Origin of the sequence: Rhodoferax mekongensis (assembly GCF_032191775.1) — a bacterium.
Classification (GTDB): Bacteria; Pseudomonadota; Gammaproteobacteria; order Burkholderiales; family Burkholderiaceae_C; genus Allorhodoferax; species Allorhodoferax mekongensis.
In genome coordinates this window covers 3,370,376-3,479,686 of record NZ_CP132507.1, presented here as the reverse complement: position 1 = coordinate 3,479,686, position 109,311 = coordinate 3,370,376, and the positions used below count along the sequence as shown (strand labels likewise).

117 protein-coding genes and 1 pseudogene (2 of these 118 only partly in view) are annotated in these 109,311 nt (G+C 61.3%); 55 read left to right on the top strand and 63 right to left on the bottom strand.

Annotated features, from left to right (window positions below):
• From RAN89_RS16590 to phnG, 12 genes and pseudogenes are all read right to left on the bottom strand, one after another.
• On the bottom strand, positions 1-389 hold the 5' portion of the coding sequence (locus tag RAN89_RS16590; protein WP_313867331.1) for a phosphonate degradation HD-domain oxygenase. 163 nt of this gene lie to the left of the window's left edge; 389 of the gene's 552 nt are visible here — the first part of the coding sequence; its start codon is at positions 387-389; its stop codon lies off the left edge, out of view.
• Positions 390-399: 10 nt separating this feature from the next.
• Positions 400-1,217: pseudogene (gene phnE / locus RAN89_RS16585) on the bottom strand (phosphonate ABC transporter, permease protein PhnE).
• Positions 1,217-2,170 carry a phosphonate ABC transporter substrate-binding protein gene (phnD, locus tag RAN89_RS16580; RefSeq protein WP_313867330.1) on the bottom strand — a complete coding sequence of 318 codons (954 nt, stop codon included), beginning with the start codon at positions 2,168-2,170 and terminating at the stop codon, positions 1,217-1,219. The pseudogene phnE and the gene phnD overlap by 1 nt, the downstream one beginning before the upstream one ends.
• A 31-nt stretch (positions 2,171-2,201) precedes the next feature.
• Positions 2,202-3,056: a phosphonate ABC transporter ATP-binding protein gene (gene phnC, locus RAN89_RS16575; protein WP_087494697.1), complete on the bottom strand. Its 855-nt coding sequence runs from the start codon at positions 3,054-3,056 to the stop codon at positions 2,202-2,204.
• Between the two features lie 94 nt (positions 3,057-3,150).
• A complete protein-coding gene (locus tag RAN89_RS16570; protein ID WP_313867329.1) occupies positions 3,151-4,308 on the bottom strand; it encodes an alpha-D-ribose 1-methylphosphonate 5-triphosphate diphosphatase in 1,158 nt (385 codons plus the stop codon).
• Positions 4,305-5,024, bottom strand: a complete 720-nt coding sequence (phnL, locus tag RAN89_RS16565) for a phosphonate C-P lyase system protein PhnL (RefSeq protein WP_313867328.1) — start codon at positions 5,022-5,024, stop codon at positions 4,305-4,307. Before phnL ends, RAN89_RS16570 begins: the two co-directional genes overlap by 4 nt.
• A complete protein-coding gene (phnK, locus tag RAN89_RS16560) occupies positions 5,021-5,806 on the bottom strand; it encodes a phosphonate C-P lyase system protein PhnK (RefSeq protein WP_313867327.1) in 786 nt (261 codons plus the stop codon). The genes phnL and phnK overlap by 4 nt, the downstream gene beginning before the upstream one ends.
• Before the next feature lies 1 nt (position 5,807).
• Positions 5,808-6,251 (bottom strand): GNAT family N-acetyltransferase, encoded by a 444-nt coding sequence (locus RAN89_RS16555; protein WP_313867326.1) that lies wholly within the window; start codon positions 6,249-6,251, stop codon positions 5,808-5,810.
• Positions 6,248-7,165, bottom strand: a complete 918-nt coding sequence (locus tag RAN89_RS16550; RefSeq protein WP_313867325.1) for an alpha-D-ribose 1-methylphosphonate 5-phosphate C-P-lyase PhnJ — start codon at positions 7,163-7,165, stop codon at positions 6,248-6,250. The genes RAN89_RS16555 and RAN89_RS16550 overlap by 4 nt, the downstream gene beginning before the upstream one ends.
• Positions 7,162-8,256 carry a carbon-phosphorus lyase complex subunit gene (locus tag RAN89_RS16545; protein ID WP_313867324.1) on the bottom strand — a complete coding sequence of 365 codons (1,095 nt, stop codon included), beginning with the start codon at positions 8,254-8,256 and terminating at the stop codon, positions 7,162-7,164. Before RAN89_RS16545 ends, RAN89_RS16550 begins: the two co-directional genes overlap by 4 nt.
• Before the next feature lie 2 nt (positions 8,257-8,258).
• Positions 8,259-8,882 carry a phosphonate C-P lyase system protein PhnH gene (phnH, locus tag RAN89_RS16540; protein ID WP_313867323.1) on the bottom strand — a complete coding sequence of 208 codons (624 nt, stop codon included), beginning with the start codon at positions 8,880-8,882 and terminating at the stop codon, positions 8,259-8,261.
• On the bottom strand, positions 8,879-9,394 hold the full coding sequence (gene phnG, locus RAN89_RS16535) for a phosphonate C-P lyase system protein PhnG (protein WP_313867322.1): 516 nt from the start codon (positions 9,392-9,394) through the stop codon (positions 8,879-8,881). The genes phnH and phnG overlap by 4 nt, the downstream gene beginning before the upstream one ends.
• Before the next feature lie 75 nt (positions 9,395-9,469).
• Between phnG and phnF the strand changes: the two genes are divergently transcribed.
• Genes phnF through RAN89_RS16520 form a run of 3 tightly spaced genes read left to right on the top strand, consistent with a single transcriptional unit; the run spans position 9,470 to position 11,503 of the window.
• Positions 9,470-10,222: a phosphonate metabolism transcriptional regulator PhnF gene (gene phnF / locus RAN89_RS16530; protein WP_313867321.1), complete on the top strand. Its 753-nt coding sequence runs from the start codon at positions 9,470-9,472 to the stop codon at positions 10,220-10,222.
• Positions 10,215-10,922 carry a DUF1045 domain-containing protein gene (locus RAN89_RS16525; RefSeq protein WP_313867320.1) on the top strand — a complete coding sequence of 236 codons (708 nt, stop codon included), beginning with the start codon at positions 10,215-10,217 and terminating at the stop codon, positions 10,920-10,922. The genes phnF and RAN89_RS16525 overlap by 8 nt, the downstream gene beginning before the upstream one ends.
• Complete coding sequence (locus tag RAN89_RS16520; RefSeq protein WP_313867319.1) at positions 10,919-11,503, top strand: ribose 1,5-bisphosphate phosphokinase PhnN; 585 nt, start codon at positions 10,919-10,921, stop codon at positions 11,501-11,503. The genes RAN89_RS16525 and RAN89_RS16520 overlap by 4 nt, the downstream gene beginning before the upstream one ends.
• Before the next feature lie 87 nt (positions 11,504-11,590).
• Here the strand turns inward: RAN89_RS16520 and RAN89_RS16515 are convergent, their stop codons facing one another.
• The 6 genes from RAN89_RS16515 to RAN89_RS16490 all read right to left on the bottom strand — a co-directional run bounded on the left by RAN89_RS16515 (position 11,591) and on the right by RAN89_RS16490 (position 19,019).
• Positions 11,591-12,925, bottom strand: coding sequence for a TolC family outer membrane protein (locus RAN89_RS16515; RefSeq protein ID WP_313867318.1), 1,335 nt, complete (start codon positions 12,923-12,925; stop codon positions 11,591-11,593).
• Positions 12,926-12,986: 61 nt separating this feature from the next.
• Entirely contained in the window at positions 12,987-13,328 is a 342-nt protein-coding gene (locus RAN89_RS16510; RefSeq protein ID WP_313867317.1) for a rhodanese-like domain-containing protein, read from the bottom strand.
• A 21-nt stretch (positions 13,329-13,349) separates the two neighbouring features.
• A complete protein-coding gene (locus tag RAN89_RS16505) occupies positions 13,350-14,003 on the bottom strand; it encodes a protein-L-isoaspartate O-methyltransferase family protein (protein WP_313867316.1) in 654 nt (217 codons plus the stop codon).
• A 42-nt stretch (positions 14,004-14,045) separates the two neighbouring features.
• Positions 14,046-17,195, bottom strand: a complete 3,150-nt coding sequence (locus RAN89_RS16500) for an efflux RND transporter permease subunit (RefSeq protein ID WP_313867315.1) — start codon at positions 17,193-17,195, stop codon at positions 14,046-14,048.
• The gene (locus tag RAN89_RS16495; RefSeq protein ID WP_313867314.1) at positions 17,195-18,328 is read right to left on the bottom strand and encodes an efflux RND transporter periplasmic adaptor subunit; all 1,134 of its coding nucleotides are present in this window, start codon (positions 18,326-18,328) and stop codon (positions 17,195-17,197) included. Before RAN89_RS16495 ends, RAN89_RS16500 begins: the two co-directional genes overlap by 1 nt.
• Positions 18,329-18,332: 4 nt before the next feature.
• Positions 18,333-19,019, bottom strand: coding sequence for a TetR/AcrR family transcriptional regulator (locus RAN89_RS16490; RefSeq protein ID WP_313867313.1), 687 nt, complete (start codon positions 19,017-19,019; stop codon positions 18,333-18,335).
• Positions 19,020-19,249: 230 nt separating this feature from the next.
• Here RAN89_RS16490 and msrA point away from each other — a divergent pair, with 230 nt between their 5' ends.
• Positions 19,250-19,792 carry a peptide-methionine (S)-S-oxide reductase MsrA gene (gene msrA / locus RAN89_RS16485; RefSeq protein WP_313867312.1) on the top strand — a complete coding sequence of 181 codons (543 nt, stop codon included), beginning with the start codon at positions 19,250-19,252 and terminating at the stop codon, positions 19,790-19,792.
• An 18-nt stretch (positions 19,793-19,810) separates the two neighbouring features.
• Here the strand turns inward: msrA and RAN89_RS16480 are convergent, their stop codons facing one another.
• The 5 genes from RAN89_RS16480 to RAN89_RS16460 form a co-directional block, all read right to left on the bottom strand.
• Positions 19,811-20,008, bottom strand: a complete 198-nt coding sequence (locus tag RAN89_RS16480; protein ID WP_313867311.1) for a hypothetical protein — start codon at positions 20,006-20,008, stop codon at positions 19,811-19,813.
• Between the two features lie 89 nt (positions 20,009-20,097).
• A complete protein-coding gene (locus tag RAN89_RS16475) occupies positions 20,098-21,039 on the bottom strand; it encodes a metal ABC transporter substrate-binding protein (protein ID WP_313867310.1) in 942 nt (313 codons plus the stop codon).
• Positions 21,040-21,099: 60 nt separating this feature from the next.
• Positions 21,100-21,990 (bottom strand): metal ABC transporter permease, encoded by an 891-nt coding sequence (locus RAN89_RS16470; RefSeq protein ID WP_313867309.1) that lies wholly within the window; start codon positions 21,988-21,990, stop codon positions 21,100-21,102.
• Positions 21,991-21,998: 8 nt separating this feature from the next.
• Positions 21,999-22,790: a zinc ABC transporter ATP-binding protein AztA gene (gene aztA / locus RAN89_RS16465; RefSeq protein WP_313869427.1), complete on the bottom strand. Its 792-nt coding sequence runs from the start codon at positions 22,788-22,790 to the stop codon at positions 21,999-22,001.
• A 23-nt stretch (positions 22,791-22,813) separates the two neighbouring features.
• Complete coding sequence (locus RAN89_RS16460) at positions 22,814-22,963, bottom strand: hypothetical protein (RefSeq protein WP_313867308.1); 150 nt, start codon at positions 22,961-22,963, stop codon at positions 22,814-22,816.
• Between the two features lie 101 nt (positions 22,964-23,064).
• Between RAN89_RS16460 and RAN89_RS16455 the strand changes: the two genes are divergently transcribed.
• The 8 genes from RAN89_RS16455 to RAN89_RS16420 all read left to right on the top strand — a co-directional run bounded on the left by RAN89_RS16455 (position 23,065) and on the right by RAN89_RS16420 (position 28,440).
• Positions 23,065-23,592 carry a Fur family transcriptional regulator gene (locus tag RAN89_RS16455; RefSeq protein ID WP_313867307.1) on the top strand — a complete coding sequence of 176 codons (528 nt, stop codon included), beginning with the start codon at positions 23,065-23,067 and terminating at the stop codon, positions 23,590-23,592.
• Complete coding sequence (locus RAN89_RS16450; protein WP_313867306.1) at positions 23,589-24,266, top strand: ABC transporter ATP-binding protein; 678 nt, start codon at positions 23,589-23,591, stop codon at positions 24,264-24,266. Before RAN89_RS16455 ends, RAN89_RS16450 begins: the two co-directional genes overlap by 4 nt.
• A 4-nt stretch (positions 24,267-24,270) precedes the next feature.
• Positions 24,271-25,473, top strand: a complete 1,203-nt coding sequence (locus RAN89_RS16445) for an ABC transporter permease (protein WP_313867305.1) — start codon at positions 24,271-24,273, stop codon at positions 25,471-25,473.
• Between the two features lie 43 nt (positions 25,474-25,516).
• Entirely contained in the window at positions 25,517-25,759 is a 243-nt protein-coding gene (locus tag RAN89_RS16440; RefSeq protein ID WP_087494671.1) for a hypothetical protein, read from the top strand.
• Between the two features lie 75 nt (positions 25,760-25,834).
• Positions 25,835-26,368, top strand: a complete 534-nt coding sequence (locus RAN89_RS16435) for a DUF3299 domain-containing protein (protein WP_313867304.1) — start codon at positions 25,835-25,837, stop codon at positions 26,366-26,368.
• Positions 26,369-26,389: 21 nt separating this feature from the next.
• A complete protein-coding gene (locus RAN89_RS16430; RefSeq protein ID WP_428984463.1) occupies positions 26,390-27,349 on the top strand; it encodes an AEC family transporter in 960 nt (319 codons plus the stop codon).
• Positions 27,350-27,376: 27 nt separating this feature from the next.
• Positions 27,377-27,751 (top strand): VanZ family protein, encoded by a 375-nt coding sequence (locus tag RAN89_RS16425; protein ID WP_313867303.1) that lies wholly within the window; start codon positions 27,377-27,379, stop codon positions 27,749-27,751.
• A complete protein-coding gene (locus RAN89_RS16420) occupies positions 27,748-28,440 on the top strand; it encodes a DUF502 domain-containing protein (RefSeq protein ID WP_313867302.1) in 693 nt (230 codons plus the stop codon). Before RAN89_RS16425 ends, RAN89_RS16420 begins: the two co-directional genes overlap by 4 nt.
• A gap of 27 nt (positions 28,441-28,467) precedes the next feature.
• Here RAN89_RS16420 and pdxH read toward each other — a convergent pair whose 3' ends face one another.
• Complete coding sequence (gene pdxH, locus RAN89_RS16415) at positions 28,468-29,106, bottom strand: pyridoxamine 5'-phosphate oxidase (RefSeq protein WP_313867301.1); 639 nt, start codon at positions 29,104-29,106, stop codon at positions 28,468-28,470.
• Between the two features lie 117 nt (positions 29,107-29,223).
• On the opposite strand from pdxH, the gene RAN89_RS16410 reads away from it, so the two are divergent.
• The 7 genes from RAN89_RS16410 to RAN89_RS16380 all read left to right on the top strand — a co-directional run bounded on the left by RAN89_RS16410 (position 29,224) and on the right by RAN89_RS16380 (position 34,534).
• Entirely contained in the window at positions 29,224-29,433 is a 210-nt protein-coding gene (locus RAN89_RS16410; protein WP_313867300.1) for a hypothetical protein, read from the top strand.
• 123 nt (positions 29,434-29,556) lie between these two features.
• The gene (locus tag RAN89_RS16405; RefSeq protein ID WP_313867299.1) at positions 29,557-30,135 is read left to right on the top strand and encodes a nucleotidyltransferase family protein; all 579 of its coding nucleotides are present in this window, start codon (positions 29,557-29,559) and stop codon (positions 30,133-30,135) included.
• 113 nt (positions 30,136-30,248) lie between these two features.
• The gene (gene edd / locus RAN89_RS16400; RefSeq protein ID WP_313867298.1) at positions 30,249-32,117 is read left to right on the top strand and encodes a phosphogluconate dehydratase; all 1,869 of its coding nucleotides are present in this window, start codon (positions 30,249-30,251) and stop codon (positions 32,115-32,117) included.
• A gap of 35 nt (positions 32,118-32,152) precedes the next feature.
• A complete protein-coding gene (gene eda / locus RAN89_RS16395; RefSeq protein WP_087494665.1) occupies positions 32,153-32,794 on the top strand; it encodes a bifunctional 4-hydroxy-2-oxoglutarate aldolase/2-dehydro-3-deoxy-phosphogluconate aldolase in 642 nt (213 codons plus the stop codon).
• 133 nt (positions 32,795-32,927) lie between these two features.
• Complete coding sequence (locus tag RAN89_RS16390; protein WP_313867297.1) at positions 32,928-33,578, top strand: dihydrofolate reductase family protein; 651 nt, start codon at positions 32,928-32,930, stop codon at positions 33,576-33,578.
• Positions 33,579-33,608: 30 nt separating this feature from the next.
• Entirely contained in the window at positions 33,609-34,088 is a 480-nt protein-coding gene (locus RAN89_RS16385) for a VOC family protein (protein ID WP_313867296.1), read from the top strand.
• 11 nt (positions 34,089-34,099) lie between these two features.
• A complete protein-coding gene (locus RAN89_RS16380) occupies positions 34,100-34,534 on the top strand; it encodes an SRPBCC domain-containing protein (protein ID WP_313867295.1) in 435 nt (144 codons plus the stop codon).
• On the opposite strand, the gene gloA is transcribed toward RAN89_RS16380, so the two are convergent.
• Positions 34,531-34,944, bottom strand: a complete 414-nt coding sequence (gene gloA / locus RAN89_RS16375) for a lactoylglutathione lyase (protein ID WP_313867294.1) — start codon at positions 34,942-34,944, stop codon at positions 34,531-34,533. The two genes, RAN89_RS16380 and gloA, sit on opposite strands and share 4 nt — an antisense overlap.
• 75 nt (positions 34,945-35,019) lie before the next feature.
• Between gloA and RAN89_RS16370 the strand changes: the two genes are divergently transcribed.
• Positions 35,020-35,400 carry a cupin domain-containing protein gene (locus RAN89_RS16370; protein ID WP_313867293.1) on the top strand — a complete coding sequence of 127 codons (381 nt, stop codon included), beginning with the start codon at positions 35,020-35,022 and terminating at the stop codon, positions 35,398-35,400.
• On the opposite strand, the gene RAN89_RS16365 is transcribed toward RAN89_RS16370, so the two are convergent.
• Together RAN89_RS16365 and RAN89_RS16360 are read right to left on the bottom strand one after the other, a co-directional pair.
• The gene (locus tag RAN89_RS16365) at positions 35,397-36,098 is read right to left on the bottom strand and encodes a Rossmann-fold NAD(P)-binding domain-containing protein (RefSeq protein WP_313869425.1); all 702 of its coding nucleotides are present in this window, start codon (positions 36,096-36,098) and stop codon (positions 35,397-35,399) included. The two genes, RAN89_RS16370 and RAN89_RS16365, sit on opposite strands and share 4 nt — an antisense overlap.
• Positions 35,989-37,767: a DEAD/DEAH box helicase gene (locus tag RAN89_RS16360; protein WP_313867292.1), complete on the bottom strand. Its 1,779-nt coding sequence runs from the start codon at positions 37,765-37,767 to the stop codon at positions 35,989-35,991. Before RAN89_RS16360 ends, RAN89_RS16365 begins: the two co-directional genes overlap by 110 nt.
• 287 nt (positions 37,768-38,054) lie before the next feature.
• Here RAN89_RS16360 and RAN89_RS16355 point away from each other — a divergent pair, with 287 nt between their 5' ends.
• Genes RAN89_RS16355 through RAN89_RS16345 form a run of 3 tightly spaced genes read left to right on the top strand, consistent with a single transcriptional unit; the run spans position 38,055 to position 44,422 of the window.
• The gene (locus RAN89_RS16355) at positions 38,055-40,280 is read left to right on the top strand and encodes a DUF1631 family protein (RefSeq protein ID WP_313867291.1); all 2,226 of its coding nucleotides are present in this window, start codon (positions 38,055-38,057) and stop codon (positions 40,278-40,280) included.
• A 58-nt stretch (positions 40,281-40,338) separates the two neighbouring features.
• A complete protein-coding gene (gene ettA / locus RAN89_RS16350) occupies positions 40,339-42,000 on the top strand; it encodes an energy-dependent translational throttle protein EttA (protein WP_313867290.1) in 1,662 nt (553 codons plus the stop codon).
• A gap of 25 nt (positions 42,001-42,025) precedes the next feature.
• The gene (locus tag RAN89_RS16345; protein ID WP_313867289.1) at positions 42,026-44,422 is read left to right on the top strand and encodes a DUF1631 family protein; all 2,397 of its coding nucleotides are present in this window, start codon (positions 42,026-42,028) and stop codon (positions 44,420-44,422) included.
• On the opposite strand, the gene RAN89_RS16340 is transcribed toward RAN89_RS16345, so the two are convergent.
• Entirely contained in the window at positions 44,412-45,749 is a 1,338-nt protein-coding gene (locus RAN89_RS16340) for a TAXI family TRAP transporter solute-binding subunit (protein WP_313867288.1), read from the bottom strand. The genes RAN89_RS16345 and RAN89_RS16340 overlap by 11 nt on opposite strands.
• A gap of 5 nt (positions 45,750-45,754) precedes the next feature.
• Entirely contained in the window at positions 45,755-46,273 is a 519-nt protein-coding gene (locus RAN89_RS16335; RefSeq protein WP_313867287.1) for a flavin reductase family protein, read from the bottom strand.
• Positions 46,274-46,474: 201 nt separating this feature from the next.
• Between RAN89_RS16335 and RAN89_RS16330 the strand changes: the two genes are divergently transcribed.
• Positions 46,475-47,200 carry a M14 family murein peptide amidase A gene (locus tag RAN89_RS16330; protein WP_313867286.1) on the top strand — a complete coding sequence of 242 codons (726 nt, stop codon included), beginning with the start codon at positions 46,475-46,477 and terminating at the stop codon, positions 47,198-47,200.
• A gap of 1 nt (position 47,201) precedes the next feature.
• On the opposite strand, the gene RAN89_RS16325 is transcribed toward RAN89_RS16330, so the two are convergent.
• The 5 genes from RAN89_RS16325 to RAN89_RS16305 form a co-directional block, all read right to left on the bottom strand.
• Positions 47,202-47,504 (bottom strand): hypothetical protein, encoded by a 303-nt coding sequence (locus RAN89_RS16325; protein WP_313867285.1) that lies wholly within the window; start codon positions 47,502-47,504, stop codon positions 47,202-47,204.
• A 5-nt stretch (positions 47,505-47,509) separates the two neighbouring features.
• A complete protein-coding gene (locus RAN89_RS16320; protein ID WP_087494649.1) occupies positions 47,510-48,253 on the bottom strand; it encodes an amino acid ABC transporter ATP-binding protein in 744 nt (247 codons plus the stop codon).
• 9 nt (positions 48,254-48,262) lie between these two features.
• Positions 48,263-49,366 carry an amino acid ABC transporter permease gene (locus RAN89_RS16315; protein WP_313867284.1) on the bottom strand — a complete coding sequence of 368 codons (1,104 nt, stop codon included), beginning with the start codon at positions 49,364-49,366 and terminating at the stop codon, positions 48,263-48,265.
• Between the two features lie 9 nt (positions 49,367-49,375).
• Positions 49,376-50,551, bottom strand: a complete 1,176-nt coding sequence (locus RAN89_RS16310) for an amino acid ABC transporter permease (RefSeq protein ID WP_313867283.1) — start codon at positions 50,549-50,551, stop codon at positions 49,376-49,378.
• Between the two features lie 116 nt (positions 50,552-50,667).
• A complete protein-coding gene (locus RAN89_RS16305) occupies positions 50,668-51,702 on the bottom strand; it encodes an amino acid ABC transporter substrate-binding protein (protein WP_428983736.1) in 1,035 nt (344 codons plus the stop codon).
• Positions 51,703-52,036: 334 nt separating this feature from the next.
• Between RAN89_RS16305 and RAN89_RS16300 the strand changes: the two genes are divergently transcribed.
• Together RAN89_RS16300 and RAN89_RS16295 are read left to right on the top strand one after the other, a co-directional pair.
• Entirely contained in the window at positions 52,037-53,065 is a 1,029-nt protein-coding gene (locus RAN89_RS16300) for a methionine synthase (protein ID WP_087494645.1), read from the top strand.
• Between the two features lie 5 nt (positions 53,066-53,070).
• Entirely contained in the window at positions 53,071-54,243 is a 1,173-nt protein-coding gene (locus tag RAN89_RS16295) for a serine hydrolase domain-containing protein (protein WP_313867282.1), read from the top strand.
• 13 nt (positions 54,244-54,256) lie between these two features.
• On the opposite strand, the gene RAN89_RS16290 is transcribed toward RAN89_RS16295, so the two are convergent.
• The 6 genes from RAN89_RS16290 to RAN89_RS16265 form a co-directional block, all read right to left on the bottom strand.
• The gene (locus tag RAN89_RS16290; RefSeq protein WP_313867281.1) at positions 54,257-54,787 is read right to left on the bottom strand and encodes a pilus assembly FimT family protein; all 531 of its coding nucleotides are present in this window, start codon (positions 54,785-54,787) and stop codon (positions 54,257-54,259) included.
• 77 nt (positions 54,788-54,864) lie between these two features.
• The gene (locus tag RAN89_RS16285; protein ID WP_313867280.1) at positions 54,865-55,671 is read right to left on the bottom strand and encodes a DUF6671 family protein; all 807 of its coding nucleotides are present in this window, start codon (positions 55,669-55,671) and stop codon (positions 54,865-54,867) included.
• Between the two features lie 85 nt (positions 55,672-55,756).
• Positions 55,757-56,803 (bottom strand): NADP-dependent oxidoreductase, encoded by a 1,047-nt coding sequence (locus RAN89_RS16280; protein WP_313867279.1) that lies wholly within the window; start codon positions 56,801-56,803, stop codon positions 55,757-55,759.
• Positions 56,804-56,901: 98 nt separating this feature from the next.
• Positions 56,902-57,486: a DUF1003 domain-containing protein gene (locus tag RAN89_RS16275; RefSeq protein WP_313867278.1), complete on the bottom strand. Its 585-nt coding sequence runs from the start codon at positions 57,484-57,486 to the stop codon at positions 56,902-56,904.
• Between the two features lie 50 nt (positions 57,487-57,536).
• A complete protein-coding gene (locus tag RAN89_RS16270; RefSeq protein ID WP_313867277.1) occupies positions 57,537-58,148 on the bottom strand; it encodes a YitT family protein in 612 nt (203 codons plus the stop codon).
• 13 nt (positions 58,149-58,161) lie between these two features.
• Positions 58,162-58,668: a hemerythrin domain-containing protein gene (locus RAN89_RS16265; RefSeq protein WP_313867276.1), complete on the bottom strand. Its 507-nt coding sequence runs from the start codon at positions 58,666-58,668 to the stop codon at positions 58,162-58,164.
• 100 nt (positions 58,669-58,768) lie between these two features.
• Between RAN89_RS16265 and RAN89_RS16260 the strand changes: the two genes are divergently transcribed.
• Together RAN89_RS16260 and RAN89_RS16255 are read left to right on the top strand one after the other, a co-directional pair.
• Positions 58,769-59,503: a 2OG-Fe dioxygenase family protein gene (locus RAN89_RS16260; protein WP_313867275.1), complete on the top strand. Its 735-nt coding sequence runs from the start codon at positions 58,769-58,771 to the stop codon at positions 59,501-59,503.
• Positions 59,504-59,578: 75 nt separating this feature from the next.
• Entirely contained in the window at positions 59,579-61,165 is a 1,587-nt protein-coding gene (locus tag RAN89_RS16255; RefSeq protein ID WP_313867274.1) for a methyl-accepting chemotaxis protein, read from the top strand.
• Here RAN89_RS16255 and RAN89_RS16250 read toward each other — a convergent pair whose 3' ends face one another.
• A complete protein-coding gene (locus RAN89_RS16250) occupies positions 61,166-62,389 on the bottom strand; it encodes an NAD(P)H-dependent flavin oxidoreductase (RefSeq protein WP_428984462.1) in 1,224 nt (407 codons plus the stop codon).
• Positions 62,390-62,526: 137 nt separating this feature from the next.
• On the opposite strand from RAN89_RS16250, the gene RAN89_RS16245 reads away from it, so the two are divergent.
• Positions 62,527-63,564 carry a GGDEF domain-containing protein gene (locus tag RAN89_RS16245; protein ID WP_313867273.1) on the top strand — a complete coding sequence of 346 codons (1,038 nt, stop codon included), beginning with the start codon at positions 62,527-62,529 and terminating at the stop codon, positions 63,562-63,564.
• 25 nt (positions 63,565-63,589) lie between these two features.
• Here the strand turns inward: RAN89_RS16245 and bktB are convergent, their stop codons facing one another.
• On the bottom strand, positions 63,590-64,777 hold the full coding sequence (bktB, locus tag RAN89_RS16240; RefSeq protein WP_313867272.1) for a beta-ketothiolase BktB: 1,188 nt from the start codon (positions 64,775-64,777) through the stop codon (positions 63,590-63,592).
• 180 nt (positions 64,778-64,957) lie between these two features.
• Between bktB and ppk2 the strand changes: the two genes are divergently transcribed.
• A complete protein-coding gene (gene ppk2, locus RAN89_RS16235; protein ID WP_313869422.1) occupies positions 64,958-65,854 on the top strand; it encodes a polyphosphate kinase 2 in 897 nt (298 codons plus the stop codon).
• 27 nt (positions 65,855-65,881) lie between these two features.
• On the opposite strand, the gene RAN89_RS16230 is transcribed toward ppk2, so the two are convergent.
• The 5 genes from RAN89_RS16230 to RAN89_RS16210 all read right to left on the bottom strand — a co-directional run bounded on the left by RAN89_RS16230 (position 65,882) and on the right by RAN89_RS16210 (position 71,369).
• Complete coding sequence (locus tag RAN89_RS16230) at positions 65,882-66,646, bottom strand: SDR family NAD(P)-dependent oxidoreductase (protein ID WP_313867271.1); 765 nt, start codon at positions 66,644-66,646, stop codon at positions 65,882-65,884.
• Between the two features lie 85 nt (positions 66,647-66,731).
• A complete protein-coding gene (locus tag RAN89_RS16225; protein ID WP_313867270.1) occupies positions 66,732-67,760 on the bottom strand; it encodes a transporter in 1,029 nt (342 codons plus the stop codon).
• A 42-nt stretch (positions 67,761-67,802) separates the two neighbouring features.
• Entirely contained in the window at positions 67,803-68,699 is an 897-nt protein-coding gene (locus RAN89_RS16220) for an NUDIX hydrolase (RefSeq protein ID WP_313867269.1), read from the bottom strand.
• Positions 68,696-70,405, bottom strand: a complete 1,710-nt coding sequence (recJ, locus tag RAN89_RS16215) for a single-stranded-DNA-specific exonuclease RecJ (protein WP_313867268.1) — start codon at positions 70,403-70,405, stop codon at positions 68,696-68,698. The genes RAN89_RS16220 and recJ overlap by 4 nt, the downstream gene beginning before the upstream one ends.
• 19 nt (positions 70,406-70,424) lie before the next feature.
• Positions 70,425-71,369, bottom strand: coding sequence for a phosphoglycerate mutase (locus RAN89_RS16210; RefSeq protein WP_313867267.1), 945 nt, complete (start codon positions 71,367-71,369; stop codon positions 70,425-70,427).
• Positions 71,370-71,429: 60 nt separating this feature from the next.
• Here RAN89_RS16210 and RAN89_RS16205 point away from each other — a divergent pair, with 60 nt between their 5' ends.
• The 11 genes from RAN89_RS16205 to ahpC all read left to right on the top strand — a co-directional run bounded on the left by RAN89_RS16205 (position 71,430) and on the right by ahpC (position 82,980).
• Positions 71,430-72,686, top strand: coding sequence for a lipoprotein-releasing ABC transporter permease subunit (locus tag RAN89_RS16205; RefSeq protein WP_087494629.1), 1,257 nt, complete (start codon positions 71,430-71,432; stop codon positions 72,684-72,686).
• A gap of 94 nt (positions 72,687-72,780) precedes the next feature.
• Complete coding sequence (gene lolD / locus RAN89_RS16200) at positions 72,781-73,449, top strand: lipoprotein-releasing ABC transporter ATP-binding protein LolD (protein WP_313869421.1); 669 nt, start codon at positions 72,781-72,783, stop codon at positions 73,447-73,449.
• A gap of 119 nt (positions 73,450-73,568) precedes the next feature.
• On the top strand, positions 73,569-74,777 hold the full coding sequence (locus RAN89_RS16195) for an ABC transporter substrate-binding protein (RefSeq protein ID WP_313867266.1): 1,209 nt from the start codon (positions 73,569-73,571) through the stop codon (positions 74,775-74,777).
• A 16-nt stretch (positions 74,778-74,793) separates the two neighbouring features.
• Positions 74,794-75,639 carry a TatD family hydrolase gene (locus RAN89_RS16190; RefSeq protein WP_313867265.1) on the top strand — a complete coding sequence of 282 codons (846 nt, stop codon included), beginning with the start codon at positions 74,794-74,796 and terminating at the stop codon, positions 75,637-75,639.
• 6 nt (positions 75,640-75,645) lie between these two features.
• On the top strand, positions 75,646-76,404 hold the full coding sequence (locus RAN89_RS16185; protein WP_313867264.1) for a class I SAM-dependent methyltransferase: 759 nt from the start codon (positions 75,646-75,648) through the stop codon (positions 76,402-76,404).
• Complete coding sequence (gene tfpB, locus RAN89_RS16180; RefSeq protein WP_313867263.1) at positions 76,401-78,188, top strand: type IV pilus assembly ATPase TfpB; 1,788 nt, start codon at positions 76,401-76,403, stop codon at positions 78,186-78,188. Before RAN89_RS16185 ends, tfpB begins: the two co-directional genes overlap by 4 nt.
• A gap of 49 nt (positions 78,189-78,237) precedes the next feature.
• Complete coding sequence (locus RAN89_RS16175) at positions 78,238-78,726, top strand: tripartite tricarboxylate transporter TctB family protein (protein WP_313867262.1); 489 nt, start codon at positions 78,238-78,240, stop codon at positions 78,724-78,726.
• A 34-nt stretch (positions 78,727-78,760) separates the two neighbouring features.
• The gene (locus RAN89_RS16170) at positions 78,761-80,272 is read left to right on the top strand and encodes a tripartite tricarboxylate transporter permease (RefSeq protein WP_313866265.1); all 1,512 of its coding nucleotides are present in this window, start codon (positions 78,761-78,763) and stop codon (positions 80,270-80,272) included.
• A gap of 170 nt (positions 80,273-80,442) precedes the next feature.
• Positions 80,443-80,895 (top strand): DUF4864 domain-containing protein, encoded by a 453-nt coding sequence (locus RAN89_RS16165; protein WP_313867261.1) that lies wholly within the window; start codon positions 80,443-80,445, stop codon positions 80,893-80,895.
• A gap of 80 nt (positions 80,896-80,975) precedes the next feature.
• Positions 80,976-82,268 (top strand): DUF3422 family protein, encoded by a 1,293-nt coding sequence (locus tag RAN89_RS16160; RefSeq protein WP_313869420.1) that lies wholly within the window; start codon positions 80,976-80,978, stop codon positions 82,266-82,268.
• A 148-nt stretch (positions 82,269-82,416) separates the two neighbouring features.
• Positions 82,417-82,980: an alkyl hydroperoxide reductase subunit C gene (ahpC, locus tag RAN89_RS16155; RefSeq protein ID WP_313867260.1), complete on the top strand. Its 564-nt coding sequence runs from the start codon at positions 82,417-82,419 to the stop codon at positions 82,978-82,980.
• 1 nt (position 82,981) lies between these two features.
• On the opposite strand, the gene RAN89_RS16150 is transcribed toward ahpC, so the two are convergent.
• Complete coding sequence (locus RAN89_RS16150) at positions 82,982-83,110, bottom strand: hypothetical protein (protein ID WP_313867259.1); 129 nt, start codon at positions 83,108-83,110, stop codon at positions 82,982-82,984.
• Positions 83,111-83,144: 34 nt separating this feature from the next.
• Here RAN89_RS16150 and ahpF point away from each other — a divergent pair, with 34 nt between their 5' ends.
• Complete coding sequence (gene ahpF, locus RAN89_RS16145) at positions 83,145-84,701, top strand: alkyl hydroperoxide reductase subunit F (RefSeq protein WP_313867258.1); 1,557 nt, start codon at positions 83,145-83,147, stop codon at positions 84,699-84,701.
• 86 nt (positions 84,702-84,787) lie between these two features.
• Here ahpF and RAN89_RS16140 read toward each other — a convergent pair whose 3' ends face one another.
• Positions 84,788-85,816, bottom strand: coding sequence for an integron integrase (locus RAN89_RS16140; RefSeq protein ID WP_313867257.1), 1,029 nt, complete (start codon positions 85,814-85,816; stop codon positions 84,788-84,790).
• A gap of 524 nt (positions 85,817-86,340) precedes the next feature.
• Here RAN89_RS16140 and RAN89_RS16135 point away from each other — a divergent pair.
• The gene (locus RAN89_RS16135) at positions 86,341-86,775 is read left to right on the top strand and encodes a hypothetical protein (protein ID WP_313867256.1); all 435 of its coding nucleotides are present in this window, start codon (positions 86,341-86,343) and stop codon (positions 86,773-86,775) included.
• Between the two features lie 165 nt (positions 86,776-86,940).
• Positions 86,941-87,891, top strand: coding sequence for a tRNA dihydrouridine synthase (locus RAN89_RS16130; RefSeq protein WP_313869419.1), 951 nt, complete (start codon positions 86,941-86,943; stop codon positions 87,889-87,891).
• Positions 87,892-87,964: 73 nt separating this feature from the next.
• On the opposite strand, the gene RAN89_RS16125 is transcribed toward RAN89_RS16130, so the two are convergent.
• Positions 87,965-88,819, bottom strand: a complete 855-nt coding sequence (locus RAN89_RS16125) for an NUDIX hydrolase (RefSeq protein ID WP_313867255.1) — start codon at positions 88,817-88,819, stop codon at positions 87,965-87,967.
• Between the two features lie 119 nt (positions 88,820-88,938).
• Between RAN89_RS16125 and RAN89_RS16120 the strand changes: the two genes are divergently transcribed.
• Positions 88,939-89,856 (top strand): SDR family oxidoreductase, encoded by a 918-nt coding sequence (locus RAN89_RS16120; protein WP_313867254.1) that lies wholly within the window; start codon positions 88,939-88,941, stop codon positions 89,854-89,856.
• Between the two features lie 18 nt (positions 89,857-89,874).
• Here RAN89_RS16120 and RAN89_RS16115 read toward each other — a convergent pair whose 3' ends face one another.
• Complete coding sequence (locus RAN89_RS16115) at positions 89,875-91,101, bottom strand: GGDEF domain-containing protein (protein ID WP_313867253.1); 1,227 nt, start codon at positions 91,099-91,101, stop codon at positions 89,875-89,877.
• A 157-nt stretch (positions 91,102-91,258) separates the two neighbouring features.
• On the opposite strand from RAN89_RS16115, the gene gshA reads away from it, so the two are divergent.
• A complete protein-coding gene (gene gshA, locus RAN89_RS16110; protein ID WP_313867252.1) occupies positions 91,259-92,797 on the top strand; it encodes a glutamate--cysteine ligase in 1,539 nt (512 codons plus the stop codon).
• A 7-nt stretch (positions 92,798-92,804) separates the two neighbouring features.
• Here gshA and RAN89_RS16105 read toward each other — a convergent pair whose 3' ends face one another.
• Complete coding sequence (locus RAN89_RS16105; RefSeq protein ID WP_313867251.1) at positions 92,805-93,374, bottom strand: hypothetical protein; 570 nt, start codon at positions 93,372-93,374, stop codon at positions 92,805-92,807.
• Positions 93,375-93,548: 174 nt separating this feature from the next.
• Between RAN89_RS16105 and ylqF the strand changes: the two genes are divergently transcribed.
• Entirely contained in the window at positions 93,549-94,556 is a 1,008-nt protein-coding gene (gene ylqF, locus RAN89_RS16100) for a ribosome biogenesis GTPase YlqF (protein WP_313867250.1), read from the top strand.
• Between the two features lie 67 nt (positions 94,557-94,623).
• Positions 94,624-95,370 carry an SOS response-associated peptidase gene (locus RAN89_RS16095; protein WP_313867249.1) on the top strand — a complete coding sequence of 249 codons (747 nt, stop codon included), beginning with the start codon at positions 94,624-94,626 and terminating at the stop codon, positions 95,368-95,370.
• 7 nt (positions 95,371-95,377) lie between these two features.
• Here the strand turns inward: RAN89_RS16095 and RAN89_RS16090 are convergent, their stop codons facing one another.
• Positions 95,378-96,265 (bottom strand): hypothetical protein, encoded by an 888-nt coding sequence (locus RAN89_RS16090; RefSeq protein WP_313867248.1) that lies wholly within the window; start codon positions 96,263-96,265, stop codon positions 95,378-95,380.
• A gap of 72 nt (positions 96,266-96,337) precedes the next feature.
• Entirely contained in the window at positions 96,338-97,507 is a 1,170-nt protein-coding gene (locus tag RAN89_RS16085; RefSeq protein WP_313867247.1) for a toxin-antitoxin system YwqK family antitoxin, read from the bottom strand.
• Positions 97,508-97,586: 79 nt separating this feature from the next.
• Here RAN89_RS16085 and RAN89_RS16080 point away from each other — a divergent pair, with 79 nt between their 5' ends.
• The 3 genes from RAN89_RS16080 (at position 97,587) to RAN89_RS16070 (ending at position 99,678) form a co-directional block, all read left to right on the top strand.
• Entirely contained in the window at positions 97,587-98,024 is a 438-nt protein-coding gene (locus RAN89_RS16080; RefSeq protein ID WP_313867246.1) for a universal stress protein, read from the top strand.
• Positions 98,025-98,106: 82 nt separating this feature from the next.
• Positions 98,107-98,946: a M90 family metallopeptidase gene (locus tag RAN89_RS16075; RefSeq protein WP_313867245.1), complete on the top strand. Its 840-nt coding sequence runs from the start codon at positions 98,107-98,109 to the stop codon at positions 98,944-98,946.
• A 57-nt stretch (positions 98,947-99,003) separates the two neighbouring features.
• Entirely contained in the window at positions 99,004-99,678 is a 675-nt protein-coding gene (locus RAN89_RS16070) for a YitT family protein (protein WP_313867244.1), read from the top strand.
• Positions 99,679-99,683: 5 nt separating this feature from the next.
• Here RAN89_RS16070 and RAN89_RS16065 read toward each other — a convergent pair whose 3' ends face one another.
• Positions 99,684-100,319 (bottom strand): thioredoxin domain-containing protein, encoded by a 636-nt coding sequence (locus RAN89_RS16065; RefSeq protein WP_313867243.1) that lies wholly within the window; start codon positions 100,317-100,319, stop codon positions 99,684-99,686.
• Positions 100,320-100,788: 469 nt separating this feature from the next.
• Between RAN89_RS16065 and RAN89_RS16060 the strand changes: the two genes are divergently transcribed.
• The gene (locus RAN89_RS16060; RefSeq protein ID WP_313867242.1) at positions 100,789-102,345 is read left to right on the top strand and encodes a sensor domain-containing diguanylate cyclase; all 1,557 of its coding nucleotides are present in this window, start codon (positions 100,789-100,791) and stop codon (positions 102,343-102,345) included.
• A 212-nt stretch (positions 102,346-102,557) separates the two neighbouring features.
• On the opposite strand, the gene RAN89_RS16055 is transcribed toward RAN89_RS16060, so the two are convergent.
• A complete protein-coding gene (locus RAN89_RS16055) occupies positions 102,558-102,884 on the bottom strand; it encodes a DUF6172 family protein (RefSeq protein WP_313867241.1) in 327 nt (108 codons plus the stop codon).
• Between the two features lie 86 nt (positions 102,885-102,970).
• On the opposite strand from RAN89_RS16055, the gene RAN89_RS16050 reads away from it, so the two are divergent.
• Positions 102,971-103,576 carry a 3'-5' exonuclease gene (locus RAN89_RS16050; RefSeq protein WP_313867240.1) on the top strand — a complete coding sequence of 202 codons (606 nt, stop codon included), beginning with the start codon at positions 102,971-102,973 and terminating at the stop codon, positions 103,574-103,576.
• Here RAN89_RS16050 and RAN89_RS16045 read toward each other — a convergent pair.
• The 3 genes from RAN89_RS16045 to trxC form a co-directional block, all read right to left on the bottom strand.
• Complete coding sequence (locus RAN89_RS16045) at positions 103,545-104,186, bottom strand: DUF938 domain-containing protein (RefSeq protein ID WP_313867239.1); 642 nt, start codon at positions 104,184-104,186, stop codon at positions 103,545-103,547. The two genes, RAN89_RS16050 and RAN89_RS16045, sit on opposite strands and share 32 nt — an antisense overlap.
• A 25-nt stretch (positions 104,187-104,211) precedes the next feature.
• Positions 104,212-104,460: a hypothetical protein gene (locus RAN89_RS16040; RefSeq protein ID WP_087494599.1), complete on the bottom strand. Its 249-nt coding sequence runs from the start codon at positions 104,458-104,460 to the stop codon at positions 104,212-104,214.
• 241 nt (positions 104,461-104,701) lie between these two features.
• On the bottom strand, positions 104,702-105,148 hold the full coding sequence (gene trxC, locus RAN89_RS16035; protein ID WP_313867238.1) for a thioredoxin TrxC: 447 nt from the start codon (positions 105,146-105,148) through the stop codon (positions 104,702-104,704).
• Between the two features lie 165 nt (positions 105,149-105,313).
• Here trxC and RAN89_RS16030 point away from each other — a divergent pair, with 165 nt between their 5' ends.
• The gene (locus tag RAN89_RS16030) at positions 105,314-105,577 is read left to right on the top strand and encodes a hypothetical protein (protein WP_313867237.1); all 264 of its coding nucleotides are present in this window, start codon (positions 105,314-105,316) and stop codon (positions 105,575-105,577) included.
• A gap of 57 nt (positions 105,578-105,634) precedes the next feature.
• Here the strand turns inward: RAN89_RS16030 and RAN89_RS16025 are convergent, their stop codons facing one another.
• From RAN89_RS16025 to RAN89_RS16015, 3 genes are all read right to left on the bottom strand, one after another.
• Positions 105,635-106,690 (bottom strand): alkene reductase, encoded by a 1,056-nt coding sequence (locus RAN89_RS16025; protein ID WP_313867236.1) that lies wholly within the window; start codon positions 106,688-106,690, stop codon positions 105,635-105,637.
• A gap of 89 nt (positions 106,691-106,779) precedes the next feature.
• Positions 106,780-107,340 carry a hypothetical protein gene (locus RAN89_RS16020; RefSeq protein WP_313867235.1) on the bottom strand — a complete coding sequence of 187 codons (561 nt, stop codon included), beginning with the start codon at positions 107,338-107,340 and terminating at the stop codon, positions 106,780-106,782.
• Between the two features lie 9 nt (positions 107,341-107,349).
• On the bottom strand, positions 107,350-107,973 hold the full coding sequence (locus tag RAN89_RS16015) for a glutathione S-transferase (protein WP_313867234.1): 624 nt from the start codon (positions 107,971-107,973) through the stop codon (positions 107,350-107,352).
• 181 nt (positions 107,974-108,154) lie between these two features.
• Here RAN89_RS16015 and RAN89_RS16010 point away from each other — a divergent pair, with 181 nt between their 5' ends.
• A complete protein-coding gene (locus RAN89_RS16010; protein WP_313867233.1) occupies positions 108,155-109,096 on the top strand; it encodes a M14 family metallopeptidase in 942 nt (313 codons plus the stop codon).
• Here the strand turns inward: RAN89_RS16010 and udk are convergent.
• On the bottom strand, positions 109,093-109,311 hold the end of the coding sequence (udk, locus tag RAN89_RS16005) for a uridine kinase (protein WP_087494591.1). The gene runs 423 nt beyond the window's last position; the window shows 219 of its 642 coding nt (coding positions 424-642); its start codon lies beyond the right edge, outside the window — the gene reads right to left on this strand; the stop codon is at positions 109,093-109,095. The genes RAN89_RS16010 and udk overlap by 4 nt on opposite strands.

The window sequence follows — 109,311 nt, the reverse complement described above, 5'->3', positions numbered from 1 at the left end:
TGGAGTTCCAGGCTGCGCTGGGAGCCTTTGGAGAGTGCAGCCCAGTAGCTGGGCTCGGTGGCGCACAGGTAGCGTTTGGCATCCACATGCAGGCGTATGGGCTCCAGCACGGCATCGGGCAACAGGGCACGCAAAAACGGCAGCGCCACGTACTGATGCAGGTCGTCCTTTTCTTGGGTGTCGTCCATGACGCCGTCACGCTCGGCTGCTATCACGTGGCCGATGTCGTGCAGTAGCGCGGCGACTACGGTTTCATCACTCTCGCCGGCTTGCTCCGCCAGCAGGGCGCATTGCAGGGCGTGCTCCATCTGGTTCACAGGCTCGCGGCCGTATTGGCTGCCCGCACGCTTGTCAAACAAGGCGGCGATGTCTTCCATGTCCAATGCCATATCAGTCTCCTCAGACTAGGGCTTTGCGGATACGGGCGGACACCAGATCGATGATGCTGACCGTAGCCACGATGATGATCATGACGGCACAGGTTTCTGCGTACTGGAAGCCGCGGATGATTTCCCACAGCACCACGCCGATGCCGCCGGCCCCCACCATGCCCACCACAGACGCGGAGCGCACATTGCTCTCAAAGCGGTACAGCGTGAAGGAAATCCACAAGGGCATGACTTGCGGAATGACGCCGTAGATGATTTCGTGCAGCGCGGTAGCCCCTGTAGAGCGAATGCCTTCCACCGGTTGGGGGTCTATGGCTTCGACCGCCTCCGAGAACAGTTTGGCCAGTACGCCGCTGGTGTGAATCCACAGCGCCAACACACCGGCAAACGGGCCCAGGCCTACGGCCACCACAAACAGCATCGCAAACACCATCTCATTGATGGCACGGGTGGCGTCCATGAGGCGGCGCATCGGCTGGTAGACCCACCAGGGCACGAGGTTGGCTGAGGCCAACAGCGCCATGGGAATGGCTGTTACTACTGCAAGGGCAGTGCCCCATAGGGCGATCTGCAAGGTGACCAACATTTCTTGCACGTAGTTGCGCCAGTCACCGAACTTTGGGGGAAAAAGTCTGCCAAGTAAGTGGCCATGTTGCCGGAGTCGCGGACCAGGTCGGCGGGACGCATGTCTGCGCCCTTCCACGAGATGGCGAGCAGGGCCAGCAACAAGGCCCAAGAGAGGTGCCACCCCAGACCTTGCTTCGAGGCAGCGGCGCCGACCGTAGCGGGCAGGCGGGGCGTCACAGTGGGGGCCGGGGTGGTGGACATCACTTCAGCTCAGCGAGTTTCTTGTCCAGCTCAGCCAGTTGGCGCTTCTTGTCGTCTTCAGCCAGGGTGGTGTCTGCTTCCACCTTGGTGCGCTTGCTGAACATGTCGAGCTGGCGGATCGGCAGCAACTGGCTGTTGTTGGATTCCTTGAACGTGGACCAGTTCAACTTGGCCATGACTTCGCGTTCCGCAGGGTTGGTTTTGCCGTAGCTGGTGAAGAAGGCCTTGAGCTTGGCCTTGGTGGCGTCCGGCAGGTCCTTGCGCCACACCAAGGGGTCGGAGGCAATCAGGGGCGAGGTCCAGACAATGCGCAGCTCCTTGACCTTTTCAGGCATGGTTTTTTCGAGCTTGGCCAGGGTTTCACTGTTGTTGGTGGCCACGTCCACTTGCTTGTTGGCTACAGCCATGGCGTTGGTTTCGTGGTTGGCAGAGCGGGCGACCTTGAAGGCGCTCTTGGTGTCCACATTGTTCTTGGCGAACACGTAGTAACCGGGCACCAGGAAGCCGGAGGTGGAGTTCGGGTCACCGTTGCCGAAGTTCAGGTTCTTGGCGTTCTTGAGCACGTCGTCCACCGACTTGAGGGCGCTGTCGCGGTGCACGATCAGGTGGGAGTAGTAGCCTTCGGTGCCGTCGATGTTGACGACTTTGGCAAACACTTCACCGTTGGCACGGTCCACCGCTTCCATGGCGGACTTGTTGCCGAACCAGGCGAACTGCACTTTGTTAAAGCGCATGCCTTCGATCACGCCGGCATAGTCCGGGGCAAAAAATGCATTGACCTTGAGGCCGGTTTGCTGGGTCAGTGCGTCCAGCACCGGTTGCCATTGCTGCTTGAGCTGTTGGGACGATTCGGTCGAGATGATGCCGAAGTTCAATTCCTGTGCACCGGCTGCGGGTGCCAGCAGGCCGAGGCTGATGGCGGCGACCGAGGTCGCCCAGATTTTTTTCAACATGGAAAGCTCCTGAAAAGGTTGGCAGGGAAGGTCAAGCGGTCTGCGCCACCGGGCTGCCCCAAGGGGCAGACGGCACGAGTACCGGGGAAGTGGCAGGACGTTGCGCATCCGCCAGAATTTCGTCGGCCTGCACGCCATAGAGTTCGCGCAGCAGGTCGGGGGTGAGGGCACTGGCGGGGCCGTCATAGACCACACAGCCCTGGTTCAGGGCTACCACGCGAGGGCAGTACTTGAGTGCCATATCGACCTGATGCAGCGACACGATCACGGTGCAGCGGTCTTCACGGTTGATACGGGCCAGAATCTCCATCACCTTGCGGGAGGATTCCGGGTCCAGCGAAGCAATCGGCTCGTCCGCGAGCACCACTTTCGCGCCTTGCACCAGCGTGCGGGCAATGGCGGCGCGTTGCTGCTGGCCGCCCGACAAGGTGGAGGCACGCTGCGCGTGGCATTCCGCAATGCCCACGCGTTGCAAGGCTTCTATGGCCTGCGCGCGTTCCTGTTCGGTGAACCAGCGCAGCAGCCCGCGCCACAGTGGCATGCGGTGCAGCAAACCCACCAACACATTGACCTGCACCGGTAGTCGGTCCACCAGGTTGAATTGCTGGAACACAAAGCCGATGCGGGCCCGTACCTGGCGGATGTTGCGGTGCACCCGGCCGCCCTGCTGCACGCAGCAACCATCTACCTCGATCAAGGAGCCCGGCCCCGCGTCCGCCGACACCAAGCCAGCCATGTGGCGCATGAGCGTGGATTTGCCGGACCCTGAAGCACCGATCAAAGCCACCATTTCACCCTGTGCCACGGTGAGGTTGATGTTGTTCAGCGCGTGCTTGCCGTTGGCAAAGTGTTTGTTGAGTTGTTCAATACGGAGTGCGTGGTGCATGGCTTCTCCTCAATTTGTCTAGACAGATTCAGTGTCCGGCGGTGGGGTGACGTTTTGATGAAACTTCAGGGAAATTTGTATGACGCAAGGCGCCCTACAGCACTCGCCGGCCTTCACGCCAGACGGCGCGCACTACGGGGTGTTCCTGCCCGCCCGGCAAGGTCGCCATGCGCACCTGGATCAGGTCCGCACGCAAGCCCGCAGCGATAGCTCCCCGGTCGCTCAGGCCTGTGACCAGGGCCGGCGTACGGCTGACGGTGGCCACGGCTTGTGGCAGCGTCATCAGGCCATCGCGCACCAGGCGCATCGCCCCGCTGAGCATGCTGCCCGGCACATAGTCGGACGACAAAATGTCCAGCAGCCCCAGCTTGGCCAGTTCTGCGGCGGCCACGTTGCCGGAGTGGGAGCCACCGCGCACCACATTGGGCCCGCCCATGACCGTGCGCAAGCCGCGCGCACGTGCTTCCCGGGCTGCCGCCACGGTAGTGGGGAACTCCGACATGCTGGCGCCCTCGGCATGGGCCTGCTCCACGTGTGCCACGGTGGTGTCATCGTGGCTGGCCAGCGCAATGCCGTTGCTGCGGCAGTAGTCCACAAAGTAGGCGCGATGCGGCTCGGCGTATCGCGCCTGAAGCTCGTTGGCCTGCGCGACTTGCTGCTCAAACTTCTGCTGGCTCCAGCCCTTTTTGCCGGTGTAGTAGGTGCGAGCCTGCTCAATGTCTTCCCACTGCCGCTGGCCCGGTGTGTGGTCCATGAGCGAGATCAGGGACAGGCGCGGGTGACCCAGAAACGGCGCAAAGAGTTCAATGGTGTTGGGGGCTGGAAGTTCGCAGCGCACATGCAAGTGGTGGTCTGCCCGCAATAGGCCCTGCGCATGGCAGGCGTCCAGCGTTTGGAGCACACCGCCCCAGGCGCTAGCGCGCAGGCTTTCCGTGTCGGCCTCGCCCACGCCCAGAGCATCGAACACGGTAGTAATGCCGGCGGCGGCCACTTCGGCGTCATGTGCCATGAGCGCCGGCAGTTCCGCCCAATAGACTTTGGGCCGTGGCATCAGGTGGCGTTCGAAGTTGTCGGTATGCATTTCCACCAGACCGGGCAGTAGGTAGTCCCCCTCCAGATCGATGGCATCAGTTGCTTGCGATTGACCAGGTTGAACTTCAGCAATATGGCCGTCCTGTGCCAGTAGGCTGCCGTTCAGCACTTCATCGGCAAGCACCAGACGTGCGTTGGTAAACAGCTGTGCAGTAATCATGCGGCCAGACTCCTGAACTTGGTGACGTCGATATGGCGGGTGGCTACAGTGCGGCCTACCTCGGCATCGTGAAATATTCCTACCACCGCAGCGCCACGGGCAATGGCCTCGCGGATCAGGGTGATAACGGTGTCGGTATTGGCCGCATCCAGCGACGCAGTGGGTTCGTCCAGCAGCAGCAAAGGCCTCGGTTTGATCATGTTGCGGGCGATGTTGATGCGCTGCTGCTCCCCGCCGGAAAAGGTTGCCGGAGGCAGGTGCCACAGCCGTTCAGGAATACGCAGGCGGGTCAGCCAGCGGCCAGACTCTTCCCGCGCAGCCGCCACCGCTTGCGGGTCGTTGGCGCTGTCCTCCAGCAGGGACTCGGCCACCACATCGATGGCGGCCACGCGTGGGATCACGCGGAGGAACTGGCTCACGTAGCCTATGGTCTCCTTGCGCATGCGCACCAGCTCACGCGGTGTGGCGCTGGTCATGTCGATGGTGTGGCCATGGGCGTTGGTCACGGCAATGTGGCCGGTGCTGGCGCGGTAGTTGGCGTAGATCATTTTCAGCAGCGTGCTTTTGCCCATGCCCGAGGGGCCGTCCAGCACCACGCATTCGCCAGCATGCACCGCAAAACTGGCGTCCGACATGACCGCCAGCTCCGCGCCGGATTGGTGGTGCAGGGTAAAGCGCTTGGCCACCCCCTGGAGTTGCAACAAGGGTGTGCTCATGGCTGTAGTACCGAGGAAACGAGAAGTTGGGTGTAAGGGTGCTGGGGGTCGTCCAGCAGCTGGTCGGTCAGGCCGGACTCCACCACTCGGCCACGCTGCATCACCATCATGCGGTGGGCCAGCAGGCGGGCCACGGCCAAGTCGTGCGTCACGATGATGGCGGCGAGCTGCATGCCCTGGGTGAGCTGGCGCAGCATGTCCAGCAGGCGAGCCTGCACCGACACGTCCAGTCCGGAGGTCGGCTCATCCATAAACACGAGGCGCGGTTCAGTGACCAGGTTGCGGGCGATCTGCAAGCGCTGGCGCATGCCGCCCGAGAATGTGCGGGGCGTGTCGTCCATGCGGGCAGGGTCAATCTCGACACGGCTCAGCCACTGCGCAGCAGTCGCACGCAGGTGCGCATAGTTGCGCTCCCCCAGGCCCATGAGGCGCTCGCCCACATTGGCACCGGCCGACACATCCATGCGCAAACCGTCAGCGGCGTTCTGGTGCACAAAGCCCCAGTCGGTGCGGGCCAGCAGGCGCTGCTGCGCCTCGGTCATCAAGAACACTTCCTGCAGGCCCGCTTCACGGGTGCAGTACTGCACGCTGCCGGCGTCCGGCTTGGCGCGGGCGGCAATGGCGTTGAGCAGGGTGGATTTGCCCGAGCCGGATTCGCCCACCACGGCCAGCACCTCGCCGGGCCAGAGGTCAAACGACACATCGTGCAAGGCCACGCGGTCGCCATAGCGCTTGCTGATGCCGCGCACCTGCAGTAAGGGGGTAGAGGGGTCGGTGTGCATGTCAGGGCTCCATCACAAAGCTCAGGCCGTGCTGTTGAAAGCCCAGCGATTCGTAAAAGGCATGCGCGTCCTTGCGCTTGCGGTTGGAAGACAGGGCCAGCTTGTAGCAACCGGCCTCTTTGGCCCGTTGCAGGGCATGGGCCATCATTTGGCGACCTATGCCCTGACCCTGGTAGGCTCTATCGACCACCACGTCTTCGGCAATGGCGGAAGGCGCGCCCCGATGCGCCAGGTTGTGCATGACCAGCAGCGCATAAGTGCCCACTACCCTGTCGTCCCGCAGAGCGACGAACAGGCGGTAGTTCGGGTAGCGCGCAAACTGCGCGAACACGGCGCGGGCCTCGTGCTCACTCAACACATGCCCGTTGTCCAGGTCCGGCTGGGCATACAGGGCCAGCACGCTCGGCAAATCGGCTTCGATAGCCTGGCGGATGTGGGCGCTCATGCGGCCTCTCCCGATGGCGCCTGCTCTGTTTGCGCAGCCTGGCGGGATTGGCAGTAGTCCGAGTCCGAGCACACGTGCATGCGGGCACCGGCGTCGTCGGTGATCACTTCATCCAAGAAGCTGTCGGTCGCACCACACAAAGCGCAGGCGCTGTCCCACTTCTGCACTTCAAAAGGGTGGTCTTCGAAACCCAAGCTCTCTACCGCGGTGTAGGGGGGCACAGCGTAGATGCGCTTTTCGCGGCCTGCGCCAAAGAGCTGCAAGGCCGGGTTCATGTGCATCTTGGGGTTGTCGAACTTGGGGATGGGCGAGGGTGCCATCAGGTAGCGGTGGTTCACCATGACCGGATAGTCATAGGTGGTGGCAATGTGGCCGTAGCGCGCAATGTCTTCGTAGAGCTTCACATGCATGAGGCCGTATTCCGCCAGCGCATGCAGGGTGCGCGTCTCGGTTTCGCGTGGCTCCAGCCGCTGCAGCGGCTCGGGCACCGGCACCTGGTACACGATGATCTGGCCTTCGGTGAGCGGCGTCTCGGGGATGCGATGGCGGGTCTGGATCAGCGTGGCCTCTGCGGTGCGGGTGGTGGTTCGCACGCCGGCCGTGCGCTGAAAGAAGCGGCGGATGTTGACCGCGTTGACGGTGTCGTCCGAGCCCTGGTCAATGATCTTGAGGACTTCATCCGGGCCGATGACTGCAGCGGTAACTTGTATGCCGCCGGTCCCCCAGCCATAGGGCAAGGGCATTTCGCGGGAACCGAAGGGCACCTGGTAGCCGGGGATGGCTACCGCCTTCAGGATGGTGCGGCGGATCATGCGTTTGGTGCGCTCATCCAGGTACGCGAAGTTGAAGTGCTGTTGCACCTCGTCCGCAGTGTGGCCGGTATCCGGCAGGGTGGTTTCCAGACGGGCGTTCATGGGGTCGTGTCCTCCACAGCGGCGGCGCGCATTTTGCGGATCAGCTCCAGCTCGGACTGGAAGTCCACGTAGTGCGGCAATTTCAGGTGTTGCACAAAGCCGGAAGCCTCCAGGCTGTCGCTGTGCGAGAGCACAAATTCCTGCACTTGTGCGGGCGACTCAATGGCCTCGCCCAGCTCATCCGCGCGCAGCGCACGGTCCACCAGGCTCATGGCCATGGCCTTGCGCTCGCAGTGGCCGAAAGCCAGGCCGTAGCCGCGGGTGAACTGCGGTGGCTCCGTTTTGCTACCGGCGAACTGGTTGACCATTTCGCATTCGGTGATTTCGATGTCGCCGATGGAGATGGCAAAGCCCAGCTCTTCCGGCTCAATCTCCACTGCCACGCTGCCCAAGCGCACCTCGCCCACAAAGGGGTGGCTGTGGGCGTAGCCGCGCTGGGTGGAGTACGCCATGGAGAGCAAAAAGCCTTCGTCCGCGCGGGCCAGGTTTTGCAAACGGGTGGCCCGCGCCGCCGGAAAGCGCAGGGGTTCGCGGGTCAGGTCCACGGGTGCGGGGTCGCCGGGTGGAATGGGCCGGGTTTCGATCAGGCCTTCGTCATTGAGCAGATCCACCACACGCGGGGTGACGGCGGCTTGCGTACCCACCACGGGCGCGGATGGCGCGCTGCTCACGGGAGTGCGGCCTTCGGCCAGCAAGGTGAAGTCCAGCAGGCGCTGGGTGTAGTCGTACGTGGGGCCCAGTACCTGTCCGCCGGGCAAGTCTTTGAAGGTGGCCGAGATGCGGCGGTCCAGCTGCATGCGTTCGGTTTTCAAAGGCACGGTGTTGCCCAGGCGGGGGAGCGTGGCGCGGTAAGCGCGCAGCAAAAAGATGGCCTCCACCAGGTCGCCACTGGCTTGCTTGATGGCGAGTGCCGCGAGTTCGGGGTCGTGCACCGAGCCTTCGTTCATCACGCGGTCCACGGCGAGCTTGAGCTGCTCCCGGATTTGCGCAATGCTGAGCTCCGGCAAGGCCGGGTCGCCACGGCGCTGGGCCGCCAGCAGGCCGTAGCTGTTGAGGATGGCGGATTCCCCGCCCTTGACGGCTACGTACATGGTCAGCGCCCTCCCGGAGTTGCAATGCGCGTGGTGCGCGGCAGGCCTGCCAAATGGCTTTCGCTGGCCAGAAACACATCCACTCCACGCGGGAAACGCGCCTGGTTGGCAGCCCATTGGCGGGTGAAGTCAGGGGGCAGGCCCTGCACGCTGAGTGCCTGGGTGCTCTGGATGCCGGGGCCGCTGAGTTCCCACGCACCGTCCGCATGCGCAGAAGTCAGACCTGCTACATCGATCACGCAGGTGGCGGACTGGTCGGGGTAGGCGTCGGAGCCTTGCTCCAGTTCGTGCAAGGCGGGCATGGCATCGCCTTGTGCCACCCACACAAAAGCCGCATCTGCAGCCGATGGCACCACCGTGCAGCCGGTGTGGAATTGCAACCAGAGCGCGGCAGGGCCGGAGGCCAGGCGGGGTGAGAGCCAGACGCGGCAGTCCGAGTCCAGCATGGCGAGCAGAAAGGCGGCTGAGGCCGGGTGGGCGCCTTGTGGCACTTGAGCATCGCTGGGCACTGCGATGCAGCGGCCGGGGTGCGACAAGGCTTGCAGGGCTTGGCGGAACACGGCCTGGCTGCCCAGCGCTTCGTGGCTGAAGCCGGCACCCAGGGTGCTGAGGTCGGGGGTGTTCATTCCTGGTCTCCTTCGTCATCTTCGCCGCCGGATTCACGCGCCACGGTGAAGAACTCCACCTTGGTGCTTTGTGCTTTGGCGTGGCGTTGTGCGCTGTGCAGAGCCAGGTGGCGGCGCACCGGTTGGAGCAACTGGTCGTTCAGCGCGTCGTGGTGGGCAGGGTCTTGCAGCAGGGCATCGGCCGCAGCGGCGAGGTGGGCTTTGCGGCGTGAGCGACCCAGTACATACGCGACGCCCACGGTGTGGCCGGAGGCTGCAGAGGCGGAGGGAAGACGCAGCGCGCAGCGGGTGACGGTGACTTCACCGAGGTTAAAGCGTTCACCAGTAGCGCCTGCACGGCCCTGCACCATGTAAAGCCCGGTTTCGGGCTGACGCAGCCATTGCGGGGCTTGCGCTGCATAAGGGGCGAGGGCGGATTCGAGGAGATCCAGCGGGGCTCTGGACAGCAGCGCCATCCAATCCGGGCGGGTGGTGTGCCGGGGCGGTCCGTCATTGTCAAATGCGTGAAACATCGCAGTGGTACCCTGAAAGTTGTATAGACAAATTTAGAATCTGTCCGCAGCTTATCCAGCGGGTATGTAGGTTTCATGACAAGCATTACTTCCATCGACGCAGCCGTTGAGAGCGGCACCAAAGAGAGCTTCTGGACGCGCATCGCCTCCGACATTGCTGATGCCATCGGACGCGGTGCCTACCGCCCGGGGCAGCGCCTGCCGTCGGAACACGCGCTAGCGGAACAGTTCGGAGTCAACCGGCACACCATCCGCCGTTCGCTGGCGAGCCTGTCCAGCCAAGGGCTGGTGCGCATCGCTCAGGGCAGCGGCACCTACGTGGAAGACTTCGCTGTGGACCTGATGCTGGCCAAGCGCACCCGCCATCAGCAGAACCTGGCACATGCCGGGCTCAAAGGCGGCTTGCAGGTGCTGTCGGTGCACACCGAGCGGGCCACCAAAACACAAGCCACGGCCTTGGCCCTGCCTGCGCGCAGCAAGGTGCTGGTGCTGGAGGTGTTGGGCGAGGCCCAAGGCCTGCCGCTGCATGTGAGTGAACGGGCCTTTCCTTTGCCCCGCTTCGAAGGGTTGGACGCGGTGGTCGCGCAGACGGGCTCCATCACCGCGGCCTTTCAGGCGGCCGGCGTGGCGGACTACACCCGGCAGGAAAGCCGCATCACCGCCCAAATGCCGGAGGCGGACGTAGCCGCCCACTTGCGCCAGCCGGTGAACCGGCCGGTCCTGCGCGTGGAGAGTGTGAACGTAGACACGGCCGGTGCGCCGATTGAATTCGCGCTGACCTGGTTTGCCGGGGACCGCGTCAACCTGATGGTGAACCACCATGACTGAGAGCCACTACCACCGCTATGCGGTGTATTACGCACCCGCCATGGGCAGCGATGCATGGCATGCCGGCAGCCAGTGGCTAGGGCGCTGTGCGCATGATGGGTTGTTGCGGCTGCAATCGGTGGTGGACGGCATGTCCCCTTTGACCCTTGCAGAGCTGACCGCCGCACCGCGCCGCTATGGCTGGCACGCTACCTTGAAAGCGCCTTTCACCTTGGCGGCGGGCGTGAATCTGCAGCAACTGCGTGAGCGCATGGCGCAGTTGGCGGGGAGCTTGAGCGCCATTCCCATGCCCCGCTTGCAGGTGAGCCATCTGGATGACTTTCTGGCACTGACTCCCGTGGGTGACACCACCGGTCTGGACCACATTGCGGCCGCTTGTGTGCGTGAGCTGCATGCCTTGGTAGCCCCGCTGTCGGAGGCCGAGTTGCAGCGCCGCCGCAAAGCGCCGCTGACCGCCGCCGAAGACGCGATGCTGGTGGCTTGGGGTTACCCCTATGTGTTCGAGCACTTCCGGTTTCACATGTCGCTCACCGGGAGCTTGCACGGTCGTGTGCCCCAAGAAGTGCAGGCGTTGCAGACCGCGGCGCAGCGGCATTTCGATGGAAAGACGCCCGACCACATGGACAGCCTGACCTTGTTTGCAGAGCCCCAGCCGGGCGCAGACTTTGTGGTGCTGGACCAGTTCCCGCTGGCGCCATGAGCCCCGTGCTCATCTATGTACTGGGTCCGTCAGGCGCGGGCAAAGACAGCGTGTTGGAGTGGCTGAAAGCGCATCTGCCGCCGAACGCTGGTGTGCATTTTGCCCGGCGTTGCATCACCCGTGCAGCGCACCCGGGTGCAGAGCAGCACGAGCCGATGACCCGCGAAACATTTGCAGCCGCCCGCGATGCTGGCAGCTTCGGACTGTGCTGGTCGGCCAATGGCCTGGACTATGGGGTGCGCCACGCTGAATTGCGGGGCCCACCCGGCACCGGCTGGGTGTTCGTGACAGGCTCACGTGCTTACCTGCCGCAAGCCATTGCCCTTATCCCAGGGCTGGTGGTGTTGCATGTGACTGCGTCTCCGGAAGTGCTGCTGAAACGTCTGGTGGCACGCGGGCGCGAGAGTGCAGCAGATATCCGGGCGCGGCTGGAGCGCGCACCACCTTTGGAGCGCCCAGCGGGTACGACGGTGCTGGAAATCCACAACAACGCGCGCCTGCAGGATGCCGGGCACCAGCTGGAGTTGGCTTTGGGCTTTCTGCCGGGCTGGCCGGTCCGGGCACAAAAAAGCCTCCGCTAGGGAGGCTTGCTATTGTTTGTATAGCTGCTCGCGCATATCCGGCGGGCGCCAGAGGCACTTTTTATATCAAAGTGCCTCCGGGAGTCATCACGGTACCAGTTGGCTATTGATAGGCGCCAGGTCCTCAGCTTTCAGGGTGCCGGCGGCTTGCTTGAGCTTCAATCCACCCACCAGCACGTCGTAACGCGCCTTGGCCAGGGTGGCCTTGGTGCTGTAGAGCTGGCTCTGGCTGTTGAGCACATCGATGTTGATGCGCACACCGACCTGGTAACCCAGCTTGTTGGCGTCCAGCGCGCTCTTGCTGGAGGCCTCGGCAGCCTCATAGGCCTTGACCTGGGCCTGGCCACTTTGCAAACCGAAGTAGGCCGTGCGGATCGCCTGCGCGATGGTGCGGCGGCTGGCTTCCAGATCGGTGCGGGCTTTTTCTTCCAGCGCCAAGGTTTCCTTGATGCGGTTCTGGGTTGCAAAACCGGCGAACACCGGCAGGTTGAAGCTCACACCGACGGTAGCCACGTTCACACGGCTATCGGCAACAGCGGTGGACGTGCCGTTGTTGTTGACTGCGGAATAGCTGCCGGTCAAGTCCAGGGTGGGCTTGTGGCCGGCTTCTGCCTTGGCGGTTTCCAGCTTGGCCACTTCCAGGGCCACCTTCAGCTGCGCCAGTGCCGGGTGCTGGTCTTCAGACTGTTGCACCCAGGCTTCCGGGTCCGCGGGTTCCACCGGTGCCAGCACGATGGGGGCGGCCAGTGGCTTGGGCGATGCATTGCTCACGCCCACCAGCTGGTTCAGGGCGATGGATTTGACGCGCAGGTCGTTCTCAGCGGCCAGTTCCTGGGCGACCACCAGGTCAAAGCGGGCCTGGGCTTCGCGGGTATCGGTGATGGTGGAGGTGCCGACCTCGAAGTTGCGCTTGGCAGAGGCCAGTTGCTCGGCTACTGCAGCCTTTTGGGCTTTGACAAAGGTCAGGCTGTCGGTCGAGGCCAGCACATCAAAGTAGGCCTGGCTCACCCGCACGATCAGATCTTGTTCAGAGGCCAGCAACTGGGCCTTGGCGGCTTCCACGCTCTTCATGCCCTGGTCGTAGCTGGCCTTGTTGGCCGGGCGGTACAGGGGCTGGGAAGCGCTGATAGTGGCCGTTTGTGCGCCGTAGCTGCGGTCCGGGTTGGGCAGGATTTCCTGGTTGGAGCGGCTGGCACCCAATGCAAAGTTGGCGCTGGGAAGCAGCAGGGCCCGGGCCTGCTCGGCTTTGGCCAGATTGGCCTCATACAGGCTCTTGGCGGACTGGTAACTGGCGTCATAGCCACGTGCTGCGGTGTACAGGTCCTGCAGGCTTTGGGCAGACGAGTGGGATGCGGCAAACACGCCGGCCAGGGCCCATGCGAGGGGCAAGAGGCGCAGTCGAGAGTTGGTAGGGCGGTGCATGGATGGCTTTCTCAGTCAGTGTGTCAAAAGGGGATGAATTCGGTGCCTGGTCACGCTGGCGCTAGTAGCGCGGGACATGAACGTCCCGCTCCGCAGACCATGCGTCGATGCCGCCTGCAATGTTGGCCAGGTCTTCAAAGCCGCGGCTTTGTAAAAACAGGGCCACTTGCATGCTGCGCGCGCCGTGGTGGCAGAGGCAGGCAATCGGCCGGTCGGCAGGCAATTCCTGCAAGCGGACCGGAACCACCCCCATGGGAATGCTGAGCACATCGAATCCGTCAGGCACCACGCTGGCCAGGGCCAGTTCGTGGGGCTCACGCACGTCCAGCACCAGGGGCTGGCCGTGGCCTTGCACGCTGGCGTACCAGGCTTCCAGGTCGGTGGGACGGATTTGATGGATCATGCCAATTGCACAGGGAGGGGTTTAAAACTGGAAACGCTCGGGTTCCGCAAAACCTTGCAGGCGCTGGACCATGGTTTCCCAGGTGGCCACGGTGCGGAAGTCGGTCTCGCTGGTGCGGGTGACGATGGTGGCGTTCATGACCGGGTCATCGCCCACGATGGCGCCCAGGCGACCGCCGATGTTGAGGTGTTGCAACAGGTCTTGGGGAATTTGACCGACCGAGCCGCTGAGCAGGATCACGTCGAACTTGCCTTCAGAGGCGGCGAGCTTGGAGCCATCTGCTTCACGCACCGTCACATTGCTCAGGCCTGCTTGTGCGAGGTTGCTGCGGGCAAATGCGGCGAGTTCAGGCACGATTTCCAGCGTCAGCACCTGGCGGGCACGGTGCGCCAACAGGGCAGCCATAAAGCCGGAGCCGGCACCGATTTCGAGCACGGTTTCGTGGGACTTCACCGCGAGGTCTTGCAGCATGCGGGCTTCCAGGCGCGGGGCAAGCATGCACTGGCCGGCAGGCAAAGGAATTTCGAGGTCGGCAAAGGCCAGGCTTTTGTGGGCGGCGGGAACAAACTCGTCACGACGCACGTTGGCCAGCAGGTCCAGAACCTGGAGGTCGAGCACATTCCAGGGGCGGATTTGTTGCTCGATCATGTTGAAACGGGCTTGATTCGGATGCATGGCAAAGTTTCCTTGGGTCACGTTAAACAGGTGTGACAAATTTTACCGGCCGGGGGCTGGTGCGCCGGACCACAGGCGTCGGGCCCATTGCGCCAGATCATCCATGTAGCAGTACACCACCGGAACGACGACCAGCGTGAGCAGGGAAGAGGTAATGACACCGCCTATCACCGCCTGCCCCATGGGTGCTCGCATCTCAGAGCCCTCGCTCAGTGCAAAGGCCAGGGGCACCATGCCGAAAATCATGGCCAGCGTGGTCATGAGGATGGGTCGCAGGCGTACCCGGGCAGCCAGCAACAAGGCCTCTGAGCGCTCCATACCATCCTCCCGGGCCCGGATGGCAAAGTCCACCAGCAGAATCGCGTTCTTAGTGACCAGGCCCATCAGCATCACCACCCCGATGATCGAGAACATGGAGAGCGTGGAGTTGAACATCATCAGCGCCAGCACCACGCCGATCAGTGTGAGCGGCAGAGATGTCATCAAGGCCAGTGGTTGCAGGAAGCTCTTGAACTGGCTGGCCAGAATCATGTAGATGAACACGATGGCCAGCACCAGCGCGGAGATGGCGTAGCCGAAGGCTTCGGCCATGTCTTTGGTGGAGCCGCTGAACTTGTAGCTGTAGCCCGGCGGCAGGCTGATGCTGTCCATCGCGGTCTTGATGTCGGCCGACACCTCACCCGCGGAGCGGCCCGACACGTTGCCGCTGATGGATACCTCGCGGGTAAGGTCGCGGCGGTTGATCTGGTTCGGGCCGGTGGATTCACGCACGTCGGCCACCTGGTTCAGGCGCACGATGCGGGGACTGCCATCGGCATTGCTGCCCACGGTGAAGGGCAGGCGCTGCAGGTCGGATGCGGCGTCACGGGCATCAGGGGCCAGGCGCACATTCACGTCATAGGTCTGGTCGTCCGGCGCGCGCCAGTTGCCCACGGTTTTGCCGGCGATCAGGGTGCGCAGGGCGCTGCCGATCTGCGCCACATTCAGGCCGAGGTCGGAGGCCGCATCCCGGCGTACCTGCACATCCAGGGTCGGCTTGTTGGGCTTCATGCTCGAGTCCAGGTCTACCAAGCCGGGAACATCGCGTACTTTTTCCAGTGCCAGTGTCGTCAATCGTTCCAGCTCGTGGGTGTCAGGCCCCTGGATGGAGAACAGGATCTGCTTTTGCCCGCCTACCGCATCGAGCAGACCCACGTGGGTAACGGTAATGCCTGCCATATTGCGCAGGCGTTGGCGCAGCTTCACCGACATCTGGTCTACGCTCAGGCTGCGGTCCTTGCGGTCCACCAGCCGGATGTAAATGTTGGCGTAGATCTTTCCCTGCGCATTGCCGGTGTTGATGGTGGTCAGCGTGTAACGCACCTCGGGGAATTCGCGGATGATGGCCTCGACCTGGCGGGCGCGTGCCTCTGTCACCTCCAATGACGAACCCACCGGTGTGTTGAAGGTGAGTGAAGTCTCCGAAAAGTCCGATTTGGGCACGAACTCGGTGCCCAGCAAAGGCACCATGAGTATGCTGCCCACAAAGATACCGATCGCCAGCAGCACCGTCGCCAGCTTGTGCAACAAGGCCCAGCGCAGGATGCTTTGGTAGCCCTCAGCCAAGGCCTCGGTGCCACGGTCAAACAGGCCGGTAACGCGGCCTATGGTCTTGTCGTAGAAAGAGACCGGCGCATGTCCTTTGCCGTGGTTTTCGATGCTGGGGTCATGCCAGACGCTGGAGAGCATGGGGTCCAGCGTGAAGCTCACAAACATCGAGATCAGCACGGCCGCCACGATGGTGATGCCGAACTCGTGGAAGAACTTGCCGATGATGCCGCCCATGAAGCCAATGGGCAGGAACACCGCCACGATGGAGAGGGTGGTGGCCAGCACGGCCAGGCCGATTTCCTGGGTGCCGTCCAGCGAAGCATTGAACGCATTTTTGCCCATCTGCACATGGCGCACGATGTTTTCGCGGACCACGATGGCATCGTCAATCAGCAGGCCCACGCACAGCGACAAGGCCATCAGCGTGATCATGTTGATGGTGAAGCCGAAGGCGTTCATGAACAGGAAGGTACCGATAAGCGCAATCGGGAGCGTGAGTCCGGTGATGACGGTGGAGCGCCACGAGTTCAGGAACAGGAACACGATGAGCACCGTAAGCACGGCGCCTTCAATCAGCGTTTGGCGCACGTTGTTGACCGACACCCGTATCTGGCGGGAGCCATCGGTGATCTGCTCCAGCCGCACACCGGGCGGAAGCTGTTTCTTCATCTCATCCAAGGCTTTGATGAGGCCATCCACCACCATGATGGTGTTTTCGTCCTGGGACTTTTGCACGTTCATCAGCAGGGTGCGCTGGCCGTTGTAGAGGGCCAGTGTCTCAGCCTCCTGGGCGCCATCAGCCACGCGGGCGACCTGGTCCAGTCGTACCGGTGTGCCGTTCTTGCGGGCCACGATGATGCTGCCAAAGTCTTCCGGCCGCTGCATGCGGGCCTGCACCTGAATCACACGCTCCTGCTCGTTTGAGTGGATGGTGCCCAGGGGCAGGTCCTGGTTTTCATTGGTGACAGCGGTGACCACCTGGTCCGGCGTGATGCCGAAGGACTCCAGCGCCTGCGGGTTCAGGTAAAGGTTGATCTCGCGCTTGGTACCGCCCACCAGGGTGACTGAGCCTACGCCGCGTACGTTCTCCAGGCGCTTCTTGAAATTCTGCTCTGCCCAGTTGGTCAGTTCTACGGCGGTCAGCGCTTTGCCGCCCTGGCTGGCGTCCGGCAACACGGCCACCGACCAGACGGCGCGTGAAGACGGATCGAAACGCAAGACGCGGGGTTCTTTGACTTCGGTACGCAGCAGGGGTTTGACGGCAGCCACTTTTTCTCGCACGTCGTCTGCCGCTTTGCGGCCGTCGATGTGCAGGCCGAATTCAATCACCACCACGCTCTGGCCTTCGTAACTGCGGGAGGTCAGGGCATTGATGCCGGCGATCGAGTTGACGCCTTCCTCGATTTTTTTGGAGACTTCACTCTCCACAATTTCGGGAGATGCACCGGGGTAGTCGGTGATGACCACCACCACCGGAAAGTCGATATTGGGGAACTGGTCCACCTGCAGACGCTGCAGCGAAAACAGGCCCAATACCACCAGGGCCAGCATGACCATGGTGGCGAACACCGGGTTCTGGAGGCTAACGCGGGTAAACCACATCAGTTGCTACCTGCTGCGTTTTTGATAGCGGTTCCCGCACGCAGGGCGCCCACTGCACCCGCCAACACCTGGGTACCTTCGGGTATGCCCTTGACACTGACCATGGCCACGCCATTTGCCTCACCGCGCTCGCCCAGCTCCACCGTCTGGTGGGCGACTTTGTTGTCCTGCACCCACTGCACATAGGGTTGTGGCTTGTCGGTGCGTATGGCGCTCACCGGCAAGGCCAATGTGCGGCTGCCACCCACGGCCAGTGCGCCTTGGGCGAACAGGCCCTGGCGCAGACCTTCGGGCTTTTCCAGGCTCAAGTACACCAGCACAGAGCGGCTGCCCGCCACCGCGCTGGGGTTGATGCGGGCCACGCGGGCTTGCAGGCGCTGTGCAGAGCCTTCTACCGTCAGTTGCGCAGTTTGTCCGGGTTTAACGCCCAGTGAGTCGGCCGCTGCCAGACTGGCTTCCACCTCGAGGCGGCTCAGGTCCACGATTTCCAGCACGCGCGCATCAATCGCCACGCGTTCGCCGGGTTGGGTCAGGCGCTGTGCGACCTGGCCTGAGATGGGGGCGCGCAGCACGGTGTCCTCCAGTGATTTGGCCGCCACATCCACACCTGCCATCGCAGCACGGTAGGAGGCCTCGGCGGCCGCCAGGCTGGCGCTGGAGGACTCCAGTGCCGTCTGGGAAATAAAGCCCTGGTCCACCAGCTTGCGGTTGTTCTCAAAGCTGCGGCGGGCAATATCCACCTGCGCTTTGGCGGATTCGGCTTGCTGTTGTGCCTGGCGGGTGCGGGCTTGGTATTCCGTGGAGTCCACGCGCGCCAGCACTTGGCCGGCTTTGACCATATCGCCCTCGCGCACGGTCAGCCCTTGCAGTTCGCCCGCGACACGGGCTTTCACAAAGGCTGAGCTCACTGCTTTGATCGGGCCGGAAACTGGCAGGGTGCGGGTGAGTTCCACGGTGTTTGCACGCACCAGATCTGCAGCACCCAGCTCCAGGCTCACCGGTACTTTGAGTGCAGCCTGTTGGCTTTCCAGTACCTCTTTTTTGGCTTTGTTGCTCGCGACGAGCCGTAGGCCTACACCGGCGACGATGGCCATGCTGACGGCCACGGTGGTCCATTTGATCCAGGGTTTCATAGTGTCAGGAGGCGTTGGGTGCGGCAGGTGTGCGTACTGTCAGCCCCAGCAGCAGGTTGTCGATATGGGTGTTCAGGTAAGCAATGGGGTCCAGTTCCCCATTGCCCGCCACGCAGGGGCCGAGGGAGTGGCGCCACAGGGCCAGAAACATCATGGGGGCGAGCAACAAGTAAACGCCGTATTCCACATTCAGCTGCCGGAACTCTCCGGAATCCACGCCCCGCTGCAAGACGCGGCGGATCAGGTCATTTCCGGGTTTGACGACTTCCTCTTGGTAAAAAGCAGCAAGTTCTGGAAAATTGCCCGCTTCACTCATCATCAGCTTGGAAATGCCGGATGCTTTGGTAGAGCCCACGCGTTCCCACCAGGCAGTCATGCAGTAGCGCAGTAGGTCGGCGCTGTTGCCTTCAAAGGTTTCCAACTCGGCGCTCCATTCGGAGAAGCGGCCCGAAATGTTTTCGCGTACGACTGCTTTGAACAGCTCTTCCTTGCTGGAGAAATACAAAAACAAGGTGCCCTTGGACACGCCGGCCAACTTGGCGACCTCTTCGGCGCGGGTGGCGGCAAAGCCTTTTTCCACAAACAGTTCCAGTGCGGCTGCCAGCAACTCACCCGGGCGTGCGTCTTTGCGCCGCTCGCGCTTGGCGCGCGCGCTAGAGGCAATGTCACAAAGGGTGGGGAGGGTTGGCATAAATTACTGACTGGCTGGTTATTAATGTACCGGTGCCGCCCCTGAGTGTCAATCCAAGTGGTTTCCCGCGCAGGGATGTTTGTGCAAAGTTGTGCAAACCGTCTGTGCATTGCCCTTGCCGCACCAAGAAATCGGGCTCCTCCGTAAGATTCAGGGCGTTCAACCGACTGAGCGTGTGCCCGGGCATCGTGCCACGGCGCTATGAACCCCATTCTTTTCAGGAGTCCCCCATGAGCACCACACACCAAACCATCACCCTGGGAGGCGGTTGCTTCTGGTGCACTGAGGCTGTGTTTGTCGAGGTGATGGGGGTGGTCGATGTCGAATCCGGGTACAGCAATGGTCACTTGCACCAGCCCAGCTACGAAGCGGTGTGCACCGGGACGACCGGCCACAATGAAGTGGTGAAGCTGGTGTACGACCCGGCGGTGGTGAGCACCCGCGAGCTGCTGGAAATCTTTTTCGTCATTCACGACCCGACTACCCTGAACCGTCAGGGCAATGACACCGGCACCCAGTACCGCAGTGGCATTTACTTCTCCACCCCGGAGCAGGAGGCCGTGGCCCGCGCCATCATCGCTGAGCTGACCGCCAGCGGGCACTACGGTCGACCTATCGTGACCGAAGTCCTTGCGGTTCAAAACTACTGGCCCGCCGAGGCCTATCACCAGGACTTTTTTGCCCGCAATCCGACGCAGGGCTACTGCATGGCGGTGGCGGCGCCCAAGGTGGCGAAGTTCCGTAAAACGTTCGCGCGCTTGCAAAAAGCCTAAGCGTTTGCTGGTGGAGCCTTAGCGGTTATTGCGGATGGGGGAATCGTTGGCGATGCCCCAGTCCAGCTTGGGCTTCTGGGGAACCGTCAGCGGTTGGCTTTCTTTGACACTGTCGGCGTACCAAAGCAACAGCCATACCAAGCCGGCCAGCGCACATGCACCAGCCGCGAGCTTGAGGGCGGTGAGCCAGAAATTCGATTCCTTGTTGTTTGCCATGGTGCCTGGGGCTACATTTTTGCGATAAGTCGGGGCGCCGCCCGCGAAATATGCGCAGGCAGCTCCTGAATGTATAGCAAAAACGGGCATCAGTTCAACTTCATCCCAGCCACCAGCTGCGTCACGTTGTGGCGCATCATTTGCAGGTAGGTGGCACCGGGCTGGTCGGCAGTGGACAGTGCGTCGGCATACAGGCTGGCGCCCAGGGTGGCACCGGCGTCTTTGCTGAGCTGGGCGACCAGCTTGGGGTTGCTCATGTTTTCCACAAACACCGCGCGGATTTTTTCGCGCTGGATTTGCTTGATCAGCTGGGCCACTTGTTTGGCGCTGGGCTCGGCTTCGGTGTTCACACCCTGGGGCGCCAGAAATTTCACGCCGTACTGCGCTGCAAAGTAGCCAAATGCGTCGTGCGAGGTAATGACCTTGCGTTTGTCTGCCGGGATGGTGGCGATCTGCGCTTTGGTCCAGCTGTCCAGCGCCTGCAGCTCTTTCACATAGGCCTCTGCGTTGGCCTGGTACGTGGCAGCACCTGCGGCGTCCACCTTGGCCAAGCCGGCGGCAATGTTGCGCACGTATAGCACCACGTTGTTGGGGTTTTGCCAGGCGTGCGGGTCGGTCTCTTCATGGGCGTGGCCGGCGTGGCCTTTCTCTTCTTCCATATGTCGTGGCTTCACCCCTTTGGTGGCTGCCACAGTCTCGCCTTTGTAGCCTGCTGACTTGATGAGTTTGGCAGCCCAGGGTTCAAAGCCCAATCCGTTGGTGACGACCAGTTTGGATTCCAACAATGTTTTGGCGTCAGTGGGCTTGGCTTCAAATACATGGGCATCTTCATTGGGGCCGACCAAGGTGGTGACGGCCACCCGGTCGCCACCGACCACGCGCACCAGATCGCCCAGGATACTGAAGCTGGCGGTCACCGGCAGCTTGTCAGCGGCGAAGGCTTGGCTGCCCAGCAAGGTCAGGGCGGTGGCACTGGCCAAAAGAAAACGGCGGGGCAGGGCGGAGAGCGAGAGGGTGTCGAATGCAGTCATGGTGGTATGCAGGTTGGGTTGTGGAGTCGAAATAGAAAAGAAATGCGGATGGGGCGTGGCTCAGGCTACGCGGTGGGACCGCATCCAGCGGCGGGGTAGCCAGCCGCCGGGCGCAAGCAACAAAGAGGCGGCATAGAGCGCCCCTGCGCAGCCGATGATGGTGGGGCCCGAGGGCGTGTCGAAGTGGTAGGACAGCAGCAGCCCGCTCACGCCGGCTAGCGCCGCTTGCACGCTGGCGTTGAGCAGTTGCGCGGGCAGTGTGTCGTGCCACAGGCGGGCACTCACGGCGGGTAGCATCATCAGCCCCACAGCCATGAGCGTGCCCAGGGTCTGAAAGCCGGCCACCAGGTTGAGCACCACCAGCATCAAAAAGCCCTGCTGCCACACCCAGGGCGGTACGCCGCTGCGGTGGGCGCTCAGGAACACCGGGTCAAACGTCTCCAGCACCAGCCCGCGGTACATGAGCGCCAGCGCCAAGACACTGAAGGTAGCCACGCCGGCCACCAACAGCAGGCCATTGCCATCCACGCCCAGTGCGCTGCCGAAAAGGATGTGCAGCAAGTCCAGCTGCGTACCGTGGCCCGCAATCAAGGTCACGCCCAGCGCGAGGGCCACCAGGTAAATGGCGGCCAGGCTGGCGTCTTCTTTCAGGGTCGTGAAGCGGCTCACCGCACCGGCCATGCCCGCCACCAGCAGGCCCGCGACCACGCCGCCCAGCGCCATGGCGGTGAGTGACAAGCCGCTCACCATGAAACCGATGGCCACGCCGGGCAGCACCGCATGGCTGAGCGCGTCGCCCAAGAGGCTCATGCGGCGCAGCGTCAAAAACACGCCCAGGGGCGCAGCACACAGTGACAGCGCCAGCGTGGCCACCAGCGCGCGGCGCATGAAAGCGAATTCGGCAAACGGGGAAATCAAAGCCTCCCACACCGGGCCCAACAGCAAATCCATGGGCATCCTTAAACGGTGGTGGGGGTGGCGGCCAGTCGCCGGGCCAGCAGGGTGTCGAAGTCCAGGCCGTTGACTTCGCCGTCGATGTCGCAGATGGCGGCTGTCTCGTCCCAGGCTTCGGCCATGGCGCGGGCTCGCTGGAGGTTGGCTTCTGTCAGCACCTCGGTCGTGGCACCCCAGGCAATGCACTCGCGCGCCAGCAACAGGGTCTGGGGGAAGTGCTCCCTCACTTGCGCGTCGTCATGCAGCACGGCGACCACGGTGCGGCCCTGGCGGTGCCACTGTTGCACCAGTGTCAGCAGGCCGGCGGTGGTCTTGCTGTCCACCGCGTTGAAGGGTTCGTCCAACAGGATGATGTCGGCGTCCTGCACCAGCAGGCGGGCAAACAGGGCGCGCTGCAACTGCCCGCTGGAGAGCGTGCCCACAGGGCGGGCCTCGAAGCCCTGCAAGCCCACGGCCTCCAGCGCCGCATCCACCCGTGCCAGCATGGCCGGGCTGGCGCTGCCGAGTGCGCCTGTTTGGGCCCAGAGGCCCATGAGCACGCAGTCCCGCACGTCCAGCGGGAAGCTGCGGTCCAGCTCGCTGTGCTGCGGCAGGTAGGCCAGACGCAAACCCGGTGCGCGTTCCATGTGGGCAGGCCGCTCTGGCTTGACCAAGCCGGCCAGGCTTTTGAGCAGGGTGCTTTTGCCTGCGCCGTTGGGGCCGATCACGGCGGTGAGAGAGCCCCGGGCAAAGTGGCCACTCACATGGTGCAGGGCCGGATGGCGGCGGTAGCTCACCGTCAGGTTGTGCAACGCCATGGCTGCGGGTGGGCTTGGCGCGCTCACAGCGGTGCGGCTTCTAGGCTGGCCCACCACACGCCCAGCCAGAGCAGGGCAAGGGCCGGCAGGGTGATCATTACGCGCTGCCATGCGGGCAGGGCCAGGAATCCGGGGCGTTTGTAAAGTTGGCGGGTAGGGCGGGGAACTGTCACAAAGCAATCTCATAATGCAACTAAATTGCGATATAGTCTAACGCAACTTGGTTGCATTTAAATAACTATTGCAACTGAATTGCATTTTCGAGGATGTTCTGATGGCTTCTGTGTACCCACCGGCCCCGCCCGTGCTCAAGGGTGACGACCCGATTGACGCGCTCTTGTCGGCCCACGGCCTGCGCCGTACGGCCGCTGCGCGCCGCGTGTTGGGCTGGCTGTTGGCCCACCCCGACACCAGCTACACCCATGCGCAGTTGCAGGAGTCTTTGGCCGGTGACCACGCCGAGCCGTTGGACCGCGTCACCCTCTACCGCCTGATAGACCGCCTGACGCAGGTAGGCCTGCTGTTGTGCCGGGTGGACAGCCAGCGTGTGCGCCGCTACCAGGCCATGCCGGCCAGCGTGCATGCCACGCCGCACTTTGAGTGCCAGACCTGCCACCGCGACAGCCCCTTGGCCGGTGCCCTGCATGCGGTGGATCTGGAGAAAGCGGCACAAACCGCCATCGAATCCCTGCGGGCACTGGGCTACACCGACATGCACCTCGACTTTGCGGTGAAGGGCGTGTGCGCGGACTGCGCCACGGGTGCTGCATCTGCCAGTGCGAACGCAGGGCCCGCCGCATGATCCATAGCCAAGGCCTGCGCTACCGCTACTCAGGAGGCAGCGAGTTGCGTTTTCCGGATGTGCAAGTGCCCCAGGGCGCGGTGCTCTTGCTCAGCGGCCCTTCGGGCAGCGGCAAATCCACCTGGCTGGCCTTGGTGGCTGCCTTGGTGGCGCCGTCTGCCGGCGCGCTGCAGGTCGCGGGGCAGGAAGTGGCCGCTTTGCGTGGTGCAGCGGCGGACGCCTGGCGCGCGGGCGCCATCGGTTTTTTGCCGCAAAAGTTGCATTTGAGTGAGGCGCTCACCGTGCAACAAAACCTGGCCATGGCGCAATGGGCCGCTGGCAGGGATGAAGATATCGCAAGCATACACACTGCCCTGAATGCGTTGGGAGTTGCAGATCTGGCAGGTCGCTTGCCCGGCCAGCTCTCCGGCGGGCAGGCGCAGCGGGTGGCGCTGGCGCGTGCGGTGCTGCTCAAGCCCCAAGTCCTGCTGGCCGACGAGCCCACCGCCAGCCTGGATGACGAAGCCGCCGCACAAGCCGTGGGCCTGCTGCTCGCTACCGCAGCCCGGCACGGCGCCACGCTGGTGATTGCCACCCACGACGCGCGTGTGGCGGAGCTGATTCCACCCGCCGATGATGGTCAAATCGGCTTCCAGCGCCTGTCGCTTGTGCGCGAACAGCTATCAAAAGCGTAGCATCATGAAAACCTTGTTTTTTGCATGGCGCTACCTGTGGTCCCGTCCACTGGGGGCTGCGCTCAACCTTCTGCTGCTGAGTCTGGGGCTGGCGTCGATTACCTTTTTGTTGCTGGTGGGGGCGCAACTCAGCAAGGCTTTTGACCGTGACTTGGCCGGCATCGACGTGGTGGTGGGCGCCAAGGGGAGCCCCATGCAGCTCATCCTCTCGGGCGTGTTGCACATTGACGTGCCGCCGGGCAACGTGCCGCTTCAGGCGGTGAATGAACTGGCGAAGAACCCGCTGGTGGCGCAGATCATTCCCATCAGCCTGGGCGACAACTTTGCGGGCTACCGCATCGTGGGCACCTCGACGGCCTATGTGGACCACTACGAGGCGCAGCTCGCCCAGGGTGCGCTGTGGACACAGCCCATGCAAGCCGTGCTGGGGTCAGCGGTTGCCAAACGCATGGGCCTGCAGCTGGGCCAGACTTTTGTGGGCTCGCATGGCTTGGGTGCAGGTGGCCACACCCACGGCGAGAACGCCTACACCGTGGTTGGCATCCTGCAGCCCAGTGGCAGCGTGCTGGACCGGCTGATCCTCACCGACACCGCCTCGGTGTGGAAGGTGCACGAGGACTACACCGCGGTGGACGATGACGACCGCAAGGTCATGGAAGAAGAGCGCGAAATCACCATGGCGCTGGTGAAATACAAAACCCCCATGGCCGCCCTGAGCTTCCCGCGTTATGTAAACACCAGCACCGAGATGCAAGCGGCCGCCCCAGCGCTGGAAATCACCCGCTTGCTCAACATTCTGGGTCTGGGCACTGATGTGCTGCGTGCCTTTGCCGGCGTGCTATTGCTCACCGCAGGCCTGAGCGTGTTCATTGCCCTGTGGAGCGCCGTGCGCGAGCGGCGTACCGATCTGGCCCTGCTGCGCATGTTGGGCGCATCCCCCGCCAAAGTGGCCACGCTGCTGCTGTGCGAAGCCCTGTGGCTGGGGCTGCTGGCTGCCGTGCTGGGTGTGTTGCTCGGGCAGGGCTTTGCGCAGGCACTGGCGTTGTTCCTCAGCCTGGACAACTCGTTGTTGATCGGCGGCATGGTCTGGCCCGCCGGGTTGTGGGTGGTGCCCGCGCTGGCGCTTGTCGTGTCGCTTGCCTCTGCTTTGTTACCCACGGTGGCGGCTTACCGGGTGAGCGTGTTGCGCTTGCTGCAGAGTCGCTGATTCATTTTGCTGTGTCTCCCCTTCAACTTCTCCAAGGAAATTTATGAAAAAAAGCCTCCTGGCGCTCATTCTGCTTGCGCAAGCAGCTACGTTTTCTGTAGCAAAAGAAAGTGCGGAAGAAACCAAACAGGACGTGGCTAAGCACCGCGCCATGGCCGCCGCACATGAAGCTGCTGCAAAGTGTCGTGAAGCCGGCAAAGGGGAAGACATCTGCAACAAAGAGCTGCAGGCCGCGTGCAAGGGCATTGCCATTGGCAAGTTCTGCGGTATGAAACACGAGCATTGAGCCGCGGGTTCAACCCCGGGTCTTCTGCGGTTCACAGGGTCGCACTAAACTGTGGCTCTTCTCCGGAGGTTTTGTATGCGCGCTGATATCTGCTCCGCCCGTCGTGGTGTTTTGTTTTTGGCCCTGGTGCTGGGTGCTGCTGGGTTTGCGCCCGCCATGGCCCAACTCAGTTCGCCCATGCCCGGTGTTCCTGCCGGTACCGGCGCCGGCGTACACAGCCCCAATAGCCCCTTCGCCCCTTTGAAAGACCGCGCTGACGTGCTGCCCTGGTCGGTGCTGACGGCCGTCAAAACCAAGACGGAAAAGAACCGCCTGCTGCCCGTGTTTCCGGCCGATGTGCAGGCCCTGAACAAAAAAGTGCAGCGCATTCAGGGCTTCATGATGCCGCTGGAACCCGGTGAAAAGCAAAAGCACTTTCTTATCAGCTCTGTGCCTCTGACCTGCTCGTTTTGTGTGCCCGGCGGCCCCGAGAGCATGGTGGAAGTGAAGACCAAGACCCCTGTGAAATACTCCATGGAAGCTGTGGTGGTCGAAGGCCAGTTTGCGGTGCTCAATGACGACCCCTATGGCCTTTACTACCGCATCACGGATGGGGTCGCCGTCAAATAACTTCCATTTCGCTGTAGCTGCATGCCTTTGGACCACCCGGTCGTATCGTCCCTGTTGCCGGTGGTTCTGCTGATTCTGGTCGGTGTAGTCACCGGCAAGCTCAAGCTCATCCGCCAGGAGGCGGTACGCGATCTTTCCAACCTTGTTTTTCTGGTGCTGACCCAGGCCCTGCTGTTCCGCACCATGAGCAGCGTGCATGTGCAGGACTTGGACTTTGCACCCGTATCGCTGTACTTTGCCGTGGCGGCAAGCTTGTTTACGGTGATGTTGTTGCTGCAAGGTCCCAGCAGCCGGGCTGCGGTGATTGCGCTCTCCGGCACCTTCAGCAACACGGTGATGATCGGCATTCCGCTGGTCGGCTTGGCATATGGTAAAGATGCGCTGGTGCTGCTCTTCACCCTGATTTCCTTGCACGCGCTGGTGCTGCTGACATTTGCCACCGTAGTGCTGGAGTTGCTGAGTGCGCGTGAAGAGAGCGCCCAACACGACGGGCCCGCACGCCACCCGCTCAAGTCGGTAGGCTTGGCGGTGCGCAATGCGGTGGTGCACCCGGTGCCCATGCCCATCATTGCAGGGCTGCTTTATGCCCAGACGGGTTGGGGCTTGCCCGATGTGGTGGACCGGCCCTTGCAACTGTTGGGCAATGCCTTCGGCCCGGTGGCGCTTGTGTTGGTGGGCGTAACGCTGTCTAACGCAGCCATCGGCCGCAATCTGAAGGGCGCCTTGGCCATTTCCGCTGTCAAGACGCTGCTGCATCCCGCCCTGATGGCGCTGGCGGGCTACTTGGCGGGCCTGCGCGGCATGTCGCTCACCGTGTTGGTGGTGGCGGCATCGCTGCCCATTGGTGCCAACGTGTTTTTGTTTTCTCAGCGCTACCAGAAGGCGGAAGACCTGGTCACTGCCAGCGTGGCGGTGTCTACCTTGGTGGCATTGGTCACCGTCACGCTGGTGATGTACCTCTTGCCTTTGTGGCTGGGCTGACTCAGCCCCTATCTGGAGCATTTGAACTTGAAGCTTGGCCGTTTTTTCTGGAAAGTTGCCTTTTGGCTGCTGGTGGCTTTGACCGTGGTGATGTCTTTGGTGCCCGGTGAACAGGTTCCCCAGACCCTGGTGTTTTGGGACAAAGCGCAGCACGCACTTGGTTTTGCAGCCTTGGCCGTTTTCGGTTTGCTGGCCTATCCGATGGCGGTGCCGCGTGTGCTGGTGGGTTTGCTGTTGCTGGGTGTGGCCATTGAGTGCGCGCAGGCGATGACCACCTGGCGCCAAGGGGACTGGATGGATGGGTTGGCTGATGCCACAGGCATCGCTCTGGGTACAGGTGCCATGGCGGTGTGGGCACGCATCCGTGGCCGGACACTTTTGGCAGGAAACTCAGGCACATGAACTTCAAGCTGAAACACCCTTTGCGCACCTTGCTCACGGGGGTGCTGGCGCTACTGCCCTTGGCGGCAACCTTGTTATTGCTATCGTGGCTGTGGAGTTTTCTGGCTGTATGGCTGGGGCCGGGGAGTGCCTTCGGTCAGTTGCTGACCGGCATCGGGCTGGGGCTGACTGAGTCAGAGGTGATCGGCTACCTGCTGGGCTTGATGTTGGTGGTGGCGCTGGTCTATGCCTTCGGCTTGATGGTGGAGCGGGGCCTGGAGCAAGGTGCGGCCCAGCTGCTGGAAGCATTGGTGCAACGCATTCCCGTGGTCCGCACGGTGTACGACGTGGTGCAAAAGCTGGTCGGTCTGCTCAGCCGGAAAGACGGGGAGGAGCTTCAGTCACTGTCGCCTGTATGGCTGTACTTTGGTGGCAAACCGGGCTCTGATGCCGGTGATGCCAGCGCTGCGGCGGGCAAGCAGGGCACAGCTGTGCTCGGCTTTTTGTCGACACCCCAGGCAGTGATGATTGGTGGCATGCCTTATCTTGGGGTACTGGTGCCGACAGCGCCCGTTCCTGTGGGCGGTGGCTTGCTCTATGTGCCGCCGGACTGGGTGGAGCCAGCAGACATCGGCATGGAGGGGGTGACGAGCATCTATGTGTCGATGGGCGTCACTTCCGATCAATACCTGAAGAAATCCGGGCTCTGACGCCCGTATAGCAGGCAGCCCTGTGCGCTAGGGTGCCAAGCGCTCGCGCAGCCACTGACCGTCTTCCCCTGCGCGGTAGCGCAGGCGGTCATGCAGGCGGCTCTTGCGGCCTTGCCAGAATTCCCACTGGTCCGGCTTGAGCCTGTAGCCACCCCAGTGCGGCGGACGGGGCGGTTTCAGCAAAAACTGTGCGGCGTATTTGGCTGCGTTGGAGACCAGCACCGTGCGACCCGGAATCACCTCGCTCTGGGGCGAAGCCCAAGCACCAATGCGCGAATCCAGCGGGCGGCTGTGGAAGTAGGCGTCGCTTTCCTCATCACTCACTTTTTCGACCACGCCTTCAATGCGTACCACGCGCTCCAGCTCCACCCAATGGAACTGCAAAGCCGCATACGGGTTGCCCGCCAGTGCCTGGCCCTTGCGGCTGCCGTAGTTGGTGTACCAGACGATGCCGCGGGCGTCGTACCCTTTGATCAGTACCACGCGGGTGGACGGGCGCAAGTCGCTGCCCACGGTGGCCAGCGTCATGGCATTGGGTTCGGGAATCTCGCCCTGAATGGCTTCCTGAAGCCAGCGATCGAATTGTTGGAGCGGGTCAGCGTGCGAGGCGTGCTCATCGAGTTCGGCACGTTCGTAGCTTTTGCGAAGGTCGGCAATGGATGTCATGCCTGCAGTATAGGAAGAGTGCGCTTCCCGCGGCTTGCGATGGGTCATGCGGCAGCGGGGTGCTTGGGCGGCGACCGCCTACAATCATGGGTTGCTTTTTCAACCGGAGTCTTTTGCATGTCTGCCCAGGAAAATAACGACCAAACCGTCGTCACCGTAGTCGTCGCCGTCATCATCGTGGCCATCCTGGCTTCCGTGATCGGTTTCGCCGTCCACAAGTCCAGCGCCAAGCCTGCTGCTGCGCCAGTGTCGGTGTCTACCCCTGTGGCCGAACCTGCAGATGCTGCCGCTTCGGCACCTGCTGCACCTGCGTCCGCGGCCCAGTAAACAGCTTTTTGCACCGGCACAGCCCGCCTGTGCCGGCCGCATCTCCCGTTCGGGCGTTGGAGCCGGCGTCCTGCCGTTTGCAACCTCTTCGCAAGTGACCTTGCCTTCCGGAGTGCAGCGCCCATGAATATCCCCACGAGTTACCCCCTGGTTTCATCCCTTGAGGCCGCTGCTTTGCCTGTGGTGCTGGTGCTGGCCTCCGGCCGTGGCGAGCGCTTTACAGCATCCGGCGGCAAAGTGCACAAACTGCAAGCAGACCTGGCCGGCACCCCGGTGATGCAGCGCACCCTGAACGCCGTGCGCGCCAGTGGATTGCGCTGGCACCTCGAAGATGCAGGCCACCCCGGAATGGGTGACAGCATTGCTGCCGCCGTGCGCGCCACCCGCGATGCGCCGGGCTGGATGGTGTTGCCCGCCGATTTACCCCTGATTCGCCCTGAAACCCTGGTGGATATCGCCAGAGCTTCGCTGGCCGGCGAGGTACTCATGCCGGTGTTTGAAGGGCAGCGTGGCCACCCGGTGCGCTTTGCCCCTGCGTGTGGCGATGCACTCGCTGCTTTGCAGGGAAATCAGGGTGCAGCGCCCGTAGTGTCTGCGCGAGCAGCTATCAAAATAGTAGTCAACGATCCCGGTTGCATCACCGATATCGACACCCTGGACGACTTGCAACGCGCAGAACGCCTGTTGCAGGCAGCGTCCTGAACCCGCGACACGGCCGTACGGCCGGCCAGTTTGTACCTCACTGGTAACCACGTGCATTCACAAGTGGGGGTTTCCAAGTTACCATCAGATCTGTAATTTAGTTACAGAAACATATGCCAGACACCACCTCTACCCCCGTCGCGTTGCACCCTGTTGTGGAGGCGGTGACCCGCCGTATCGTGGAGCGCAGCGCCGCCACCCGCAGCGCGTATCTGGCCCAAGTCGCGCAGATGGCTGACCGCAAGCCCGGCGCCGACCGCATGGGTTGTGCCAACGTGGCTCACGCCTTTGCCGCGATGCCCGAGGCCGACAAGACCCGCGTCACCGGACTGGACAAGCTCAGAATAGTGGCCGAGAAGGGCCCGAACATCGGCATCGTCAACGCCTATAACGACCTGCTTTCCGCCCACGCGCCCTTGCAGCATTACCCTGATCTGGTCAAGGTAGAGGCCCGCAAACACGGCGCAACAGCCCAGGTGGCGGGTGGCGTACCTGCCATGTGCGACGGCGTGACCCAAGGTACCGCCGGCATGGAGCTGAGCCTGTTCAGCCGCGACGCCATCGCCATGGCCACTGCCGTGTCTTTGAGCCACGATGTGTTTGATGCCGCCCTGATGCTGGGCGTGTGCGACAAGATCGTGCCCGGCTTGTTGATCGGCGCACTGCACTTCGGCCACCTGCCCACTGTATTCGTGCCCGCCGGCCCCATGACTTCGGGCCTGCCCAACAACGAAAAGGCCAAGGTGCGCGAAAAAGCCGCCCAAGGCTTGGTCGGCCGCCCTGAACTGCTGGCCGCCGAAAGCGCTGCGTACCATGGCGAGGGCACTTGCACTTTTTACGGCACCGCCAACAGCAACCAGATGCTGCTCGAAGCCATGGGCCTGCATGTGCCCGGCACCGCCTTCATCAACCCCGGCGACGGCGTGCGCCAGGAATTGACCCGTGAAGCGGTACGCACCGTGCTGGGCATTATCAAGGCCAAGCGTTTTGCGCCCATCGGCGAGGTGGTGGACGAGCGCTGCATCGTGAACGCAATGGTGGCGCTGCTGGCCACCGGTGGCTCCACCAACCATTTGATCCACTGGGTGGCCGTGGCCCGCGCGGCCGGCATCGTGATCGACTGGAATGACTTTTCGTCCCTGTCGGATGTGGTGCCTTTGCTGACCCGCGTGTACCCCAACGGCAGCGCCGACGTGAACCAGTTCCAGGCGGCAGGCGGCCCCGGTTACGTCATCCGCGAGCTGCTGGATGCCGGTTTCATGCACGCTGATGTGTTGACCGTGCGCAGCGGTGGCCTGCGTGAATACACCGCCATTCCGTCCGCCAAAGCCGATGGCAGCTTGCAGTGGGCCGATGCAGGTGCCAGCAAGGACGAGACCGTGGTGCGCCCAGCCAGCAGCCCGTTCAGCGCCAGCGGTGGCCTCAAGTTGCTCAAGGGCAACCTGGGCCGCAGCGTGATCAAGGTGTCTGCGGTGCCGGAAGACCGCCACATCATCGAAGCCCCTTGCCGCGTGTTCGACTCGCAAGAGGCTTTGCACAAGGCCTTTAGCGCAGATGAGCTCAACCGCGATGTGGTCTGCGTGGTGCGTTGGCAAGGCCCGCAGGCCAACGGTATGCCTGAGCTGCACAAGCTCACTCCGCCCCTGGCCGTGTTGCAAGGCAAAGGCTACCGCGTGGCACTCGTCACTGATGGCCGCATGAGCGGTGCATCCGGCAAAGTGCCTGCCGCCATCCACGTGTCGCCTGAAGCGGCTGCCGGTGGCCCCTTGGCCAAGGTGCGCGATGGCGACATCATCCGCCTGGACGCGACTGCTGAGACCCTGGAGGTGCTAGTGAGCGCTGCCGAGTGGGATGCGCGTCCGCTGGCGACCATGCCCCAGGAACTGCGAGTGTCCAATGGCATAGGCATGGGCCGCGAACTATTTGCCAACTTCCGCCGCAATGCACTGGCCGCCGAAGAAGGCGCCTGCACCTGGTTCTGAACCTACCCCCCATAAAGTCGATCTGGAACATTTCAATGTCTAACGCTCCCGCCTTTACCGCCCTGCAAGTGATGCAGGACGCGCCCGTCATTCCCGTGATCGTGTTGAACGACGTGGCCCACGCCGTGCCCATGGCCCGCGCCCTGGTGGCCGGCGGCGTGCGCATGCTGGAAGTGACCCTGCGTACCCCCCAAGCCCTGGCCTGCATGGAAGCCATTGCCCGTGACGTGCCCGAAGCTGTGGTTGGCGCCGGCACCGTGCGCAGCAAGGCCGATGCGCAAGCCGCCGCCAATGCCGGTGCCCGTTTTGCAGTGAGTCCCGGTTACACCAGCGCTGTGGGCCAGGCCTGCCGCGACTTGGGCCTGTCCTTGTTGCCCGGTGTAGCCACCGGCAGCGAAATCATGATGGCGCAGGAAGACGGCTTCACCCAGCTCAAGTTCTTCCCCGCCATGCAAGCCGGCGGCCCCGCCATGCTCAAGGCCTGGAGCGGCCCTTTCTTCGACGTGAAGTTCTGCCCCACCGGCGGCGTGACCCTGCAAAACGCGCCCGAGTTCCTGGCCCTGCCCAACGTGGTGTGCGTAGGCGGCTCGTGGATCGTGCCTGCCGATGCGATGGCAAAGGGCGAGTGGGACAAGATCACCCAGCTGGCCAAAGACACGCAGGCACTGCGCAAGTAAGCTGTATTGGTGGATAAGAACGAAAGAGGGCTGCGGCCCTCTTTTTTATTGCGCGAGAAGCTATGAAATTGATAGCTACTGATGCGTGCGCCTTATCTAAGGCACACTGTTGATTGCAACTTAGGGAGACACCATGTCCAGACTTCGCGTAGAAAGCTTCACCATATCGCTGGACGGCTATGGTGCCGGCCCTGACCAAGACTTGGCCCATCCGCTTGGTGTGGGCGGCACGGCGTTGCATGGTTGGGCGATGTCCACACGTACGTTTCAAACCAAACTTTTTGGCAATGCGCAAGGCGGTGTAACAGGCATTGACGACGACTTCGCCCAGCGCGGTTTCCGCAACATGGGTGCCTGGATTTTGGGGCGCAATATGTTCGGTCCGGTGCGCGGGCCCTGGCCGGACGAGAGTTGGCGCGGCTGGTGGGGGGAGAACCCGGTGTACCACGTGCCGGTGTTTGTGCTGACCCACCATGCGCGCCCGCCGTTGGTCATGGAGGGTGGTACCACCTTCCATTTCGTGACCGAAGGTCCTTTGGTCGCGCTGGAGCGCGCCCGAGCGGCGGCCGGGGGCAAGGATGTTCGGCTGGGCGGCGGCGTGAACACCATCCAGCAGTACTTGCGATTGCGGCTCATCGACGAAATGCACATCGCCATCTCGCCGGTGTTGCTGGGCGCGGGGGAGCGCCTGTTTGAAGGCATCAACCTGCCGGCATTGGGTTACATCTGCACCCGGCACGAGAGTACACCTCTGGCCACGCACATCGTGTTGACTCGGCGGTAATCACGAAAACGCAAACCCAAGGAGAAGCGTATGACCCCCAAGAACACGATGTGTATCTGGTACGACGACGGCGCTCTGGAGGCTGCCGAGTTCTATGCAAAGACCTTCCCCAATAGCGCTGTGGGCGCTGTGCATCTGGCGCCGGGCGACTACCCCATGGGCAAGGCGGGCAATGTACTGACGGTGGAGTTCACCGTGATGGGCATTCCGTGCCTGGGGCTCAATGGTGGGCCGATGTTCAAGCACACCGAGGCGTTTTCGTTTCAGGTGGCGACGGACGACCAGGAAGAGACGGACCGTTTGTGGAACGCGATCGTGGACAACGGTGGCCAGGCAAGCCAGTGCGGCTGGTGCAAGGACAAATGGGGCCTGTCGTGGCAGATCACACCGCGTGCGCTGACGGAAGCGATGGCATCCCCGGATCGCGCTGCAGCCAAGCGCGTGTTTGACGCCATGATGGAAATGGGAAAAATCGACATCGCCAAAATTGAAGCCGCCCGCCGCGGATAAAAGGACATTGCATGGAAACCATCGAACAACGCTCGGACATCCGGAGTTTCTTCATCGCCGCCACTCCTGGGCAGGTGTTCGGCGCCATGAGCGACCCTGATCGGGTGGCACGTTGGTGGGGGCCGGATGGCTTCAGCAGCACGATGTACACGTTTGATTTCCAGTCCGGGGGCAGCTGGGTGCTGACCATGCATGCGCCGGACGGGACGGATTATCCGAATGAGAGCCGGTTTACCAGGATCGTGCCGGATGCTTTGTGGGAGATAGAGCACTTGAACGGCCACCATTTCACATTGACGCTGGAGCTCAATCCCTCAGGTGAAGGTACCGAAGTGTGTTGGCGGCAGACCTTTGACACCGTGGAGCATTACCAGGCTCTGGCCACCTTTGTGGCTGCGGCCAACCAGCAAAATCTGGAGCGATTGGCCGTCGAGGTACTGCGTTAACGCAGGCCTACACCTGCTTCTTTCGGTGCCTTCTGGATCAGTTCGATCTTGTAGCCGTCCGGATCGGTCACAAACGCGATCACGGTACTGCCGCCTTTGACGGGGCCAGCCTCGCGGGTCACGTTGCCGCCGGCGGCTTTGATTTTTTCGACGGCGGCGTAGGCATCCGGCACGCCCAGGGCGATGTGCCCGTAGGCGGTGCCCAGTTCGTAGCTTTCCACTCCCCAGTTGTAGGTGAGCTCGATCTCGGCCTGACCGGGGTTGCCTCCATCAAATCCGAGGAAGGCGAGGCTGTATTTGTATTCCGGGTTTTCCGAGGTGCGCAGCAATTGCATGCCTAGTACTTGGGTGTAGAAATCGATGGAGCGTTGAAGGTTGCCAACGCGCAGCATGGTGTGGAGGAATTGCATGCGGCAAATTGTGCATCAGGGCCTTTGCCCTGTCTGTGCATGGTGAATAATCCGGCCAAGTTTCAAAGGCCCACCATGAGCACGTTCACCCAAGTCATTCTGTACACCGACACCGACGGCTTCGCCAAGTTCCGCGAGGAGACGATTCCTTTGAATGAGGGCAATCCGCAGTCCATGCTCTCGGAGGTGTTTACGTCGGGCGGCTACCAGTTGCGTACCAGCCCGGTGGGCTTTCGCAGCCAGTTCCATTGCTCGGGGCACACCCAGTGGTGCTTTATCTTGCAAGGTCAGATGGAGATCGGGGTGCACGGCAGTTCGCGCGTGTTCGGGCCCGGCCAGCACTTTTATTCGGCAGATTTGCTGCCCGAGGGCGCCACGTTTGACCCTGCCGTCCACGGCCACTGGAGCCGCCAAGTAGGTGACCAGCCTTTGGTCACCCTGTTTGTGCGGGGCTAAGCCGCAGCGGCGCGGGCTGCCGCGCCCTGCAAGGCACCCGACAAAATGCGCTGCACGCCGGGCTTGCCCGCTTTGACAGCTTGCACCAAGCCAGCGGCCACGTCTTCGGCTTGCACGGGCAGGTAGTTGGCAGGAATGAGTGGCTTGAGCAGTTTGCTGACCACCAGGCCGATACGTTCGCCGGATCGCTCGGGTTGGTTTAGCGGGCCGCGATCACCCACCAAGAGGGAAGGGCGAACGATGCTGACACTGGTGTAGCCCAACTGAGCAATCGCATCTTCGACGTCGCCTTTGACGCGGTTGTAGAAAACGCCAGACTTGGCATCCGCGCCCATGGCGCTGACTACTCCTAATTTAGTAGCGCCTTGCGCGCGTCCCATCTGCGCTACAGCCATAACGGCGTCATAGTCCACCGCGCGGAACGCAGCCTGGCTGCCGGCCACCTTGATGGTCGTGCCCAGACAAATAAAAACATCGTCGATGTGCGACAGCTCCGGGAGCGCCGCAAAGTCGACGATGTGTTGGGTCAGCTTCGTGTGGGTCAAGGGCAGCGTGCGCCGCCCCAGACTGTGTACCGCGCTGGTGTAGTTATCGGCTAGAAGAGCCGCCAGGACCGCGCGGCCCACGAGGCCCGTTGCCCCCGCGACCACCGCCACCCGGGCGTCCAGCGCCGCCGAAGCCGCCTCCGCCACCACCATATCCGCCGCCATTTCCACCTCCGCTGCGGCCACCGCCGCCAAAGCCACCGCCACCACCGCGGCGGGCGCCACGGCCAGCCATCATATCGACGCTGGTGCGCATGGGGTCAGGTTGTGCGGTGGATGGACGCGGAGCGCGACCTTCGTGGGTGAAGCCTGCAGGTGGCTGGAATTCGGCGCTGCCGCCTTCACGGCGCGGACCACGGCCTTGTGCGGGACGTGGGCCTTGCGAACGGGGGGGCTGGAATTCGCCGCCGCGATCAGGGCCTCGGCCACCGCCGCTATTGCCACCACCATGGCCACGGGGGCCTTGGCCACCACGACCGCCGCCGTTACCGCCACCACCAGCGCCGGCATTCCCACTGCGACCACCGCCTTGGCCGGCTTTGTTGTCGCGCACGCGTTGCAGCATTTCGGTGCGGGCGGCCTTGGCGGCAGCCTGCATGACGTCACGGCTTGGAGGCTTGCCTGCGCCACCCCAGATGGTCTGACGGCCCATGGCGATGGGTTCTGCCTTCTCACCCGGCTCGGGGCCGAAGCCGTCGACCACCTTGACTTCAATCTTTTGTTTGGTGAAGCGCTCGATGTCCTGCATGAAGCCTTCTTCGTCCAGGCAAACCAGGTTCACAGCGGCGCCGTCGGCACCGGCACGGCCAGTACGGCCGATGCGGTGCACATAGTCTTCGCTCACGTTCGGGATTTCATAGTTCACCACGTGCGGCAGATCGTCAATGTCGATGCCGCGAGCAGCAATGTCGGTGGCTACCAAGGCGCGCACATCGCCGCTCTTGAAGCCAGACAGGGCCTGGGTACGGGCAGCCTGGCTCTTGTTGCCGTGCAGCGCCATGGCAGTAATGCCGTTCTTTTCCAGAAACTCGGCCACGTTGTTGGCGCCGAACTTGGTGCGGGTGAACACCAGCACCTGGCTCCAGTTTTGCTCGTTGATGATGTGGGCGAGCAATGCCTTTTTCTTGCCGCGGCCCACGGGGTGGATCACCTGGGTGATGCGCTGCACCGTGGTGTTGCGCGGAGTCACTTGCACGCTTTGCGGGTTCTTGAGCAGTCCGTTGGCCAGCTCACGGATTTCGTCGCTGAAGGTCGCAGAGAACAGCAGGCTTTGCTTTTCTTTGGGCACCAGGGCCAACACCTTTTTCACGTCATGGATGAAGCCCATGTCCAACATGCGGTCGGCTTCGTCCAGCACCAGCATTTGCACCTGGCCCAGGTCCAGCATGCCTTGTTGGGCCAAATCCAGCAGACGGCCAGGAGTGGCCACCAGAATGTCCACGCCCTTTTTTACTTTGGAAATTTGCGGGTTCATGCCCACTCCGCCGAAAACTACCGTGGAGCTGAGTTGGAGGTATTTGCCGTACTGGCGCACGGACTCTTCAACTTGGGCGGCGAGTTCGCGGGTGGGGGTCAGCACCAGGGCGCGGATGCCGGTGCCGCCGAATTTGTTCTGCGCGCTGCGGCTCATGGAGAGGCGGTGCAGCAGGGGCAAGGTGAATGCAGCGGTCTTGCCGGTACCTGTCTGGGCGCCGCCCAGCAGGTCGTGGCCTTCGAGTACCAATGGAATGGCTTGCGCCTGGATGGCGGTGGGCGTCTCGTAACCCTGCTCGCGCACGGCCTTCACAATGGCAGGTGCCAGCTTCAATTCTTCAAAGTTCATGGATAAATGCGTCCGTCCTGGACGCTTGGGAATCGGCCGTTCTGCTGGCACGCGGCACAGCAGTCAGTCAAAGGCAGATGGATTCAAAAGTGGGATGCCCTGTCACGTAGCGATCCCCAGCAAGGTGCTGGTATTGCAGGCAACTGAAAAGCTGCAATGGACCGTATTGTCGCACGCTTGGCCGAATGTCCGGAAAACGACACAAAGTGCCAGTCGCGTTTACTGACGGGTAACAAACTGTCAATACACTGGTGCGGTTCGCTTTCGGCGATGAAAATAAGCCCACGATGAAGAAATACCTGTTGCGGCGCCTCGGAGTGGCTCATGAGCCCGGCGACGTCAAACCATCCCTGTCCAATTGCATAGAGGCCGTGCTGGAGCAAAGCGATGCCTTGTTGGAGGATGTGCTGTATGGACTCCAAGGCATGTTGGCGGTGGCCGGTGGCAACACCTTGCACGCCCGTTTGCACCCGGTTCGTCAAGCGGCGGTGGACCGGCTGAACGCCCAGTCCGCCGAAGCCAAGGCGGTGTTCCGGGTAGAGCTGCGTAGCGCCGTGTACGGTGGAGGCTCGTTCCGCAAGCCCCAGATCAGCCAAGTCCGTTTCGATGACTTTCAGTTTTTGGAAGAAGAACAAATTGACGCCAACATCGAACTGGCAGTCACGGAGCAAGAGGTAAATCGCTCGGTGGAGGCCGTACTGCCGGCGCTCAATGCATTGGTGAGCAGTCTGATGGGCTGGGCCAGCGTGCAGGCGCATCTGAATCCGCTGAAGCCGGAGGCTTTTGTGCATGCCCTGAGGGAGGCATTCGGACAGGTCTTGCCGGATGATGAAACGCGATCGGCTGTTATGGCCCCGGCCGCGGGCATCTTGGGCTCGGCGCTGAACACCATGTACAGGGAGCTGGTGGAGTGGCTCAAATCCCACGGGGTGGAGCCCGTTGCCGCTTACGCACCCACATCCAATCCCTTCGGGGCTCCGGTCAAGCCTGTCGAGACGGCAGTGACCCGTAGCCTGTTGACACTGGATAAGCTCCGTCGCTTGCTCTCTGGAGAGTTGGACCCTCGCCCCATGGTGGCTGGCAACGCAGATTTCACCCATACAGTGCCTGCCTCGTTTGTAGCACTGGAAGACTTGAAGCTGGTGGAGCCCATGCTCAAGCGCTTGTCGCAACGTGCAAATCGTGTGGATTCTGACAGTGGCAAGACAGTCGCCAGCACGCCCCGGGGCAAAGGTGACACGCTGCAAGGCAAGGCACTTGGCAAAGAGTTGGGCCAGGAAGTGGTCCGACTCATGTTGGAAAGTCTGATGCAGGACCGGCGTTTGCTCGAAGGCGTGCGGCAATCCGTGATGAAGCTGGAACCGGTATTGCAGCGCCTCTCCGCCCATGACCCCCGGTTTTTTGCAGATCGCAAACACCCTGCACGCATGTTTCTGGATCGCATGACCCATCGCAGTCTGGCGTTTCAATCAGATAGCGATGTAGGTTACTTCCATTTTCAGAAGACGCTCGACAACGCCATTAGCGTATTGGCAGGCGGCGAAGGCGACGCAAAGGCCTTTGAACGCCTGGTTCGTAAATTGGAAGAGGGTTGGGCCCAAGAGGATCAGCAACAGAAGCAGAGGGCTGCAGAGGCGGCCAGGGGACTTATGCATGCCGAGCAGCGCAACATGCTGGCCCAGCGTTTGGCACAGGAGTTTGCGCAGCGGATGACATTCAAGAACGCGCCGGACATTGTGCTGGCATTCTTGCGGGGGCCGTGGGCGCAAGTGGTTGCGGAATACCAATTGAAGTTTGCGGATGGCTCCGAGGATGCGGAAGGGTACATGGCACTGGTGGACGACCTGATCTGGAGCGTGCAGCCCCGGCTGGTGCGCAAGAACAGGCAAAGATTGGTGGATTTGGTTCCGCAGATGCTGCTGAAGATCCGTCACGGACTGGCGCTGGTGGACTACCCCGAGGACCGGATCCCGCCTTTTTTCGATGCACTGGTCGACATTCATGAACAAGCCTTCGACAACGCCAAATACGTGGCGCAACGTGATGCGCCGGCCGCCCCACCAGAGGTCATTGAGGCTGCAGGCGATTTGACGGACGACGAGCTCTGGATGGCGGAAATGGAGGCCCAGGACTCAGGCTTCCTCAACTATATGCAGATGCCCAAGGCGGTGACAGCCGATGTCCCTGAAGTGTCGGACCCGGCGCTCCAAAATGCATGGAGTGCTGAAAATCTGCGCACAGGCTCATGGGTGGATCTGGCGTTGGGCGGCGAGTGGGTGCGGGCACAGTTGTCGTGGGCCAGTCCCCATCGGACCTTGTTTATGTTTCTGTCCGTCGGGGGCATGGCGCACTCCATGTCACGAAGGACCATGGACAGGCTGCGTGGATTGGGGCTCATTCGCCTTATTTCGGATGGCCATGTGATGGATAACGCGCTGGACGCTGTGGCTCGGGAAGCATTGCGCAATGATGTAAAAAACGCTTTCAACGGTCCTTCATCAACCCAGCAATGAGGCAGCTCGGGCCGGGCAGTCGATAATATGGGTTTACCGCTGAATAACCAGAATCGCAATGGCCCAATACGTTTTTTCCATGAACCGCGTCGGCAAGATCGTGCCTCCCAAACGGCACATTCTTAAAGACATCTCTCTGTCCTTTTTTCCAGGCGCCAAGATCGGTGTTCTGGGCACTAACGGTTCCGGCAAATCCACGCTGCTCAAGATCATGGCGGGAGTGGACAAGGAAATCGAAGGTGAAGCCATTCCCATGGCCGGCCTGAACATCGGATACCTGCCCCAGGAGCCCCAGCTCGACCCGAACCACACCGTGCGTGAAGCTGTCGAGAGTGGAATGGGCAAAGTGTTTGCCGCCAAGGCTCGCCTTGAAGAGGTGTATGCCGCCTATGGGGCGGAAGATGCAGACTTTGACGCGCTGGCCGCTGAACAGGCTGAACTGGAAGCCATCATTGCAACCGCCGGTACGGATTCTGAGCATCAGCTCGAAATTGCGGCGGATGCCCTGCGCCTCCCACCGTGGGATGCCAACATCGGCGTTTTGTCGGGGGGCGAAAAGCGCCGCGTGGCCTTGTGCCGCTTGTTGCTCTCCAAGCCCGACATGCTGCTGCTGGATGAACCCACCAACCACTTGGACGCCGAATCGGTGGACTGGTTGGAGCAATTTTTGCAGCGCTATTCAGGCACCGTGGTCGCTATTACTCATGATCGTTACTTCTTGGACAATGCGGCGGAGTGGATCCTCGAACTCGACCGGGGCTCCGGCATTCCTTACAAAGGTAACTATTCAGACTGGTTGCAGCAGAAGCAGGCCCGTCTGGAAGCTGAACAAAAGGGCGAAGAGGCCCGCGCCAAGGCCCTGAAGAAAGAGTTGGAATGGTCGCGCCAGAACCCTAAAGCCCGTCAAGCCAAGAGCAAGGCCCGCTTGGCCCGCTTTGAAGAGTTGAGTGACTACGAATACCAGAAACGCAACGAAACCAACGAGATCTTTATTCCGGTGGCGGACCGTTTGGGGAGTCAGGTGATTGAGTTCAAGGGTGTGAGCAAGTCTTTTGGCGACCGCGTGCTCATTGATAACCTGAGCTTTAACATCCCTGCTGGCGCGATTGTCGGCATCATCGGTCCCAACGGTGCCGGTAAGTCGACTTTGTTCAAACTGATTGCTGGTCGCGAAAAGCCGGATTCGGGCGAAGTGGTGATCGGCTCCACTGTCAAGATGGCATTTGTGGATCAGCACCGTGATGCCTTGTCGGACGACAAAACAGTCTGGGAAGATGTTTCCGGTGGCCTCGACATCCTGAATGTGGGCAAGTTCCAGATGGCCAGCCGCGCGTACTGCGGTCGATTCAATTTCAACGGCGGCGACCAGCAGAAGAAAGTGGGCATGCTCTCCGGTGGAGAGCGTGGACGTTTGCATTTGGCCAAGACGCTGATCGCAGGCGGCAATGTGCTGATGCTGGACGAACCTTCCAACGATCTGGATGTGGAAACCTTGCGTGCCCTGGAAGATGCGTTGCTTGAATTCGCCGGCACCATGCTGGTGATTTCCCACGATCGCTGGTTCTTGGACCGCATTGCCACCCACATCCTCGCGGCCGAGGGCGACAGTCAGTGGACCTTCTTCGACGGCAACTACCAGGAGTACGAAGCCGACAAGAAGAAACGTTTGGGCGAAGAGGGCGCCAAGCCCAAGCGCGTGCGCTATAAAGCGTTGAAGTAAACCGCCGGCGAGGCAAAAGAGCCCCATGCAAGATATCAACCCGCGTTACGCGTCTCTTTACCAAGCGACAGTCAAAGACGCCGCCGCGGGCGGCCCCGCCATCATGGGAAAACTGATTGCCTCCTTGCGCCGTGATCTGCAAGCGCGGGAGAGTGCGGCGCGGGATTTCCGCGAGCGCGATGTGCATGCAGAGTCTCTCAAGCAGCTCTACCAACATGAACAGACCTTGCGTGAAGGCTATGGTCCTGCTTTGTTGGAGCAATTCACCCGCCCCTCGTCCGCCGTCAAGGCAACCATTCCCTCCATGGCCGAAGTTCAGTTCGACCAATTGGAATTGATGGATGAAGTGCAAGTGCAGGAAAGTGTCAACATGGCCCGGGCCCAACAAATGGCCATGTTGTCTGCCGAGGCCAGTTTGGCGGAGCTCAATACCCTGATCTGCGCTACTTTGGGTTTGCAAAGCGTACGACCAGAGCGCAATCCTTTGCGCCCGGAGGCTTACCTCAACGCACTGCGTAGCACGGTAGAGCGCACGCCAGCACCTGCCACCATGCGGCTGGATTGGTTGACTGTGATGGGTATTGCCTTGGGTGCCGAGCTTAAAGACTTGTACTCCAGCCTTGCATCCCAACTGAAGACACAAGGCGTTGTCCCGGCGGGCTATGCAGTTACGCCCGCACCTTCAGCCTCGGGTGTGCCAGGGGGCGGCAAGGGGCGTGAAGTTGCAGCACAGGCTCCGTTTTCAGAAACATCGCGGTATGGAGCTCCGGGCAGTGTGGAGCGTGAGGCACTGATTGCCCGGGAATTGCGAGCGCCCAAGCCGGTGACGGACCCGGCACTTTTGACCTTGGATCGCTTGCGTAAATTGCTGGCAGGCGAGCTCGATCAGCTGGGGACGCCGCATCGTGTGGCCGCGTTCGCGCAACAGTTTGCACGTCAGTTCGAGTCTCCCGGCGGCTATGGCGGATCGGATGCAGAGACTCACTCAGATTTCGCGTCCACGGTGCCGGCGGCCTTCGAAGCGCTGACCGAGATGAAACAGGTGGACAGGGTCGTGCAACGGCTGGAGCAGCGGCGTGGCGGCGTTGCTCCAGCAGCGGGCTTGCAAGGGCTGCAAGCCGTACGCGAGGACATCAGGCGCAGTGCCAGCGGTGTCGCACAGGCGTTGAGCCTGGAAGTGGTCAACCTGATGGTGGACAACATCGCCAGGGATCCCCGTCTTCTGGAGCCCGTACAGGCACTGATCCGTGAGCTGGAACCTGCTTTGATGCGTTTGGCCTTGGTGGATGCCCGCTTGTTTACCGATAAGCACCATGCGGCCCGGATGCTGGTGCAAGAGGTAACCCACCGCAGCTTGGCCTATGCCAATGTGCAAAGCCCCGGGTTTCTGGCTTTCCTGGATGAAGTGCGCGAAGCCATTGCTCCTTTAGCCAACGCGCAGCCGGAAGGCCCGGAAATGTTCGCCAATGCGTTGCATGAGTTGCAGGTGATGTGGAATGAAGAGGCCACCAAGCAGGCGCAAGCCCGCCTGCAGGCGGTCAAGGCCTTGGAAAAGGCCGAGCAACGGAATGTGTTGGCAGAGAAAATTGCCCGTGAAATTGACTCTCATCCAGACGCAGCCAAGGTGCCCGAGGTGGTTTTGTCATTTTTGTGCGGTCCGTGGGCACAAGTGGTCGCACAGGCTCGCTTGTCCGGAGGGGCTGGGTCTGCAGCGGCCGACAAATACCAGGCTTTAATCTCTGCCTTGCTGTGGAGTACCCATCCCGATCTGGCCCACAAAAATATTGCCAAGCTCACCAAGCTGGTGCCGTTGCTGCTGGGTACATTGAGGGAGGGGCTGGAAACTATCCAGTATCCCGCCACCAAAACCAGTGCCTTCCTGGAAGCACTCATGGGCTTGCACCAAGCAGCGTTCAGGATGGTGCACAAAGAGGCTGCTGCTGCTGCAGCAGCCAAGATGGAAACAGCGGCTTCCAAGCCCTCGACCGAGATGCCTGTGCGCAATCGTCCCGTTGAGGATGGAAATCCTTGGGTGGCACCCTCGGAAGCGCAGGATTCCAATTTTTTGGATATTCCCGACGAAACTCCTGCCGACGCATCAGTGGCTACTCCCATTCTGTCCCCAGTGGTACCGCCTGTGGCAGCCAGCCCGGGCGCTGGAGGGTTGCCCTTGGGCTCGTGGGTGGAATTGCATACCCATGGCGAATGGGTGCGTACTCAGCTCACGTGGGCGAGCCCGCATGGTACTTTGTTCCTGTTTACGAGTGCAGCGGGTTCGACCCAGTCCATGACTCGCCGAACCCACGACAAACTGGTGGCGGCGGGTCAGCTGCGGGTGATTTCGGCACAGCCCGTGGTCGACGGCGCGTTGGATGCCGTAGCCCAGCAGGCCATGAAAAACAGTTTGGACTCTACGCTGTAGTCAACCGTTGGCGCACCAAACCGATGTGGTTGCGCAGCGCGTACAGCTCGTCCGCGTAAGACAGCGGAAGAATGACCTTTTCGACCTTGGATTCGATCTCAGCGAGTTCATTCAGTAAATCCGCTGCGGAGCCGGGGGATGCCGCGAAGCGGCTTTCAATATCGCGCAATTGGCCGTACCAGCGGAAGACGCGGGAACGTACCCGATAGGCATATAGAGGTGGTGCGATTTTTCCCAAAGGCAGCAAAACGGCGATGATGATGCCGAGCGCCAACCACATGCGCTCCACCAGGTTTGCAAGGGTGAACGGTATGTAACGTTGCAAAGTAGGGATGCCATTCTTCAGGGTCCGTTCGGCTTCTGGCGCCAATGCAAATTCGCTGTGCGATGCGTTGGGGAATTCGCGGGCCCGATTGAACCATCCGGACTGGCCGTGCGTCTGCATTGCTGCCTGGGCAAGCAGTTGGCGCAGGCCAGGGTGCAGGCCTTCACGCACCAACATGCTGGTGGTGGTAGCAATCAGGTGTACGTCCTGGGAGGGGACGTTGCGTGCCAAATCCACCACCCCACGGGGCAGGGTCACCGGTGTGATGAAGGGCAGGCGCCGTGCATAGGCCTCGTTCTGCGGAAAATCCATTAACCGGATACCCGGGGTTTGCAGCAGCATTTGCACCATGGGTGCTTGGGGCGCCGAGGCGAAAACCACTGCGTCCAGCTTGCCTTGCAACAATTGGATGGTGGCAGGTGTTTGCTCCAAATGGCTCAAACTGGCTTTCTTGGGGTCCATGCGGTGCATGTCCATCAGAGTATCCATCAGGGGCGGAACACCACTGCCTGCGGTGCCAGCATTGAGGCGCAATGTCGCCAACTGATTCAAGGAGTTCAGATGCCCGGTTTCGCTGATGGCAGTCGCTGCACTGCTGCGGTAAAAAAGCCAGATCGGCTCGACAAACAGATTGCCCAAGGTGAGTAACTCTTCCGCATCTTCATCCTGAGGCACGCTGGCGCTGCCGCCTTGCACGAAACCGGCATCAGCTTCTCCTGCTTGTAGTTTGCGCAGGTTGTCCGCAGACCCTTCTGTTTTCACGAGGTCCACCGTGATGCCTTGTTGGCGAAGCAACTTGGCATATTGCTCGCCCATCTCCGCATACGCGCTTTGCTCCGGACCGGTCACCAGCGTCAGGTGCTTGGGAGGCATCGGGTCCAACCACCAATAGGCCAGCCAAATCAGCCCGGCACCCGCAAACAGCAAAGGGCTCGCAGAGGTAAAGAGATCCCAGAATGCGAGAAGGGCAGCTTTGACGGGGCGGGGCAGATGCAGTGACATGGTGGCTATAGCGGGTGCTCAGCGTAGAACTTGCCGCCATGGTAGAGCAAGGGCGACGCGCCGCTCCGATGGCTGCAGCGCTCCACCTCGCCGACAAAGATCACATGGTCACCCTCTTCGTATTGGCTGCGATTGAAACACTCAAAATGCGCCACCGCTCCATCCAGCAAAGGCGCGCCATGGGTGCCGCGCGAAAAGCCGACGCCAGCGTAGCGGTCGATGTCTTTGGTGGCGAACTGGGTCGCCAACGCTTGCTGATCCGCCGCCAGAATATTGATGGCGTAGTGGGCGCCGCGGCTGAATGCTTCCATGGAGCCCGCCTTTTGCGACAAGCTCCAGAGCACCAAGGGCGGAGTGAGAGAGACGGAGTTGAACGAATTGGCAGTTAAACCGACCAAGGTGCCATCGGCCGCCTGCGCGGTGACGATGGTGACCCCGGTGGCAAACATGCCCAGCGCCTGGCGGAACTGCTGGCTGGAGAAATCGGGGGGCAGCGCGCAGCGAGCGCGGGAGGGTGGGTTCATTCATGGAATTTACCGCGCTTTATGCCCTGGCCCTCTGTGCGGGCAGCAAAACCTTCGCCACATGCGACCTTTACAATGGGCTGCATGTTCAAAAGCCTTTTTGCCTGTCTGGCCATTGCTATCGTTTCAGTAGCTGCTCGCGCCGATTCCGTGAGGGCTTGTGCGGATTACGCTTCTAAGATACCGAGTGTGACGCCGGCAATGTGTGAATCTGCTGCATTGCAGGACCTCAAGGCCCGATCGGGGCAGGGGCGGGTCATTTGGGGGCGTGATGTCGGCCCCACGGATGCGAATTTCAAGGTGTTGGTGATTGGGGGCATCCACGGCGACGAAATGTCGTCGACCTCTTTGGTCTACCACTGGCTGGGGTTAGCGATGACACCGCCCTCGGACTCGCCGCTTAACATCCACTGGCGTTTCATTCCCAGCCTGAATCCGGATGGATTGTTTGCCAAGCCGGTGCGTCGTACCAACGGAAACGGTGTGGACTTGAACCGCAACTTCCCCACACCGAACTGGGCGCGTGATGCCAAGGTCTATTGGGAGCAACGTACCAAGCGCGATCCACGTCGGTGGCCAGGCAACAAACCGGTGTCCGAACCTGAGTCCCGTTTCTTGCTGGAGCAGATGGATAACTTCAAACCGAACTTGATCGTCAGCGTCCATGCACCCTATGGCGTGCTGGACTTTGATGGTCCTTCGGTGCCGCCCAGCAAGTTGGGTCGCTTGTACCTGGATCAGGTGGGAATTTTCCCCGGCTCACTGGGTAACTATGCAGGGGTACACCGGCGTATTCCGGTGGTCACCATTGAGCTGCCCAGTGCGGGTCGCTTGCCGCAGGATGCAGAAGTCCGTCAGATGTGGATGGATTTGCTGCGCTGGACCAACGACCGCCTGGGTCCGACAGCTTCTGCCACCGTACCCTGATTCAGATGCTGGCGCTGCCGGAAATACGTAGTGAGGCTTTGTCTGCCCACATTTGGAGGCTGTCTACCAGGTCACGCTGACTGAAAGAGCAGCTTTCTTCACTGAAGAGTGCGCTGGACTCCAACCTGTCCATCAGCTGGTGCAGCACTTCAGAGAACTTCTCAGGCAGCGCGGCGAGCAATGCGCTCTGGCCGCGTGCCAACTCCGACAAGGCATGCGCGGTCAGCCCGCGCGCCCGGAAGCTCTCCAAGGCGTCCTGAAACGCTTGGAGTTGGTCTTGCGCGGGGCTGGCGGCCAATTTCATGCGACTTAGTGCCCCAGAATCTTGGACAAGAAGTCGCGGCTGCGCTCGTTTTGCGGGTTGTTGAAGAACTCGTGAGGCGTGTTCTGCTCCACGATCTGGCCCTGATCCATGAAGATCACACGGTCGGCCACGGCTTTCGCAAAGCCCATTTCGTGGGTCACGCAGATCATGGTGATGCCTTGGCTGGCCATCTCAATCATCACGTCCAGCACTTCCTTGATCATTTCCGGGTCGAGGGCCGAAGTCGGCTCATCGAACAGCATGATCTTCGGCTTCAGACATAGCGCACGGGCGATAGCCACACGCTGCTGCTGACCACCGGAGAGTTGCAGCGGGTACTTGTTGGCTTGGTTGGCGATGCGCACACGCTCCAACTGGATCATGGCCTTTTCTTCGGCTTCTTTTTTCGGCATTTTGCCGACCCACATGGGCGAGAGCGTCAGGTTTTCCAGCACGGTGAGGTGCGGGAACAGGTTGAACTGCTGGAACACCATGCCGACTTTTTTGCGCACGTCGTCGATGGCTTTCACGTCGTCGGTAAGTTCCACACCGTCCACGATCAAGTTGCCTTGCTGGTGTTCTTCGAGGCGGTTGATGCAGCGGATCATGGTGGACTTGCCGGAGCCGGAGGGGCCGCAAACCACGATGCGTTCGCCTTTGGTGACGGTCAGGTCAATATCGCGCAGTACGTGGAAATTGTTGCCGTACCACTTGTTGACTTTGTTGAAGGTGATGATGGGTTCAGACATATTCGTTCCTTAGCGGAGTTTGCTCTTGTTGACTTGCTTTTCGATCCAGAGGCTGTAGCGCGACATGGAGAAGCAAAATCCGAAGTAAATCAGGGCGATGAAGAGGTAGCCTTCGATCTTGTAGGGGCGCCAGTCGGCATCCGAGTTCAGGGCCAGGCTCATGGAACCGGTGAGCTCATACAAACTCACAATGGTCACCAGCGAGGTGTCCTTGAAGGTCGAGATGAAGTTGTTCATGATGCCGGGGACCACCATGGACAGGGCTTGCGGCAACACGATCTTGCGTTGTGTCTGCCAGTACGACAGGCCCAGCGTGGCGGCAGCTTCAATTTGCCCTTTGGGCACCGCCTGCAAGCCGCCGCGAATCACCTCGGCCATGTAGGCCGCTGCAAACAGGGTGATACCCGCCAGCACGCGAACCAGCACGTCGATATTGAAGCCCTGGGGCATCAGCAGCGGGAACATGAAGGATGCCATGAACAGCACGGAGATCAGCGGCACGCCACGGATCAGTTCCACATAGATGGTGCACAGGCTCTTGATGGCAGGCAGGTTGGAGCGGCGGCCCAAGGCTATCAACAAAGCCAGAGGGAAGGCCATGGCCATGGACAAGGAAGATAGCAACAGCGTCAAGGGCAGGCCACCCCAGCGGTCTGTATCGACCTTGCTCATGCCGAACACACCGCCGGACATCAGTAGGAAGAAGCTGCCCAGGACCACGACCCAGGCCAGGCCCAGCCATGCTTTCCAGAACATGCGCATGCAGCTTGCCACCAGCAGGCTGCACAGCAACAAAGTGGCGATCAGCGGGCGCCATTGCTCTTCAAAGGGGAAACGGCCGAAGATGATGATGCGGAATTTCTCCACGATCACACCCCAGCAGGCACCAGCGCCTTCGACGTGGCAGGCCTCGAAGTTGGGCACCCACACCGCCTGAACCAGTGCCCAGTTCAGGAAGCGCGGAAGGATAGCCAGCAGGAAGGCCCCGATGATCAGCGTGCCCAGCGTGGTCTTCCAGTCGCCGAACAGATTGAAGCGAATCCACGCTACCAAGCCGTCGGTCTTGACCGGTGCCGGGCGCGCTTCGATGGGTTTGAATGTAGTTGCGCTCATGTGCGTTTCTTAGCGTTCTTTGATGGCAGAGCGGGTGTTGTACCAATTCATCGTGATCGATGTGAACAGCGAGGTGCTCAGGTACACCAGCATGATGATGGCAATGCACTCCACGGCGCGGCCCGTCTGGTTGATGGCTGTGTTGGCAATCGACACCACATCCGGGTAACCGATGGCCACTGCCAAAGAAGAGTTTTTGGTCAGGTTCAGGTACTGGTTGGTCACTGGGGGAATGATCACGCGCAGGGCTTGCGGCAACATCACCAGGCGCATGGTTTGCCCACGGCTCAAGCCGAGAGCTGCTGCTGCCTCGGATTGGCCCAGTGCTACGGATTGGATACCGCCTCGAACCACTTCGGACACGAAGGCTGCGGTGTAAATCGTCAAACCCAGCAATACAGAGAGGTATTCGGGCGTCAAGGCTCCGCCGTTCTCAATGGCGAACTCGCCCTGCACCGGCATGTTGAGTGCGGTGGGTGCACCACCCAGCAACCAACCCAGAATGCCCGCCCCCAGCACAATGGCCAGAGGCGCCCAGAACATGCTCTTTACACGACCGGTTTGCTCAAACGATTTTTTGGCATACGAGCGGTACAAAACAGCACCAATCACACCCGCCAACAATCCCCAAGCACCCCAAACATGGCCTGTAGCCCACTCTGGGATAGGGAAGTTCAGACCGCCCTTGCTCAGGAAGAAGGGGCCGAATACCAAAGGCTCATTGGATGCAGGCAGCACTTCCGTGAACATCAGGTACCACATCAGCAATTGCAGCAGAACGGGGATGTTGCGGAAAAACTCGACATACGCCGAACACAGACCGCGGATCAGGGCATTGCGCGAAAAACGGCCTACGCCGATCAAGGTGCCCAGCAAAGTGGTCAGCACGATGCCGACAACCGCTACCCGTAGCGTGTTCACAAAGCCCACCAGGTAGGCGCGCCAGTAGGACTCGCCGGAATCAAAAGCAAAGAAGCTTTCACCGATGTCGAAGCCGGCAGGACCCGTCAGGAAATCAAAACCACTTTGGATGCCACGCAACTTCATGTTGGTGGTGGTGTTGTGTGCCAGATAGAGCACTGCCAACAAGACCACCACGATGGCAATGATCTGGTACAGGAGTCCACGGAATGCCTGACTGCGCCAGGACCAGGACTTTTTGGGAGGGGAGGAGGGTGTGGACATATCAGCCCTTGGTTTCACTTGAAGAACGCTCATCAATTGAAAAGGGCAGCGCATGGTGTGTGCGGCTGCCCTTTTCTGGTGCGCAGTGCCGGATTACAGCGCTGCGCTAACCGCCATTAACGGACTGGGGGAGCGTATTGCACGCCGCCCTTGCTCCACAGGTTGTTCAAGCCACGTGGCAATTGCAGGGGAGACTTGGGACCCACGTTGCGTTCGAAGATTTCACCGTAGTTGCCGGTGGTCTTGATCGCGCGTGCCAGCCATTCCTTGTCCAAGCCCAGCAGCTTGCCGGTGTCTTCCGTGGTACCAAGCAAGCGGCCGACAACGGGGTCTTTGGTGTTGGCTTTGAGGTCATCCACGTTGGCTTGGGTAACGCCGTTTTCTTCAGCTTCGAGCAGACCGTACACCGTCCACTTCACGATCGCAGTCCACTCGTCGTCACCGCGGCGAACCATGGGGCCCAAAGGCTCTTTGGAAATCAGCTCAGGAAGAATGATGTGGTCAGCGGGGTTCTTGGCAACCTTGTTACGGGTAGAAGCCAAGCCGGAAGCGTCAGTGGTGTAAGCCACGCAACGGCCGGAGAAGTAAGCGCCTTCAGCTGCTTCGAGTTTTTCAAACACGATGGGCTTGATGTTCAGGCCGTTGGCTTTGGAGTAGTCGGTCAGGTTCTTTTCGGTGGTGGTGCCGGATTGCACGCACACGGTCTGGCCTTTGAGCTGTTTGGCGCTCTTGAGCTTGCTCTTCACGGGAACCATGAAGCCTTGGCCGTCGTAGTAAGTCACGGCGGTTTGGGACAGGCCCAAAGAGGCGTCACGGGTCAGTGTGAAAGTGGTGTTGCGGGACAGCACGTCGATTTCGCCGGATTGCAGAGCGGTGAAACGGGCTTGTGCGTTCAGGGGAACGTACTTCACCTTTTCGCCATCGCCCAGCACTGCAGCAGCCACAGCGCGGCAGACGTCCACATCCAGACCCGTCCATTTGCCGTTGGAATCAGCAGCACCGAAACCTGCCAAACCTGTGTTCACACCGCAAACCACTTGGCCACGGGCCTTGACGGCGTCCAATGTTTTGCCAGCGTGGGCGGGCGCTGCAACGACAGCACCCAAAGCGGCAACCACGGCTGCCAGTGTTTTCAGTTTCTTCATGCTCATAAATCATTACTCCAAAGAATTGAATCAGCAGGATGCACCAGACTGGTGTCTGCTCCCCGATTCTGAGGCTGAACTGTAGCCTCAGGAGCCTTCGCTCTCATCGGGGTTTACCATCGAAAGGTATGCGGAAAAGTAATAACCTAATTCGCCGCCTACCTCCCTGCAAGTCGTACGAATCAAGCAGAAAACGTGCCACCGGAAGAGAGGTGTGATTCCCCGTGCGCAATATTGGGGGCGAGGTATGGAATTGGGGGCTTTGTCACCTGAGTGGCAGCCCGGCGCAAGCCTTGCGATAAGGTGTGGGCCCAGACCCACAATATCCAGGAGACTTCCCATGTTCGAAACCGCTATCGCCGGCAGCTTGCCCAAGCCCTCATGGCTGTCAGAGACCGAAAAACTCTGGCCGCAATGGAAGCTGGCCGGCCCAGAGCTGCAGCAAGCCAAGGCGGATGCCACCCTGTTGTGGATCAAAGCGCAGGAAGATGCAGGCTTGGATGTGGTGGGCGATGGAGAGCAAAGCCGGCAGCATTTTGTACACGGTTTTCTGGAGCAGGTTGACGGCATCGACTTTGAAAACAAAGTCAAGATGGGCATCCGCAACAACCGGTATGACGCCATGGTGCCTCAGGTTGTTGCCGCATTAAGGCTCAAAGGCCGCGTGCATGCCTTTGAAGCGCAACTCGCAAGAGCCCACACCAAAAAGAAACTCAAGTTCACCTTGCCCGGACCTCTGACGATTGTGGACACCGTGGCCGACCGTTTTTATGGCGACCGCAAGACCATGGCGTTTGCGTTTGCAGAGTTGCTGAATCAGGAAGCGCGGGCCCTGCAGGCTGATGGGGTGGACATCATTCAATTCGATGAGCCGGCTTTCAATGTGTACATGCAAGATGCGGCGGACTGGGGTGTCCAAGCACTGGAAGTCGCCGCCAAAGGGCTTACTTGCACCACCGCCGTGCATATTTGTTATGGCTACGGCATCAAGGCCAATACCGACTGGAAAGAGACGCTGGGGGGCGAATGGCGGCAATACGCGCAGGTGTTTCCGGCACTGGCGGCCAGCAGCATCCAGCAGGTGAGCCTGGAGTGCTACCACTCGCATGTACCGCCGGACTTGATGGCACTGCTCAAGGACAAAGACGTCATGGTCGGTGTGATCGACGTGGCCAGTGACGTGATTGAAACGCCTGAGCAAGTGGCGGACACCATCGGCATCGCTTTGCAACACGTGCCACGCAATCGCATCTTCCCCTGTACCAACTGTGGCTTGGCGCCCATGAGTCGTGAGGTCGCCACCCGTAAGCTCGAAGCCTTGGCCAAAGGCGCGGCCCTCGCACGCGAGCGCTACGGGGCCGGTGCATGAGCGGTATGACTCTCTCCCCGGGTTTTCATGCGCCTGCCCTGCGGAACCTTGAGCAAGTGCTGCAAGCGGAAGTGGACAAAGGGCGCTTACCCGGTGCAGTAGCCTTGGTTGCGCGCCATGGCCAGATCGTGTTGCACTCAGCCATCGGGCAGCAGAACCCGGCGGGCGGCACGCCTATGGCCGTGGACAGCATCTTTCGCATCTACTCCATGACCAAGCCACTGGTGTCGGTGGCGATCATGCAATTGCTGGAGCGCGGCCAACTGTTACTGAGTGACCCGGTAGGCCAGCACTTGAGCGAGTTTGCCGATGTGCGGGTGGCGGAGGATGAATCGGGCCGGCAGACGCGGCCCCCGGCCCGGCCGCCCACGGTGCAAGACCTGTTGCGCCACACCTCCGGCCTGACCTACGAGATTCTGGGCGACGACCCTATCCAGCAGCGCTACGCCCAAGCCGGCTTGGGCACCCGCATGCTGAGCAACACCGGTTTTTCGCAGGCCTTGTCCGCGATTCCTTACCGTTATGAGCCGGGCAGCATCTGGCAATACAGCCGCGCGACAGACCTGCTTGGTGCCCTGTTGGAACGCGTGACCGGCATGGCCTTGGGGGACTATCTGCAAGCGCACATCCTCGGGCCCTTGGGCATGGTGGATACCGCATTTGTGGTTCTCCCCGACAAACAACATCGCATTGCCGAGCCCTTCGCCCATGACCCGGACGGTGGCGTACCCATGCCCCTGATGGACTTGCGCAAAACCACCCCCATGCAAGCGGGCGGCGCAGGTTTGGGCTCCACGGCAGCCGATTACGCACGCTTTTTGCAGTGCATGTTGAATGGCGGCACCTTGAACGGTGCGCGCATTCTCAGTCCTGCCTCGGTACGGCTGATGACCTCTGACCATCTGGGCGACATTCCGGTCAATCGCAGTGGTCGAGCGGCAGAACTGCTTCCCCCGGGACATGGCTTCGGCTTGGGGTTTGCGGTGCGCCTCGAGGAGGGGTTGGGTACCCAGCTGGGCAGCAAGGGCATGTACTACTGGAGCGGTATCTCCGGCACCGTGTTTTTTGTGGACCCGGCGAAGGATTTGTTTGCCATTCTGCTCACCCAGGCTCCCAATCAACGCAGCTGGTACCGCCCCTTGTTCCGCAATTTGGTGTACGCCGCGCTGAACGATTGAGTGGCGTCGGCGTTCAGCAGCCCGTGGTGCGCAAAATGAGCTGTGGCTCGCCGCTGCCGTTGTAGTTGTAGGCCAAGGAACAGTTGGCGGGGGTAGGGGCGTCGGTCAGTACCCAACCGGCATCGCCATTCGGGATGGTGCTGTTGCTGTAACCGTAAAACGTGAACTTGTTGAACACAATCGGTGCGGTGGAAAGGTAGCCCCCACCAGCTATGGCTGGTGCGCCTTGCAGCGTCATGCCAATGCCGTCCCACCACCGGTCGGGGTAGCCATTCCAGAGGCGTATGGTGCTTCCTTGCATGTCCAGAAAGTTCAACGCTGGGTTGGCACTGGTGGCGCTGCCGCGTAGCGCAGCGGTCACTTTGACGGTTTCCATCGTGGTTCTGACAGCACCCAACAATCCATTGAGCGTGGCCACACGCGCATCGGTGCCGAGGTTGATGAACCTGGGCACCGCTACAGCCGCCAGCACACCGAGGATGGCGATGACCATCACCAATTCGATGAGCGTGAACCCGCGGTTTGCCACTTTGTTGCTTGTCATGCAGCGCATTTTAGGCATACAGCGCCCGTTCAGTCTGCGCGAGCAGCTATAAAAACCATAGCGATTTTGATGATTTTCTAGGGGTTGCAGTAGTTGCATCGTGAGGCGGGCACGCTTTGCACCAAATCCACACGTTGTGAATGGCCGCACGCATCACAGCGAATGTTTTTGGCCATGATCGCGTGGGTCGGCAACCCACAGGATTCACAGGGCGCTCCAGCTATGGGCGACTCTTCGCCAAAGCCGTAGCTTGCACAATCAGGGCAGTTGCTGCGAAGGCGTTGCGATAGCAGTTCTGCGCACCGACGGATCATGCGCATCCGGGTGGGGTTCCGGTGCGCTCGCATATCAGTCTCCAGCTCAACCGGCCCGCTCTGTAAAGCCAGTTGCACTTGAACTTCCAAGGCGGTCAAGTCCTTGCAGTCCTTGTCGAAAACCGACTCCCCCGGTTTCCCGACGATCAGGCCATGGGCTGGAAAGCCGATAGCGCTCGCAAAATCGGCGGCGTCCTTCCAGTCCTGCACGGTGGTCTGTCGGTAATTGGTTTCAGGGCCTTGTACCGCAGCACAGATCAGGCGCTGGGCGGTGTCATCCCAAAAAGCAAGCACTTCACGCCCCCAAGCAATCATCCCGGTATAGGGGTCCGGGCCAAAGCTGCCCTCACTGCCCAGCCCGAATCGCCATCCACTGAGTTCAGCAGCCAGTTTGGCCTTGGTGGCTGCTGCATCCACCTGGGTGCCTTTGCGAGCCACGGTGCCGGTGAAGGTGCCCAGACTGTCGGTGTCAAAACCGCTAATCGTGGACACAGAAAAACCCGCTTCTTGAAGCGGGCCTTCTACGGCGCTTTGTTTGCTGTGTTGCGTCAGGAGTGCGATGGCTTGCATGAAGGCCCTATTGTCAGCCAAGCTATCACTTCGAAGTGTGCTGGCCCGGGTCGGATATTGCAGGGCCAGTCGCTGTGTTTGCTGATCAGCCCTGGGCGACTTCCAGCACCAGCTTGCCGAAGTTTTCTCCGTTGAAGAGCTTGAGCAGCGTCTCGGGGAAGGTCTGAAGGCCCACCACCACGTCCTCCTTGCTCTTCATGCGACCGTCTTTCAGGTAGCCGGCCATTTCAGCCACGGCAAGGTGGTAGCGGTCGGCGTAGTCGAACACCACAATGCCTTCCATGCGCGCGCGGTTCACCAGCAGGCTCAGGTAGTTCTTGGGGCCTTGCACGGCTGTTGTGTTGTTGTACTGGCTGATGGCACCGCAAATAATGATGCGCGCCTTGCGGTTGATGCGGGCTAGCACGTCGTCCAGGATCTCGCCGCCCACGTTGTCGAAGTAAATGTCGACGCCGCCGGGGCAATGTTCCTTCAGTCCCGCACGCACCGCGCCGGGACCGGCCTTGTAGTCGATGCAAGCATCAAAGCCCAGTTCCTTGACCACCCACTCGCACTTGGCGGGGCCGCCCGCAATGCCGACCACGCGGCAGCCCTTGATCTTGGCGACCTGGCCTACGGTCTGGCCCACGGCACCAGCGGCGCCGGAGATGACCACAGTCTCACCCGCCTTGGGCATGCCCACATCCATCAGGCCAAAGTAGCCGGTCATGCCGGGCATGCCCAGCACATTGAGCCACTGGGTCAGGCTGCCAGCACGCAGGTCGATCTTGACCAAGCCCGCGCGTTTGAAATCAGCTGCAGCCAGGGTGATGTATTCCTGCACGCCAAAGCCTGCGCTCACGTAATCGCCCACCGCGTATTTGTCGCTCTTGCTGGCCACCACCACGCCCACGCCACCAGCGCGCATGACTTCGCCAATGCCCACCGGCGGGATATAGCTCTTGCCTTCGTTCATCCAGCCGCGCATGGCGGGGTCCAGGCTCAGCGCCAGGGTCTTGAGCGTTACGCCGCCCTCAGCGGGCTCAGCTACCGGCTCGGCGGTGTGGCTCCAGTCGCTGGCTTTGGGCATCCCCACGGGGCGCGCGGCCAGGCGGATCTGGTGGTTGATCAGGGTAGACAGGGCTTGGGACATAGGGGCTCCGGTGGGAAGGGGGTCAACAATGGTCGCGGATGGTAGCGCCGTACCGTGCTTAGCTTGGTAGCCTAGGTGACAAGCCCGGGCTGGAGTTGTTAAGTCGTAATGTGTGGATGCGCTGCGGCGTGCGGTGGTATCGCATTTTGGCTGCGCAGTTCGGCGAGCTGGCTCGACAGCTCTTTGACCGCTTGGGTCAGCAGCAAAAGCTCCTTGTCTTTGAGCAGATCGATTTTCTCGTGCAGCAGCTCAATCTCTAGCTCTGCCTTGACGTTGACCTCGTAGTCGCTTTCGGCATGTTTGCGGTCCAGCTCGGACTGGCGGTTCTGGCTCATCATGATGGCCGGCGCCGTGTAGGCCGCCTGGAAAGACAGTAGCAGGTTCAGCAGGATGAAGGGGTAGGGGTCCCAGGCGTGCGACCCGGTTAGTACATTGCCGGTAATCCACACCACGATCAGACCACTCTGGATCAGGATGAAACGCCACGACCCCACGGTGCGCGCCACCACGTCAGCCATGCGCTGCCCGCGGGTGGGCGGTGGCAGGTCAAAGTGCTCTGGCGCGGCGGTGACTTTTGGCGGGTGCTTGTGGCGGTGTTTGCGCCGGTGTTCACGAAGCAGGCCGAGCTGGTGTTGATCCACCACTGGAGTTGAGCCAGTAGGCGTGGTGTTTGTGGTGGGCATGCGGGCCTCCGGTGGTATGCGGCAGGGTTGCCGGCGCCCTGAGTGTGCGCTCAGTGCGCCATGTAGCGGCCGGCACGGTGGTTGGTCGCCAAAGTCTGGTTCAGGGTGATGGCGCCCAGCACACTCCACAGCACATGCTGCCAATCGGTCACGCCGAAGGCCAGCAGCACGATGGTGCAGTCCAGCGCCATCTGAATGCGCCCGGCACGCCAGCCGCGCTTTTCTTGCAGGTACAGCACCAGCACATTGAACCCACCCAGGCTGGCTTTGTGCCTGAACAAGATCAACATGCCCGTGCCCATGAGCAGGCCGCCAATGATGGCGGTGGCTGCAGGGTGCAGGTATTCAAAGCCCATCCATTGCGGCAACAGGTTGGTGAACACGGCTAGAAGCGCCACCGCCATGAAGGTTTTCACGGTGAATACCCGCCCCATGCGCTGGTAGGCCAGGGCGTAAAACGGCAGGTTGATGGCAAAGAAAATCAGCCCGAAATTCCAGCCAGTGGCGTAGTGCAGCCAGAAGGCCACCCCTGCCGTGCCACCAGTTAGCAAGCCCACCTGCTTGAACATCAAGACCCCCAGCGCCACAAAAATGGTGCCAGTGAGCAGGGCTTGCAGGTCTTCGGAAGGACGGTGGCGCAGGGCAGGAGAGGATTCGGGCATCAGGCGAGTGTATTCAGGCGGTGACTGTGTCCGAGCAGGTGACGCCGCCGCAGCCATGAATCTCCGTTTGCGGCAAACGGTCCGGTTGGGCGAGCGCTCCGGTAGCCGGGTCGTAACCTGCCGAACGCAAGTGCAATGCCAGGGACGCATCCATGCTTTGCGCATGCTGGGGAAACCAGATGCCCAGTTCGTCGGCCATCTGCCGCACCACAGCCAGGTCGCCGCCGTGGCCGCGGGCTTCCCCCTCGCGCAGCACCTGTAGCACCACTTTGTGCTGGGTGGCATGGCAGTTGCCGGCCGCGAAACCGGTGGCGCGCATCCATTGGTCTTCGCGGTCGAAATGCTCCTGGGTGTGGGTGATCAACTCCGACCACAGGGGCATGAGCATGTCGTCCTCCGCCAGCACCACGCGCTCCAGCAGGGCCACAAACTCCTGGTGCACCTCGTCCATCACGGGCATGTCGAGCACCAGAGCGTCGCTCCAGGCAAGGGTGGCGGGGGCATTGAGGGTTTCGGTCATCGTTTTCTCCTTGATCCGGCCCAGCTTAGGGGCAGACGGTTTCGGGCGTATTGACCCACATCAGGCATCGAAAGAAGAGTGCGGTTGATAATCCGGCGCTATGACCATTTCCCTCCAGCCCCCTCTGATTGCCCGCCCAGCCGACCTGGGCGCCACGCTGTTCCGTCAGGGCTACGCGGTCGTCGGGGCGTCCCAAGTGGCAGGGCTGTCCGGCGTGCCGTTGGACACCATGTTGGGCTGGTGCGACGGGTGGAATGACCTGCCGCCGGACAACTATTTGAAAGATGGTGGCCGCTACCGCCGCCGTCGCCATTCCTGTTTCGTTATTCAAGAGAGCGGTGTTTCCCAGGTCGCACATCGTCCCCATTGGCAACCGCTGGAGTACAACGCGCTGCACGGTGGCATGCAGCGTCACTTTGAGCCCATGGACAGGCGCGTGACCTCGCAAGCGGGCTGGCAGCAACTCCTGGCGTGGCTGGGCCGGGTGGCCGATGATTTGAAGGGGCAGCACACTTGGTACACCGAGGCGCATCAGTTCCGTATTGATACGACAGACGGTATAGGTCGACCCACGCCGGAGGGCGCCCACCGGGATGGCGTTGACTTGGTGGCGGTTTTTCTGGTGGCACGCAAAGGGCTCAAGGGCGGCGAAACCCGGGTTTTTGAAGCGGACGGGCCCAACGGGCAGCGCTTCACTTTAAGCGAACCGTGGTCCCTGCTACTTTTGGATGATGCGCGGGTTATTCATGAATCCACGCCCATCCAGCCCTTGGAAAACGGAGCCTATCGAGACACTTTGGTGTTGACTTTGCGTTCGGGCGGCTTTCAGGAGTAAAGTAAAGGGCCAAGCCGCTTTTCAACTTGAACGAAGCAAACACCATAGTTTGCAGGTTCACCAGGGAAGGTCACCATGAAGCTTTTGGACAATGTGAGCGTTCGCGGACGCTTGTTTTTCTCGCATGGCATTTTGATTTTTGCCACTGCTTTTATTCTCGCCTTCAATTACACCAACTCACGCAGTACCGGGGAAAGCGTGGTCGCAGTAGTCGAGCAGGATTACGGGAAGTTCGAACTGGCTGCAGCCATTGACAGTGCAACCAAGCACAATGCCCGCAACACGGTGGAACTCTTCATGGTGGAGCCTGACCGTCAAGCCCAGATCCGAGAGCGAATCGGAGGGACTAAGAAAATCATTGACGGACTGTTTGCCGAACTGGAGCCTCTGCTAAGTGGACAGCAGGAGTTGGCCGTTTATGGGGAAATAAAATCCCGGCGGCAAGAGTTCGTCTCTGCGTTCACAGCAGCCGGTGCTGCGTTGCAAGCGGGCGAACTCACGCAGGCCCAAGCATTGTTGCGGGAGAAAGTGCTGCCTGCCATTGACTCGCTGCGCGAGCCGATTCAGAAAATGCTGGAGATTCAGAAGGTGCAGGCCCACGAGCGTGCGCATCACGTCATTGAGGGCAACCGGATCCACATCATATGGAGTCTGGTGGTCGGGGCGTTGGCCATCCTAGTAGGCGGATTTTGTGCGTTCACCCTCATCAGGTCCATCATTCAGCCTCTAAAAGTGGCGATGAATGTCGCGGGTGAAATCGGCAAGGGAAACCTGGATGTGGAATTCACCGCGCATGGCAAGAACGAACTGACCGACATGCTGGTGGCATTGAATTCCATGAAGGAATTTCTGATGCACGTGATGATGCGTATCCAACAGAGTGCGGGCTCGGTCGCTGTTGCGTCCCAACAGATTGCGGCAGCCAACTTGGATCTGAGTGCCCGTACGGAATCACAAGCCAGCTCATTGGAGCAGACGGCGGCGACCATGGAAGAAATGACCGGAAGCATATCCCAGACAGCGGAAGCAACCGAGGCCGCCAACCGCTTGGTGACACGTGTCAGCGAATCCGCGCGCGATGTTGGCGAACTCGTGCACTCAGTGGTCGAAACCATGGGAGTCATACATGCATCCTCCCAACGCATACAGGACATCATAGGAACTATCGACTCTATCGCGTTTCAGACCAATATCCTGGCTTTGAATGCAGCAGTGGAAGCTGCCCGTGCGGGGGAGCAAGGGCGCGGTTTTGCAGTGGTTGCGGCGGAGGTCCGGCAGCTTGCGCAACGGTCAGCGGAAGCCGCACGCGAGATCAAATCCATTATTCAGGACAATGTGGAAAAAATGGACCGAGGCAACACCGTTGCCTCGCAGGCTGGTGAAGCGGTGTCGAAGGTGGTGGTGTCCATACAGCAGGTCAATCAGTCGGTGACCGAAGTCACTCGTGCCAACGGGGAACAGCGCTCCGGCATTCGTCAAGTTGGTGAGGCCATCGCCCTACTCGATCAGATGACGCAGCAGAACGCCGCGTTGGTTGAAGAGAATGCGGCAGCATCCAAGAATCTGGACCAGCAGGTCCAGTCCTTGAAAAAAATGATCAGTAGATTCCGCATCGGCCACATGGCCACTGCTGAGTTCAGAGAACTGCCCCGATTGACATGATTAGCTTGCCACCGCGAGGTCCGGTGTCAGCAAGCGCTGCATCAGTTCCCGCACTGTCTTAATCTGGTCGCCAAAAGGCAAGCGGCCGGCACCCCGGAAGAACAGGCCTTTTTTCACATCGCCACGCAGCGCAGCGGCCAGCTGGTTGTCGATGCAGAACTGGCCCCAGCCCGGCAAACCATCGCGCAGGCCGCACTGGCCCAGGCAATCAAAGCTTTTGGTGCAGCGGCTCTTGGCGTGGGCCACGGCCTGAAGCTTGGGCTCTATCTTCATGTATGCGCGCAACCAAGGCGTGCCCACCGCGCGGGCGGGCAGGCCGGCCACGCTGGTGAACTCAACCATGTCTTCCTCGCGTGCTTCGGCCAGCACGCGCTTGAATTCCGCGTGGGCGTCGCTTTCCTCGGTCACGGCAAATGCGGTACCCAGTTGTACTGCGTCCGCCCCCAAGGCCTGCAGGCGGGCGATGTCTTCATGGGTGCGGATGCCGCCGGCGGCAATCAGCGGAATGTGCTGTTCGTAGCCCGCATCCTTGAAAAACTGCCGCACTTGGGGAATCACGTTCTCAAAGTCAAACCGGGTGTCCTGCAGGTCGGCGATCTTGGCAGCGCCCAAGTGGCCACCGGCCAGGCGCGGGTGCTCGATGACGATGGCATCCGGCAGTCGCTTTTTGCGCTCCCACTTTTTGACCAGCAGTTGCACGCCGCGTGCGTCCGAGAGAATGGGGATCAGCGCTGCTTGGGGGTGGTCTTTGGCCAGGTCCGGTAAATCCAGCGGCAAGCCGGCACCCACCACCACGGCATCGATACCGGCTTCCAGGGCGCGGGTCACGTTGGCGGCGTACTCGCTGACCGCCCGCATCACGTTGATGGCCAGCAGGCCTTTTCCACTGGTGCGGGCGCGGGCGGCTTTGATTTCGCGGTCAATGGCTTCCAGGTTGGCGGCATTGATACCGGCCTTGGCTTCTTCGCCGGGCGCCAGCTCGCGGGTTCGGTCCATCAAGTCAGGGTGGTGGCGCCGCAAGTCCACGCTGGAGAGCGTTCCTACGCCGCCGGCCGCCGCCACGCTGCCCGCCAGGCGATTCCCCGAAATGCCTATGCCCATACCCCCCTGCACGATAGGCAGCACTCGTCGTCCGGCAATTTGCAATGCACTCAGGCCGCTTTTGCGCAACCAATCGTTGGATTCTTGCGGCAAAAGATGCATATCGAGCTTGGTATCAGTCATGGTGTGGTCTAAGATGGCGGCGTTTAGCAAGCGTGAAGCATAGGTTTGCGCGGTCCCTTCAGGTTTGAGGTGCGTCAAGTGAAGGCGCAATCGGCGGTTGGAAGCCGGAAATGACAAGAACAAGGTAGACAGATTCCATGAATGCTTTGGTGCAGAGTCTTGCCGCCCTAGGGGGATTGCGAGACCGTGATGCGTTGGATACCGAGCTGGTGCGCTTGGTGCTCACCAATTCCGGCGTCAACCTTCAGGCTGCCAACCTTATTCGCGTGGTCGGTGAAGGTGACGACCGGCGTTGCCTCTCGCTCTCCGCGCTGGAGCAGGGTCAGGAAAAACCTTCCCGTGATTTATTGTGGTCAGACTGGAGTTTGTTGCCCAAGGTGTCCGACTTCCCTGTCCGACAAAGGGCCCTGGAGATTGGCCGTGCAGCTGCCAACCCCCAAGACTTAGGGCATGTGGTGTTGCCGGTGGGGCAGGCACAGAGTCTGCAAATCATGTTGGAGGTCTCGTCTCCCAAGCCGCTGCAGGCTGCAGATATCGACTTGCTTCAAAGCATCCTCTTGGCTTATCAAAATCTCTTGGGCTTGCTGGACTATGGCGAGCGGGATTCCCTGACGGAGCTGCTGAACCGCAAAACGTTTGACGGTGCTTTTTTCAAGGCCACGGCGGACCAGTCCAACACCTTGCCCGCCAACATGCCTGAGCGCCGGCATGAAAGCCCGGATGCCGGGGTGTGGTTGGCGGTGCTCGATATTGACCACTTCAAGCGCGTGAACGATAACTTCGGCCACCTGATTGGCGATGAGGTTTTGCTTTTGGTAGCGCGCCTGATGCGCAGCAACTTCCGTTTTCACGACCAGTTGTACCGTTTTGGCGGGGAAGAGTTCGTCATTCTTATGCGGTGCGAAAGCGCAGTGCATGCGGAAAGCGCCCTGGAGCGCTTCCGGGAACGGGTGCAGGCCTATGTGTTTCCGCAAGTCGGCACCATCACCGTGAGCATGGGTGTGTCAGTTCTCTCGCCCAACGACACACCCAGCAGCGCCTTCGGGCGCGCCGACAAGGCGGTTTATTACGCCAAGGAGCACGGCCGCAACCAGGTCTGCAACTACCAGACCCTGGTAGCCGAGGGCAAGCTGGTCGAACAGGTCGTGGACGAAATGGATGTGGACCTGTTTTGAACAGGCCCACCTTGGTGATTAGCGCTTAGCGGTCGCGCTCGAAAATCGCGGCAATACCCTGGCCGCCGCCAATGCACATGGTCACCAGCGCATAGCGGCCGTTGATGCGCTCCAGCTCATACAAAGCTTTCACGGTAATTAATGCGCCGGTTGCCCCAATCGGGTGGCCCAACGAGATGCCGGAGCCATTGGGGTTGACCTTGGCCGGGTCCAGACCCAGGTCTTTGGTGACCGCGCAGGCCTGGGCTGCAAAAGCTTCGTTGGCTTCAATTACATCCAGGTCGTTCACCGTCAAACCGGCTTTTTGCAAGGCCAGTTTGGTGGCGGGCACGGGGCCGATGCCCATGTATTTGGGGTCCACGCCAGCGTGGGCGTAGGCCACGAGGCGAGCCAGTGGCTTCAAGCCACGGGCTTGGGCCACGCTCTTTTCCATGAGCACCACGGCAGCGGCGGCGTCATTGATGCCGGAGGCGTTGCCCGCGGTCACGGTGCCGTTTTCCTTGATGAAAACGGGTTTCAGCTTGGTCATGTCTTCGAGCTTGCAGTCGGGGCGGAAGTGCTCGTCGGTCACGTAGGCCACTTCGCCTTTTTTGCTTTTCAGCAAAACGGGCGTAATCTGGCTGGTGAAGTAGCCAGCCGCAGTGGCCTTTTGGGCACGCTGGTGGCTCTCCACCGCCAGAGCGTCCTGTTCTTCGCGGCTGATACCCCACTTGGCGGCAATGTTCTCTGCGGTCACGCCCATGTGGATGGTGTGGAAGGGGTCGTGCAACGCGCCGATCATCATGTCCACCATCTTGGTGTCACCCATGCGGGCACCCCAGCGCATGTTGAGGCTGGCAAAGGGCGCGCGGCTCATGTTTTCAGCGCCACCCCCAATGGCCACATCGGCATCGCCCAACAAAATGCTTTGGCTGGCGTTGACGATGGCCTGCAGGCCCGAGCCACACAGGCGGTTCACGTTGTAGGCCGGTGTCTCCTGGGCGCAGCCACCGTTGATGGCAGCGACACGGCTGAGGTACATGTCCTTGGGTTCGGTGTTCACCACATGCCCGAACACCACGTGACCCACGTCCTTGCCTTCGACATGGGCGCGGGCCAGTGATTCGCGCACCACCTGGGCGGCCAGATCGGTGGGGGGAATGTCTTTGAGGCTGCCGCCAAAGGTACCAATGGCGGTGCGCACAGCGCTGACGACGACGACTTCACGGGACATACAAGGCTCCTCTATCAATCAAAGTGGGTGCAGCACGCAGTGTGCGCCGCTTGGAATACAGGCATCTTACGGTTCGTCAGGTCATGGTTTTGTCATGAAATCGACATTAGAGGTACCTACCCTCAGGGTGTCAAAAATCTGTCCGTCCAGGAGTTGCCCTTGAGTTCCAGTGAAGAAGAAATGATCCGTCGCATCCGCAGCGACATGTTGGACAGCTATGACGAAGAGCTGGAAATGGAGCTCGACGACCACAACCAGGACGAACTGGCCGATGGCCTGAGTCCTGAGCTGAGTGCCCAACAAAGACAGGACCGCCGCACTTATTTCCGCGAGCTTTTCCGCATGCAGGGCGAGCTGGTCAAGCTGCAGGACTGGGTGGTGGCGACCGGCCACAAAGTGGTGGTGATATTTGAGGGCCGCGATGCGGCCGGCAAGGGTGGCGCCATCAAGCGCATTACCCAGCGCCTCAACCCCCGTGTGTGCCGTGTGGCAGCGCTGCCTGCGCCTAACGACCGCGAACGTACCCAGTGGTACTTCCAGCGCTATGTGAGCCATTTGCCTGCGGCCGGCGAAATCGTGCTGTTTGACCGCAGCTGGTACAACCGCGCAGGGGTCGAGCGCGTCATGGGCTTTTGCAACGACGAGCAGCTCGAAGAGTTTTTCCGTACCGTTCCGGAGTTCGAAAAGATGCTGGTGCGCTCAGGCATCCAGGTCATCAAGTATTGGTTCTCCATTTCGGATGAAGAGCAACACACCCGCTTTCTGGGCCGCATTCACGACCCGCTCAAGCAGTGGAAATTGAGCCCCATGGACCTGCAGTCCCGCGTGCGCTGGGAGGCTTACACCCACGCCAAGGAAGCCATGCTGGAGCGCACCCATATTCCGGAGGCTCCTTGGTGGGTGGTACAAGCCGTGGACAAAAAGAAGGCCCGCCTGAACTGCATTCACCATTTGCTCAGTCAAATGCCCTACGAGGAAATTCCTCACCCTCCGGTGGAACTGCCGGAACGTGTGCGCAACAAGGACTACGAGCGCCACCCGGTGCCCGCAGACATGTACGTGCCGGAGATCTATTAGGCGTTCAACGAACGACGATGTGGCGGGCTAGCCCCGCACGTCGGCCACTGGCTGTTCACCGAAATCAGGGCGGGCCAGGTAGGCCAGTACGCGGCGCGCGGCCTCTTCGGGGCTGGTGAGTTGACCATGGGTTTTCAGGCCTTCAAAGCTGTCCCGGTCGGGAAACTGCGCGGCATCGGCGCTGCGCAGCTGGACTTGCATGTCGGTGTCTATCACCCCGGGGGCCAGTGAACAGACTTTGGCACCATGGGGAATCAAGGCTTCGTCCATGGCCAGGCAGCGGGTGAAATGGTCCATGCCCGCTTTGGCCGCGCAGTAGCCGGCTTGCGAGGCCATGGCGCGCCGGCCCAGGCCGGACGACACGTTCAGCACCTTGCGCGGCACTTTCCATTCGCGGGTGGCCGCCAGAAAAGCGGCGCACAGCTGCATGGGCGCTTCCAGGCCCACGCGCAGGGCATGGGCCAGGTCGGTCGGGGCGCTGTCACGCAGCGGCACCAAGGCGGGAATGACGCCTGCGTTGTTGATCAGCGTGGCACTGGCGTAGCGATGGGCCGGCAATGCCTGTAGCCACGCACTCAGGCGCTCTGCTGCGCTAGCGCCGTCCGCCAAGTCGACATTCCATTGTTCCAGCAGGGCTCCTGAGTCGTGGGCTGCTTGCTCCAATGCGGGTGGGGTGTTGCGCGAGAGGCAAAGCAATTGGTGGCCGGGTTGCAGCAGTTGTTGCGCCATGGCCAGACCCATGCCGCGCGATGCGCCGGTCAGGATGGTGAGATGCAATCGGGATGTGGACATGGGTACTTCCGTTAACTTGCTATGAATTCAGGAGCTACTCGCGCATATTCCATAGGCGCCAGAGGCCAAAATGGCTTGTAATCGCCTAGTCCCGCGGCTTGCGCAAGGCAATGAAGGCGGCAACGGCTGTGAAACTGACGATGAGTGCCACGATCCACCAGAAGCCATGCGGGTGTTCCGCCAGCGGGATGCCGCCCACGTTCATGCCCAGCAAGCCTGCAATGATGTTGATGGGCAAGGCAAGCACGGTCACGATGGTCAGCACGAACAGGCTGCGGTTGTTGGCCTCGGCCACGCGGCCGGCAATTTCTTCCTGCAGCAACTTGATGCGTTCCTGCAGCGCGGCCATGTCGCTGAGCGCCACGTTGAACTCTTCGGTGGATTGGCGCAGGTCGCCAATGTCCTCCTCGCCAATCCATTCCGGGGGCTTGCGCAGCAGGCGGAACAGGGCAGCAGGTTCTGGCGCCAGCAAGCGCTGCAAGCGCACCAGCAGCCGGCGCAAGGCACCGAGGTTGGCGCGTTTGGGCTCCAGCCGGCCGGCGAGCAGGCTGTCTTCAATTTCGTCGACCCGGGCGGTGGTGTTGCGCACGATATTGATCAGCACATCGCCCTGGTCATGCATCAGGTGCACCAGCAGGGCCACCGGGGTCATCACCTTTTCGCCCCGACGTACGGCGTCGCGCAAGCGGTCTATGGAGCGCAGCGGTTGCAGGCGGGCACTGACCACCAGGCGCGGGCCGACTGATAGCCAGAGGGTAGATATGTCAGACGGCTCAAACGCAAAGTCGTAGCTCACATCGTTGACCACGGCGACCAGCATGTCGTCGTCCAGTTCCACGCGGGTGGAGCGGGAGCCGTCCGTCAGCGATTCATGGAACAGGTCTGAGAGTTGCAGATTGTCTTTGAGCCACTTGCTGCTGGCGGTGTGCGACAGGTTGAAATGCAGCCACACAAAGCCACCCGGCTCCGTCGGTGGGTTCTGCAGCCACTGCAAGGCTTCGTCGCTGCCGGTGGGCGTACCGGCACCCTCGGCATCAAACACAAATCCGTAAATCAGGCCGCTGGGGTCTGCACCGTAATTCTGCGCGGGGTGGTTCATCGGTGGGCGAGGCATGGGGCTTCTAGTGGCGAGCGCACATGGTAGCGCCTGTCTGTGTCACAACAGGCCCAAGCCTTGAGCCAGCGAGGCCACGGCATCTTGGGTGAACGCGCCGGCTTCTATTTGTGCCAAGGTCTGGGCGGCGTTCAGGCACACAAAGCCAGCTACTTCACCGTCCCGGTTGGCAGGCTCCCAGCCGTTCGCGCACGCCCAGTTGTAGACCAGCAGGGTTTCGTCATGCCAGCCGCCAGCATCCATGCGGGCGGTGCGCACGAGCCCGGCATCGTGCAGGGTGTGTGCGTCTTCCAAGACGGCGCCTGCTTCTTCCTGCAACTCGCGCAGGGCACAGCCTAGAGGTGATTCACCGGCCGGCAAACCGCCCGCGGTCACGTTGTCCAGCAGGCCCGGGTCGGTGGCTTTGGTGAGCGCGCGGCGCCCGCACCACAGGCGCCCGTCCGGGGTGAAGCCGTTGATATGCACCGCATGGCTGCGCATCCCCAGAAAGCGAAAACCCGCGCGCTCCACCGCCAGCAGCGGCGGCTGTTCATCATCGGGCGGCACCAGACAGTCGTGGTGCCAGAAGGCAAAAGCCTCGTTGCGCCAGCCGTGCACCAGGCCGCGCGCATGGCATTGCTCCAGGGCGGCTTGCAGCAAGGCACTGCGTTCATTTGCAGGCAAGGCCAGCGCCTGCCAATGCAGGCCAGCGGTTTCGCCGTCAGCCTGACAGTGGCAGTCCGGCAACAGGGTGGCGAGCAGGGCGGCCCGTTCCGGTTCCATGCGTCCCAGTTGCAGTGGCTCTGCAGAGCCACCGCCGCTGATCCAAAAGGTGTGCAGATGAAGCAGTGGTTCGGCATTGGCGCGCCGTGCGGCGTCCGCCAGAAACTCGCGCTGGGCGGGCGTCAGGGCTGCGGCAAAAGCCCGCGCACCCGGCAGGCTCATACCTTGCAGGTTCACACCTGCGCCCCTTCGACCAGAAAGCGCACGCGACGCACGCCGTTCCACTCGTCGGCGTCCAGGCGGAAAGCCAATGTGACCTTGGGGGGCAGCGGCTCGGTGTGCCCGAACCAGATGCCGTCCACCGGCTCGCCCTGGTGCTTGAGTTTGAGCGCGAGGTGCTTTTCACCCACCAGGCGCTGGGAGACGACCTCCACCTCTTCGCTGAAGGTGGGAGCGGCAAAGCCCTGGCCCCACACCTCTTTGTGCAAGGCGTCCACCAGATCCACGCGGCGGTATTCGGCAGCCAAGGGGCCATCGGTTTCCATGCGGCGGGTCAGCGTGGCGGCGTCCAGCCATTCCTGGGCCACCTCGTTCATGCCGTTCTCAAAATCGTCAAAAAACTCTTCCGCCACCGTGCAGCCTGCCGCCATGGCGTGGCCACCGAAGCGCAGGATGACGCCGGGGTAGCGCTTGGCCACCAGGTCCAGCGCGTCACGCAAATGGAAGCCGGGAATGCTGCGCCCGGAGCCCTTGAGTTCGTGCTCTTTGCCTTCGGCGGCGCTGGCAGCAAATACGAACGTGGGGCGGTGCAACTTGTCCTTGATGCGGCTGGCCACAATGCCCACCACGCCTTCGTGGAAGTCGGGGTCGAACACGCAAATGGCAGGTGGAGGCTCATCGCCTTCGTCGAACAGGCTCTCCGCAATCATCATGGCCTGTTCGCGCATGTCGCCTTCAATCTCGCGGCGCTCACGGTTGATGCCGTCCAGCATCTTGGCCAGTTCATCAGCGCGCCCAGAGTCGTCCGTCAGCAGGCATTCGATGCCCAGGGTCATATCGCTCAAGCGGCCGGCGGCATTGATGCGCGGCCCCAGTGCAAAGCCGAAATCGAAGGTGGTGGCCACTTCCGCTTTGCGTCCCGCTGCTATAAAAAGGCTAGCTAGTCCCGCAGGCATGGCGAGCGCCCGCACCCGTTTGAGCCCTTGGGCTACGAGGCGGCGGTTGTTGGCATCGAGCTTGACCACATCGGCCACCGTACCCAGCGCCACCAAAGGCAGCAGGGTGTCCAGCTTGGGTTGTGTGGCGGCATCAAACACGCCGCGGTTGCGCAGCTCGGAGCGCAGCGCCAGCAGGGTGTAGAACATGACGCCCACCCCGGCCATGGACTTGCTCTCAAACGTGCAGCCCGGCTGGTTGGGGTTGACGATCACGTCCGCATCCGGCAACTCGCTACCGGGCAAGTGGTGGTCGGTGACCAGCACTTGCAGACCCAGTGCTTTGGCACGGGCCACGCCGTCCACGCTGGCGATGCCGTTGTCCACGGTGATCAATACATCGGCGCCGGATTTCTTGACCCGTTCGCTGATGGGGGCAGTCAGGCCGTAGCCATCCACCACGCGGTCGGGCACCAGATAGTCCACATGGCGGGCGCCCAGCAGGCGCAGTCCGCGCACGGCCACGGCACAGGCGGTGGCACCGTCACAGTCATAGTCCGCCACCACACAGAGCTTTTTGTCTTGCGCAATCGCATCGGCCAGCAGCACGGCGGCGCGGTCGGCACCCAGCAAGCCTTGCGGCGGCAGGAGTTTGCCCAAGGCGTCGTCCAACTCGTCTTTGCCGGTTACACCGCGTGCGGCATACAGGCGGGCCAGGAGCGGGTGCAGGCCGGCTTGCTCGAGGGCCCAGGCGGCGCGGGGGGGAATGTCGCGGGGGACTATTTTCATAGGCTCAAAGTTCTTGCGCTCAGAGGGTGGCCAGTAATTCAGCCGGCGTGGGCGTCGTGAAGCGGCGCTGGATGCGGTTCCACCAGGCCGTGTTTTGAAGCACAAAGCTGGCGGCCATGCGCTCACCGCACAGGGTCAGTTCAAAGGCTTGGCCCGCTTTGGCCTGGCGCAGCAGGGTGGATAGCAAGGTTGCATCCAGCGTTTGCCATGCTTGTGTCCAAGCGTGAGCGTCGTCGCGCAAGGCGGTCGCTTCGAGGCTGTGCTGCACCGACATGGTGTCGGACTTTTCCAGGGCACCCTGAGGCAAAGCGCCGGTGCCGCTGATCCAGAAGGAGTTGACCGTGAGCCGCCGCTGGGCCGCCCGCGCGTCGTTCACCGGGTGGCGGTAGAGCAGCATCTGCATTTCGTTTTGCAGGCGGCGCAGGCTGCGGGCCTGCGGGGCGCGGGGCATCCATTGGTCCACCCGTGGGCCACAGGCCCGGGCCAGCGAGGCGGTGGGCAAGTCGCGCAGCAGCTCGCCTTGGGCCAGCCAGGTGTGGTGGTTCAGGGCATGCAGGGTGATGCCGTCTTCGGCAAAGTAGGGCTGCATGGCGTGACGCAAGGCGTCAATCTCGTGGGCGTCCAGCGCCAGGGCCTCAGGGTGGTCCATGGCCACGTGGTCTGAATTGATCTGCCAATGGCAGGGCGTGATCCAGGCCCAGCCGTTGTCGCCGTGGGTGCGGGTGAGGCCCAATTGGCGGGCGTCCAGCGCAGCCCAGGGCAGCAAACCGTCAGCTCCTTGCAACCCCAGGCTTTTGGCATGCACCCGCTCAAACAAGGGAGAGAGCGAGTCTTCGGCACCCAGCAGCGGCGGGGTGGGGGTCAACAATTCCAGCAATTCCGCCAGATACGGGAGCTCCAGGCGGGTCAGAGCTTCCTGGCACTGCGGGCCGGCCGGTGCTGCGAAGGGAATAAGGGTGTGCATACACAGGATTGTCCTGCATGGATGCCACAATCCGCCGTTTGAAGCACTTTGTAACCTTCCATGCAACTCCCCTTTGAGCTGACGATTGGCTGGCGCTATACCCGCGCTGGCCGCGCCACCCGGCGTAACGGCTTTATCTCTTTCATCTCCGGCGTGTCCATGCTGGGCATTTCGCTGGGCGTAGCCGCCCTGATCATTGTGCTCAGCGTGATGAACGGCTTTCAGAAAGAAGTGCGTGACCGCATGCTCGGTGTGGTGTCCCATATTGAGGTGTATGCCGCTGATGGACAGGCCTTGCCCAATGTGGCCACCACCATGGCCCAAGCCAAAGAGAATCCTCAAGTCATAGGCGCGGCCCCCTTTATTGCGGCGCAAGCACTGATCGCGCGTGGGGAAGAAATGAAGGGCGCCATGGTGCGCGGCATAGACCCGGCCCTGGAGCCTCAGGTGAGCGACTTTGCCACCGGCGCCCAGCAGGAGGCGCTTGCCCGGCTGGTGCCCGGCGAGTTCGGGGTGGTGCTGGGCGGCGAGCTGGCCCGCAGCATGGGTGTGCGGGTGGGCGACAAGGTCACGCTGGTGGCGCCCAGCGGACAAGTGACACCGGCCGGTGTGGTGCCACGCTTGAAGCAAATGACGGTGGTGGGCACCTTCGATTCCGGTCACTACGAATACGACTCGGCCCTGGCCCTTTTGCACTGGGAAGACGCCGCCCGCATCTTCCGGCTCGAAGGCCCCAGCGGCGTGCGCCTCAAGCTCAAGGACCTGCACCAAGCCCGCGAGGTGGCTGACCAGCTCGCCCGCAGCCTCAGTGGTGACCTGGTGCTGCGCGACTGGACGCGCCAGAACCGCAGCTGGTTCGCGGCCGTGCAGGTCGAAAAACGCATGATGTTCATCATCCTCACCCTCATCGTGGCAGTGGCTGCGTTCAACCTGGTATCCACCCTGGTGATGACGGTGACCGACAAACGTGCTGACATTGCCATCCTGCGCACGCTGGGCGCGAGCCCGGGCAGCATCATGGGCATTTTTGTGGTGCAAGGTGCCATGGTGGGCGTGATCGGCACCTTGGCCGGTCTGTTGCTGGGGCTGGGCGTGGCTTTCAATATCGATGTGATCGTGCCCGCGCTGGAGCAGGCGCTGGGTGCGAGCTTTCTGCCCAAAGACATTTACCTCATCAGCCGTATGCCGAGCGAACCGCAGCAGGGTGACATCGTCCCGATTGCCGTGATCTCCTTGTTGATGGCCTTTGTGGCCACCCTGTACCCGAGCTGGCGCGCCAGCCGCGTGAACCCGGCGGAGGCCTTGCGTTATGAATAAGCCCGTGTCATCGGTAGAACAAGCATTGGCTGCAGCCCAGTACCAGCAGGTGGCGGAGTTGACGGCTCCCGTCGCTGTTGTCCCCGGCGGTGAGGTGGTGCTGCAAGTGCGCGGCCTGACCAAACGCTTTGAAGAAGGCCGCCTGGATGTGACGGTGCTGCAAGGCGTGGATCTGCAGGTGCACCGCGGCGAGACGCTGGCCATCGTGGGTGCATCAGGCTCCGGCAAAAGCACCTTGCTGCACCTGATGGGCGGGCTGGACGCGCCCAGTAGCGGCAATGTGGAGCTGCTGGGCCAGTCGCTGGCCAACCTTACGGCCGCTGAGCAAGGGCGCTTGCGCAACCAATACCTTGGTTTTGTCTACCAGTTTCACCACTTGCTGCCTGAGTTCAGCGCGTTGGACAACGTGGCCATGCCATTGACAATTCGCCGTCTGGCGCCCGCTGAATGTGCGCAGGCAGCTATGAAAATGCTAGCACTGGTGGGGCTGGAGCACCGCCTGCACCACCGCCCGGCCGAACTCTCGGGTGGGGAGCGCCAGCGTGTGGCGATCGCCCGTGCACTTGTCACCCGGCCCGACTGCGTGCTCGCCGACGAGCCCACCGGGAACCTGGACCGCAGCACGGCAGACGGCGTGTTTGAGCTCATGCTCCAGCTGGCGCGCGAGCAGGGCACCGCGTTTGTGCTGGTTACGCACGATGCCACGCTGGCGGCGCGCTGCAGCCGGCAGCTCAAACTGGTCTCCGGCCGTCTGGTGGACTGATTTGCAGGCTTGCAATTTGCTGACGTAACCGGTTTTCCCCCTGTGCTTCTGAGGGTTCACGCGCATACGCGCTTCAACCCGCCCGGCCTATGCTCCCGCCACATTTGCCGGGGGACACTATGAAACAACGTTGGAAGCGTCAGGCACTGATCTGCGTGGCGGTGGTTGCCAGTTTGTGGGGTGCGAGGTCTGAGGCTGAAACGCCCAAACCTTTGCGCATAGGCCTGATCGGTCCGTTCAGCGGGCCTTCTTCGGACTTTGGCATTCCCATGATGAACGGCGCCAAACTGGCTGTGGATGAAATCAATGCCGCAGGCGGTTATCTCGGCCGGCCGATTGAGCTGGTGATCAAGGACGACACAGCCAACCCGGATGTGGGTCTGCAGCTCTCGCAAGAGCTGGTGCGCGAAGGTGTAGTGGCGACGGTGGGCTTTTGCAACACCGGTGTGGCCATGAAGTCGCTGGACGTTTACCAGCAAGCCCGTTCTCCCTTGATCGTGCCTTGCGCCACCGGCTCTCCCATCACCGCCAAGTTCCCGGCGCCGGACAGCTACATCTTCCGCACCTCGGCACGCGATGCCATTCAGGCCCCGTTTGTGGTGAATGACATCGTGTCCCGCGGCTGGACCAAAGTGGCCATCCTGGCCGATAAAACGGCCTACGGCGAAGGAGGCATGAACGACGTGACCAAAGCGCTGGCGGCCAAACAGTTGACGCCGGTGTACGTGGGCCGCTTCGACACGGGAGTCAAAGACTTGCAAGCCGAGCTCAAGGCTGCGCAGGCTGCCGGTGCGAATGTGGTGTTCAGCTACACCGTAGGTCCTGAGAACGCTGTCATCGCCAAAGGCCGCCAGGCCTTGAAGTGGAATGTGCCGCAGGTGGGGGCTTGGCCTTTGTCTTTCCCGTTCTTTATCGACGGGGCCAAGGATGCCGCCGAAGGCGCACTCATGGCCCAGACTTTTATTGCCGAGCCCAGCAATGAGCGACGCATCGCATTTTTGACGGCCTACAACCGCAAGTACGGCACCAAGAAAATTGCTGTGCCCATGGCTGCCGCGCAGGCCTATGACTCGGTCTACCTGCTCGCATACGGGATACTGTCCATCCGCAATGGCGATCTGTCAGGGCCATCGGTCAAGATGGCGCTGGAGAACATTCCCCGGGTGTATTACGGGGTCACGGCTACCCACGAGCGGCCCTTCAGCAAGGACGACAAAGATGCCATCACCAGCAATATGTTGGTGATGGGCCTAATCAAAAACGGGGTCGTCACCTTCGCGTATCCTGAAGACCGCACCCGCAATCTTTTCGTTCAACGCAAGCAATGACTTTTTCCGGAGTTCCATGCGCTGGGTAGATACCCATGTCCACCTCGATGCGCCCGAGTTTGATGCTGACCGCAGCGCGGTGCGGCAGAAAGCGCGTGATGCCGGTGTAGCACATTGCGTGATACCGGCAGTGGAGCGCAGCAACTTTGATACCGTCCGCACGCTGGCCCACGCAGAAGGCGACAGCTATTGCCTTGGCATCCACCCTTTGTATGTAGCGGGTGCACAAGATGTGGACCTGGTCGCGCTGGACGAAGCTCTCACTGCCCATGCTGCCGACCCGCGGCTGGTGGCCGTAGGCGAAATCGGGCTGGACTACTTTGTGCCCGCCCTGTGCAAAAGCCCTCTGCGCGAGCGACAGGAGGCCCTCTATCGCCAGCAGCTCAAGCTGGCCCGCAAACATGGTCTGCCCGTAGTGCTGCATGTGCGCAAATCGTCGGACCGCTTGCTCAAGCACCTGCGCGAAGTCGCCGGCCCGAACGGCCGCTGGCAGGGCATAGCCCATGCTTTCAATGGGAGCGAGGTGCAGGCCGCCGAATTCATCAAGCTCGGGTTCAAGCTGGGGTTCGGCGGCGCGGTCACGTTCGACCGCGCGCTACAACTGCGCCATCTGGCCAAAACGCTGCCGTTGGACGCCTTGGTGCTGGAGACCGATGCGCCCGATATCCAGCCGCATTGGCTGTACACCACTGCAGAGCAGCGCGCCGCAGGCCATCCGCAAGGCCGCAATGCGCCGGCCGAGCTTCCCCGCATTGCTGAATGCATCGCAGAGATCAGAGGTATCAGCGTGGACGCATTGGCTGCGGCAGCTTTACACAACAGCCTGCAAGCCCTGCCGAAGCTGGGGGCGCTGCTGGTATAAATCCCCATGGCAAGAAAAGCACCGATTACCCTCCCCGAAGTCAATTTCTCTGAAGAAGGCCCCATCCGTCACCTGCACCTGGGCAGTGAATGGATACAAGGCTCCATGCTGGTCGATGCACCCACGGTGCTGGTGCACGAATACATCCAGCGCATGATGGCCTGGATGCTGTTCATGGACCCCCACACCTTGAACAAGCGTCAAGCATTGCAATTGGGCCTGGGCGCAGGTTCGCTCACCAAGTTCTGTCACAAAGAACTCAAGATGAAAACCACCGCCATTGAGCTGAACCCCCAGGTGCTGCATGCCTGCCGCGGCTGGTTCAAGCTGCCGGCCGACAACAGCCGCATGCAGGTGGTTCTGGCCGATGCGTCCGAAGAAATCCAGCAGGACAAATGGCTAGGCGCTGTAGACGCCTTGCAGGTCGATCTGTATGACGAAGAGGCCGCTGCCCCCGTGCTCGACAGCGCCGAGTTTTACGCCAACTGCCGCGCCACTCTGACCGAAGAAGGCTGTATGACCGTCAACCTGTTTGGTCGCTCGTCCAGCTTTGACAACAGTGTCGACAAAATTGCCGAGGCCTTTGGTGAAGACGCCATCTGGGCCTTCAAGGCCACCCGCGAAGGCAACACGGTGGTCATGGCCCAGCGCACGCCCAGCCGCCCCAAACGTGCCTTGATGCTGGAGCGCGCAGAGTTCATTCAAAGTGAGTGGGGCCTTCCTGCCGACAAGTGGGTCCGCGTTTTCAAACCGGTGAAGTCATGAGCCCCCATTCCAAAAAGCTGCCTAGCCCCCAAACCTACAACGGCCCGCTGGATTGGCGCCTGCTGGTCGAGTGGCTCAAGCAAGACAAAGTCATTTCCGAAGATGAGGCGGTGCGCACGATTGCGCGCTGCTCTCAAGCCGAAAGTGCGCAGCACCCGCTCGTGCGTCTGGCTGCCGTGTCTATGCGGCGCGCAGCGGACCAAAAGCCTTTGGATATCGAGATATTGACCCAATGGCTTTCGTTGCGCGCCGGGTTGGACTATCTGCGAATTGACCCGCTCAAGGTTGATGTTGGCAAGGTGGCCGATGCCATGGGCGCAGCCTACGCAGAGCGGCACAAGATATTGCCGGTGGTGGTCACGCCGAGTGAAATCACGGTGGCCACGGCCGAGCCATTCATTACCGATTGGGTGTCCGAAGTGGAGCGCCAAAGCCGCCGCAGCGTCAAGCGCGTGGTGGCCAGTCCGCAGGAGATTACCCGCTATACCGCAGAGTTTTATGCGCTGGCCAAAAGCGTGCGGGCTGCCAGCAAGACGGGGGCCAACAATGGCGCCAGCTTTGAGCAGCTAGTGGAGCTGGGCAAGAGCAACAAGCAACTCGACGCCAACGACCAAGGTGTGGTGCAGGTGGTGGACTGGCTGTGGCAATACGCCTTCGACCAGCGTGCCAGCGACATCCACCTAGAGCCACGGCGCGAGCAGGGCGTGATCCGCTTCCGTATCGATGGTGTGCTGCACCCGGTGTACCAAATGCCCATGGGCGTGCTCAATGCCATGACCGCCCGCATCAAGCTGCTGGGCCGCATGGACGTGATCGAAAAGCGCCGCCCGCAGGACGGCCGCATCAAGACGCGCAACCCGCGTGGCGATGAAATTGAAATGCGTATCTCCACCTTGCCCACGGCCTTTGGCGAGAAAATGGTGATGCGCATTTTTGACCCCGACAACGCGGTCAAAGACCTGGACGCACTGGGCTTCAGCAGCCACGACGCCACGCGATGGGAACAGCTGGTCAAGCGCCCGCACGGCATCATTTTGGTGACCGGCCCTACGGGCTCCGGCAAGACCACCACGCTGTACTCCACCCTCAAGCGTGTGGCTACCGAAGAGGTGAACGTGAGCACGGTCGAAGACCCTATCGAAATGATCGAACCGTCGTTTAACCAGACACAGGTGCAGCCGCAGCTGGACTTCGGTTTTCCGCAGGGTCTGCGTGCCCTCATGCGACAGGACCCCGACATCATCATGGTCGGCGAAATCCGTGACCTGGAGACGGCTGAAATGGCGGTGCAGGCCGCACTGACCGGCCACTTGGTGTTTTCCACGCTTCACACGAACGACGCGCCTTCTGCCGTAACGCGCTTGATGGAGCTGGGCATTCCCCCGTATCTCATCAACGCCACCCTCCTGGGGGTGTTGGCGCAACGCTTGGTGCGCACGCTGTGCAGGCAATGCAAGGTGCGTGACGAAAACGCCACACGAGAGGCCCTGAGTGACATGGTCAAGCCGTGGCAGATCAACGGTGGCTACAAGCCGTACAAGGCGGTGGGCTGCGTGGATTGCCGCATGACCGGCTACATGGGGCGCATGGGTTTGTACGAATTGCTTGTGGTCACAGAAGGGTTCAAATCGCGGGTCAGTGGCGAACCGGGCATTGACGCCCTGCGCCGTCAGGCGGTGGCAGATGGAATGCGTCCGCTGCGTCTTGCCGGTGCCCTACGTGTGTCCGAAGGGCTCACGGTGATGGAGGAAGTCATGTCCGCTACGCCACCACTCACCGGCTAAGCCCGCGGATCATTCAAAATAGTTACTATTTATAACTAGGAGACAAACAGTGAATATAAAAAGTCAAAAAGACTTCTTCTCAGGTCTGATGTTCATGGGCGTGGGCGTTGCCTTCGCTTGGGGCGCCAGCACTTACTCAGTAGGCACCGGCGCCCGCATGGGCCCGGGCTACTTCCCCCTGGTACTCGGCGTGTTGCTGGCCATTCTCGGGATTGCCATCACTTTCACTGCACTGGTGGTGGAAACAGAAGACGGCGACAAGATAGGCAAATTCGCCTGGAAACCCCTGTTCTTCATCATCGCTGCCAACCTGGTGTTCGGCGCATCCATCGGCGGACTGCCCGTGATTGGCCTCAAACCCCTGGGCCTGATCGTGGGCATCTATTTGCTCACCTACATCGCCAGCCACGCAGGTGAAGAACACAAGTTCAAGGAAGTCGCCGTGCTGGCCACCATCCTGGCGCTCTTGAGCTATGTGGCCTTCATCGTTCTCCTCAAGCTGCAGTTCCCCGTTTGGCCTGCGTACTTCACTGCCTGATCACCGCTTAATCACGGCTTATTGAGACTGCAACATGGAACTCTTTGAACACCTCTCCTTAGGTTTCGGTGTGGCCTTCACCGGCCAGAACCTGATTTATGCCTTCATCGGCTGTCTGCTGGGTACCTTGATCGGCGTTTTGCCCGGCATCGGCCCCTTGGCCACCATTGCCATGCTGCTGCCCGCCACCTATGCCTTGCCTCCTGTGGCGGCATTGATCATGCTGGCCGGTATTTACTACGGCGCCCAGTACGGAGGATCGACTACCGCCATTCTGGTGAACCTGCCCGGCGAGTCTTCGTCGGTGGTGACCGTCATTGACGGTTACCAGATGGCCCGTAATGGACGCGCAGGTCCTGCGCTGGCTGCAGCGGGCTTGGGTTCTTTCTTTGCCGGTTGCGTGGGTACCCTGATCCTGGCGGCCTTTGCAGGCCCCTTGACCGAGCTGGCCTTCAAGTTCGGCCCTGCCGAGTACTTCAGCCTGATGATTCTGGGCTTGATCGGTGCGGTGGTGCTGGCTTCGGGCTCCCTGCTCAAGGCCATTGCCATGATTGTGCTGGGGCTCTTGCTGGGCATGGTGGGCACCGATGTGAACTCCGGTGTGGCCCGTTTCAGCTTTGATATCCCTGAGCTCACCGACGGTATCGGCTTCATCGTGATCGCCATGGGCGTGTTCGGCTACGGCGAGATCATCAGCAACCTGGCCAAGAGCGAGAGTGAACGTGAAGTCTTCTCGGCTTCTGTTTCCGGTCTCTTGCCTACCAAACAGGACTTCAAGGACATGTTCCCCGCTGTGCTGCGGGGTACCGCTTTGGGTTCGGTGCTGGGTATCTTGCCCGGTGGTGGTGCGGTGATGGCGGCCTTTGCGGCCTACACCCTGGAGAAGAAGACCAAGCTGCGTCCCGGTGAAGTGCCTTTCGGCAAGGGCAACATCCGCGGGGTGGCCGCGCCTGAGTCGGCGAACAACGCAGGAAGCCAGACTTCTTTCATTCCTCTGCTGACCCTGGGTATCCCACCGAATGCGGTGATGGCCCTGATGGTGGGTGCGATGACCATCCACAACATCCAGCCCGGACCGCAGGTGATGACAAGTAACCCCGAGCTGTTCTGGGGTCTGATTGCCTCCATGTGGATCGGCAACCTGATGCTGGTGATCCTGAACCTGCCTTTGATCGGGATCTGGATCAAGCTGCTTACTGTGCCTTACCGCTGGTTGTTCCCTTCTATCGTGCTGTTCTGTGCGATCGGGGTGTATTCGACCAACAACAACACCTTCGATATCTGGATGGTGGGTCTGTTCGGGGTGATCGGGTATCTGTTCATCAAGCTGGGCACAGAACCCGCACCGCTCTTGCTGGGCTTTATTCTGGGGCCGATGATGGAGGAGTATCTGCGCCGGGCGCTTCTGCTCTCCCGTGGCGACTGGAGTGTGTTCGTCACACGCCCCCTCTCAGCCAGCCTGTTGGTGGCGGCGCTTGCTCTTCTGGTGGTGGTGATGCTGCCTTCCATCAAGGCCAAGCGGGAAGAGGCGTTTGTGGAGGATTGATTTCCACTGCAACGCTTTCCAGCAAAAGGCACCTTCGGGTGCCTTTTTTTATGGGGCCAGGAAGTGCCCTAACGTTTCACTGGGTTAAGCCACCGCGCAGGTATTGCAAGGAAAGCACAGGAATAGACTGGGTTCACCGGTTACCGGCGTCCTTCCTGGCAGGAGGTTCTATGGCCAACAGCGTGATCCGTTTTCTCCGCTCTGTGCCGGGCGCGATAGCGCTATGGAGTGTGTTTGCGTTGGGTATCGGGCTGCCTGCGCATGCCGAGGCTGACAAAAACGAAACCGCAGTGATCACGGTCATCCAACAGCAGTTGGAGGCATTTGCCGCGGACGATGCCGAGCAGGCGTTCAAATACGCGGCCCCCAGTATCAAAGCCATGGCGGGCAACGCGCAGAATTTCATGGCGCTCGTGAAGACCCGCTACAGCCCGGTTTACCGGAACTCCAACGCTGCGTTTCTCAAGCCTCTCATTCGGGGGCATGCGGCCCTTGTAAAGGTGCGTTTGACGGACGAGAACGGCATCCACTGGATGGCGGCTTACACCCTGGAGCGGCAGAAGAACAAGCAATGGCTGATCAGCGGCTGTCAGCTGTTTGAGGAGCAGGGCACTTTCGTGTGAATTCGCTAGGCGGCTAGCGTCCGCTTCCGGCTCTATGATCCGGTAACGCTGCAATGCAGCATGCCACCATCGAAGCCGCCATGACACAGCTACCTTCCCAGCATCGCCTGCGCCTTTCGCTGCACAACGAAGTGCATGCCCGCCCGCCCGAGCCCATGGGCATGCCCATGGCGCTTTCGCATGTCGTCATGGCCTGCAACGCTGAGCAGCGCGATGCCAGCCGCGCGCACATGGCCGCTTTGGCCCGCGACCACCACCTCCCGGCGCCAGAGGAAGGCTCCATCCATATGCGCATGGATTTCGGCCCCTTCAAGGTGCGCTGGGAACTGCACACCGAGTTCGTAACCTGGACCTTTATGCGCAGCATTGCTGCCGAGGGCGGCACGGAGCGCGACCCTGAAGTCGCGCTGGACGCCGTGCCCCAGCAGTGGTTTGCCGAGCTGCCCGGCGAGTGCCTGGCGTGCCTGCACTTGTGGGTGTTGCCCGCCAAGGAAGAAACCGTGATGCCCTGGCTGCGCCATGTGCTGCATGAAGAAACGCTGGTGGCATCTGCCGTGGCGGATGGTTTGGGTGAGGTGTACACCGACTTTTCGGTGCATGCCGATGGCTTCTCCCGCATGGTGCTGCTGGCCGGTGGCATGACGCCACGCCGCTTGGGTCGCCTGGTGCAGTGCCTGCTGGAAATCGAGACCTACCGCATGGCCGCCTTGCTGGGCCTGCCCGCAGCGCGCGAAGCCTCGCACGTGCTTGCCAGCGCAGAACGTGAACTCGCGGAATTGGCCGAAGCCATACGCTCCGCCACCCGCAATGACGAACCCATGCTGCTAGACCGGCTGACCCGTCTGGCAGGGCAGGTGGAAAGCCAGCACGCTGCCACCCATTCGCGTTTTTCGGCCAGTGCGGCCTATTTTGAGTTGGTGGACAAGCGCATTGAAGACATTGCCGAGTCGCGCTTGGCGGGCATGCAAACCATCCGCGAATTCATGGACCGACGCCTCACCCCCGCGCGCAGCACTTGTGCGTGGTCCAGTCGGCGGCAGGATGCGTTGTCGCAGCGCGTGTCCCGCATCAGCAACCTGCTGCGCACGCGGGTGGAGATCGAGCAGCAGCAAAGCAGCCAGGCGCTCCTGGCCACCATGAATACCCGCCAGGGCCTGCAGCTGCAATTGCAGTCCACGGTGGAGGGGCTTTCGGTTGCGGCAATCACTTACTACATCGTCGGTCTCGTGAGCTACATGGCCAAGGCGGCCTCTCACCACGGTTGGCCCTTGAGCCCCGAGATAACGGCTGCAGCCGCCATTCCGGTGGTGGCAGGCAGCGTGTGGTGGTCTTTGCGGCGCTTGCACCACCGGCTGTTCACATCGGTGTCATAAGCCCATGGAAGATTCCTATGGGGTGTGGGGCAGGCTTATAGGTTTTGCCAATCCACTCCATTGGATCAATCAACCCTGAACATGGCAAAGAAAGCCTAAGATTCACCCCGTTCACTTCACGAACAACCTATTTCAAGAGGAAATCACCATGTCTTTGATCAACACACAAATCCAGCCTTTCAAGAATGAAGCTTTCCACAACGGCAAGTTCATCACCGTGACCAACGAGTCCATCAAGGGCAAGTGGAACGTGTTCATCTTCATGCCTGCCGCTTTCACCTTCAACTGCCCCACCGAAGTGGAAGACGCAGCGGACAACTACGCCGAATTCCAAAAGGCCGGTGCCGAGGTTTACATCGTGACCACCGACACCCACTTCGCCCACAAGGTGTGGCACGAAACTTCCCCCGCAGTAGGCAAGGCCAAGTTCCCCCTGATCGGTGACCCCACACACGCCCTGACACGCGCGTTTGACGTGCATATCGACGAAGAAGGCCTGGCACTGCGTGGCACCTTCATCATCAACCCCGAAGGCGTGATCAAGACTGCCGAAGTGCACTCCAACGAAATCGCCCGTGATGTGAAGGAAACCGTTCGCAAGTTGAAGGCCGCCCAGTACACCGCCGCCAACCCCGGCCAAGTGTGCCCCGCCAAGTGGAACGAAGGCGCCAAGACCATCGCTCCTTCCATCGACCTGGTCGGCAAGATCTAAATCACCGGCTCCCGTCGGTAGGGCGGCGCAAGCCGATCACCAGCCGGACAGCGTCCTGCGGCATGTGCAGCAGGCCGTCCGGCTTTTTTTTACCCAAAATATGGCTGTAGCCCACACACAATGTGCGCAAGCAGCTACTAAATCGATAGCAACAAGGAATCACCATGCTCGACGACACCCTCAAATCCCAACTCGGCGCTTACCTGGAGCGCGTCACGCTGCCGATCGAGATGGTGGCGTCCTTGGGTGATGACGACAACTCCGCGCAAATGCGCGAGCTGCTGCAAACCATTCAGAGCCTGCGCAGCGACAAGATCACTGTGGCATTCGACGGCACAGACGCCCGCAAGCCATCCTTCAGTCTCAAGCGTGCCGGCACAGACGCTTCTTTAAGGTTTGCCGGGCTGCCCCTGGGCCATGAATTCACCTCGCTGGTGCTGGCCCTGCTGTGGAGCGGCGGCCACCCGCCCAAGGTCGAGCAAGACGTGATCGACCAGATCAAAGGCTTGGACGGCGACTTCAACTTCGAGGTCTATATGTCCCTGACCTGCCACAACTGCCCGGACGTAGTGCAGGCCCTGAGCCTCATGGCCATCCTGAACCCCAAGGTCAAAACCACGGTGATCGAAGGTGGCGCGTTCCAGGACGAAGTGAACGAGCGCGAAATCATGGCGGTACCCAGCGTCTACCTGAATGGCGCGTTGTTTGGCAACGGCCGCATGCTGGTGGAAGAAATTGTGGCCAAGCTCGACACCGGCGCGGCCGACAAAGACGCTGCCAAGTTGAGTGCCAAAGACCCGTACGACGTGCTTATCGTCGGCGGTGGCCCCGCAGGTGCGGCAGCTGCGGTGTACGCCGCTCGCAAAGGCATCCGCGTGGGTGTGGCGGCTGAGCGCTTTGGCGGCCAGACCAACGACACCATGGCCATTGAGAACTACCCCTCGGTGCAAGAAACCGACGGCCCCAAGTTCGCCGCCGCCCTGGAAGCCCAGACCCGCTCGTACGGCGTGGACATCATGAACCTGCAGCGCGCCGACAAAATCGTGCCCGCTGCAGAAGCCGGCGGTTTGACCGAAGTGGTGCTGGCCAATGGCGGCACGCTCAAGGCCAAGACCGTAATCTTGTCCACCGGTGCCCGCTGGCGCAATGTGAACGTGCCCGGCGAAGCCGAGTACAAAAACAAAGGCGTGGCCTACTGCCCGCACTGCGACGGCCCCTTGTTCAAGGGCAAAGACGTGGCGGTGATCGGCGGTGGCAACTCCGGCATCGAAGCCGCTATCGACTTGGCCGGTGTGGTGAAGTATGTGACCGTGATTGAGTTTGCAGACCAACTGAAGGCCGACGCCGTGTTGGTCAAAAAGCTGCACAGCCTGCCCAACGTGACCGTGCACACCAACGCCCAAACCACCGAGATTACGGGTGCGGACGGCAAGGTCAATGGCCTCAAGTACAAAGACCGCGCCACCGGCGTAGAGCACCACGTGGCGCTCGAAGGCGTGTTCGTGCAAATCGGCCTGGTGCCCAACACCGAGTTCCTGAAGGGCGTGGTGGACCTGAGCAAGTTCGGCGAAATCGTGGTGGACGCCAAGGGCCACACCAACGTGCCCGGCGTGTTTGCAGCAGGCGACTGCACTACCGTGCCCTACAAGCAAATCGTGATCGCAGCCAGCGAAGGCTCCAAGGCCGCGCTGAGTGCGTTTGACCACTTGATCCGGCACTGAGCTCTTTGAGCTACCGTTTTCAAGTAAAAGAGGGCTGCGGCCCTCTTTTCTATTGCGCGAGCAGCTATAAATTTGGTAGCAAATGGCTAGTGTGCGGGTAGCAAGGTGTCCAGCGGGCTGGTTGTGCCACCCGCAGCTACCTTGAGCACGTGCGTATAAATCATGGTGGTGGACACATCGCTGTGGCCCAGCAGCTCTTGCACGGTGCGGATGTCGGTGCCAGCTTGGAGCAGGTGCGTGGCGAAGGAATGGCGCAGGGTGTGCACTGTGGCATGTTTGGCGATGCCTGAATGCATCAATGCAGCTTTTAGCCTGTTACCCAAACGCTCATCAAAAAGGTGATGGCGTCGCTCGACACCTGTACGCGGGTCTATGGATAGTTTGTCTGACGGGAAAACCCAATGCCAAGCCCAAGACTCGCCAGCCCGTGGGTACTTTGCTTCCAAAGCATGGGGCATGAAAACGCCGCTTCGCTGCGATGCACGATCTGTTGACCACAGGGCGCGCGATTTCGCCAACTGATCGCGTAGGCTGCGTACCAAACTGTGCGGCAACATAACCACTCTGTCTTTGTCACCCTTGCCACTGCGCACCACAATGGCGTGGCGATCAAAGTCCAGGTCTTTCACACGCAGGTTCAGGCCTTCGGCAAGGCGCATACCAGTGCCATACAAAAGGCGTGCCAAAACTCCTTCTGCGCCCTCGATCAATGCCAACACAGATTGCACTTCAGTTACGGTGAGCACCACAGGAATTCGCTTGCGCTCAGGGGGACGCCCAATCGACTGCAGCCAAGGCAAGTCTTGGCCCAACACTTCCTTGTACAAAAAAAGAATGGCGTTCAGCGCTTGCCGGTGTGTGGCGGGCGACACTTGCCGCTCAGCTGCCAACATGGTCAAAAATGCCTCTACTTCGGCTTGTCCCATAGTCCGCGGGTGGCGCATCTCACCGTTGCGACCATGCCAGCGGACAAAGAAGCGCGCCCAATAGACATAAGCTTTTTCGGTTTGCAAGCTATAGTGAAGATAACGAATTCGCTCGCGCAGTTGATCCAGAAGGCGCGTGGACTGGAGTGCAGGTGCACCGACTTTTGGGTCTTTGTTATACCTGTTCATTCATACAGTATATTTTTCTAACCCTATGTATGCAAATGCTTTTTCGCCCTCGTGTGACTCATGTTATTCCGTGCAGTGTCGTGGTATCCGGCAAATTCACGGGATATATCAATAGTTAAACGGCTACCACATGCAGCCTGAGTCCTATCCAGTAGTTGGTTTGTTTCAGAACGACACGCAGGCCGAAATTCGCCTGTTCCTTGAGATGGTTCCAGAAGAAGTGGTTTTGTCCCCTGGGCACTCTGTTGAACTGCTTGCTCGACCAAGTGCGGACCTCCTCCCTTTAGATATTCAGCCCGTAGATGGCGGTTTCCAGATTCACGCCCATCGGGAATGGGATCCCAATTGGCATGTTCGATTTCGGGGTCAAGTGATTAGGGCGGGGCACCCGACGGTACTGAAGGAATTTGAATGAAAATTGGCATTTCGACACCGTTTAACCCGTCGGCCCACACGGACACACAGCTGCAGGTTGCCGCTCTGCGGCAGTTGCTGCGTGCCGTTGACCTTCGACGTTAGCCATCATGAAATTCATCAGCGATTCCGGTCTTGTTCTTCTCGCTGCTGTTGCTGGTCTGTTTGCGGAAACGCCCGTTCCGCCCTGGAGCGAGATGGCTGAACTGGTTTCATCAGCTATCGCATTCTTGATGTTTGTTTGTCTGTTGTTCTGGCCGCACCTGCGTTTACATCGCACGGTGCTCGGTGTCTTTGTTGGCGTTGTGCCTTTGCTTCGGGTTCTTTCAGAGCTGGCGTGGGATGTTGTGCCTCATTACCTCCCGCGCTCGTTCTTCTTCCTAGCTCAGCTATTGGAGGCAGATGGCGAGGGCGCATACAACGCCAACACCTATCAAGTTTTTCTCTTGCTCGTGGGCACAGCATTTCTAGTTGCAATAGCCTTGTTGTTCAATAAGTCGGCACAGCTGCAAAAGCCTCCATCGGCTTCTGGCTTCTCACGTTAAAAATGTGGTTCTGAACGATCCCCTTGGCCTAGGGAGCACGGCTCGGTGTGGCTAGGCGATTCCCACCAACGCGTTTCACAAAAACCTGTTCGGTGACAATGCGCCCCTGATTCCCCAGAGCCGCATCTCCCTATTCTCGTGCCCGTACGTATCTACCTCGCCCCCATGGAGGGGCTTCTCGACTTTGTGTTGCGCGACATCCTGACCCGTGTGGGCGGGGTGGAGAAGTGCGTGTCGGAGTTCATCCGCATCACCCACTCGCTGATGTCCGAGAAGGCGCTCCTTCGTACCGTGCCCGAGCTGGAGTTTGGTGCGCGCACATTTGCAGGTGTGCCGGTGTGGCCGCAGCTGCTGGGCTCAGACGCTCCCTGCATGGCTGAGAACGCAGCACGCCTGGCCGAAATGGGTTCGCCCGGCATTGACTTGAACTTTGGATGCCCGGCCAAGGTGGTGAACCGCCATGGCGGTGGCGCCACGCTCTTGCAAGACCCTGAGATTCTTCACACCATCGTGGCTGCCGTGCGCGCTGCGGTGCCGGCCCACATTCCGGTAACTGCCAAGATGCGGCTGGGCTACAACGACGACAGCCTGGCCCTGGACTGCGCCCGTGCACTGGAGGCCGGCGGTGCGGCCGAGATCGTGGTGCACGCCCGCACCAAGGCCCAGGGCTATCGCCCCCCCGCTTACTGGGATCGCGTGTCCGATGTGCGGGGTGCGGTGCAGGTGCCGGTGGTGGTGAATGGCGAAATCTGGAACGTGCAAGACGCCCAAGCCGCCGTGGCGCAAAGCGGTTGCAACGCGCTGATGCTGGGCCGCGGCATTGTGGCCCGCCCTGCGCTGGCCCGCAGCATTCTGGCGGCCATGGGCACCGCGCCTGACAGCATTGCCCAGCCGGGGGACGACTGGACGTGGCAAGACCTGGGCCCGCTGATGCACGCCTTTTGGCAAGTTGCCAGCACCCGCCTGGAGCAAAAGCAGCAGGCCGGTCGTGTGAAGCAGTGGCTCAACCTGCTGCGCCGCCACTACCCTGAAGCGCAGGTCGCGTTTGACGAAATGCGCACGCTGGTGAGGCCCAGCGATGTGGATGCGTGGATACGGCGGTCGATTCCGGTTTGAGCATCAAATCAGCTGCTGGCGCCCGTGGAATATGCGCAAGCAGCTACTGATTTTGTAGCACTCTGCGCGGCACTCAACTCCACAAACTCTCCAGCGGGCCGTCGGGCACAAAGCGCTTGTTGCGCACCACCATGCGGGTAGGGCCGGGCAGGGCGCGTGCTTGCACAGAGTGGCGCGGGTCGCCGGGGTAGCTGAGGGTGACTGTGCCGTCTTCCTCAAAATTTTCAGGGCAGATGCAGGGCGGCATTTGTGCGCGGGCTGCAGCCAAGGCCTCGGCTGCCGTGGTGTAGCGGGCCAGGTGGCCCAGGCTCATGATCTGGGGCGGAGCCATTTCGATCTCGCCGCGGTGGTAGCGCTGCAGGGCTTCTACCGGCGGCAGCCAGATGCTGGCGGTGGTTTCATAGTTGTCGTGACTGGCGATTTGGTTACTGGGGGCCAGTGCCAGAAAAAAGCGAGTGTCAAACCGCTTTTTGCTCAGGGCCGCCATGCGGGGCGTGATCCAGCGGCTCCAGGGCACCAGTGCGCTGGCTGCAAGCTGAGCGGCAGATGCGTCCACCCAGGCCTGCCAGTCGGCACTTTGCAGGCTGGCCGGGCGGCGCTCTCCGCGGGCCAAGAGCACACCGGCCTCTTCGTATAGCTCGCGCAGAGCCGCCACATACAGGCCGGCAGCCAACTCGGGGCTTTGGTCCGCCTCACCCAGCCGCTGCGCCAAGGCGGTGGCCGGCTCGTCCAGAGCTGCCAAGGCGGCAGGGCTGCTGTCGTGGGCGTCCATCTTGCCACCCGGGAACACATAGGCCTCACCAAAGGTATCTGAGAGGCCGCTGCGCTTCATCAAAAACACCTCGAGGCCGTGACGGGCATCGCGCAGCAGCACGACGGTGGAGGCATCGCGCGGTGTGCCGTTGGCGGGGGCGAGGGTGTCTTGCATGGGACTGTTATTTCTGTTTTGTTTTTTGGTGAGCAACTGCTTGAATTAAAGTACCTGCAGCTGACGGGGGGCCTACGGACTTGCCCTTGGTCGGAGCCCACAACCCGAGGAGACGAGTCATGAATCTGGATTTCAAAGGCCGCGTGGCCATCGTAACGGGCGCAGGCGGCGGCTTGGGTCGCCAACATGCGCTAGCCCTGGCCGCACGCGGTGCCAAAGTGGTGGTGAACGACCTGGGTGGCGCGCGCGATGGCTCGGGTGGCTCGCTCTCCGCAGCCGAGTCCGTGGTGGCCGAGATCCGCGCGGCGGGTGGCGAGGCCATGGCCAATGGCGCGTCAGTCACTGACTTTGAGGCCGTGCAGGCCATGGTGCAGCAGGCCATGGATGCCTGGGGCCGGGTGGATATTCTGGTGAACAACGCCGGCATCCTGCGCGACAAGAGCTTCGCCAAGATGGAGATTGCCGACTTCCGCACCGTGGTGGACGTGCACCTCATGGGCGCAGTGCATTGCTGCAAGGCCGTGTGGCCGCACATGACAGAGCAAAAGTACGGTCGCATTCTCATGACCACCTCCAGCTCCGGCCTGTACGGCAACTTCGGCCAGAGCAACTATGGCGCAGCCAAGATGGCGCTGGTGGGTTTGATGCAAACCCTGGCACTGGAAGGTGCCAAGAACAACATCCACGTCAACAGCTTGGCCCCCACGGCTGCCACCCGCATGACCGAAGGCCTGATGCCGCCCCAGGTGCTGGAGGCCCTCAAGCCCGAAGCCGTGGTGCCCGCCATGCTGGTGCTGGTGTCTGAGGACGCGCCCACCCGCACCACCTTGTGTGCCGGTGCCGGCAGCGTGGAGGCAGCGCATATCACGCTCACGCAAGGCGCATGGATCGGTCTGGATGCACAAGCGCCAGAAACTTTGGCCGCGAACCTGCGCCAAGTGCTGGCCCGTGCGGGTGACATGGTGCCGGAGAGCGGCGCTGCGCAGGGCAGCCAGGAAGTGACCCGCGCCTTGTCTCATCTGGCCGGCAAGGCCTAAGCGTGGAGCACGCTGCCCCTAGCGCAAGGGGGCAGCGGCGGTGGATGCAGCTGCAGAGTCCATCTCGGGCAGCATTTCGCCGTTGATGTGGGCCAGCGCGCGCTGCTCGGTTTCGTCCAGCACTTCCTGAGGGCGGGCGGTGCCGGGCACCAGCCGCGAGATGCCCACGCCGTATTGCGGTTGGAAGTGGTGCATGCCAGCCCGCGGGTCAGACACCATGAGCGGCTTGTTGAGCAGGGCACGCATACGGAAGATCAGGCGGTCCACCTCTTTGGGGTTGGGGCCCGCCGATATGACCACCACAAAGCAGCGCGGGTGGTACAGCCCCACCACGTAGCGAAAGCCCACGGCGCGCCGCAATCGCGCCGCCATGGCAGACAAAATTTGCTGGTCCACCGTGTGGCCGGCGGCCTCACCCATCGAATAGAGGTTGCGCAGGTGCAGGGCGACCACGGTGCATTGGGCATGGGCCCGCTCAGCGCGCCAGATGGCGTCATCCACCTTGGCCAGCAGCACAGAACCTGTGGGCAGGCCCGTAGCGCGGTCGAAGCCTTTGTCGTCACCTGCCAGCATCTTGAGCCTGCGGTTGTGCCGGTTGCGACGCGCGGTGAGGGTAATGCCCACCAAAAAGTGCGCCACGGTGCCTACGGCAATCAAGGCTTTGGCGGGCAGGCTGATGGCGTCTGGCCACAGTGCGCAGGCATACAGGCCCAGCACCATCACGCCCAAGAAAGCGCAGGCCAGCACCATCCAGCGGGCGAGGTCGTCGCCCAGCATGCTGGCGCGCACACAGGCCTGGAAAGCCAGCACCACACCCAAGGCACTCACGCCGGCTGACACCAGCAGCGGGTTCAGGCCGGGCCAGTTCAGCCAGCCTGCACCCACCACCGCCAGAAAGCCGGACACCGCCACCAGCAAAGTAGCGCCCCACATAATGGTGTTGTGCACCAGGCGGTCCACCAGCGCGACACCCAGCCACAAGCCGAGGTAGCGCAGCACCAGTGCGCCGCTCAAGGGCCCGAAGGTGGATTGCAGCAGCAACAGCGTATGGGCTTGCAAGCCCGGTATCAGGGCCATGGGCAGGCCCGACATCAGCACGCAGCTGCTGCCCATGACCAGCACATAAGCCAGCCCGCGCCAGGAGGCGATGGAGTTGTGGACCAGGATTTCGCTCAGGGCTCCGCAAGCCAGCGTGATCAAACCGCCCAGCATGCACGACCAGATAAAGACTTCCATGGCAACCATGCGCCCATTATTTATGTCTGGTCTGTAAATTGAAACCTTGAAAAACCCTGTATTTGCACCAAATGAAGGCCAATGCGAAGGGAAAGCCGGCGTCCTGCACGTTTCATCCGCCTGTGGTACCTTTGCGCCCCCGTCAAAAAGTTAAGGGCCATTGGTAATGGACAGATCACAAGAGGCCCTTAGTGCCCTGACCCCCGAGCGTCTGCGCGGCATTCGCCGTGGTCTCGAAAAAGAAAGCTTGCGCGCACTCCCCGGTGGCAGTTTGGCCATGACGCCGCATCCCCATGCAATGGGCTCGGCTTTGACGCATCCGCACATCACCACCGATTTCAGTGAGTCGCAGGTGGAGCTCATTACCGGCGTACACGCCCAACCTGAAGACTGCCTGCAAGAGCTCACCGATGTGCAGCGCTTCACCCTGCAAAGCATGGGCGAGGAGCGCCTCTGGGTGTCCAGCATGCCTTGTTGTCTTCCGGATGACGACGCCATTCCCCTGGGGCAATACGGCAGCTCCAACGTGGGCCGCTCCAAAACCGTGTACCGCATGGGCCTGGGCCACCGCTACGGGCGGCGCATGCAAACTATCTCGGGTATTCACTACAACTGGTCGTTGCCGGATGTGTCCAGCGAGGCCTACTTCGGCCTGATCCGCAACTTCCGTCGCCATGCGTTTTTGCTGCTGTATTTGTTCGGTGCATCACCGGCGGTGTGCTCCACCTTTGTGGCAGGTCGCCAGCACCAGTTGCAGCCCCTGAGCGACGGCACCATGTATTTGCCCTATGCCACCTCCCTGCGTATGGGCCGGCTGGGCTACCAGAGCGATGCGCAATCGTCGCTCGCAGTGAGCTACAACAGCCTGGAGGGCTACGGCCATTCCTTGCAGGGTGCGCTCACGCAAGCCTACCCCGCCTACGAGGCTATCGGCGTGCAAGGCCCGGACGGTGAATACCGCCAGCTGGCGACCAGCTTGCTGCAAATCGAGAACGAGTTTTACGGCACCATCCGCCCCAAGCGGGTCACTTTTCCGGGCGAGCGCCCCCTGCACGCATTGCGCGAGCGCGGTGTGGAGTATGTGGAAGTGCGGCTGATGGACCTGGACCCCTTTGAGGTGGTGGGCATCAATAGAAGCACCATGCGCTTTCTGGATGTGTTCCTGCTGCACAGCTTGGCAACAGCCAGCCCGGACGACACCCCTGCCGAGATTGCTGCCTTGGCCCGCAACCAGCAGGACGTGGCCGAGCGCGGCCGCCAACCCGGCTTGCAACTGCAGCGCAACGGACAAGCCATATCGTTGGTGGACTGGGGGCGCGAGCTTCTGGACCAGATGCAGCCGTTTGCGCAAGCGCTCGATGCTGCCCATGGCAACACGCTGTACACCGACGCATTGGCCCATGCGCATATCGGCCTGGAGCAGCCGGACACACTGCCATCAGCCCGCGTGCTGCAAGCCATGCAGCAAGATCACCAAGGCTCGTTTGCGAAGTTTGTGTTGGCGCAAAGCAACCGCACCCGCAACGCCATGTTGGCGCAGCCTTTGGCGGCAGAGGTGCAGGCACAGTTCGAGCAAGAATCGGCGCAATCCTGGGAAGCCCAACGCGCCATTGAAGCGGCAGACACCATGCCCTTTGGTGTCTACCTCAAGGAGTTTCTGGCACCCCACCGCTTGGTGGCGGGGCGCCGCACCGTGGCTGCCTAAACAGCGATTAAACGGCTACGGTTGCTTCAACAGCGGCTGCAGCCTTGCGCACGCGGGGGGCAGCCTTGCGGGCTGTCTTTTTCACAGCGCGCTTGGCGCCAGCCACTTTGGCCTTGACCTTGGAGCCTGCAATGCGGGCCACCAGATCGCCACTCTTGGCTTCCAGCTTGGCAGCCACTTTGTTCACAGCCACCACAGCAGGCACGGCGGCGTTGGCCACCGTGCTCAGGGTGTTCAGGCCGGTGCTTTGCTCAAAGCGGGTGGCGTTTACGGCGGCTTGTTCCAAGCCCTTGCCGGCCAGCTCAACGGCTTTGTTGACAGCGGTGTCTGCGGTGTCGGTGGTCAAGGTGACGCCTTGGACGTAGTAGCCGGTGATCTTCTTCTGAGCGCTCAGGGCGTTGGTACGCACTTCGCTGCTGATGCGCTTGCCGGCTTTTTGCACGGCGGCAGACCAAGTCTTTTCCACGTAGCCGGCAGCGCGCTCGTTGCCCAGGCGGTAGGCGTTGATCACGTTCTTGGCCGTGTTGCCGTAGCTGGCGATCAGGTCATGGGTAGCGCTGGTGAGGGTGGTGCTCATGGAAAACTCCTGTGGAAAGATGAATCAATAGGTCTATGGCTTGATTCTCAAGAAGCCCCCTAGTGAAGACACCTTAAATCCGGCCTCTTTCCTAGGGGCGGCTGTCTAAGCGGTGCATGCGGGCCACATACGGGACAATGCAGGGTTTAGTGCAGCGACAGAAAGACATACGGCATGGCAATTCAGTGGTTCCCGGGGCATATGCACCTGACCCGCAAGGCAATTCAGGAACGCATCAAGGAGATTGATGTCGTCATTGAGCTGCTCGATGCACGCCTGCCCGGGTCGAGCGCCAACCCCATGCTGGCCGAGCTGACGGCGACCAAGCCCGCACTCAAAGTGCTTAACAAGCAGGACCTGGCGGACCCTGAACGCACCGCGCTCTGGCTGGCGCACTACAACGCCATGCCCGGCGTGCGCGCGCTGCCGCTGGATGCCAGCATGACCACCCCCGCCAAGGCGCTGGTGGCCGCCTGCCACGAACTGGCCCCCAACCGGGGTGGTATGGCCAAGCCCATGCGGGTGCTGATTTGCGGCATTCCCAATGTGGGCAAGTCCACACTGATCAACACCCTCAAGGGCAAGCGTGCTGCCAAAACCGGCGACGAGGCCGGTGTGACCAAGATCGAGCAGCGCATCACCATTGCGGACGACTTCTATCTCTACGACACGCCCGGCGTTCTATGGCCCCGCATCATCGTGGCCAAGAGTGGCTACAACCTGGCGGCCAGCGGTGCCATCGGCAAAAACGCCTTCGACGAAGAAGAGGTCGCCCTCGAACTGCTGGACTACCTGCGCCAGCATTACGCGGGTGCGCTGGAGGCGCGCTACAAGCTGACCGGTGTGGCGGGGCAGACGGACGAGCAGCTGCTGGACGCCATTGGCCGCAAGCGCGGTGCCTTGCAGTCGGGCGGGCGCATCAACCTGAACAAGGCGGCTGAGATCGTGATCCACGATTTCCGCAGCGCGGTGCTGGGCCGCATCACCCTGGAGACGCCGGAGCAATTTGCCCAGTGGCTGGCCGAGGGCAAGCAAATCGACGCGGAGCGCCAGATGAAGAAGGACGCTATTGAGATGGCCCGCCTCATCCGCCTCAAAAAGGTGAAGCGTCCTGATCAACCCCGACACAGCGATGCCCGTGAGGCTGCGGCTGACAAGCCCGCCCCCTCAGACGAGGAATAGAGCAAAAGTAGCCGCCAGCGCCCGCCGCATATGCGCGAACAGCTCCTGATTTCATAGCGTTGAAGCCATGTGCACCAACTTCATCCCTTCTGCGCGGGTCGATTTTCTGGAGCAACGGCTGGGGCCTGTGGCGCCTTTGCCTGTGGGGGCTGCAAGCTGGCCTGTTGAAACGTTTCCCGGCTACGCCGCACCCGTGGTGGTGCGCAGCGGGCAGGGCAGTGTGGCCTTGCAAGTAGCCCAGTTCGGGCTTATGCCCGCCTGGAGCAAAGATGCGCAACATGCCCGTGAACTGTCCCGCGGCACCTACAACGCACGCAGCGAAACCGCAGCCATCAAACCCAGCTTTCGCCATGCGTGGGCTGCACGGCAGTGGGCGCTGGTGCCCATGGAGTGTTTTTTTGATCCCTGCTGGGAGGATGCGGCTGCGAATGCTGGCCGTGCGGTTCGCTGGCGCATGTCCATGTCCGATGGTGAGCCTTTTGCGGTGGCGGGTTTGTGGGAGCGCTGGACGGATAAGGCCAGTGGCGAGCAGGCGGACAGCTTTACCTTGCTGACTGCGAATGCCGATGGCCACCCCCTTATGGGCCGCATGCACCGGCCCGGCGATGAGAAGCGCATGCCGGTGATCGTGCCACCCGGGCGCTATGCCGATTGGCTGGATGCAAGTCCGCAGCAGGCCATGGAGTTCATGCAGTGCTTTCCTGCAGAAGAGATGCGGGGCGAACCCGCGCCCTTGGTGCGTGCCACCAAAACACCGCGCGCTGTGCCCCGCAGCGACAGCCCACCGCCGCCGGAGAACCTGTCCTTGTTCTGAGCTGCGTTCAGCGCAACTCGGCTTCCAGGTTGTCCCACAGCTCCTTGTCTGCCAAGGGCGTCTCTTTGGACAGCGTGGGGTTGGCAATGCGGATGACTCTGCGGCCCGAGAGGTTGATATCCGAAAGAATGCTTTTCTTGAATTGCAGGTAGCGCTTCTGGAATTTGCCATTGCGCATCAGGATGCGCAGACCTTCCTCCGCGCGTTGGGCCAGCTTTTCACCTTCGGGCGTTCTGGGGAAAAAGAAATAGCGCGGTAGCGGGTAGTACAGCACCAGCTTTTTCTCCACCGTCAGGTCGGGGTAGGCCGGGATGTTGCTAGCGAGTTCTGCGCTGATTTCGTTCACTCCGCGCGAGAACAGGTCAAACCTTCCTGCGTCCAACATCGGAAACAGGCTCTCGTAGGTCGGGCCGGTCACCACGTCCAAACCGGCATAGCGCAGGATGTCCACATCGATCCAGCTTGCCGCCTGTCCGATACTGAATTGCCGGAGCTCGCTCGTGCCGCGTATGCCGCTAAAAGCGGGTTGATTGATGCCCTTGATCAAAAAAAGGCGGTAGCCGGTGAGCCCCTTGTCCAGTGGAATGCGAATGGGGAGCAATTTGGTTTCGCGGACTATGCTGGTGGTCCGCGCCATCACGGTGATGTCCTGGCTGTTGCCCAATTGCATTTCGGCGCGGGCGGGTGTCATCACTTTGGGGCTGGGCTGCAGTTCGTAGGCCCCCCATTTGCTCTGGGTTTCGTCGAGTGCCAGTTGCAGAATGTCCCAGTAAAAGTTCATGCGCACATCCGCCCCGCTTTCGGGCGGCGGGTAGATGTATTGCATGGGCGCAGCCCACGTGCTGACGTGCAGCAGCGCAGTCAAAATCAGGCCAACGACGGCGTTTGTCTTCATGAGTCGCAGCCTCTCTGCTCTCGGTTTATTTGGAACCAAGTTTAGCGCTGCGATATGACAATGCGAAGAAGTCTATCTGCCCATGGCCTTGCGTGAGCCGTCCTCAAACAACTCGTCGTCACTGCGCAGGGTGCCGTCTGCATCCCACACGCGTTGGCGTTTGATGTTGCCTTGGGCGTCGTAGGTGTTCTCGAGTTCTGTTTTGCCGTTCTCGAAGAAGCTCAGGTGCACGCCGATTGCGCGTTCGCTGTAACGGCCATCCGACACAAAGCTGCCCTGGAAGCGCAGCTTGCCGCTGTCGGTAAAGCGCTGCCATTCGCGCACTTCGGTGCTGCCTTCCAGCGTGAACTTTTCTTTGCTTTGGGGTTGGCCATTCAGGAAGTAGCGAGCATCCAAAGCAAGGCGGCTGCGTTTGCGGCCGTTGCTCTCTGCCACGGTGTACAGCCGCTCCCGCACCAATGTGCCACTGGCGTGGAACTCGGCATCACGCAGCAAGAGAGCAGGGCGACTGCTTTCGTCCCACAGCTTTTCACGACGCTTGATGCCGTCCTCGGCATAAAAGCCTTCTTTGACTTGGGTACCGTTGCGTTCCAGGTCGTCCGACGGCTTGCCACTGGAGTAGAAGCGGGTGGACTTTTGCACCACGCCGGCTAGCAGGGTCTGGGTGCCTCGCAGGGTGCCGTCGCTGCCAAACGTGGAAACGGTGGATGCTTTTCCACCAAAGCCGCACAGGGCAGCATCGTCCACATGGGGCGCCAACAAGGGCTTGGGGCCGCAGCGCAATTCGCTGAGCTGCTTGTTGGCCGTGAAGTGGGCCGCTGCGCCTTCCCGTTCGGTATCCGCCACAAACTCCACGCGTTTGGGTGCACCACTGTCGTACCAGCTGCGCCGCAGGCCACGGGCGTTGCCGTTCACGTTGGTGAACTCTTCGATGAGCTGGCCATTGGCGGCCCACTCGCGCTCCAGGCCCACATGGGGGCCATTCGGCGTGGTGGTGAATTCCTTGTTCAGCTTGCCATCGCGGTAGTAGCGCATCAGGCCGAAAGAGTCGCCGTTGCGCAACTCATACTCGCGCTCCATGCGGCCCGTGTCCCGGTCTTTGCAGCGCACCAGGCCGGTTTTGCCGGCGGATTCCGCACCGTTGTTGGTGTTGATGGTTTGGCCGTTGAGTTCACAGTCCTGCACCGCAAAGGCAGCAGGGGTGATGCAGATCAAAAGTGTGGCGAGGAGGCGGTGTCGCATGGTCGTGCTGATGATGTAGGTCAAGGAATGTAGCGCAGCGGGCGCGCACAGTGGTGGCATCCCAATACAGGAGGACACCATGTTCAAACACATTCTGCTGGCCACGGACGGCTCGGCCTCTTCAGAGCACGCAGCCCAACTGGCTGTCAACCTCGCGCGCACCCACGGCTCCAAACTCACGGCCCTGTATGTGGCTGACCCTTACCCCTATATCGGCATCGGCGAAATGAACCCTGCGGGTCTGCAGGCCTACGCATCAGCCGGGCAACAACTGGCAGCCCAGGCGCATGCGCATGTGGATGCACTGTGCCGCGACGGTGCACCTGTCGAGCTGGACGCCCGTTTCGTGGAAGACGCTACGGCGGTCAACGGCATTGTGCAAAGCGCGCAGACCGTGGGTGCAGATCTCATCGTCATCGGTTCACACGGCCGCTCCGGCGTGGCGCGCCTGGTGCTGGGCAGCGTGGCGGCCAAGGTGGTGGCGCAAAGCCCCGTACCGGTCCTGGTGGCACGTTAAGCCCCGAGCGCCTGTGGGCGCTTGAAAAAGGCTGCAGGGCCTCCAGTTACAGCGTTCATGCAACGCCGCTAACGGGAGACCTGTGGCCTTTACTTTGTTTTGTATCGCCGCATTGGCGCTCTTAGCCGGCCTCCTGGGGTACCCGCGCTGGTTGGCTTGGCGGCGCAGTCGCCTGCAGGAGCAAGCTTTTCCGGCGGCTTGGCGCAAGTACTTGCGCAAGCGGGTGCCCCTGTTTGCGCGCCTGCCGGCTGACTTGCAGCTGCAACTCAAAAAGCACATTCAGGTTTTTGTCGCGGAGAAGGCGTTCATCGGATGCGACGGCCTGCGCGTCACCGACGAAATGCGGGTAGTCGTGGCCGCCCATGCCTGCCTGCTCCTGCTCAATCGAACCCGGGGCGCCCCGACAGACTACTTTGCCGGGGTTCGCCAAGTCCTGCTGTACCCGGCGGCGTTTCTGGTGGACCGCAGCCACACCGATGCTGCCGGCGTCCACCATGCCCAGCGTCAGGCGCTGGCAGGCGAGTCGTGGTCACAGGGGCAGGTCATCCTGTCCTGGCAGGACGTGTTGCAGGGTGCTGCCGACCCGCAGGATGGCCGCAATGTCGTGATCCATGAATTCGCCCACCAGCTGGACCAGGAAAACGGTCAGGCGATTGGTGCACCTTTGCCGTTGGCGGGGGATGCCAGCTACAACCCCCAGCGTTGGAAAACCGTGTTGAGTGCGGCTTTTGAGCGATTGCAGGGCGAAGCCTTTATGCACCAGCAAGGACTGCTGGACCATTACGGTGCGCAGGACCCCGCAGAGTTTTTCTCCGTTGTGTCTGAAGTGTTTTTCGAGCAGGGTGCCGCATTGCGCGACTATGACCCGGCGCTGTACCGCGAACTGCAGGGCTACTACAAGGTGGATCCGGCCAATTGGTAAGGCGCGTGTCAACCGCCGTGGCGCGGCGGGCGGCACAATGCTTGCTCAGTCCGGTTCATGTCTTCTTCCATGCCTCTATCCCCTCCCGACAAGCCCGCCAGCGGGCCGGTTGATCTGCCTGCCGCCCTGCAAGGCGATGTGCAGCAGCACACCTTGTTTGAGGATGCGCAGGCCATCTTTACCGGCACCTTGTTTGTGAGCTTGGCGCTCATCCTGTTCGGGCAGGCCGGCTTGCTCACCGGCGGTACGGCCGGTGCGGCGTTTGTGCTGCATTACGCCACCGGGGTGAGCCTGGGCAAGCTGTTCTTTTTGATCAACCTGCCGTTTTACTGGTTTGCCTGGCAACGCATGGGGCGGGAATTCACGGTCAAGACCTTCGTGGCCATCACGTTTTTGTCAGCCATGGCCGAATGGTCGCCACGCCTGTTTGCCATTGAGCGGTTGCATCCCGCCTATGCGGCCGTGCTGGGCGGCCTGCTGCTGGGCTCGGGGTGCTTGTTTCTGGCGCGTCACCGTGCCAGTCTGGGTGGTGCCACCATCGTGTCGCTGTACCTGCAGCGCGCGCGTGGTTGGCGCGCCGGCATGGTGCAAATGGGCATGGACTGCACCATCGTGCTGCTGGCGTTGACAGTGGTCGACCCGGTGCGCGTGGCGTACTCCGTGTTGGCGGCGGTGGTGATGAACCTGTTCATCGCGGTCAACCACCGCCCCGGCCGTTACGCAGTGCTGTAGCGCTTTTAGTTCACGCCCAGAAACTCGGCAAGTGCCGCGGTCTCCATGGCGCCTGCGTTGGTGACTACCTGACCGGACTTGATGTTTTTGGCCACCACATAGGGCACAGATTCCACCGCCAGCTTGTTGAACAGCTCGGTGTTGGCCTTGATGATGGCTTCTACCTCAGGTGCCACCGACGCGGGCAGGGGGGCGCCGCCTGTGCCGGCGAGGATGGAGCTTTCATGAGCTGCCATGAATTCCGCCGGGTTGGATGCACTCAGGATGGCCGCGCCTTGAGGCGCGCTCTTTCCGTTGATGAAGGACACGGGGATCCACACAAACTTTGCCTTGGGCAACAAGGCCTGGGAGGATTGCCACAGGTGGCCGCAATGCGGGCACTGGGGGTCAAACAACACATACACCGGGTTGGCCGCCATCATGGCACCCACGGTGAAGCCTTTGCCCTCAGCGGCGATCTTTTCGTAAGCCTGTGCAGGTGCCAGGGCAGAGGCTTTCTCCGCAGGCTTGGTGCCGGCTTCTTCTTGTTTGCCGCAAGCGACCAAACTGCCCAGCGCCAATGCCATGGGCAGGGCCAACAGGCGAAGGCGGTTGCGATCAGGAGAAGCCGGGTGGGCGGTAGGCAAAGACATCATGGACATAGGTGTAGCAGGTTGTAAAAGTGTCAGCGGGGGTAGAGTCGGTGAAAGCGGCAATGGTTCCCGCAGTGGCTACTTTACAGGCACCCTCTGCAAAGCCCCTGTTGGTGCGGGTTTTGGGGCTTGTAAACATAGTTATCCACAAAGTGGCGCACAGTTTTCGGGGGTAATGCGATGCAGTTTGACGTCGTTTTCTTCAGCTACACCGAATTTCAAAAAGTGCTAACACAAAACTTTCCCTCATTGACAAATCACAGATTTTTCATTTTGGAGAGACGTGAATTTGCCTAAATTTTAGGCATCGTGTCGCAGCCCAATACTGGCGCGGATTTCGCGGCTTGTACCTCGTGTTATCCACAGCGTGGCCCACACGGGAATGGGGTAAGTTTTTTGTCTTACGGGTTGTTGCAAGTCGGACCTTCTGCCATAGTGGCAGCAGGGAAGGTTCAACAACTACAAAGGCAGGTACAACATGCCAAACAGGATTCGTGTGCGTCGCAGTGTGTCGCTGCGGCGTGCCTTGCAGATGCTGGTGGTCTTCAGTGTTTTGCCTACGGCCCTTGTAGGCATGTTGTTGGCTTATGCCAACTACCGCCTGCAACGCGAGAGCGTGGAACAGCAAACAGTATGGGTCGCCCGTGCCATCCAATCCGATCTCGAGCGAGAGATGGCCGCCATCGAGTCGGCGCTCAAAACGCTGGCTACCGCCCCAGAGCTGGAGAGCGGCAATTTGCGGGGCTTTCACCAGCGGGCTACCCAAGCCTTGGGTTCAGGATCGGTACTGAATTACATCCTGACAGACCGTGAGGGGCGGCAAGTGCTGAATACTCTGCTTCCGTTCGGTGCCCCTCTGCCGACTCGCGGAACGCCTACCCAACTGGGCAAGGTGTTTGATTCGCAGACTACGGTGCTGACAGACATGTTCATTGGCGTGACCACCAAGGCGCAGATCATTGCAATGGGGGTACCGGTGGTGTCTGGCGGCAAGGTGATTTACAGCCTCAACATCGGGCTCACACCCGAGCGGATCAACAAAATCATTGCCCGCCACCCCGTGCCTGAGGGATGGCTGGTAGCGGTGTTGGACAGCAGCCGGACGATTGTGGGGCGCTCACGCGAACCCGAACGTTTTTTGGGGCAGAAGGCCGTGCCGGAATTGGCCAACATGCTCACGCAGCGTGACTCGGGGTTTATGGAGTCGGTCACCAAAGAGAACATTCCTGTGTTCACCGCTTTCAGCACCTCACCTTTGTGGGGCTGGACGGTGGTGAGCGGTGCGCCCAAGCAAGAATTGCATCGGGAACTTCTCATGCAGCTCGCGCAGGTGATGGCGGGCCTGTTGGCGGCACTCATGCTGGGGCTATGGCTGGCTCGCCGCGCCGGTCTGAAAGTGCTCTCTTCCGTCGGTGAGCTCAATGATGCCGCCTTGGCACTCGGCCGTGGGGACGACATCACCCTGCCGAATTTAGAACTACAAGAGGCCCAGGCCGTGGGTACGGCAATGCTGCAGGCGGCCGACGCCATGCGCAAGGTGAAGTTCTTTGCCCAGCACGACGCGCTGACCGAGCTGCCCAACCGCCTGCTGTTTGATGAGCTGGCACAGCGCAGCATGTCCTTGGCCCTAAGGCGTGACAGCGAGCTGGCCCTGTTGGCGCTGGACCTGGACGGATTCAAGGCCGTCAACGACAGCCTGGGTCATTCCACGGGCGACGAGGTCCTCAAGACCGTCGCCCTGCGGATCGGTCAAACCATTCGTGGCTCGGATGTGGCGGCCCGTATCGGGGGGGACGAATTCATCATTCTGCTGTCCGATGTGTCGGCCGAGGCGGCCATGCAGAGTGCTGAACGGCTGGTCGAAGTGCTGTCAGCGCCCTATCCCGGAGTCGGCTTGCCCTTGGGGGTGAGCATTGGTGTGGCACTTTTTACCCGCCACGGTACCGAAATGAAGACGCTCATGGTCGCTGCAGATCGGGCGCTCTACGCCGCCAAAGGTGCTGGCAAGGGGCGGGCTGTGATGGCGTCCGGTTGATACCTGTTACCACAGAAAAACGGTCGCCAAAACAGGGGCTTTATGGCTGCCTGTTTTTTTGGCATCGTGTCCCAAGCCAATGCTGGTGCGGCTTTCGGGTCTTGTAAACACGCTTATCCACAATGCAGTCCACATGGGATTGGGGTAAGTTTTTTTCAACTTTTTTTGCCCCGCGCGCGCTCAAGCCATGGCTGGTCTGTGCTAGACCTAAATCACTCTTCCAGGAAGTTGGCAATCGTCGACCCGGCTGCCGGATCCCGCGGCTTGCGCACACCGTGTTTGGCCAGGATCTCGATATAGAACTGCTTGCCGCCTTCTTTGGCAATGGCGTCGACCAGGCCGATCAGCTCGGCAGAGTGGGCCACCACAGCGTCCTGTTCGGTCGCGCCGAAGCGGCAGTCAAAGTCCCAGAAATCCACGCCTTCAGGCAAGGCGCGGTTGCGTTCGCGCTTCATGTATTTGCGGATTTCGTGCTTGGTGGCATCCAGCAGGCGGTCGGGGTGCTTGCCTTCAACGTGAAGGGGGAATGTTTTTTTCATGGGGAGGTCCTGGGGCGCGCGGCCGCTGAAATGCAGCCGGCAGGTCGTTCATGCCAAAGGGTGGCAGGTGGGCGATGATACGCCCCATGCAACATCACCCTCGCGAACAGCACCCTACGCCCGACAAAGACGCTATTGCCCTGCTGCCCGAATTCAGCCGCTTGGGGCTGGACCGCATCACGCTGGTCAGCACCGGTCCGCAGGCACTGGCAGCGCTGGAAGAGCTGCGCTCTGCCCGCGCCTGGGGCTTCGACACCGAGTCCAAGCCCACCTTCAAGGTTGGTGAGTTGTCAGATGGCCCCCATGTGCTGCAGTTGTCCACGCCACAGCGCGCCTGGGTGTTCCAGTTGCATGACCCCGAATGCAGGGCGGTGGCTGCGCAGTTGATGGCCTTGCCAGGGGTGGTGAAAGCAGGTTTTGGTTTGGGGGATGACCGCAAACGCATCCTGCACAAGCTGGGGGTAGAGCCGGTGGGCGTGTTGGAGTTGAACCATGTGTTCCGCGAGCGGGGCTACCGCAAGGACATGGGCGTCAAAGGCGCCGTAGCGGTCTTGTTCAACCAGCGGTTCATCAAGAGCAAGAAGGCAGCAACCAGCAACTGGGCTGCACCGCGCCTGACAGAGGGGCAGCTGGTTTACGCGGCCAATGACGCCTATGCTGCTATCCGGGTGTACGACGCACTGGGTCTTTGAGGCCCCACACCAGTAGCAGGTTGTTGGCCGGCATTTCATGGCGTGATTTCAGTTGCAAGCCCGCACGTGCCGCTTCGGCAGTCACGTCATCGAGCTCCCGAATGCCGAAACTGGGGTCATGGGTCCGCAGGCTGGCGTCGAATTCAATATTGCTAGTGGTCGGAGTGATGCCGGCTTCGAAGTAGGGCCCGTAGGTCACCAACACGCCGTCCTCGGCCAGGTGTTGCGCCGCGCCTCGCATGAGTGCACCGCAGGCGGACCATGGCGCAATGTGCAGCATGTTGATGCACAGCAGCAGGTCATAGGGACCGGTCAGTTCGGAGTCGGTGTCAAACCAGGGCTCATGGCACACATCCAGCTGCTGCGCAATTTCAATATTGCCAAGGTCTGCTTCGCTGGCACGCACTTCAATGTTGTAGAGCGCGCCGCGGTGCACCTCAGTCGGCTGCCAGATCCATTGCGGCAGGTGCCGGGCAAACCAGACCACGTGTTGCCCGGTGCCCGACGCAATCTCCAGCGCCCGGCCGCTGGGGGGCAGTAGGGATTGCAGCACCTCCAGAATAGGTTGCTTGTTGCGTTCGGCAGAGGGGCTGTGGTCTGGTTGAGCCATGGCACTTGCAGCGGTGGGTGTGGGCTTAGTGAGTGACGAATTCGTAGCTGACTTCTTCGCTCTCGACCATGTCGAGAATGTCGTTCAGCTCGTCTTCGCTTTCGGTGCTGCTCCAGGTGTCTTCCGGGTCAGCGGCAAACAGGGGTTCGATGGCGATGTCCAGAAACTGGCCATTGGGCAGGCTCAGCACCGGGGTGCCTTCCGAGGTTTCGACCAGCGACCAGTCGTCCGGTACCGACATTTCCAGCTTGATGGTGACGTTGAGTTTTTTCATGGAAAAGTCCTGTGGGGTTCATTGTGTGAGGCGGCGAGGTTAACCGACTTGGGTAACCCAAGCCAATTTGTCATTGTGCGCATCCGCCCCTACCACAGGTTTTTGTGCCTGCAAGCGAGTGCTTTTGCACTGCCTGTTTTTTGGGCGCGCTTGTCAAACCCAATGCCGGCGCGGATTTCGCCGCTTGTAAACACGCTTATCCACACAACAGCCCACAGGCGCTTGGGGTAAGTTTTTTCAATTATTTGCGCACCGGCAGGTGCATCTTGACCCAGCGCAGGATGTCGGCTTGGCCCATGGCACCGGGCTGGCGGGCGACCTCGCGTCCACCCACAAACAAAGCCAGCGTCGGAATGCTACGAATCTGGAAGCGCGCGCCCAGTGCCTGCTGGGCCTCCGTGTCTACCTTGGCCACGCGGATGTGCGGCTCCAGCTGCGCCGTAGCCGCCACATAGGCGGGGGCCATGGAGCGGCAGGGGCCGCACCATGGGGCCCAGAAGTCCACCAGCAGCGGTATGTGGCTGCGGTTCAGGTGTTTGTCAAAAGTGGCCGTGGTCAGGTCCAGCGGTTTGCCGGTGAACAGGGCGCCTTTGCAGTTGCCGCAGTCGGGGGCGCTGCCGAGCTGGTCGGCACGCACGCGGTTAGTGGTGTGGCAATGGGGGCAAACGATGTGGAGTGCGTCAGTCATGCCGCTTAGCTGGCGTCATGGGCAGGTTTCTCAAGGCAGGGGTGGGCAGGACTTAGGCCTTACTCCCTAAGAAACAACAGGTATTAGGGTTAACCCTTGCATTGCATCTAGGGTTAACCCTATACTGCGGTGCAACATAACACGGTTTTATTGAAGGAGTCCACCATGACCAGCACGACACTCAACGCAATCTCTCTGCCCCAGAATGCACAACCCACCGTGGGCGCTTCCTTGCAGGCGCTGTGGGTGGCCGGCAAGAATCTGGCGGTAGCCCTGTGGCAAGTTTCCTTCGGCACGGCCCAGTCGCAAGCCACGACCCGCTTTGCAGAAGCGGAAGAGCTGCGTACCTTTGCTGCCAGCATCCAGAAGTCGGACCCCCAGTTCGCGCTGGAGTTGTTTGCTGCCGCTGACCGTCACGAAGGTCTGTAATCCAGGCCTTCCAAGGCACCCCCCGGCCGTGCTGACCGGGTGGTGCCCGCCTGACGATTACATCGTCGGGTAGTCGGTGTAGCCCTGTGCACCTGGTGTGTAGTAGGTGCTGCTGTCAGGCGTGTTCAACGCCGCACCGGCTTTCACGCGTTCCGGCAGGTCCGGATTGGCAATGTATGCGTTGCCGAACGCCACAGCATCCAGTTTTCCGTCCTTGATCGCTTGCTCAGCCTCTTCCGCGCTGTAGCCCATGTTGCCGATCAACACACCCTTGTAGTTCGTACGTGCCACGGTCATCACGTCGGCCTTTTGCACGCCGAAGAAGTCCGCACGCATCAGGTGCAGGTAGGCCAGCTTGAAGTCGTTGAGCTTTTCGGCCAGGAAAGCGGTCAGGCCCACGGGATCGCTGTCGACCATGCTGTTAAAACTGTTCAGGGGCGACAGGCGCACACCCACGCGGTCGGAGCCGATGGCTTCGCTTACGGCCGTCAGCACCTCGAACAAGAAGCGCGCGCGGTTTTCCAATGAGCCGCCGTAGGCATCGGTGCGCTTGTTGCAGCCGTCACGCAGGAACTGGTCAATCAAATAGCCATTGGCGCCATGCACTTCCACGCCGTCAAAGCCTGCGGCGATGGCGTTTTTGGCGCCCTGGGCAAAGGCAGCCACGATGTCCTTGATCTCTTCCACGCTGAGCGCGTGCGGCACCACGTGCGGCACTTTGCCCGCGGGGGTGTGGATCTCGCCGTCAATGGCTAGCGCGCTGCTGGACACGGTGCGCACACCGCCGTTGATGCCGGGGTGGGCTGCACGGCCTGCGTGCCAGATCTGCATGAAGATGCGGCCGCCCTTGGCGTGTACGGCATCGGTGGTTTTCTTCCAGCCGGCAATTTGCGCTTCGGAGTAGACGCCGGGCTCAGCCACGAAGGCAGAGGTTCCTTCCTGAACCATGGTGCACTCGGTGATCAGCAGGCCGCCGCTTGCGCGCTGGGCGTAGTACTCGGCCATCAAGTCATTGGGCAGGTGCTCCAAGCCCGCGCGGGTGCGGGTCAGTGGCGCGAGGACGAAACGGTTGGGCAGAGTCAGCGCGCCGACTTGTAGGGGACTGAAAAGCATGTTCAAAAAACCTGTAAGTGAAACAACAAGGGGCGCGAGTGTGGCACCGGGGCAATAAGCCCGGTGTGGTGGGGTTACTCGGTTTTGGGTTAGGCCGAAGCCATCGCCGCATCGCGCACGCGGGCCAGCAGCCGCTGCCGGATCAACCCGCTCACCGGGCGTATCAGCCACCAATAGGGCGTGAAGCGGCGCAACGAAGCGTGGTCGTTGCAAAACACCCGCGTCTCGGTGTGCAACCAGGTGCCACACTCTGCGGCGGGGCGGGTGCTGAAGTTGAGCACCAGCTTGGCAAAGCCCGGCTCATTGAAATTGGCAAACTGGTCCGGGCCGGCCATACGCACCTGGCCGTAGTCCGCCTGCCAGAACTTGCCCACCAGCCCGAGCGCGATTTCACGGTCGCCATCGCGGCCCAGCAGGGTGAAATTGTCGATGCCAAAGGGCGCTTGGGTCGCCAGGCGGCTGCGGCCACCCAGTGCACCCCGCAGCCGGTCGGGTAGCTCACGCAGCTGGATGAAGCGGCGCGCCCACGGGTCTTCGCTCACGCCCGGCTGCAGCACCGCGTCCAGTAAAGCGTCGGCCGTGGCCGGCGTGAGCAACTGGTGTTTTTCGCTGAACTGGTACTGCGGCATCAGCCGCTCCATCAACTCCATAGCGCGCGCTTACTTGGCCGCGAATTGGGCGTAATAGGCCTTGATGGCCGGTGTCTCGGCAATGCGCTGCATGTGTGCATTCAGCGCAGGGGCCACGCGCTCTACCAGGTCGGTGGGCACATGGTCAAAGCGGCCGGAGTTCAAGGCGCGCACATCGATAAACACTTTCAGGTCTGCCACGGTGAGTCGGCCGTCAGCAAAAAACTCACCGCCTTGTGCTTGCAAGCGCTGCTGCAGCCAGCCCAAATACACGGGCATGGAGCCATTCACCAGCGCCAAACGCGCGGCCTTTTGCTCTTCGCCGCTCATGCGGAACGTGGGGCCCATCTTGACGCCTGCGTCTTCCACCACATAGGTCACTTCATCGCAGTACAAGGCTTGCAATGGGTCGGTGGGGTACAGGCCGGCCAGCTTGCCCGCAAAGCGCAAGAGCGCATCGCTCTGGGTGAACTGGGTGCCATCCACATCCAAAGTCGGCACTTGGCCGAACGGAGTGGATTTGCGGATTTCAGCAAACTGCGGGAAGGTAAAGCGGTGGTCATCAAACGCCACACCGCCCAGGTGCAGGGCCAGGCGCACAGGTTCAGCGCGGCCGCCGTGCATGTCAAAGTAGCTGAGTTTCAATTGGGGCATGGTGTCTTCCTTGTAGGCGGGTGTTTCGGGCCTGCACGTCAGGTGTGCAGGGCGTAGCGCATTCTATGCAGGCGGACCTCTGCGCATGGACCATGCATAAAAAAGCCCTCTGGCGCCAGAATAATGTGCGCGAGCAGCTACTAAAATCGTAGCAAACAGATCAGGCGAAGAAGCTACATTCATGACTATCCCCCGTTTCTATCCTCTCGGCACCCCCGGCCAAGCCTGGGGCCCCGCCGAAGTTCAGCAGTGGCGCGCCCGCCAGGTGCGCCAGCGCAGCTATGCCGACGAAGTGCTCTCTGCGGTGGAGCAGATGCGTGCGCAGTGGGACGTGGAAAGCTATGGCGAAGTCGTCTATGCGGATTCCGTGCACAGCGAAGAGCGCTTCCCACTCATGGCCTTGCGCAGCCGCAGTTGGAGCAGTGCGTTGCCCACGGTGTTGGTCACGGGCGGAGTGCACGGGTACGAGACCAGTGGCGTGCATGGCGCATTGCGCTTTGCCGCGGAGCATGCTGCCGCCTACGCCGGCCGTGTGAACCTGCTGATGGCGCCATGTGTGAGCCCCTGGGCCTACGAGCGTATTCAGCGCTGGAACTTCGACGCGCTGGACCCCAACCGCAGCTTCCGCGCCGACAGCCCTGCTCAAGAGAGTGCGGCCCTCATGCGTTTGGTGGCACCCCTGCTGGGTCAGTTTGCTGCACACATTGACCTGCACGAAACTACCGACACCGACGAGAGCGAATACCGCCCTGCCGTAGCCGCGCGCGATGGCAAGCCGTTTGAGCCCGCCACTATCCCCGATGGCTTCTATCTGGTGGACGACACCGGCAACCCCCAACCCGCATTCCAGCAAGCCATCCTGCAGGCGGTAGAGCGCATCACGCACATTGCGCCCACCGACGGGGAGGGCGGCATCATCGGCACGCCCTTGTCGGCCCGTGGCGTCATTGAGTACGACATGGTGGGCTGGGGCCTGTGCGCCGGCATCACCGGCGCGCGCTACACCAGCACCACCGAGGTTTATCCCGACAGCCCCAGAGCCACGCCCGAGCAATGCGTTGCCGCGCAAGTGGCGGCTACATGCGCTGCTCTGGACTTTGTGATCCGTGCAGCGAGTGCTTAGCCGCGCTCCAGATCCTGAATCAGGGTTTTGACCTTGGTGGTGATGATGTCCACCGCAGGGTCGTTGGCGCCGTGGGGCAGGATGACGTGGGCGTGCCGCTTGGTGGGCTCGATGAACTGCTTGTGCATGGGGCGCACGGTTTCCAGGTACTGGGCGATCACGCTCTCGGTGCTGCGGCCGCGCTCGGTAATGTCGCGCTGCAGGCGGCGGATAAA

Excerpts from the sequence above, each read along its gene's own strand:
- phnD (WP_313867330.1), bottom strand. The coding sequence starts at position 2,170 with ATGTTGAAAAAAATCTGGGCGACCTCGGTCGCCGCCATCAGCCTCGGC.
- phnC (WP_087494697.1), bottom strand. The coding sequence starts at position 3,056 with ATGCACCACGCACTCCGTATTGAACAACTCAACAAACACTTTGCCAAC.
- RAN89_RS16570 (WP_313867329.1), bottom strand. The coding sequence starts at position 4,308 with ATGATTACTGCACAGCTGTTTACCAACGCACGTCTGGTGCTTGCCGAT.
- phnL (WP_313867328.1), bottom strand. The coding sequence starts at position 5,024 with ATGAGCACACCCTTGTTGCAACTCCAGGGGGTGGCCAAGCGCTTTACC.
- phnK (WP_313867327.1), bottom strand. The coding sequence starts at position 5,806 with ATGCACACCGACCCCTCTACCCCCTTACTGCAGGTGCGCGGCATCAGC.
- RAN89_RS16555 (WP_313867326.1), bottom strand. The coding sequence starts at position 6,251 with ATGAGCGCCCACATCCGCCAGGCTATCGAAGCCGATTTGCCGAGCGTG.
- RAN89_RS16550 (WP_313867325.1), bottom strand. The coding sequence starts at position 7,165 with ATGAACGCCCGTCTGGAAACCACCCTGCCGGATACCGGCCACACTGCG.
- RAN89_RS16545 (WP_313867324.1), bottom strand. The coding sequence starts at position 8,256 with ATGTACGTAGCCGTCAAGGGCGGGGAATCCGCCATCCTCAACAGCTAC.
- phnH (WP_313867323.1), bottom strand. The coding sequence starts at position 8,882 with ATGAACACCCCCGACCTCAGCACCCTGGGTGCCGGCTTCAGCCACGAA.
- phnG (WP_313867322.1), bottom strand. The coding sequence starts at position 9,394 with ATGTTTCACGCATTTGACAATGACGGACCGCCCCGGCACACCACCCGC.
- phnF (WP_313867321.1), top strand. The coding sequence starts at position 9,470 with ATGACAAGCATTACTTCCATCGACGCAGCCGTTGAGAGCGGCACCAAA.
- RAN89_RS16525 (WP_313867320.1), top strand. The coding sequence starts at position 10,215 with ATGACTGAGAGCCACTACCACCGCTATGCGGTGTATTACGCACCCGCC.
- RAN89_RS16520 (WP_313867319.1), top strand. The coding sequence starts at position 10,919 with ATGAGCCCCGTGCTCATCTATGTACTGGGTCCGTCAGGCGCGGGCAAA.
- RAN89_RS16515 (WP_313867318.1), bottom strand. The coding sequence starts at position 12,925 with ATGCACCGCCCTACCAACTCTCGACTGCGCCTCTTGCCCCTCGCATGG.
- RAN89_RS16510 (WP_313867317.1), bottom strand. The coding sequence starts at position 13,328 with ATGATCCATCAAATCCGTCCCACCGACCTGGAAGCCTGGTACGCCAGC.
- RAN89_RS16505 (WP_313867316.1), bottom strand. The coding sequence starts at position 14,003 with ATGCATCCGAATCAAGCCCGTTTCAACATGATCGAGCAACAAATCCGC.
- RAN89_RS16500 (WP_313867315.1), bottom strand. The coding sequence starts at position 17,195 with ATGTGGTTTACCCGCGTTAGCCTCCAGAACCCGGTGTTCGCCACCATG.
- RAN89_RS16495 (WP_313867314.1), bottom strand. The coding sequence starts at position 18,328 with ATGAAACCCTGGATCAAATGGACCACCGTGGCCGTCAGCATGGCCATC.
- RAN89_RS16490 (WP_313867313.1), bottom strand. The coding sequence starts at position 19,019 with ATGCCAACCCTCCCCACCCTTTGTGACATTGCCTCTAGCGCGCGCGCC.
- msrA (WP_313867312.1), top strand. The coding sequence starts at position 19,250 with ATGAGCACCACACACCAAACCATCACCCTGGGAGGCGGTTGCTTCTGG.
- RAN89_RS16480 (WP_313867311.1), bottom strand. The coding sequence starts at position 20,008 with ATGGCAAACAACAAGGAATCGAATTTCTGGCTCACCGCCCTCAAGCTC.
- RAN89_RS16475 (WP_313867310.1), bottom strand. The coding sequence starts at position 21,039 with ATGACTGCATTCGACACCCTCTCGCTCTCCGCCCTGCCCCGCCGTTTT.
- RAN89_RS16470 (WP_313867309.1), bottom strand. The coding sequence starts at position 21,990 with ATGGATTTGCTGTTGGGCCCGGTGTGGGAGGCTTTGATTTCCCCGTTT.
- aztA (WP_313869427.1), bottom strand. The coding sequence starts at position 22,790 with ATGGCGTTGCACAACCTGACGGTGAGCTACCGCCGCCATCCGGCCCTG.
- RAN89_RS16455 (WP_313867307.1), top strand. The coding sequence starts at position 23,065 with ATGGCTTCTGTGTACCCACCGGCCCCGCCCGTGCTCAAGGGTGACGAC.
- RAN89_RS16450 (WP_313867306.1), top strand. The coding sequence starts at position 23,589 with ATGATCCATAGCCAAGGCCTGCGCTACCGCTACTCAGGAGGCAGCGAG.
- RAN89_RS16445 (WP_313867305.1), top strand. The coding sequence starts at position 24,271 with ATGAAAACCTTGTTTTTTGCATGGCGCTACCTGTGGTCCCGTCCACTG.
- RAN89_RS16440 (WP_087494671.1), top strand. The coding sequence starts at position 25,517 with ATGAAAAAAAGCCTCCTGGCGCTCATTCTGCTTGCGCAAGCAGCTACG.
- RAN89_RS16435 (WP_313867304.1), top strand. The coding sequence starts at position 25,835 with ATGCGCGCTGATATCTGCTCCGCCCGTCGTGGTGTTTTGTTTTTGGCC.
- RAN89_RS16430 (WP_428984463.1), top strand. The coding sequence starts at position 26,390 with ATGCCTTTGGACCACCCGGTCGTATCGTCCCTGTTGCCGGTGGTTCTG.
- RAN89_RS16420 (WP_313867302.1), top strand. The coding sequence starts at position 27,748 with ATGAACTTCAAGCTGAAACACCCTTTGCGCACCTTGCTCACGGGGGTG.
- pdxH (WP_313867301.1), bottom strand. The coding sequence starts at position 29,106 with ATGACATCCATTGCCGACCTTCGCAAAAGCTACGAACGTGCCGAACTC.
- RAN89_RS16410 (WP_313867300.1), top strand. The coding sequence starts at position 29,224 with ATGTCTGCCCAGGAAAATAACGACCAAACCGTCGTCACCGTAGTCGTC.
- RAN89_RS16405 (WP_313867299.1), top strand. The coding sequence starts at position 29,557 with ATGAATATCCCCACGAGTTACCCCCTGGTTTCATCCCTTGAGGCCGCT.
- edd (WP_313867298.1), top strand. The coding sequence starts at position 30,249 with ATGCCAGACACCACCTCTACCCCCGTCGCGTTGCACCCTGTTGTGGAG.
- eda (WP_087494665.1), top strand. The coding sequence starts at position 32,153 with ATGTCTAACGCTCCCGCCTTTACCGCCCTGCAAGTGATGCAGGACGCG.
- RAN89_RS16390 (WP_313867297.1), top strand. The coding sequence starts at position 32,928 with ATGTCCAGACTTCGCGTAGAAAGCTTCACCATATCGCTGGACGGCTAT.
- RAN89_RS16385 (WP_313867296.1), top strand. The coding sequence starts at position 33,609 with ATGACCCCCAAGAACACGATGTGTATCTGGTACGACGACGGCGCTCTG.
- RAN89_RS16380 (WP_313867295.1), top strand. The coding sequence starts at position 34,100 with ATGGAAACCATCGAACAACGCTCGGACATCCGGAGTTTCTTCATCGCC.
- gloA (WP_313867294.1), bottom strand. The coding sequence starts at position 34,944 with ATGCAATTCCTCCACACCATGCTGCGCGTTGGCAACCTTCAACGCTCC.
- RAN89_RS16370 (WP_313867293.1), top strand. The coding sequence starts at position 35,020 with ATGAGCACGTTCACCCAAGTCATTCTGTACACCGACACCGACGGCTTC.
- RAN89_RS16365 (WP_313869425.1), bottom strand. The coding sequence starts at position 36,098 with ATGGTGGTGGCGGAGGCGGCTTCGGCGGCGCTGGACGCCCGGGTGGCG.
- RAN89_RS16360 (WP_313867292.1), bottom strand. The coding sequence starts at position 37,767 with ATGAACTTTGAAGAATTGAAGCTGGCACCTGCCATTGTGAAGGCCGTG.
- RAN89_RS16355 (WP_313867291.1), top strand. The coding sequence starts at position 38,055 with ATGAAGAAATACCTGTTGCGGCGCCTCGGAGTGGCTCATGAGCCCGGC.
- ettA (WP_313867290.1), top strand. The coding sequence starts at position 40,339 with ATGGCCCAATACGTTTTTTCCATGAACCGCGTCGGCAAGATCGTGCCT.
- RAN89_RS16345 (WP_313867289.1), top strand. The coding sequence starts at position 42,026 with ATGCAAGATATCAACCCGCGTTACGCGTCTCTTTACCAAGCGACAGTC.
- RAN89_RS16340 (WP_313867288.1), bottom strand. The coding sequence starts at position 45,749 with ATGTCACTGCATCTGCCCCGCCCCGTCAAAGCTGCCCTTCTCGCATTC.
- RAN89_RS16335 (WP_313867287.1), bottom strand. The coding sequence starts at position 46,273 with ATGAACCCACCCTCCCGCGCTCGCTGCGCGCTGCCCCCCGATTTCTCC.
- RAN89_RS16330 (WP_313867286.1), top strand. The coding sequence starts at position 46,475 with ATGTGTGAATCTGCTGCATTGCAGGACCTCAAGGCCCGATCGGGGCAG.
- RAN89_RS16325 (WP_313867285.1), bottom strand. The coding sequence starts at position 47,504 with ATGAAATTGGCCGCCAGCCCCGCGCAAGACCAACTCCAAGCGTTTCAG.
- RAN89_RS16320 (WP_087494649.1), bottom strand. The coding sequence starts at position 48,253 with ATGTCTGAACCCATCATCACCTTCAACAAAGTCAACAAGTGGTACGGC.
- RAN89_RS16315 (WP_313867284.1), bottom strand. The coding sequence starts at position 49,366 with ATGAGCGCAACTACATTCAAACCCATCGAAGCGCGCCCGGCACCGGTC.
- RAN89_RS16310 (WP_313867283.1), bottom strand. The coding sequence starts at position 50,551 with ATGTCCACACCCTCCTCCCCTCCCAAAAAGTCCTGGTCCTGGCGCAGT.
- RAN89_RS16305 (WP_428983736.1), bottom strand. The coding sequence starts at position 51,702 with ATGAGCATGAAGAAACTGAAAACACTGGCAGCCGTGGTTGCCGCTTTG.
- RAN89_RS16300 (WP_087494645.1), top strand. The coding sequence starts at position 52,037 with ATGTTCGAAACCGCTATCGCCGGCAGCTTGCCCAAGCCCTCATGGCTG.
- RAN89_RS16295 (WP_313867282.1), top strand. The coding sequence starts at position 53,071 with ATGACTCTCTCCCCGGGTTTTCATGCGCCTGCCCTGCGGAACCTTGAG.
- RAN89_RS16290 (WP_313867281.1), bottom strand. The coding sequence starts at position 54,787 with ATGACAAGCAACAAAGTGGCAAACCGCGGGTTCACGCTCATCGAATTG.
- RAN89_RS16285 (WP_313867280.1), bottom strand. The coding sequence starts at position 55,671 with ATGCAAGCCATCGCACTCCTGACGCAACACAGCAAACAAAGCGCCGTA.
- RAN89_RS16280 (WP_313867279.1), bottom strand. The coding sequence starts at position 56,803 with ATGTCCCAAGCCCTGTCTACCCTGATCAACCACCAGATCCGCCTGGCC.
- RAN89_RS16275 (WP_313867278.1), bottom strand. The coding sequence starts at position 57,486 with ATGCCCACCACAAACACCACGCCTACTGGCTCAACTCCAGTGGTGGAT.
- RAN89_RS16270 (WP_313867277.1), bottom strand. The coding sequence starts at position 58,148 with ATGCCCGAATCCTCTCCTGCCCTGCGCCACCGTCCTTCCGAAGACCTG.
- RAN89_RS16265 (WP_313867276.1), bottom strand. The coding sequence starts at position 58,668 with ATGACCGAAACCCTCAATGCCCCCGCCACCCTTGCCTGGAGCGACGCT.
- RAN89_RS16260 (WP_313867275.1), top strand. The coding sequence starts at position 58,769 with ATGACCATTTCCCTCCAGCCCCCTCTGATTGCCCGCCCAGCCGACCTG.
- RAN89_RS16255 (WP_313867274.1), top strand. The coding sequence starts at position 59,579 with ATGAAGCTTTTGGACAATGTGAGCGTTCGCGGACGCTTGTTTTTCTCG.
- RAN89_RS16250 (WP_428984462.1), bottom strand. The coding sequence starts at position 62,389 with ATGACTGATACCAAGCTCGATATGCATCTTTTGCCGCAAGAATCCAAC.
- RAN89_RS16245 (WP_313867273.1), top strand. The coding sequence starts at position 62,527 with ATGAATGCTTTGGTGCAGAGTCTTGCCGCCCTAGGGGGATTGCGAGAC.
- bktB (WP_313867272.1), bottom strand. The coding sequence starts at position 64,777 with ATGTCCCGTGAAGTCGTCGTCGTCAGCGCTGTGCGCACCGCCATTGGT.
- ppk2 (WP_313869422.1), top strand. The coding sequence starts at position 64,958 with ATGATCCGTCGCATCCGCAGCGACATGTTGGACAGCTATGACGAAGAG.
- RAN89_RS16230 (WP_313867271.1), bottom strand. The coding sequence starts at position 66,646 with ATGTCCACATCCCGATTGCATCTCACCATCCTGACCGGCGCATCGCGC.
- RAN89_RS16225 (WP_313867270.1), bottom strand. The coding sequence starts at position 67,760 with ATGCCTCGCCCACCGATGAACCACCCCGCGCAGAATTACGGTGCAGAC.
- recJ (WP_313867268.1), bottom strand. The coding sequence starts at position 70,405 with ATGAAAATAGTCCCCCGCGACATTCCCCCCCGCGCCGCCTGGGCCCTC.
- RAN89_RS16210 (WP_313867267.1), bottom strand. The coding sequence starts at position 71,369 with ATGCACACCCTTATTCCCTTCGCAGCACCGGCCGGCCCGCAGTGCCAG.
- RAN89_RS16205 (WP_087494629.1), top strand. The coding sequence starts at position 71,430 with ATGCAACTCCCCTTTGAGCTGACGATTGGCTGGCGCTATACCCGCGCT.
- RAN89_RS16195 (WP_313867266.1), top strand. The coding sequence starts at position 73,569 with ATGAAACAACGTTGGAAGCGTCAGGCACTGATCTGCGTGGCGGTGGTT.
- RAN89_RS16190 (WP_313867265.1), top strand. The coding sequence starts at position 74,794 with ATGCGCTGGGTAGATACCCATGTCCACCTCGATGCGCCCGAGTTTGAT.
- RAN89_RS16185 (WP_313867264.1), top strand. The coding sequence starts at position 75,646 with ATGGCAAGAAAAGCACCGATTACCCTCCCCGAAGTCAATTTCTCTGAA.
- tfpB (WP_313867263.1), top strand. The coding sequence starts at position 76,401 with ATGAGCCCCCATTCCAAAAAGCTGCCTAGCCCCCAAACCTACAACGGC.
- RAN89_RS16170 (WP_313866265.1), top strand. The coding sequence starts at position 78,761 with ATGGAACTCTTTGAACACCTCTCCTTAGGTTTCGGTGTGGCCTTCACC.
- RAN89_RS16165 (WP_313867261.1), top strand. The coding sequence starts at position 80,443 with ATGGCCAACAGCGTGATCCGTTTTCTCCGCTCTGTGCCGGGCGCGATA.
- RAN89_RS16160 (WP_313869420.1), top strand. The coding sequence starts at position 80,976 with ATGACACAGCTACCTTCCCAGCATCGCCTGCGCCTTTCGCTGCACAAC.
- ahpC (WP_313867260.1), top strand. The coding sequence starts at position 82,417 with ATGTCTTTGATCAACACACAAATCCAGCCTTTCAAGAATGAAGCTTTC.
- ahpF (WP_313867258.1), top strand. The coding sequence starts at position 83,145 with ATGCTCGACGACACCCTCAAATCCCAACTCGGCGCTTACCTGGAGCGC.
- RAN89_RS16140 (WP_313867257.1), bottom strand. The coding sequence starts at position 85,816 with ATGAACAGGTATAACAAAGACCCAAAAGTCGGTGCACCTGCACTCCAG.
- RAN89_RS16135 (WP_313867256.1), top strand. The coding sequence starts at position 86,341 with ATGAAATTCATCAGCGATTCCGGTCTTGTTCTTCTCGCTGCTGTTGCT.
- RAN89_RS16130 (WP_313869419.1), top strand. The coding sequence starts at position 86,941 with ATGGAGGGGCTTCTCGACTTTGTGTTGCGCGACATCCTGACCCGTGTG.
- RAN89_RS16125 (WP_313867255.1), bottom strand. The coding sequence starts at position 88,819 with ATGCAAGACACCCTCGCCCCCGCCAACGGCACACCGCGCGATGCCTCC.
- RAN89_RS16120 (WP_313867254.1), top strand. The coding sequence starts at position 88,939 with ATGAATCTGGATTTCAAAGGCCGCGTGGCCATCGTAACGGGCGCAGGC.
- RAN89_RS16115 (WP_313867253.1), bottom strand. The coding sequence starts at position 91,101 with ATGGTTGCCATGGAAGTCTTTATCTGGTCGTGCATGCTGGGCGGTTTG.
- gshA (WP_313867252.1), top strand. The coding sequence starts at position 91,259 with ATGGACAGATCACAAGAGGCCCTTAGTGCCCTGACCCCCGAGCGTCTG.
- RAN89_RS16105 (WP_313867251.1), bottom strand. The coding sequence starts at position 93,374 with ATGAGCACCACCCTCACCAGCGCTACCCATGACCTGATCGCCAGCTAC.
- ylqF (WP_313867250.1), top strand. The coding sequence starts at position 93,549 with ATGGCAATTCAGTGGTTCCCGGGGCATATGCACCTGACCCGCAAGGCA.
- RAN89_RS16095 (WP_313867249.1), top strand. The coding sequence starts at position 94,624 with ATGTGCACCAACTTCATCCCTTCTGCGCGGGTCGATTTTCTGGAGCAA.
- RAN89_RS16090 (WP_313867248.1), bottom strand. The coding sequence starts at position 96,265 with ATGAAGACAAACGCCGTCGTTGGCCTGATTTTGACTGCGCTGCTGCAC.
- RAN89_RS16085 (WP_313867247.1), bottom strand. The coding sequence starts at position 97,507 with ATGCGACACCGCCTCCTCGCCACACTTTTGATCTGCATCACCCCTGCT.
- RAN89_RS16080 (WP_313867246.1), top strand. The coding sequence starts at position 97,587 with ATGTTCAAACACATTCTGCTGGCCACGGACGGCTCGGCCTCTTCAGAG.
- RAN89_RS16070 (WP_313867244.1), top strand. The coding sequence starts at position 99,004 with ATGTCTTCTTCCATGCCTCTATCCCCTCCCGACAAGCCCGCCAGCGGG.
- RAN89_RS16065 (WP_313867243.1), bottom strand. The coding sequence starts at position 100,319 with ATGTCCATGATGTCTTTGCCTACCGCCCACCCGGCTTCTCCTGATCGC.
- RAN89_RS16060 (WP_313867242.1), top strand. The coding sequence starts at position 100,789 with ATGCCAAACAGGATTCGTGTGCGTCGCAGTGTGTCGCTGCGGCGTGCC.
- RAN89_RS16055 (WP_313867241.1), bottom strand. The coding sequence starts at position 102,884 with ATGAAAAAAACATTCCCCCTTCACGTTGAAGGCAAGCACCCCGACCGC.
- RAN89_RS16050 (WP_313867240.1), top strand. The coding sequence starts at position 102,971 with ATGCAACATCACCCTCGCGAACAGCACCCTACGCCCGACAAAGACGCT.
- RAN89_RS16045 (WP_313867239.1), bottom strand. The coding sequence starts at position 104,186 with ATGGCTCAACCAGACCACAGCCCCTCTGCCGAACGCAACAAGCAACCT.
- RAN89_RS16040 (WP_087494599.1), bottom strand. The coding sequence starts at position 104,460 with ATGAAAAAACTCAACGTCACCATCAAGCTGGAAATGTCGGTACCGGAC.
- trxC (WP_313867238.1), bottom strand. The coding sequence starts at position 105,148 with ATGACTGACGCACTCCACATCGTTTGCCCCCATTGCCACACCACTAAC.
- RAN89_RS16030 (WP_313867237.1), top strand. The coding sequence starts at position 105,314 with ATGACCAGCACGACACTCAACGCAATCTCTCTGCCCCAGAATGCACAA.
- RAN89_RS16025 (WP_313867236.1), bottom strand. The coding sequence starts at position 106,690 with ATGCTTTTCAGTCCCCTACAAGTCGGCGCGCTGACTCTGCCCAACCGT.
- RAN89_RS16020 (WP_313867235.1), bottom strand. The coding sequence starts at position 107,340 with ATGGAGTTGATGGAGCGGCTGATGCCGCAGTACCAGTTCAGCGAAAAA.
- RAN89_RS16015 (WP_313867234.1), bottom strand. The coding sequence starts at position 107,973 with ATGCCCCAATTGAAACTCAGCTACTTTGACATGCACGGCGGCCGCGCT.
- RAN89_RS16010 (WP_313867233.1), top strand. The coding sequence starts at position 108,155 with ATGACTATCCCCCGTTTCTATCCTCTCGGCACCCCCGGCCAAGCCTGG.